At 66.5% G+C, this 115,343-nt stretch carries 85 protein-coding genes, 1 tRNA gene and 1 pseudogene (2 of these 87 running past the window's edge); 55 read left to right on the top strand and 32 right to left on the bottom strand.

The features are described from left to right. The 12 genes from PGN12_14630 to PGN12_14575 form a co-directional block, all read left to right on the top strand. Positions 1-1,729, top strand: the 3' portion of a protein-coding gene (locus PGN12_14630; GenBank protein MEH3105122.1) for a M14 family metallopeptidase. 23 nt of this gene lie to the left of the window's left edge; only the last 1,729 of its 1,752 coding nucleotides appear in the window; the start codon falls outside the window, past its left edge; the stop codon is at positions 1,727-1,729. A gap of 189 nt (positions 1,730-1,918) precedes the next feature. Further along, a complete protein-coding gene (locus PGN12_14625; protein MEH3105121.1) occupies positions 1,919-2,764 on the top strand; it encodes an undecaprenyl-diphosphate phosphatase in 846 nt (281 codons plus the stop codon). Positions 2,765-2,773: 9 nt separating this feature from the next. After that, on the top strand, positions 2,774-3,814 hold the full coding sequence (locus PGN12_14620; protein MEH3105120.1) for an endonuclease/exonuclease/phosphatase family protein: 1,041 nt from the start codon (positions 2,774-2,776) through the stop codon (positions 3,812-3,814). Between the two features lie 577 nt (positions 3,815-4,391). Next, complete coding sequence (locus tag PGN12_14615) at positions 4,392-6,335, top strand: BCCT family transporter (protein ID MEH3105119.1); 1,944 nt, start codon at positions 4,392-4,394, stop codon at positions 6,333-6,335. A 193-nt stretch (positions 6,336-6,528) separates the two neighbouring features. Further along, positions 6,529-9,336 carry a monovalent cation/H+ antiporter subunit A gene (locus PGN12_14610; protein MEH3105118.1) on the top strand — a complete coding sequence of 936 codons (2,808 nt, stop codon included), beginning with the start codon at positions 6,529-6,531 and terminating at the stop codon, positions 9,334-9,336. Then, entirely contained in the window at positions 9,333-9,686 is a 354-nt protein-coding gene (locus tag PGN12_14605) for a Na+/H+ antiporter subunit C (protein MEH3105117.1), read from the top strand. Before PGN12_14610 ends, PGN12_14605 begins: the two co-directional genes overlap by 4 nt. Then, on the top strand, positions 9,683-11,206 hold the full coding sequence (locus PGN12_14600) for a monovalent cation/H+ antiporter subunit D (protein ID MEH3105116.1): 1,524 nt from the start codon (positions 9,683-9,685) through the stop codon (positions 11,204-11,206). The genes PGN12_14605 and PGN12_14600 overlap by 4 nt, the downstream gene beginning before the upstream one ends. A 5-nt stretch (positions 11,207-11,211) precedes the next feature. Further along, on the top strand, positions 11,212-11,691 hold the full coding sequence (locus PGN12_14595) for a Na+/H+ antiporter subunit E (protein ID MEH3105115.1): 480 nt from the start codon (positions 11,212-11,214) through the stop codon (positions 11,689-11,691). Further along, positions 11,688-11,957, top strand: a complete 270-nt coding sequence (locus PGN12_14590) for a K+/H+ antiporter subunit F (protein MEH3105114.1) — start codon at positions 11,688-11,690, stop codon at positions 11,955-11,957. The genes PGN12_14595 and PGN12_14590 overlap by 4 nt, the downstream gene beginning before the upstream one ends. Then, positions 11,954-12,367: a Na+/H+ antiporter subunit G gene (locus tag PGN12_14585; protein MEH3105113.1), complete on the top strand. Its 414-nt coding sequence runs from the start codon at positions 11,954-11,956 to the stop codon at positions 12,365-12,367. Before PGN12_14590 ends, PGN12_14585 begins: the two co-directional genes overlap by 4 nt. 1,176 nt (positions 12,368-13,543) lie before the next feature. Further along, a complete protein-coding gene (locus PGN12_14580; protein MEH3105112.1) occupies positions 13,544-16,432 on the top strand; it encodes a TonB-dependent receptor in 2,889 nt (962 codons plus the stop codon). Positions 16,433-16,497: 65 nt separating this feature from the next. Then, the gene (locus PGN12_14575; GenBank protein ID MEH3105111.1) at positions 16,498-17,583 is read left to right on the top strand and encodes an arabinan endo-1,5-alpha-L-arabinosidase; all 1,086 of its coding nucleotides are present in this window, start codon (positions 16,498-16,500) and stop codon (positions 17,581-17,583) included. A gap of 249 nt (positions 17,584-17,832) precedes the next feature. Here PGN12_14575 and PGN12_14570 read toward each other — a convergent pair whose 3' ends face one another. Next, entirely contained in the window at positions 17,833-18,573 is a 741-nt protein-coding gene (locus tag PGN12_14570; GenBank protein MEH3105110.1) for a hypothetical protein, read from the bottom strand. Between the two features lie 283 nt (positions 18,574-18,856). Between PGN12_14570 and PGN12_14565 the strand changes: the two genes are divergently transcribed. The 3 genes from PGN12_14565 to PGN12_14555 all read left to right on the top strand — a co-directional run bounded on the left by PGN12_14565 (position 18,857) and on the right by PGN12_14555 (position 21,055). After that, positions 18,857-19,177 (top strand): hypothetical protein, encoded by a 321-nt coding sequence (locus PGN12_14565; GenBank protein MEH3105109.1) that lies wholly within the window; start codon positions 18,857-18,859, stop codon positions 19,175-19,177. Positions 19,178-19,257: 80 nt separating this feature from the next. Then, a complete protein-coding gene (rlmJ, locus tag PGN12_14560; GenBank protein MEH3105108.1) occupies positions 19,258-20,088 on the top strand; it encodes a 23S rRNA (adenine(2030)-N(6))-methyltransferase RlmJ in 831 nt (276 codons plus the stop codon). A 166-nt stretch (positions 20,089-20,254) separates the two neighbouring features. Further along, the gene (locus PGN12_14555) at positions 20,255-21,055 is read left to right on the top strand and encodes a transporter (protein ID MEH3105107.1); all 801 of its coding nucleotides are present in this window, start codon (positions 20,255-20,257) and stop codon (positions 21,053-21,055) included. Positions 21,056-21,067: 12 nt separating this feature from the next. Here PGN12_14555 and PGN12_14550 read toward each other — a convergent pair whose 3' ends face one another. After that, positions 21,068-21,733, bottom strand: a complete 666-nt coding sequence (locus tag PGN12_14550) for an anti-sigma factor (protein MEH3105106.1) — start codon at positions 21,731-21,733, stop codon at positions 21,068-21,070. Then, the gene (locus PGN12_14545; protein ID MEH3105105.1) at positions 21,730-22,221 is read right to left on the bottom strand and encodes a sigma-70 family RNA polymerase sigma factor; all 492 of its coding nucleotides are present in this window, start codon (positions 22,219-22,221) and stop codon (positions 21,730-21,732) included. The genes PGN12_14550 and PGN12_14545 overlap by 4 nt, the downstream gene beginning before the upstream one ends. 118 nt (positions 22,222-22,339) lie before the next feature. On the opposite strand from PGN12_14545, the gene PGN12_14540 reads away from it, so the two are divergent. Together PGN12_14540 and PGN12_14535 are read left to right on the top strand one after the other, a co-directional pair. Continuing rightward, on the top strand, positions 22,340-23,533 hold the full coding sequence (locus PGN12_14540; protein ID MEH3105104.1) for a S8 family serine peptidase: 1,194 nt from the start codon (positions 22,340-22,342) through the stop codon (positions 23,531-23,533). A 71-nt stretch (positions 23,534-23,604) separates the two neighbouring features. Next, a complete protein-coding gene (locus PGN12_14535; protein ID MEH3105103.1) occupies positions 23,605-24,420 on the top strand; it encodes a hypothetical protein in 816 nt (271 codons plus the stop codon). A 42-nt stretch (positions 24,421-24,462) separates the two neighbouring features. Here the strand turns inward: PGN12_14535 and PGN12_14530 are convergent, their stop codons facing one another. Next, positions 24,463-26,151 carry an alpha-glucosidase gene (locus PGN12_14530; GenBank protein ID MEH3105102.1) on the bottom strand — a complete coding sequence of 563 codons (1,689 nt, stop codon included), beginning with the start codon at positions 26,149-26,151 and terminating at the stop codon, positions 24,463-24,465. Positions 26,152-26,315: 164 nt separating this feature from the next. Here PGN12_14530 and PGN12_14525 point away from each other — a divergent pair, with 164 nt between their 5' ends. The 4 genes from PGN12_14525 to PGN12_14510 all read left to right on the top strand — a co-directional run bounded on the left by PGN12_14525 (position 26,316) and on the right by PGN12_14510 (position 35,530). Beyond that, complete coding sequence (locus PGN12_14525) at positions 26,316-29,183, top strand: TonB-dependent receptor (GenBank protein ID MEH3105101.1); 2,868 nt, start codon at positions 26,316-26,318, stop codon at positions 29,181-29,183. Between the two features lie 259 nt (positions 29,184-29,442). Beyond that, positions 29,443-30,939 carry a tryptophan 7-halogenase gene (locus tag PGN12_14520; GenBank protein MEH3105100.1) on the top strand — a complete coding sequence of 499 codons (1,497 nt, stop codon included), beginning with the start codon at positions 29,443-29,445 and terminating at the stop codon, positions 30,937-30,939. Further along, positions 30,936-32,399 (top strand): tryptophan 7-halogenase, encoded by a 1,464-nt coding sequence (locus PGN12_14515; GenBank protein ID MEH3105099.1) that lies wholly within the window; start codon positions 30,936-30,938, stop codon positions 32,397-32,399. Before PGN12_14520 ends, PGN12_14515 begins: the two co-directional genes overlap by 4 nt. Positions 32,400-32,758: 359 nt before the next feature. Next, positions 32,759-35,530, top strand: coding sequence for a TonB-dependent receptor (locus PGN12_14510; GenBank protein MEH3105098.1), 2,772 nt, complete (start codon positions 32,759-32,761; stop codon positions 35,528-35,530). 211 nt (positions 35,531-35,741) lie between these two features. Here the strand turns inward: PGN12_14510 and PGN12_14505 are convergent, their stop codons facing one another. Next, complete coding sequence (locus PGN12_14505) at positions 35,742-36,032, bottom strand: putative quinol monooxygenase (protein MEH3105097.1); 291 nt, start codon at positions 36,030-36,032, stop codon at positions 35,742-35,744. Positions 36,033-36,903: 871 nt separating this feature from the next. Here PGN12_14505 and PGN12_14500 point away from each other — a divergent pair. Further along, positions 36,904-38,592, top strand: a complete 1,689-nt coding sequence (locus PGN12_14500) for a ShlB/FhaC/HecB family hemolysin secretion/activation protein (protein MEH3105096.1) — start codon at positions 36,904-36,906, stop codon at positions 38,590-38,592. 71 nt (positions 38,593-38,663) lie between these two features. Beyond that, on the top strand, positions 38,664-47,885 hold the full coding sequence (locus PGN12_14495) for a YDG domain-containing protein (protein MEH3105095.1): 9,222 nt from the start codon (positions 38,664-38,666) through the stop codon (positions 47,883-47,885). 291 nt (positions 47,886-48,176) lie between these two features. Here the strand turns inward: PGN12_14495 and PGN12_14490 are convergent, their stop codons facing one another. Genes PGN12_14490 through PGN12_14480 form a run of 3 tightly spaced genes read right to left on the bottom strand, consistent with a single transcriptional unit; the run spans position 48,177 to position 51,372 of the window. Beyond that, on the bottom strand, positions 48,177-49,511 hold the full coding sequence (locus PGN12_14490; protein MEH3105094.1) for a gluconate:H+ symporter: 1,335 nt from the start codon (positions 49,509-49,511) through the stop codon (positions 48,177-48,179). Continuing rightward, the gene (locus PGN12_14485; protein MEH3105093.1) at positions 49,512-49,904 is read right to left on the bottom strand and encodes a RidA family protein; all 393 of its coding nucleotides are present in this window, start codon (positions 49,902-49,904) and stop codon (positions 49,512-49,514) included. A 13-nt stretch (positions 49,905-49,917) separates the two neighbouring features. After that, positions 49,918-51,372: a D-aminoacylase gene (locus PGN12_14480; GenBank protein ID MEH3105092.1), complete on the bottom strand. Its 1,455-nt coding sequence runs from the start codon at positions 51,370-51,372 to the stop codon at positions 49,918-49,920. 87 nt (positions 51,373-51,459) lie between these two features. Here PGN12_14480 and PGN12_14475 point away from each other — a divergent pair, with 87 nt between their 5' ends. Then, a complete protein-coding gene (locus PGN12_14475; GenBank protein ID MEH3105091.1) occupies positions 51,460-52,683 on the top strand; it encodes an amino acid deaminase in 1,224 nt (407 codons plus the stop codon). 24 nt (positions 52,684-52,707) lie between these two features. Here the strand turns inward: PGN12_14475 and PGN12_14470 are convergent, their stop codons facing one another. The 5 genes from PGN12_14470 to PGN12_14450 are packed head-to-tail and all read right to left on the bottom strand — an operon-like array spanning position 52,708 to position 62,118. Continuing rightward, positions 52,708-54,816, bottom strand: coding sequence for an alpha-L-fucosidase (locus tag PGN12_14470; GenBank protein MEH3105090.1), 2,109 nt, complete (start codon positions 54,814-54,816; stop codon positions 52,708-52,710). Then, positions 54,813-57,122, bottom strand: a complete 2,310-nt coding sequence (locus tag PGN12_14465) for a beta-N-acetylhexosaminidase (protein ID MEH3105089.1) — start codon at positions 57,120-57,122, stop codon at positions 54,813-54,815. Before PGN12_14465 ends, PGN12_14470 begins: the two co-directional genes overlap by 4 nt. Before the next feature lie 41 nt (positions 57,123-57,163). Then, complete coding sequence (locus PGN12_14460; GenBank protein MEH3105088.1) at positions 57,164-60,457, bottom strand: TonB-dependent receptor; 3,294 nt, start codon at positions 60,455-60,457, stop codon at positions 57,164-57,166. A gap of 54 nt (positions 60,458-60,511) precedes the next feature. Then, positions 60,512-61,600, bottom strand: a complete 1,089-nt coding sequence (locus PGN12_14455; protein MEH3105087.1) for a FecR domain-containing protein — start codon at positions 61,598-61,600, stop codon at positions 60,512-60,514. Beyond that, positions 61,597-62,118 carry a sigma-70 family RNA polymerase sigma factor gene (locus PGN12_14450; GenBank protein ID MEH3105086.1) on the bottom strand — a complete coding sequence of 174 codons (522 nt, stop codon included), beginning with the start codon at positions 62,116-62,118 and terminating at the stop codon, positions 61,597-61,599. Before PGN12_14450 ends, PGN12_14455 begins: the two co-directional genes overlap by 4 nt. 160 nt (positions 62,119-62,278) lie before the next feature. Between PGN12_14450 and PGN12_14445 the strand changes: the two genes are divergently transcribed. After that, the gene (locus PGN12_14445; protein MEH3105085.1) at positions 62,279-63,148 is read left to right on the top strand and encodes a hypothetical protein; all 870 of its coding nucleotides are present in this window, start codon (positions 62,279-62,281) and stop codon (positions 63,146-63,148) included. Then, on the top strand, positions 63,145-63,927 hold the full coding sequence (locus PGN12_14440) for a metallophosphoesterase family protein (protein ID MEH3105084.1): 783 nt from the start codon (positions 63,145-63,147) through the stop codon (positions 63,925-63,927). The genes PGN12_14445 and PGN12_14440 overlap by 4 nt, the downstream gene beginning before the upstream one ends. 262 nt (positions 63,928-64,189) lie before the next feature. Here the strand turns inward: PGN12_14440 and PGN12_14435 are convergent, their stop codons facing one another. The 5 genes from PGN12_14435 to PGN12_14415 all read right to left on the bottom strand — a co-directional run bounded on the left by PGN12_14435 (position 64,190) and on the right by PGN12_14415 (position 69,887). Next, positions 64,190-64,636 (bottom strand): DUF1772 domain-containing protein, encoded by a 447-nt coding sequence (locus tag PGN12_14435; protein MEH3105083.1) that lies wholly within the window; start codon positions 64,634-64,636, stop codon positions 64,190-64,192. A gap of 24 nt (positions 64,637-64,660) precedes the next feature. Further along, positions 64,661-64,822: a hypothetical protein gene (locus tag PGN12_14430; protein ID MEH3105082.1), complete on the bottom strand. Its 162-nt coding sequence runs from the start codon at positions 64,820-64,822 to the stop codon at positions 64,661-64,663. Positions 64,823-65,177: 355 nt separating this feature from the next. After that, the gene (locus tag PGN12_14425) at positions 65,178-65,594 is read right to left on the bottom strand and encodes a zinc-binding dehydrogenase (protein MEH3105081.1); all 417 of its coding nucleotides are present in this window, start codon (positions 65,592-65,594) and stop codon (positions 65,178-65,180) included. Positions 65,595-65,657: 63 nt separating this feature from the next. Then, the gene (locus PGN12_14420; protein ID MEH3105080.1) at positions 65,658-68,186 is read right to left on the bottom strand and encodes a TonB-dependent receptor; all 2,529 of its coding nucleotides are present in this window, start codon (positions 68,184-68,186) and stop codon (positions 65,658-65,660) included. A gap of 108 nt (positions 68,187-68,294) precedes the next feature. Next, positions 68,295-69,887 (bottom strand): sulfotransferase, encoded by a 1,593-nt coding sequence (locus tag PGN12_14415; GenBank protein MEH3105079.1) that lies wholly within the window; start codon positions 69,885-69,887, stop codon positions 68,295-68,297. 49 nt (positions 69,888-69,936) lie between these two features. On the opposite strand from PGN12_14415, the gene PGN12_14410 reads away from it, so the two are divergent. After that, a complete protein-coding gene (locus tag PGN12_14410) occupies positions 69,937-71,217 on the top strand; it encodes an amino acid permease (protein MEH3105078.1) in 1,281 nt (426 codons plus the stop codon). Here PGN12_14410 and PGN12_14405 read toward each other — a convergent pair. Both PGN12_14405 and PGN12_14400 read right to left on the bottom strand, forming a co-directional pair. Beyond that, positions 71,189-72,802 (bottom strand): NAD(P)/FAD-dependent oxidoreductase, encoded by a 1,614-nt coding sequence (locus tag PGN12_14405; GenBank protein ID MEH3105077.1) that lies wholly within the window; start codon positions 72,800-72,802, stop codon positions 71,189-71,191. The genes PGN12_14410 and PGN12_14405 overlap by 29 nt on opposite strands. A 100-nt stretch (positions 72,803-72,902) precedes the next feature. Further along, positions 72,903-74,123, bottom strand: coding sequence for an aromatic ring-hydroxylating dioxygenase subunit alpha (locus PGN12_14400; protein MEH3105076.1), 1,221 nt, complete (start codon positions 74,121-74,123; stop codon positions 72,903-72,905). A gap of 48 nt (positions 74,124-74,171) precedes the next feature. Here PGN12_14400 and betI point away from each other — a divergent pair, with 48 nt between their 5' ends. After that, entirely contained in the window at positions 74,172-74,747 is a 576-nt protein-coding gene (gene betI / locus PGN12_14395) for a transcriptional regulator BetI (GenBank protein ID MEH3105075.1), read from the top strand. Positions 74,748-74,990: 243 nt separating this feature from the next. Here the strand turns inward: betI and PGN12_14390 are convergent, their stop codons facing one another. Beyond that, positions 74,991-77,393: a zinc-dependent metalloprotease gene (locus tag PGN12_14390; GenBank protein ID MEH3105074.1), complete on the bottom strand. Its 2,403-nt coding sequence runs from the start codon at positions 77,391-77,393 to the stop codon at positions 74,991-74,993. Between the two features lie 121 nt (positions 77,394-77,514). Between PGN12_14390 and PGN12_14385 the strand changes: the two genes are divergently transcribed. The 4 genes and pseudogenes from PGN12_14385 to PGN12_14370 all read left to right on the top strand — a co-directional run bounded on the left by PGN12_14385 (position 77,515) and on the right by PGN12_14370 (position 83,973). Next, a complete protein-coding gene (locus PGN12_14385; protein MEH3105073.1) occupies positions 77,515-78,000 on the top strand; it encodes an Lrp/AsnC family transcriptional regulator in 486 nt (161 codons plus the stop codon). A 526-nt stretch (positions 78,001-78,526) separates the two neighbouring features. Further along, positions 78,527-81,481, top strand: coding sequence for a TonB-dependent receptor (locus PGN12_14380; protein ID MEH3105072.1), 2,955 nt, complete (start codon positions 78,527-78,529; stop codon positions 81,479-81,481). 26 nt (positions 81,482-81,507) lie between these two features. Further along, positions 81,508-83,106 carry an amidohydrolase gene (locus PGN12_14375; protein MEH3105071.1) on the top strand — a complete coding sequence of 533 codons (1,599 nt, stop codon included), beginning with the start codon at positions 81,508-81,510 and terminating at the stop codon, positions 83,104-83,106. A 457-nt stretch (positions 83,107-83,563) separates the two neighbouring features. Beyond that, a pseudogene (locus tag PGN12_14370) lies at positions 83,564-83,973 on the top strand (IS5 family transposase). A gap of 31 nt (positions 83,974-84,004) precedes the next feature. On the opposite strand, the gene PGN12_14365 reads toward PGN12_14370, so the two are convergent. Beyond that, a complete protein-coding gene (locus PGN12_14365) occupies positions 84,005-84,181 on the bottom strand; it encodes a hypothetical protein (GenBank protein MEH3105070.1) in 177 nt (58 codons plus the stop codon). Positions 84,182-84,278: 97 nt separating this feature from the next. On the opposite strand from PGN12_14365, the gene PGN12_14360 reads away from it, so the two are divergent. Further along, a complete protein-coding gene (locus PGN12_14360) occupies positions 84,279-84,776 on the top strand; it encodes a tyrosine-type recombinase/integrase (protein ID MEH3105069.1) in 498 nt (165 codons plus the stop codon). Between the two features lie 555 nt (positions 84,777-85,331). Here PGN12_14360 and PGN12_14355 read toward each other — a convergent pair. The 3 genes from PGN12_14355 to PGN12_14345 are packed head-to-tail and all read right to left on the bottom strand — an operon-like array spanning position 85,332 to position 87,894. Further along, on the bottom strand, positions 85,332-86,123 hold the full coding sequence (locus tag PGN12_14355) for an SDR family NAD(P)-dependent oxidoreductase (protein MEH3105068.1): 792 nt from the start codon (positions 86,121-86,123) through the stop codon (positions 85,332-85,334). A gap of 47 nt (positions 86,124-86,170) precedes the next feature. Beyond that, on the bottom strand, positions 86,171-87,025 hold the full coding sequence (locus PGN12_14350) for an SDR family oxidoreductase (GenBank protein ID MEH3105067.1): 855 nt from the start codon (positions 87,023-87,025) through the stop codon (positions 86,171-86,173). 29 nt (positions 87,026-87,054) lie between these two features. Further along, the gene (locus PGN12_14345; GenBank protein ID MEH3105066.1) at positions 87,055-87,894 is read right to left on the bottom strand and encodes a class III extradiol ring-cleavage dioxygenase; all 840 of its coding nucleotides are present in this window, start codon (positions 87,892-87,894) and stop codon (positions 87,055-87,057) included. Positions 87,895-87,985: 91 nt separating this feature from the next. Between PGN12_14345 and PGN12_14340 the strand changes: the two genes are divergently transcribed. Then, positions 87,986-88,894 carry a LysR family transcriptional regulator gene (locus PGN12_14340; GenBank protein MEH3105065.1) on the top strand — a complete coding sequence of 303 codons (909 nt, stop codon included), beginning with the start codon at positions 87,986-87,988 and terminating at the stop codon, positions 88,892-88,894. A gap of 215 nt (positions 88,895-89,109) precedes the next feature. Here PGN12_14340 and PGN12_14335 read toward each other — a convergent pair whose 3' ends face one another. Both PGN12_14335 and PGN12_14330 read right to left on the bottom strand, forming a co-directional pair. After that, positions 89,110-90,126, bottom strand: coding sequence for a zinc-binding alcohol dehydrogenase family protein (locus PGN12_14335; protein ID MEH3105064.1), 1,017 nt, complete (start codon positions 90,124-90,126; stop codon positions 89,110-89,112). Positions 90,127-90,210: 84 nt separating this feature from the next. Then, positions 90,211-91,146: a LysR substrate-binding domain-containing protein gene (locus tag PGN12_14330; protein MEH3105063.1), complete on the bottom strand. Its 936-nt coding sequence runs from the start codon at positions 91,144-91,146 to the stop codon at positions 90,211-90,213. A 113-nt stretch (positions 91,147-91,259) separates the two neighbouring features. Here PGN12_14330 and PGN12_14325 point away from each other — a divergent pair, with 113 nt between their 5' ends. The 6 genes from PGN12_14325 to PGN12_14300 all read left to right on the top strand — a co-directional run bounded on the left by PGN12_14325 (position 91,260) and on the right by PGN12_14300 (position 94,167). After that, complete coding sequence (locus PGN12_14325) at positions 91,260-92,054, top strand: type 1 glutamine amidotransferase domain-containing protein (protein MEH3105062.1); 795 nt, start codon at positions 91,260-91,262, stop codon at positions 92,052-92,054. Positions 92,055-92,125: 71 nt separating this feature from the next. Then, entirely contained in the window at positions 92,126-92,422 is a 297-nt protein-coding gene (locus tag PGN12_14320) for a putative quinol monooxygenase (protein ID MEH3105061.1), read from the top strand. Between the two features lie 10 nt (positions 92,423-92,432). Then, positions 92,433-92,609 (top strand): hypothetical protein, encoded by a 177-nt coding sequence (locus PGN12_14315; GenBank protein MEH3105060.1) that lies wholly within the window; start codon positions 92,433-92,435, stop codon positions 92,607-92,609. Between the two features lie 18 nt (positions 92,610-92,627). Beyond that, positions 92,628-93,368, top strand: coding sequence for an SDR family oxidoreductase (locus PGN12_14310; GenBank protein ID MEH3105059.1), 741 nt, complete (start codon positions 92,628-92,630; stop codon positions 93,366-93,368). A gap of 111 nt (positions 93,369-93,479) precedes the next feature. After that, positions 93,480-93,773: an antibiotic biosynthesis monooxygenase gene (locus tag PGN12_14305; protein ID MEH3105058.1), complete on the top strand. Its 294-nt coding sequence runs from the start codon at positions 93,480-93,482 to the stop codon at positions 93,771-93,773. A gap of 184 nt (positions 93,774-93,957) precedes the next feature. After that, the gene (locus tag PGN12_14300) at positions 93,958-94,167 is read left to right on the top strand and encodes a hypothetical protein (GenBank protein MEH3105057.1); all 210 of its coding nucleotides are present in this window, start codon (positions 93,958-93,960) and stop codon (positions 94,165-94,167) included. Positions 94,168-94,276: 109 nt separating this feature from the next. Here the strand turns inward: PGN12_14300 and PGN12_14295 are convergent, their stop codons facing one another. Next, positions 94,277-95,347 carry a GAF domain-containing protein gene (locus tag PGN12_14295; GenBank protein ID MEH3105056.1) on the bottom strand — a complete coding sequence of 357 codons (1,071 nt, stop codon included), beginning with the start codon at positions 95,345-95,347 and terminating at the stop codon, positions 94,277-94,279. Positions 95,348-95,359: 12 nt separating this feature from the next. Here PGN12_14295 and PGN12_14290 point away from each other — a divergent pair, with 12 nt between their 5' ends. The 9 genes from PGN12_14290 to PGN12_14250 all read left to right on the top strand — a co-directional run bounded on the left by PGN12_14290 (position 95,360) and on the right by PGN12_14250 (position 106,012). After that, positions 95,360-96,253 carry an SDR family oxidoreductase gene (locus PGN12_14290; protein ID MEH3105055.1) on the top strand — a complete coding sequence of 298 codons (894 nt, stop codon included), beginning with the start codon at positions 95,360-95,362 and terminating at the stop codon, positions 96,251-96,253. A 185-nt stretch (positions 96,254-96,438) separates the two neighbouring features. Then, positions 96,439-97,776, top strand: a complete 1,338-nt coding sequence (locus PGN12_14285) for an alpha/beta fold hydrolase (protein MEH3105054.1) — start codon at positions 96,439-96,441, stop codon at positions 97,774-97,776. Further along, the gene (locus PGN12_14280; GenBank protein MEH3105053.1) at positions 97,773-99,299 is read left to right on the top strand and encodes a GMC family oxidoreductase; all 1,527 of its coding nucleotides are present in this window, start codon (positions 97,773-97,775) and stop codon (positions 99,297-99,299) included. Before PGN12_14285 ends, PGN12_14280 begins: the two co-directional genes overlap by 4 nt. A gap of 11 nt (positions 99,300-99,310) precedes the next feature. Beyond that, entirely contained in the window at positions 99,311-100,114 is an 804-nt protein-coding gene (locus PGN12_14275; GenBank protein ID MEH3105052.1) for an SDR family NAD(P)-dependent oxidoreductase, read from the top strand. A gap of 68 nt (positions 100,115-100,182) precedes the next feature. Continuing rightward, entirely contained in the window at positions 100,183-100,752 is a 570-nt protein-coding gene (locus PGN12_14270; GenBank protein ID MEH3105051.1) for a DNA starvation/stationary phase protection protein, read from the top strand. Positions 100,753-100,800: 48 nt separating this feature from the next. Next, positions 100,801-102,324 (top strand): FAD-dependent oxidoreductase, encoded by a 1,524-nt coding sequence (locus PGN12_14265; protein MEH3105050.1) that lies wholly within the window; start codon positions 100,801-100,803, stop codon positions 102,322-102,324. Beyond that, positions 102,299-102,814 (top strand): SDR family NAD(P)-dependent oxidoreductase, encoded by a 516-nt coding sequence (locus PGN12_14260; GenBank protein MEH3105049.1) that lies wholly within the window; start codon positions 102,299-102,301, stop codon positions 102,812-102,814. Before PGN12_14265 ends, PGN12_14260 begins: the two co-directional genes overlap by 26 nt. A gap of 676 nt (positions 102,815-103,490) precedes the next feature. Next, positions 103,491-104,171 carry a PEPxxWA-CTERM sorting domain-containing protein gene (locus tag PGN12_14255; GenBank protein ID MEH3105048.1) on the top strand — a complete coding sequence of 227 codons (681 nt, stop codon included), beginning with the start codon at positions 103,491-103,493 and terminating at the stop codon, positions 104,169-104,171. 155 nt (positions 104,172-104,326) lie between these two features. Further along, a complete protein-coding gene (locus tag PGN12_14250; protein MEH3105047.1) occupies positions 104,327-106,012 on the top strand; it encodes a response regulator in 1,686 nt (561 codons plus the stop codon). Here PGN12_14250 and PGN12_14245 read toward each other — a convergent pair. Then, positions 105,976-106,758, bottom strand: a complete 783-nt coding sequence (locus PGN12_14245; GenBank protein ID MEH3105046.1) for a response regulator — start codon at positions 106,756-106,758, stop codon at positions 105,976-105,978. The genes PGN12_14250 and PGN12_14245 overlap by 37 nt on opposite strands. A 226-nt stretch (positions 106,759-106,984) precedes the next feature. Here PGN12_14245 and PGN12_14240 point away from each other — a divergent pair, with 226 nt between their 5' ends. Continuing rightward, positions 106,985-108,082 carry a S41 family peptidase gene (locus tag PGN12_14240; protein ID MEH3105045.1) on the top strand — a complete coding sequence of 366 codons (1,098 nt, stop codon included), beginning with the start codon at positions 106,985-106,987 and terminating at the stop codon, positions 108,080-108,082. Between the two features lie 460 nt (positions 108,083-108,542). Here the strand turns inward: PGN12_14240 and PGN12_14235 are convergent, their stop codons facing one another. From PGN12_14235 to recJ, 3 genes are all read right to left on the bottom strand, one after another. Further along, positions 108,543-109,733 (bottom strand): DUF4062 domain-containing protein, encoded by a 1,191-nt coding sequence (locus tag PGN12_14235; protein MEH3105044.1) that lies wholly within the window; start codon positions 109,731-109,733, stop codon positions 108,543-108,545. Positions 109,734-109,812: 79 nt separating this feature from the next. Beyond that, positions 109,813-109,887 (bottom strand) — tRNA-Glu (locus PGN12_14230). 59 nt (positions 109,888-109,946) lie between these two features. Next, positions 109,947-111,692: a single-stranded-DNA-specific exonuclease RecJ gene (gene recJ / locus PGN12_14225; protein ID MEH3105043.1), complete on the bottom strand. Its 1,746-nt coding sequence runs from the start codon at positions 111,690-111,692 to the stop codon at positions 109,947-109,949. Between the two features lie 100 nt (positions 111,693-111,792). Between recJ and PGN12_14220 the strand changes: the two genes are divergently transcribed. The 5 genes from PGN12_14220 to PGN12_14200 all read left to right on the top strand — a co-directional run. Then, positions 111,793-112,170 carry a MerC domain-containing protein gene (locus PGN12_14220; GenBank protein ID MEH3105042.1) on the top strand — a complete coding sequence of 126 codons (378 nt, stop codon included), beginning with the start codon at positions 111,793-111,795 and terminating at the stop codon, positions 112,168-112,170. 38 nt (positions 112,171-112,208) lie between these two features. Next, the gene (locus PGN12_14215) at positions 112,209-112,703 is read left to right on the top strand and encodes a transcriptional repressor (GenBank protein MEH3105041.1); all 495 of its coding nucleotides are present in this window, start codon (positions 112,209-112,211) and stop codon (positions 112,701-112,703) included. A gap of 23 nt (positions 112,704-112,726) precedes the next feature. Further along, positions 112,727-114,646: a 1-deoxy-D-xylulose-5-phosphate synthase gene (dxs, locus tag PGN12_14210; GenBank protein ID MEH3105040.1), complete on the top strand. Its 1,920-nt coding sequence runs from the start codon at positions 112,727-112,729 to the stop codon at positions 114,644-114,646. Next, entirely contained in the window at positions 114,643-115,029 is a 387-nt protein-coding gene (locus PGN12_14205) for a hypothetical protein (GenBank protein MEH3105039.1), read from the top strand. Before dxs ends, PGN12_14205 begins: the two co-directional genes overlap by 4 nt. 299 nt (positions 115,030-115,328) lie before the next feature. Further along, a protein-coding gene (locus tag PGN12_14200; protein ID MEH3105038.1) for a ribbon-helix-helix protein, CopG family crosses the window boundary here: on the top strand, positions 115,329-115,343 show its start. 222 nt of this gene lie beyond the right edge of the window; only the first 15 of its 237 coding nucleotides appear in the window; its start codon is at positions 115,329-115,331; its stop codon lies beyond the right edge, outside the window.

Genomic DNA, 115,343 nt, shown 5'->3' with positions numbered 1-115,343 from the left:
TCCGCTTGGCGCGCAAGATCCGGCGCCCTTGCCGCCGACATTGCCCTGGTCCGGCAAGAGCGAGGCGCTGATCGCGAGCGCCGGCGATCCGTGGATCACGCCGGCGGAGGCGTCGGGCTTCCGCACGACGCCACCTTATGCCGAGGTCCGCGCATGGCTGGAGCGGCTCGATCGTGCATCGGCGCTCATCACCATCAGCACCTTCGGCCGCACCGCCGAGGGTCGCGACATGATCTATGTCCGCGCCAGCAAGGGAGGCAGCGGCAAGCCCGTCGTGCTCGTACAGGGCGGCATCCATGCCGGCGAGATCGACGGCAAGGACGCGGGACTGATGCTGCTGCGCGATATCGCGCTGCGCGGGAAAGAGCGCCTGCTCGACAAGGTCGATCTGGTGTTCGTCCCGATCTACAATGTCGACGGGCACGAGGCGCGGAGCCCCTATAACTTCCCGCACCTTCGCGGACCCGTCGAGAAGGGGCGCGGCGTCAATGCGCGCAATATCGACCTCAACCGCGACTATGCGAAACTGGATGCGCCGGAGTCGCGGGCGATGATCGGGCTGATCCGGTCGCTGGATCCGATCCTCTATGTCGACTGTCATGTCAGCGAAGGCTTCGACATGCAGTATGACATCACCTTCACCTATGCGGGCTGGGGCCGATATGCGCGCCATCGTGCCACCGCGGACTGGTTGCAGGATCGCTTCGGCCCCGCGGTCTCGACCGCGCTCACCGGGGCCGGGCATATGCCGATCATCTATCCCAGCCCGATCGACACCCGGCATCCCGAAAAGGGGATACGCTACAGCCCGGAGGGCCCGCGTTACTCCACCGGCTACGGCGACTTCATCGGCATGCCGACCGTGCTGGTCGAGAACCACATGCTCAAACCCTACCGGCAGCGCGTGCTGGGCACCTATGTCCTGCTCGAGGCGGCGTTGAGGATCGCGGCGCGCGACGCCGCGCGCATCGCGGCGGCCAAGACGCAGGATCGCGCAAGCCGTCCCGCCGAGTTGCTCACCCGCTGGACCCCGGCGCCGACCCCGATCGGCTGGATCGAGCGCTTCCGGGGCGTCGCATTCGATCGCTATGTCTCGCCCGCCTCGGGACGGGAGGAGCAACGCTGGCTGGGCAAGCCGATCACCTTCCGGATGCCGATCATCGGACAGACCCCGATCGAAAGCGTGCGGCTGCCCGAGGCATGGTGGGTGCCGCCTGCGCAGACGGCGGTGATCGAGCGCCTCCGCCTGCACGGGATCACTTTCGAAACGATCGCAGCACCTCGCACGCTGACCCTCGACCAGATGCGGCTGATCGATCCGAAGCTGCTGCAACCGCATGACGGACGCTATCCGATCGCCGCCGGAATCGCGCACGAGCGGGCGGAACGGGAACTGCCCGCCGGTAGCATCCGGGTGCCCGCCGATCAGCCGCTCGGATTGCTCGCCGCGTCGCTGCTGGAGCCGGAAAGCCAGGATTCGTTTCTGGCATGGGGCTTCTTTCCCGAAATGCTGGCGCCGGCCCCGAACACCGATGCCTTCATCCTCGCGGTGGTGGGGGAGCATGTCCTGGCCACCGAGCCCGAGGTGAAGGCCGCATTCGAGGCGAAGCTCGCCGGCGACCCGGCCTTCGTGGGCGATCCCGATGCCCGCCTGCGCTGGCTCTATGCGAAGGCGGGGCCGGGCCACCCGTATCCGCTGCGTTACCCGATCCTGCGCGAACTGGAGTGACGATGCCCGTTCGCTTTCGGGCGTCGTTCGCGGTTGTTAAGTCGCTCGCGCTGCCGCACAGGGGCCGCAGCGATCCCGCCGCAACCTGACACGGCGCGCTCTTGCCCGATCCCGCGGGGGCGCTCGGGTGCTGCCGTTTGCCTGCCGTCGGATCGGGGCGTCGCGCCGGCGCCGAATTCTGGAGTATCGATGATCATTGATAGCAGTGCGCCATGGCTCGAGGCCGCGATCCTCGGGCTGTTGCAGGGGTTGACCGAGTTTCTGCCCGTGTCGTCCAGCGCCCATCTGCGGATCGCCGGCGCGCTGCTGCCATCGGGCACCGATCCCGGCGCGGCCTTCACGGCGATCACGCAGATCGGCACCGAAGCGGCGGTGTTGCTGTATTTCCGCCGCGATATCTGGCGCATTGCCCTGGCATGGCTGACCGCGGTCGGGAGGCGGCCCGCCTCCCTGTCGCCCGACGCACGGCTCGGCTGGCTCATCATCCTCGGCACGCTGCCGATCGCGGTTCTCGGCCTGCTGCTCAAGCAGCAGATCGAGGGCAATCTCCGCAATCTCTACATCACCGCGGCGATGCTGATCGGCTTCGGACTGGTCCTCGGCGTCGCCGATCGGATCGGCGCACGCCGGCTGACGCTCGAACGGCTTGGCTGGGGGCACGGCCTGCTGCTCGGCTTCGCACAGGCGCTGGCGCTCGTGCCGGGGGTCTCGCGCTCGGGTGGTACGATCAGCGCGGCGCTGTTGCTCGGCTACACGCGAGAGGCCGCGGCGCGCTATTCGTTCCTGCTGGCGATCCCGGCGGTGCTCGCATCGGGCTTCTTCGAACTGATCGACAGCTGGGACAAGCCGAACCCGATCGGTGGCGGGCCGACGCTGCTGGCCACGCTGATCGCCTTCGTGGTCGGTTATGCGGTGATGGTCGGCTTCCTGCGCCTGTTGCGCACCCGCAGTTTCCTGCCGTTCGTCATCTACCGGGTGGCGGCCGGGGCGGCGGTGTTGCTGATGCTCGCGAACGGCGTCATCGCCGCGCGGTAGGATCGGGCGATGCGTCGTTTGATCGCGTTGGCGGCCGTCCTGGCGAGTGCCGCCTGCACGACCCTGCCACCCGTCCGGCACGAGCATGGCCCGCTGCCCGCCGCTCCGCGCCCGCCGATCGCGGTGGACCATGCGGAGGGGCGCGCGAGCACGACGATCGACGTGCTGAGCTTCAACGTCGAGGGGCTCGCCTGGCCCGCGCGGCGGGGCAGGGCGCCGTCGCTGGCGAGGATCGGTCGGATCCTCGCGACGCTCAACGCCCGCGGCGCGGCACCGGACGTGATCCTGATCCAGGAGATGTTCAGCCCGGCCGCCGTCCGCGCGCTGTCGCGGGCGGGCTATCGCTATCGTGTCCGGGGGCCGACGCGCACGCAGCGGCGGACGCTGCCCGCCTCCGGCCGCGTGCCCGGCCCGCGGCGCTGGGGCAAGGGCGAGACCGGCTTCCATCTCGTCGGATCGGGACTGGCGATCCTCAGCCGCTATCCGATCGTGGCGGAAAGCTCGCAGCCGTTCGGCAGCAGGCATTGTGCCGGCTTCGACTGCCTGAGCAACAAGGGCGCGCTGCACGCGCGCATCCAGGTGCCGGGGGTGCCGACCGCCATCGACCTGTTCGACACGCATCTCAACGCACAGGCCGAATCGCGCGTGCCGGCGCAACGGCATGGCGCGGCGCAGGCCTTGCAGCGCGCCGATCTCGCTCGCTTCCTCGCAGCGACGGGCACGGATCGGGTGCCGGCGATCGTTGGTGGCGATTTCAACATGGCGGGAACGCCCGACCGTCTGGCGAAGCTGGAGGAAGCGCTGGCGGCATATACGATGGTGCATCGCTTCTGCGCGGCCTCCGCGACGCCGTGCGAGGTGCGATTGTCGTGGGACGGCGACGCGCCATGGGTCGATACCGAGGATCTCCAGCTCTTTCGCTCCACACAGGACGTCAGTGTCACGCCGGTGAGGATCGAGGCGATGTTCGACGGGACGGCGGGGCAGCCGCAGCTATCCGATCATGACGGCCTGCGCGTCACCTATCGGCTGGAATGGAACGTCGATTAGGGTCCGGCTAGAGCGGTTTCCGACCAATCTGCGCCATCGTGAGTGCGTCAGGAAGGCTGCTGGCGAGGAGCGGCGTGACGCAGGGGCTGGTCTGCCCCTGCAAGCGTCGCGACGACGTGCAGCGGCTTTCCTGACGCAACCCCTGTGGGGTGGGCCGATGTTGTCTCGTGGCTGCGTCCCTCGTCAGTCACGGGGGCAGAGCCCCGTTCCGTCCTCGCTCCTTGCCACGAACCAACATCGGCTACGTCACGATGGTGCAGATTGGTCGGAAACCGCTCTAGGATTGATCGACATTCATGATTGCCTGCCCTCGCCCCTCGCAGAGGGGAGAGGGTTGCGCAGACTTAGGCTTTGCGCAGCAAAGTCTTAGTCGAAGCTGGGTGAGGAGTGGCGCTCGCGAAAGCGAGCGCACGAGCCTTCGGCTCGCTCAACCCCTCACCCAAGCTGCGCTAGCCAGCACGCTGGCAAGCTCCGCTATCCCTCTCCCCTGTCCAGGGGCGAGAGCAGCGGTATACCTTCATGAATGTCGATCGGCGCTAGGTTCGCCATCGACCTTAACCGATGCTAACCGGCTGATATGTTGAAGAGCGAAATCAATCCCCGCGTGTTCTGGGGCGCCTCCGCGATCATCGCGCTGTTGCTGGTGACGACGCTCGCGATGCCGGGCACCGCCGATGCGGCGTTCAAGGCGGCGCAGGGCTGGGCCATCGACACGTTCGGCTGGTTCTACATCTCCGCGGTCGCGGTGTTCCTCGTGGTGGTGCTGGTGCTCGGCTTCGGCCCGGCGGGCAAGCTGAAGCTCGGCCCGGACGATTCCGAACCCGATTTTCCCTATCTGTCGTGGCTGGCGATGCTGTTCGCGGCCGGCATGGGGATCGGGCTGATGTATTTCGCGGTCGCGGAGCCGATCCAGCATTACATCTCGCCCCCGGAGGCGCCGAGCGGCACGATCCTCGCCGCGCGCGAGGCGATGGCGATCACCTTCCACCATTACGGGGTCCATGCCTGGGCGATCTATGCGCTGGTCGGGCTGAGCCTCGCCTATTTCACCTATCGCAAGAACATGCCGCTGACGCTGCGCTCCGGGCTGTCGCCGATCCTTGGCAAGCGGATCGACGGTCCGCTGGGCGACGCGATCGACATCTTCGCGGTGTGCGGCACGGTGTTCGGCGTCTCGACCTCGCTCGGTTTCGGCGTGTCGCAGATGAGCGCGGGGCTGGCGTATGAATATGGCGTCCCCGACACGATCACGACCAAGATCGTGGTGATCGTGCTGGTGATGAGCGCGGCGACCCTGTCGGTGCTCAGCGGCGCGGATCGCGGCATCCGCCGGCTGTCGGAGCTGAACCTCGTGCTCGCCGTGCTGCTGATGCTGTTCGTCATGGCGATGGGGCCGACGTTGTTCCTGCTCCGCGCACTCGTGCAGAATTTCGGCCTGTATCTCGATCATTTCGTGAAGCGGACCTTCACGCTCTACGCCTATGAGCCGCGCGCGTGGATGGCGGACTGGACGCTCTTCTACTGGGCCTGGTGGATCGCGTGGTCGCCGTTTGTCGGCATGTTCATCGCCCGCATCTCACGCGGGCGAACGATCCGCGAGTTCGTGACCGGCGTGCTGTTCGTCCCGACCGCCTTCACCTTCCTGTGGATGACCGTCTTCGGCAACACCGCGATCTCGCTCGATCTCGGCGCGGCGAACGGCGGGATCGCCGATGCGGTGCAGGCGAACCTGTCGACCGCCTTGTTCAAGTTCCTCGAATATCTGCCCGCGGCCAGTGTCACCGCGACGCTGGCGATCGTGCTGGTGGGCGTCTTCTTCGTCACCTCGGCGGATAGCGGTGCGCTGGTCATCGATACCCTGGCCTCGGGCGGAACCGAGGAAACGCCGCGCTGGCAGCGCATCTATTGGTGCGTGTTGCTCGGCGTGACCGCGACACTGTTGCTGGTGGCGGGCGGGCTTGGCGCGTTGCAATCGGCGACGCTGCTTGCCGCGCTGCCGTTCTGCTTCATCATGCTCTTGCTCGCGGTCGGGCTGATCCGGCAGACCAACGCCGATCTGGCCGGGGTGACGCTGCCCGGCGATGCGCCATCGGTGGGTGAACGGATCAAGCGGCTGCTCGTCCCCGCGCGACGCACCGACATCGTCGAGCAGATCGCCGGGAACGGCGAAGCGGCGCTGCAAGCGGTCCAGGATGCGATGGAGAAGGAGGGCTGGACCGCGAGCCGGCTGAACAGCGGCGAGGGAACGGTCGAACTCACCATCACGGCGGCGGATCGCCGGCCGTTCAGCTATCGCCTGTTGCCGCGCTCGCGTCCGCTCGCCGCCTACACGGCGCTCGAGGCGCCCGAAGGACGCCGTAGCCTGGCGTGGATGCTGGCGGCGCAGACCGATGGCGAACCCGGCTTCCGCGATCTGACCGGCTTCACCGTTGCGCAGATCACCAACGACGTGCTCACCCAGCTCGAACGCTGGCGGCTCGCCGCGCCCAAGGTCGAGCGCACGGGTCCCGCGGGGTTGTGAACGCGCCCGGCGTTGTGCCATATCGACGCCGGGTGTTCGCAGAAAGCTGATGCGGGCAGGGTCTCACGTTGGTCGGGCCGCCAACGCCGAACCCTTGTGCCTGGAGCATCGGTCTGCCCGTGCGACCTCTTTCGTACCGCCTGGTCTGCGCGCCCACGCATGAACCTCGCGCCGCGTCGTCCGTGAGGGTCGGATGACGTTGCTGATCCTAATCGCATTGCCGTTCGTCGCGGCGATCCTGCTCGCGCTGGCGCGGCGCGCGGCGCGCGGCGTCCACATGCTGATCGCCGCCGTGGCGAGCGCCGGTGGACTGGCGATCTTGCTGACGCAGGCGGGCGCGGCGCTCGACGGACGCACGCCCGCGGTGCGGATCGCCTGGCTCCCGGCGCTGGGGCTGGATCTCAGCCTGTGGCTCGATCCGCTGGCACTGCTGTTCGCGGGGCTGATCCTGGGGATCGGCTTGCTCGTCGTCCTCTACGCGCAGGGCTATCTGGCGAAGGAAGAGCCGACCGCGCGCTTCCTGTCGTTCCTGATGCTGTTCCAGGGCGCGATGATCGGGATCGCGCTGTCGAGCAATGTGCTGCTGATGCTCGTCTTCTGGGAGCTGACCAGCCTCGCCTCGTTTCTGCTGATCGGCTTCTGGCGCGACCGGGCCGAGGCGCGGCAGGGCGCACGGATGGCGCTGACCGTCACCGGCGGCGGCGGGCTGGCGCTGATCGCGGGGATGGTGCTGCTCGGCAAGGCGGCGGGCAGTTACGAGCTGGCGACGATCCTGACGCGCGCCGATCTGGTGCAGGCGTCGCCGCTCTTCCCGGCGATCCTGCTGCTGACCCTCGCGGGCGCGTTCACCAAGTCGGCGCAATTCCCGTTCCACTTCTGGCTGCCGCACGCGATGGCCGCGCCGACCCCGGTCAGCGCCTATCTGCATTCGGCGACGATGGTGAAGGCGGGCGTGTTCCTGCTCGCGCGGCTGTGGCCGGTGCTGGCGGGGAGCGAATGGTGGTTCGTCATCGTCACCGCGGTCGGGCTGGCGACGATGATCTTCGGAGCCGGCGTCGCGCTGTTCCGCCACGACCTCAAGGCGATCCTTGCCTATTCGACGATCAGCCAATTGGGGCTGATGGTGATGCTGCTCGGCTTCGGCACCGCCGCGGCGGTGGCCGCGGCGGTGTTCCACATCCTCAACCATGCCGCGTTCAAGGCGGCGCTGTTCATGCACGCCGGGATCCTCGATCACGAAACCGGCACGCGCGACATAAGGCGGCTGGGCGGGCTCGCCGCACTCATGCCGCTAACCGCGACGCTCGGCGTGCTGGCGGCCGCCGCGATGGCCGGACTGCCACCGCTCGGTGGTTTCATCTCCAAGGAGATGATGCTGGAGCAGAGCGCGCACACCGTATGGGCGGGGCAGACGCTGCTGGTGCCGGTGCTGGCGACGCTCGCCGCGATGCTGTCGACGGGCTATTCGCTGCGGTACGCGGTGGCGCTGCACTTCGGCGCGCGGCGCACCGGCGCGGTCGCCGCGCCGCACGATCCGGGCGTGATCCTGCTCGGCCCCCCGGCGGTGCTGGCGGCGCTGGCGCTCGCGCTCGGGATGGTGCCGATGACGCTGGCGGGGCGGCTGGTCGCGACGGCCAGCGCGGCGGCGACCGGCACGGCGCGCCCCGCGCAGCATCTGGCGCTATGGCACGGCGTCAATCCCGCGCTGCTGATGAGCCTCGGCGCGGTGGCGGTCGCGGTGCTGCTGCTGTGGCGGTACGCCGCCGTCGCCGCGGCGGTCGCCCGCCTTCCGGTCCCCGACGCCAAGCGGCTGTTCGACCGCGCCATGACCGCGGCGGTTGGTAGGCTGCGACAAGTGTCGGGGCGTCTCCATGCCGCGTCGCTGCAACGCAACCTGACGGCGCTGTTCCTGGTCGCACTGGCGCTGGGCCTCGAAACCGCATTGCGCTTTGCGATCGCGCCCGGCCCGCGCGCGACCACGCCCGCCGCGCCGATCGCGATCGTCGCGTGGGCGGCACTGGTGGTGGCGACCGGCGCGGTGCTGGCGGTCGACCGGCGGCGATATCTCGCGCTGATCTTCATTAGCGTCATCGGGCTCGTGATGGCGCTGGCGTTCGTCCACCTTTCCGCCCCCGACCTCGCGCTGACTCAGATCGCGGTCGAGGTGGTGACGATCCTGCTCATGCTGCTGGCGCTGCACCTGCTGCCCGGTAACCCGCCGCGACTGTCGGGTATGACGCGGCGGGTGCGCGATGGCGTGATCGCGGCGGTCGGCGGGCTGGGCACCGGCTGGCTGGCGTGGGCGATCATGACCCGCCCGGCGCGCGCGGGTGTGTCGCGCTTCCACTGGGACAACAGCTACGCCGGCGGCGGGGGCACCAATGTCGTCAACGTCACGCTGGTCGACTTCCGCGCCTTCGATACGTTCGGCGAGATCACGGTGCTCGGCATCGCCGGCCTCGCGATCTTCGCGCTGCTCGAACCCGCGGCGCACGGTGTGGCGGGGCGGCGCTTGCGCGCGTGGCGGTCGCGCGACCGTTTCTCGCCCGAGCGTCACCCGATGATGTTCGTGATGGCGACCCGGCTGCTCCTGCCGCTGGCGTTGCTGGTCGGCGTCTACATCTTCCTGCGCGGTCACAACCAGCCGGGCGGCGGCTTCATCGCGGCGCTGATCGTCTCGATCGCGATCCTGCTGCAATATCTCGCGTCGGGCTTCGACTGGACCGACGTGCGGCGGCGGATCGGCGAGCATCAGCTGATCGCGGGCGGCGTGCTGATCGCGGTCGCGACCGGGCTCGGTTCGCTGCTGTTCGGCGCACCGTTCCTGACCAGCAGCTTCGGCCATTTCCATTTGCCGCTGATCGGCGAGTTCGAGCTGGCGACCGCGATGCTGTTCGACCTCGGCGTCGCCGCGGTGGTGGTGGGCGCGGTGATGATGGCGCTGGCGCAACTCGCCCATGTCGCGCAGCGCGCCGCCAAGAACGACGGGGAGGCGGCATGAGCCTCGAATTTCTGGTCGCCTCGGCGATCGCGGTGCTGGTCGCGGGCGGCATCTTTCTCGCGTTGCGCGGGCGGACCTTCCAGGTCGTGCTGGGGCTGACGCTGCTGTCCTATGCGGTCAATCTGTTCCTGTTCGCGAGCGGGCGGCTGATCGTCGACCGTCCGCCGCTCTACGCGCAGGGCGTGACCGCGCACGCCGATCCGCTGCCGCAGGCGCTGGTGCTGACCGCGATCGTCATCACCTTCGCCATGACCGCGCTGACCGTGATCCTGTCGCTGCGCAGCTATCTGGAGAGCGGCTCGGATCAGGTCGACGGGGTGGCGGACCACGAAAGCGAGGAGCCGGCGTGACGCTGCTCGACCAGTTGCCGATCGCGCCGGTCGTCATCCCGGCCGTGACCGCACCGCTGACGATGCTGCTGATGCGCCGGCACGCCCGCGCCGCGGCGGCGCTGTCGCTGGGCGGCTGCGTCGCGATGCTGGTCACCGCCTGCGCGCTCTTCGCGGTCGCGCAGGATGGGGCGATCCGCAGCTATGCGCTCGGCGCCTGGCCGGCGCCGTTCGGGATCGTGCTCGTTCTCGACCGGCTCGCCGCGCTGATGCTGGTGCTCGCCGCCTTGCTGGCGACGCTCGTGCTGGGCCATGCGCTCGTCACCGCGGCCGACCGGCGCGGCTGGCACTTCCACCCAATGTTCCACTTCCAGCTGATGGGGCTGAACGGCGCGTTCCTGACCGGCGACCTGTTCAACCTGTTCGTGTTCTTCGAGGTGCTGCTGATCGCCTCTTATGGCCTGATGCTGCACGGGCAAGGCGCGCTGCGGATGAAGGCGGGGGTCGCCTATGTCGTCGTCAATATCGTCGGGTCGGCGCTGTTCCTGATCGCGCTCGGGCTGCTCTACGGGCTGACCGCGACGCTCAACATGGCCGATCTCGCGGTCCGGGTCGCGGCGCTCGGCGCGGCGGATCAGGGGCTGCTGCGTGTCGCGGGGCTGCTGCTGATGGTCGTCTTCGGGCTCAAAGCGGCGGTGGTGCCCCTGCACCTGTGGCTGCCGCGCACCTATGCGGCGACGATGCCGGTGGTCGCGGCGTTGTTCGCGATCATGACCAAGGTCGGCGTCTATGCGATGATCCGCACCGTGCCGCTGATCTTCGGCGCGCAGGCCGGCGCGGCGGCGTGGGTGCCCGCGCCCTATCTGCTGCCCGCCGCGATCCTCGGCGCCATCGTCGGGTTCGTCGGCGTGCTGGCCGCGCGCGGGATGCGCGAGCAGGCGGCGTTCGCGGTCCTCGCCTCGACCGGGACGCTGTTGATGGCGGTGGCATCGTGGCGCGCGGCGACGCTCGCCGCCGCGCTTTATTACATGGTGCAGGCGGTGCTGGCGGGCGCGGCATTGTTCCTCGTCGCCGACGTGACGATGCGGCGGCGCGGCCCATATGCCGATGCGCTCGCCCCCAGCCCGCGCTTCGCCGGGCAGGACGCCGCCGGGCTGCTGTATCTCGCGGCGGCGATCGGCGTGGTCGGGCTGCCGCCGCTCGCGGGGTTCGTCGGCAAGCTGCTGATCCTCGACGCCAGCTTCGCGGTGCCCGGCTGGCCGGCGATCTGGACGACGATCCTCGTCACGACGCTGATCGGGGTGATCGGCTTCTCGCGCGGCGGCTCGACCCTGTTCTGGAAGGCGAGCGCCGCCGACGCCGATCCGATCGCCTGCCCGGCGCGCTCGCGTGCCGAGTTTATCGCGCCCGCATTGTTGCTGGCGACACTGGCCGCGCTCACCGTCGCGGCGGGATGGGCAACCGCGCACGCGCGTGCCACCGCCGCGCAGGTCATGACGCCCGGCCTTTACGTCACCGCAATCCTCGGAGCAGCACGTTGAGGCGCGTGCTGCCCCACCCAGCGCTGTCGGCGATGCTGCTGATCGTCTGGCTGTTGATGGCGAACGGCATCACGATCGGCGGGATCGTGCTGGGCGGCGTGTTCGCGTTGATCCTGCCCAAATTCACCCAGCCGTTCTGGCCCGACCGGCCGCGGATGCGCTTAGGCCGCCCCTTCCTCGGCTATCTGGCGATCGTGCTGCGCGACATTGTCGTCGCCAATTTTCAGGTCGCCCGGTTGATCCTGTTCCGCCGCAACCGCGATCTGCGCGCGCGCTGGCTGGTGGTGCCGATCGACCTGACCACCCCGGAGGCGATCACGATGCTGGCCGGGACGATCAGCCTTACCCCCGGCACCGTCTCGTCGGACGTGTCGGCGGACGGGCGCTTCCTGCTGGTCCATGCGCTCGACGTTGCGGACGAGGCGGCGGAGGTCGCACGGATCAAGCGCCGCTACGAAGCGCGACTGCAACGGATCTTCGCATGATCGACCTTGCGCTTCACCTCGCGACCGGTGCGCTCGCGCTCGCGTTGCTGCTCGACCTGTGGCGGCTGTTGCGCGGCCCGGCGCTGGGCGACCGGATCGTCGCGCTCGACACGATGGTCATCAATGCCATCGCGTTGATCGTGCTGATCGGGATGATCGGCGGCACCGACACCTATTTCGAGGCGGCGTTGCTGCTGGCGATGGTCGGCTTCGTCGGCACGATCGCTTATTGCAAGTTCATCCTGCGCGGGGACATCGTCGAATGAGCGTCGTCGCCGAGATCGTCGTCGTGATGTTGCTGCTGCTGGGTGCGGCGTTCGCGCTGATCGGAAGCTGGGGGCTGGTACGGCTGCCCTCGACGATGGAACGGCTGCACGGGCCGACCAAGGCGACGACGCTGGGGCTGGGCGCGCTGCTCGTCGCGTCGGTGGTCTATTTCCGGATGCAGCTCGGGGTGTGGACCGCGCACGAGTTGTTGATCTCGCTGTTCCTGTTCATCACCGCGCCGATTTCCGCGAACATGATCGCCAAGGTCCATCTGCACCGCGTTCGCACCGGCGCGATCGGCGAGCCGCCCGGCATCGCCGGCCCGCCGCCGCGGCCGGGTGGGGAGGGCGACTGGGCGACCTTCGAAGCACCGCGGCGCGACACGCCTGCCGCGACGACGAGCGACTGACGCGCACGCTGCAGACGAGAAGCGAGACGATGATCCATTTAAGCTGAAGCGTCACCCCGGCGAAGGCCGGGGCCCAGTTGGGGGACGCTGATGATGAAGGTAGCGCCTATTTCGCGAGCCTTCCCGACTGGGCCCCGGCCGTCGCCGGGGTGACAATAGGAAGCGGTTCAGACCGGGTGGATCAAACATTGAACCATCGCAGCCGAAAGCAACTTTCATCCGTCATGCCGGACGGGTTTAGGCATCCACCGTTCCGCCACCACGCAGGTGGCCGCAACCGCGGAACCGTGGACCGCGAACAACCCGGGATGACCAACGATCTTGGTCAGGCGCAACGGATCGCACGCCAGCGGCGTGGCAGACGACCAGGTCGGCGACGTCTGGTCGTCGGTTTTCGGACCGTGCGCAAGGCCCGCCTGTGGTGACGGTGACCGGGCGCGTCGATTGGACCCCGCTTGCTGTACCCGCGCATCCCCTGTCGCGCAGATACGACGCTTGTTTCCGTCCTGACGCTGCTATTTCCGGCTGCGTTCGTGCACCGACGGCGCCGGTGTCGCTACCGTCGCAAACCGCGGCACCAATGGGCGCCGCGCGTTTGTCCGACTAGAGCGTGGACAGCCACCCTCGACCCTACCGCGACCGTCACCCCGGCAGATACCGGCGTTCACCGCGCCGCACGGGTGACGATTCGCGGAGTTGCGGGACGACGGGCGCCGAAGCCGCGCCGGCCCGCGGGCTGACGTTTCCGCGCGATAACGCTTCACGTCCGGCGGCTAACCAACTCAAGGCGCATCGGAAAGTCGCAGCGCTTCGCGGTCGCCGAGCGACGGGGCAAGCGCCAGCGACACGCTGTCTCCCGCGCTCAGACCGTAGCTACGCCGTCTCGACCGCGACCGTCACGCACGCGCGCGGCATCGATATACGTTGAAGGCGAGAGTCATGACCGCGAACGCCACCTCCCACGTCTGATCGGCGTCGTTCGACGAAGCTCGCAGGGAGGTTATGCAGACCAATCAACGTGATGCGCGAAAGACACGGTCGCTGACTTAGATCATGACAGAGCGCGGAGCCGACAAGATTGCGCTTGCGAGCCACCATGGCTTTGAATATGCGTTTGTCCGAGTAATGGGCGAACAACGCTCATGCCGATCCGTAATCTTTGAGGGGGGGAGTCCTGTGGCACTCAAGCCTGTTGTTTTCGCTTCCGTTTCCGCTCTGGCGCTGCTCGCGGCGACGCCCGGTTACGCGCAGGCCAACCCTGAACAGCCCGGTCAGGCGGGAAGCCCCGTCGATCAGGCGGGCACCGGTGCCGGCGGCACCGTCGCCGGCGACGATCAGGCTGATGCCGAACAGGATATTGTCGTCACCGGCGTGCGCGCATCGATCGTCGGCGCGCTCAATCGTCGCCGCAATTCGACGCAGATCGTCGACTCGATCGTTGCGGAGGATGTCGGCAAATTGCCCGACAATAACGTTGTCGAGGCGTTGCAACGTGTTACCGGTATTCAGGTCACCGACCGCGGGCAGGGCGAAGCGGCGGGCATCGCGATCCGCGGCTTGCCCGATGCGCTGACGACGCTCAATGGCCGCAACATCTTCACGGCGTCCGGACAGGCGTTCAGGCTTCAGGACGTGTCGGCCAACCTCGTGAAGCGCGTCGACGTGTTCAAGACGCGCGCCGCCGACCAGATCGAGACCGGCCTGGCCGGGCAGGTCGACGTCGTCACACGTCGCCCTTTCGATTTCAACGGCTTCGCTATCTCCGGGCTGGTGCGCGGGATCTACGATCAGGAAGCCGACAAGATCAATCCGAACGGCGCGCTGCTCATCAGCGATCGCTGGGAAACCGGGATCGGCGACATCGGGGTGCTGGTCAACGGCAGCTATACGCGCTCGAAGTTCCGCACGATGGCGACGACGGCGGGGGCGTTCGTGCCGTTCGCCACGCTCACGCCGCCCGCTGGCACCTGTCTGGTGCCGTTCCAGCGCATTTTCCCGGCGCCGGTCAATCCGTTGACGGGCGAGTTCGTCAATACGTGCGGGCTGGGCAACTGGAAGGCCGGCAACGAAACCGGGCTGCCGACCGCGACCGGATCGACGATGCCGGTCAACGGGGTCGCAACGCCTTACTGGTTGTCGCGCGACGCGGTTTTCTCCTCGGATCTGTATGGCTTGCGTGAGCGGCCGTCGGCAAACATCGCGGTGCAATGGGCACCCAACAGCAGCTCGGTCTACACGGCCGAGGCCTATTACGCCGGGTTCCGCGGCGAAACGTTCAACAGTCTGCAGTTCAGTTTCGTCGATTACTGGGACCCTGCCGAGAATCCGACGTTGTACGACGGCACCAACATCGTGAAATCGCGTGTCGCCAACAACGTTTACGGGTTCAACAGCGGCGACTACAATCGCGCGAAGACAGACAGCTTCGTCTATGCGCTGAACGGCAAGTGGGATCTGGGCGGGCGCGGCAACATCGTCGCCGACGCTGCATACCAGACCAGCAAGACCCGGTCGGACTTTTTCGCGCAGCGCGTCGATCGCGTTGCCCAGCAGATCGTGGTCGACTTCAACGCCGGTGGCGGGCTGCCGTCCTATCATTTCAACGATGACAAACTGTTGACCGACCCCGCGCAGTGGAACGTCGCGCAATTGTATGACAATTCGAACCGCGATACCGGCAGTGCGTTCACCGCCACGCTCGACGGCAACTACACCTGGGACACCGGCTTCCTGCGCCAGATCAAGGCGGGATTCCGCTTTGACGATCGCCGCGCATCCAGCTTCGTGCGCACCGCCGATGCCGCGCCGCTCAACCGCTCGCTGGCCAGTTTCCCGGCCGAGGCAACCTTCACCAACAGCGATTTCTATAAGGGCCGTGCCGACGTGCCGACCAGTTGGGTGCTGCCGAACGGCTATTACAATTATCGAAATCGTGACATGATCCGCGGGCTTTACGGCCTTCCGACCTCGGATCAGCTGAAGACGACCGAGGTGTTCAGCGTCAACGAGAAGACGTTGGCGGCCTACCTCCAGGCGGATGGCGAACTATCGATCTTCGGGCGTCCGCTGAAGCTGCAGGGCGGCGTCCGCTTCGTGGCGGTGGATACCGACGCGATCTTCCGCGACCGGTTCAACAACGGCGCGATCTCGCGCTCGTCGCCGGGGTCGGATCGCTTCCTGCCCAGCTTCACCGCGCGTTACGAATTGACCGACAATTTCCGGCTCCGCTTCAACTACGGCGAGACGCTGCGCCGCCCCGACTTCGGCGCCATCAACCCCAACTTCTCGTTGACGGGTGATCTGACGGGGGTCGGCTATGGCACCGGCGGTGCCGGGACGGCCACGCTGCAACCGACGACATCGAAGAACTACGATGTCGCGGTCGAATGGTATTTCGATCGCAACAGTGCGATCACGGTCACCGGCTTCCGCCGTGAAATCAATGGCCTGGTGGTGCCGGTCAGCCAGCTGGAATTCATTCCCAACAATGGCATCGTGGCCGGCGCGACCGACAACTTCGTCATCAGTCGTCCGGCGAACGCGTCCGACGGCGTGCTCAAGGGACTGGAAGTCGGGCTCACCTACTTCCCGACCTATCTGCCGTCGGTGCTCGACGGTCTGGGCTTCCAGGGAAGCCTTACCTTGCTGGATTCGACGCAGAACGTGCCCGAATTCAACCTGGCGGGGCAGCAGACCGGCGAACTGCGCTCGGGCTTCTTCGGCGTGTCGGATTTGTCCTACAATGCGACGCTCGCCTACGACAACGGCCCGATCGGCGCGCGCCTCTCCTACGTCTGGCGCAAGGCGTGGCAGGTGCGGTATGAGGCCAGGCTGTTCGCTAACCCTCTGGGCATATGGCGCCGGCCGGAAGGCAGCCTCGACTTCCAGCTGACCGCCAAGCTGACCGACCGTCTCGGCCTGACCTTCGACTCGGTCAATCTGCTCCGACTAAAGCAGCAGGAATATTACAAGTTCGGCGACGTCGGCGACGAAGACCGCTACAACCTCGGCTCAGTCTTGGTGCCCAGAACGTTCGCGGTCGGGGTACGATACAGCTTCAACTGATCTGATGGCAAGGGCGGACCGCCCGGTCCGCCCGCTCCTGCATCGATGGAAAAGGAACACCGCTCATGAAGCGTACCCTTTCGCTTGCCTTGTTGCTGCTCGCTTCCGGATGCGGTGGCGATGGAGGAAGCCCCTCGGCGTCGCCGGCACCGAGCGGGGCGGCGCCGACGCCGAGCCCCTCGGCAACGCCGTCGCCGAGCCCGAGCCCGTCGCCAACCAGCGCATCGCTCGCGCTGACGGGCGATACCAGCCCGGTCCACGATCCTGCGATCCTGAAGGATGGCGACACCTATTATCTTTTCGCCACCGGCAATGCGGGTGACGCGGAAGGTTTGCTGGGGTTACGGACTTCGACCGATCTTCGGAACTGGACGCTGCGGGGCGGCAGCTATCTTTCGTTGCCGGCCTGGGCCAAGACGGCGGTACCCGGCGCGACCGGCATGTGGGCGCCGGATATCTCGAAAGTGAACGGCCAGTACCGCTTATACTATTCGATCTCTACCTTCGGGCGGAACCAGTCGGCGATCGGTCTGGCGACCGCGACGTCGATCGACCCGGCTGCCCCGGCCGCCAACTGGCAAGATCAGGGTCCGGTCGTCCAGTCGCAGACCAGTGACGATTTCAATGCGATCGATCCCATGGCTTTCACCGATAGCGACGGTCGCTCGTGGCTGGTGTTCGGCAGCTACTGGACGGGGATCAAGCTGATCCGCCTCGATCCTGCCACCGGGTTGCGGCTGGCCGGGGATGCCGCCCCGCGCGCGCTTGCGCAGCGCCCTTCGCCCGGCGCGATCGAGGCGCCCTATGTCGTCCGGCATGGCGACTTCTATTATCTTTTCGTCTCGTTCGATGCTTGCTGCCAGGGCTCGGCCAGCACCTACAACACCGTGGTCGGACGCTCTTCCGCGCCCGATGGGCCCTACGTCGACCGCGATGGACGTGCGATGCTTCAGGGCGGTGGCACGCTGGTGCTCGGAAGCGGGCAGGGCACTGGCAGCCGCTTTGTCGGGCGTGGGCACGTTGCCATCCTCAGCCAGTCCGACGGTGATTATATCGTCTATCACGCCTATGACACGCAGCGGAACGGTGCACCCACGCTGCAGATCCAGCCCATCGTCTGGGACGCGAACGGCTGGCCTGTCGCGCAGTAGAACACGCTGCGAATGCATCGAAAACCGCGCGGCTTGTCGTATGGCGCTTGCCGCGGTCGCCGGCTTGGATGCCGCGGCGGCGGAAAGTGCGCGCGGTCAGGACTTTCGTGTTTCGAGCTTTCCGAACGCCTCTCAGCCGGCAACTCCGCCTGAGAGGCACGCGTTGCAAAAGCCGGCGCCCGCATCGACGCCGTGCTGACGGTGGATCGAGTAAAGCGTCAGACGGAGCTTTCGCGCTATAGGCTGCTCTTATGGTTCGGAAGTCGGCGACGTTTGGGGTGCGGGCGCCTCGGCGCCTTCGGGCGTGGCCACTGCGGGCGGCGGAACCACGACGACCGGAATGCTGACGGTCTGCGCCGCCGGTGGCGAAGCCGGACGATAATAGCTTCGCCAGGCATCGAACGCCCTGTAAAACTCTACGAATGGTCGGTCGAGCCGTAGCAGGGCCGCACGGGAAAAGCTCGGAAGATCGACCGCCGCGACTTGCCCGACCTGAGTGACCTCCGTACGGGCGGCCGCGCAAAAGCCCGCCCGCATCGCCGGTTGCGCGTAGAAATTGTAGACACGGGTCTGATCGTCGTCATAGACACGCTGCCAGTCGATCCAGCCGGGCTCCTGCCACTCGCGAATATATGCCTGATAATAGCGGTCGATGTCGGCGGCGCGCGTCTTTATCCAGGCGTTGTACGCATCGACGATCCCGCCGCCCTCAAGGTCGCAGCCAAGTGCCGCCACGTTCAAGGCGTTGCGTAGATGCCACACGGCGGCCGAATCTGTGTTGTTCAGATTTGGCGTGAAATAGGTCCCGTCTTCGAGCTTCGCCGGAATCTTCATGCCGACATAGCCACCTGCGGGCATCTGCGGGGGCGGCGGCGTCACGGCGATGATCGGGGGTGGTGGCTGGACGAAAACGGGCGGCTTGGCGCAGCCTGACACAGCAAGAGCGGATCCGCTTAACAGGAGCCAACCGAAATTCGCGCGCATCGTCATAGTCTGCCCACATACGTCGTCGCTACGCACCTGACCCGTAGCGGATGGTTGCCAAAAGAATGGCGAGCATTGCCGTTCCACTCTTACCCTCGAAGGGGCGGCAGTCACAACTCTCGCCGTCGGGGCTGGACGGTCAGGTTTCGCAGCCGACACCCCGGAGAGGCATGAGAACTCACGGGTGATCTTCTTGTCTGTCGGCGTCGAGGCCCGGCTCGGAGCGTTCCTTTGCCCGAGAGCCCCGCGGCACGTGCTCTGATGAGGCTGGCATGCTAGTGCCGCCGACATGTCGAAATCGCACAGCACCGACGGAACGGTCACCGTCGATGATAACACCTACCATTGGCAACTCGAGCGTGAACCGCATCTGTCGGACGACGACGGCTGGAAGGGCATGACGATCGCTCTTCTCCAGCGCGATGCGAAACGCCAGGCATGGGTGGAGTTTCCGGCGCCCAAGCGGCTCTTGAAAGGCTTGCCGCGGGGACGCCTTCAACTGGACGATGCAACGATCGCCCGGTGCGTTCGCGCCGCCTTGGCGGCGGGATGGGAGCCGATGTCGCGCGGGAAGCCAATGGTCTTCATGGTCGATGCCGAAGGTAATTGAGGGCCATACAGGATCGTCGGTTCTCCCGGGGGCGACGCCCGGCATCGTTCGTTCGCCACATCGCTAGGACGTGAAGCTCAGTGAATTACCGCCATTCTTTTCACGCCGGTAACAGCGCCGACGTGGTCAAGCACAGCCTGCTGATCTCTCTCGTGCAGGCCTTACAGCAGAAACCGGGCGCGCTGACCCTGATCGACACGCACGCCGGCTGCGGGATCTACGATCTGAAGGGTGAAGATGCGCAACGTACCGGCGAGTCGACGTTGGGCGTGCAGCGCGTTTTCAGCGCATCGGATCCGCTGTTGGACGACTATCGTGCGGCCGTGCAGGCCGTGAATGTCGGAAGCGGGTCGCACCTCTATCCCGGCTCGCCGCGGATCCTGGCGCAGCTTCTGCGCCAACAGGATTCGCTGATCCTGAACGAAAAGCATCCCGAAGATGTTCGTATCCTTCGCCGCTCGATGCGCGACACCTCCGCTGCCGTCCATGAGCGAGACGCTTACGAATTCTGGTTGGCGATGGTGCCGCCACGCACCGCGCGCGGCTTGGTAGTGGTCGATCCCCCGTATGAGCAGACGGACGAACGCGACCGTATCACGGCGAGCCTTGCCGCTGCGCATCGTAAATGGGCGCATGGCGTCGTGGCGATCTGGTATCCCCTGAAGGACCGTGCGACGCACCTGCGCTGGAAGGAGCAATTGCGCCGGCTCGGGATCGCCAAGCTTCTTACGGTGGAGCATTGGCTCTACGACGACGATCAGCCTGGCATCTACAACGGCGCGGGTCTGTTCATCATCAACCCGCCCTACGCCTTCACGCAGACGCTGGCGCCCTTGCTGGAAGCGCTACGCGCTGTGCTGGCGCCGCAGGGTCACAGGGGTGAGATCGAGGTCGACTGGCTTAACGGGTAATGCGTCGTCGGTGCTGCTCGCTTGTCTCGGTCACAGGCTTTTGCAGCAAGGCGCAAGATCACCTCGCCGACCCGAGGTTCAGGTCCTCGGGACGCGCGGCGGGATGAGCATGCGCTGCCCGGATTAAAGCCCCGGCCTCGGCCGTTCTCTCCGCATGGCGAAGGTGATGCGGGGACGGAACATGCAGCGGACGGGACTGGTTGTGGCGCTGTCGGTGGCGGGGCTCGCTTTGCACCATGCGGCACCGGTTGCGGCTCAGGTGATCGTATCGGCAGGCACCGAGCATGGTAGCGGCACCTATGGCACTGGCCAGCGGATCGCTACATCGACGGCGTCCATCGGATTGCGCGCCAAACGCAAGCGGGTGAGCGCCTTCGCCAGTCTGCCGGTCGTCCGCGTCGATGCGCCGGGCAATGTCGTGGTGACGGGCGGCCCGCTCGGTTTGCCGATCCTGGTCGATCCGGCGCGTCCCGTCACGCGCGTTCGCCGCAGTGGGCTCGGCGATGCCGTGGTGGGTGCGTCGGTGCAGCTTGTCGAACCGCGGCAGCATCGCATCGCGCTGGCGGTGACGGGTAGCGCCAAACTGCCGACCGCATCGGCCACGCATGGCCTTGGAACCGGCAAGTCCGACGTTGCGATCGCGGTCGAGGCGGCGCGACCCGGCAAGATCACGCCCTTCGCTGCGCTCGGCTACACCGTCGTGGGCCGGTCCAGCGGGTATCGGCTGGAGAATGTCGCGACCGCACGGGGCGGGGTGGCGCTTCGGCTGGGGCAGGCCGGCGAGGTCAGCGTCGCCTACAATCACGCGTCGCGCGTCAGTCTCGGCACCGGGGGCCGGGAAGAAGTCGCGGCGGGTCTCGAAACACCTTTGTCATCGCGCCTGTCGCTGGGGATGCAGGGCAGCGCCGGACTGAGCCGCGGAGCTCCGGAAGCCGGCGCGGGGTTGCGTCTCGGTCTTCGGCTATGATCGGGGAGGGGGTCAGCGCCAGCCGCGTTGGCGGGCGCTGGCCTCAGCTGCGGCGTCGAGCGGGTCGCCCGCCATCATCGCCTGTGCTTCGCCCAGCAAGGTCGCGTCGCCCGAGCCCGCCTGCCGATAGCCAGCCCCCGTCGCGTTTTCGCTGCCCGGCGCGGTTCGCACCAGCCGCCACCTGCTGCCGTCGCGACAGGCGATGCCGTCCAGCGCGCGACCCGCGAAGACCCGGCAATAGCTGCCCTGCCGATCGAGGAAACTGACGAGCAACCGGGGATCGCCATCGCTCGATGCGAGACGCTGGTCGAGCGCCGTTTCGAGCATGCCGCTGGCATGATCGCCGGTGCCGGGTGTCTGATGCCACGGCGTCGCCAGCCCGATGGCGAGCGCAAGCCCGGCGGCGACCGCTCCCGCGGGCCACCAGCGAGTGACAGGGGGGCGGCGTGGCGAAAGCGCGACGACGTTGTCGGTCAGCAGCGTCGAGAGCCGATCGGGTGCCGCTTCCTCGCCGACTGGCGCAAAGGCACGGCTGATCCGTTCACGCAACGCGCGGTGTTCCGCGACGCGGCCTGCCAGAACGGGATCGCCGGCCATCGCGCGCTCGACGCGCCGGGCGGCGAGCGGATCGAGTTCGCCGTCTGCATAGGCGATCAGCAGCGCGTCATCGATCGTCATGCCGCTTCTCCCATCCGCGCCAGCAAGGTCTGGCGTCCGCGCACGAGGCGCGACGTCAGCGTGCCCATCGGCACGTCCAGCACCGCCGCCGCCTCCTTATAGGCCAATCCCTCGACCAGGACGAGCGCGACCGCCTCGCGCTGCTCGTCGGGCAGTGCCTCCATCGCGCGCTGGACCTGCGCCAGCTCCAATCGTGCCTCGATCGCGCGGGCGCCGTCCTCTCCGACCGCCACTCCGGCATCCTCGGGCAGGAACGTTTCGGCGGCCCGTCGGCGGGCGCGTCCCTGATCGATCCAGGCGTTGCGCGTGATGCGGTACATCCAGCTGTCCATCCTCGTTCCGGGCTGCCATTGGTTGCGCGCGGTCAACGCCTTTTCGATCGCCACCTGGCACAGATCGTCGCCATCGGCGGCGTTGCGCGACAGCGAGCGGGCAAACCGCCGCAGGCGCGGCAGGATCGCCAGCAATTCGTCCTCGAACCTCGCCAATGTCGCTCCGATTTCCCTTGCCGAAGGATGAAACGGATGCCGATGGCCGTTTCATCCCGATGATGGCATATTCGGGGCGATGATGGCGAGGTTCGGGCGGCTCACTGCGGCGACGCTGATGGCGATGGTAGGAGGCGCGGCGAGTGCTCAGCTGCTTCCGGCGATGCCGGGCATCGGCGAGCTGACGCCCGCACTGCGGCCGGTGACCGACGCGGTCGCCCACGTGTCGGAGCGCGGTGCACGCGCGCTTGAAGCCTTGCGCCTGGATCGTGTCAGCGCCTTGGTACGGCGCTATCCCGACCGGATCGTGCGGGACCCGCAAGGATTCGCGGCGCGCGCAGGCGAATTGGTGCTGACCGAGCCCGATGCCGCAACGGTCGCAGCCGCGATCCAGCGGGGCTATCGCGTGATCGAAAGCGGCGACTTGCTCGGCGTGGGCTTCACCCGGCTGGCGGCACCGCCCGGCCGCGGCCTTGCCGCAGCGTTCCGCGAGTTGCGTCGCCTCGGCGCGCGCGACGTCGCGGCCGATCAACTGCACTCCGAAAGCGGCGTGACCGCCGCCCGAGCCTTCACCACCGCTACGCCGAACCCGCCCGACACCGCGACGCCGCGCGTCGGCGTGATCGACGGCGGTGTCGACGGGGTGGTCGATCAGCGCGGCTTCGCGATCGGCGCGCCCAGAACGAGCGCGCATGGCAGCGCGGTCGCCTCGCTGATCGCGGGGCGCGGACTGGTCCGCGGCGCGGCGCCGGGCGCACGGCTGGTCGTCGCCGACGTCTATGGTACCGACCCTGCCGGCGGCAACGCGACCGCCATCGCCAAGGCGCTGGCCTGGCTGGCCGGGCAGGGGGTTTCGGTGGTGAACGTCAGCCTCGTCGGCCCGGCCAATCCGCTCCTCGCCCGCGTGGTTGCGGCGGCGCAGGCGAAGGGCGTGCTGATCGTCGCTCCGGTCGGCAATGACGGCCCGGCCTCGCCGCCGAGCTTCCCCGCCTCTTATCCGGGCGTCATTGCGGTGACCGGCGTCGATGCGCGCAATCGCATCCTGATCGAGGCGGGACGGGCGACGCATCTCGACTATGCCGCACCCGCCGCGGACATGTTGGCGGCATCAGCGGACGGACGCGCGGCGGCGGTGCGCGGGACGTCGTTCGCCGCGCCGCTGGTCGCGGGGCGGCTCGTGCTGACCTATCCCTCGGTCAACCCAGGCCGTCGCGCCGCGGCAATCGAAGCGCTCGATCGCGCCGCCCGCCCGCTTGGCTCGCGCTACGGACGCGGTTTGGTGTGCGATGATTGTCGCACGACGCCGCGCTGAATTTTTCGGGATTAAACCCGACCGGCCATCCGTTCTCCGATCAGACACCCAACAGCTGAAGGAGGATTGACATGAAAAAGTGGCTGATCGGCACTGCCCTGTGCCTGATGACCGTTTCGCCCGCCGCGGCCCAGCTGCTGGGCGGTGCCGGTGGCGGCATGCTCGGCGGCACCCTGGGTGGGGCCGGCACGGGCAGCGCTGGGGGGATGTTCGGCGACACGATCGGGCGCACGACCGGAACAATCGCGTCGATCGGCTCGGCGCAGGGACGGCGAAGCATTGACACCCGTAGCGGGCGGGCGAGCGCCTCCGGCAGCGCGGCGAGCGGATCGGCGCTGAGCGGCGACACGGACCTTGCTGGGCGCGCGATCGGCGGTTCGGCCGGCGGATCCGGCGCGGCCGCGGGATCGGCGGACGCGCAGCTCGTCGGCACCGATGCGCTTGCGGACACGGCTCGGAGCGGTGTCGCCGCTGCCCGTGGCGCGGTGTCGCAACTGCGCAACGCCGGTGGCGCAGCGCAGGATCGTACCCGGACGACGGCTGGACAGGCTTTTGCGGGTGCGGGCGATGCAACGGGACACGGCGGAGCGGCCGGTAACCTGGGCGGCGGGCAATTGGCACTGGCGGGCAGCGCGGCGGCAGAAGGTGCCGGCAGCTTCGACGTGACTCGCGGGATGAATGTCGCCGATGCACGCGGACGCGTGATCGGGACGGTTCAGGCGGTGCGAGCCGGTGCGAACGGTGCGATCGAGGCAGTGACGGTCGCCGTCGGCAACCGGCTGGCGCAATTGCCCGCCGCCAACTTCAGCGGATCGGGCGATGTCCTGGTTTCTCAGATGAGCAAGGCTGACGTCGCGCGCACGGCCAAGGATCAACAGGCGCAGTAATGCTGGCCGCTCGGGCGCACCCAGGAACGGGTGCGCCCTCATCTATCGCCTGAAACGAATGATGCAGGTGTCGTACGCGCCGACCGACAGGCCGGCGCCGCCATGTCCGGAGGCGCAGGTCTTTGCGCCGAGCTGCGGGGCTCCGCCCTCGAATCCTTCGAGTGACGGCATCGACGGGGTGTCGCCGGTATTGGCGAGGACGACCGCGCCGTTCCGGTCGGCGGCCTCGCGCGCGAAGGCGAAGACCTTCGAATCGCTGCTTTCGAGCGGGACGTAGCGGCCGCTGCGGAACACCGGATCGGTCTTCCGCATGGCGATGAGCGATCGATACCAGTTGAGCAGCGATGCCGGGTCGCGTTCCTGCGCGACGACGTTGGTGACGGTATAGCGCTGGTTGGCAGGCAGCCACGGCGTCCCGGTCGAAAAACCCGCATTGGGTGCCGTGCTCCATTGCATCGGGGTCCGCGCACGGTCGCGCTCGTCGCTGCGGGGACGGTTGGGACCGAGCGGGACCTTGGCGAGCGTCGCCTTGTCCATGTCGGCCATCCCGATCTCCTCGCCATAATAAAGGAGCGCGGTGCCGGGATTGAGCAGGGTCAGCGCGGCGGTCATCTTGCCGATCAGCGCATCGTTCTTGCCGTCGCCGAACTCGCTATACTGGCGCGACTGGTCGTGGTTGCTGAAGAACTCGACCGGAGTAAGTCCGTCGAGCTGCGTCGCGGCCTCGTCGTAACGGCGCTTGAAGGTCGCGGCATCGAGCTTGTCGATATTGCCGACCAGGAAGTTCATCGGCAGATGGATCTCGTCCTTGTTCTTGCCGTACACTGCCCGGAGCTGCTGGATACTGCGGGTCGAGGATTCGCCAAGCAGGACCGGGTTGCCGGGATAGCTGTCGACGATCTTGCGCATTTCACGCAGCACGGCGTTGGTGCCGGGAAGCTGCGAATTATATGGCTTCAGCCACACCGGATCGCCACTTTTCGGATCGGGATCTTGGGGCCAGGCCTGGTCTTCGAAGAGATAGGGGGTGGCATCCAGCCGAAATCCTGCCGCGCCATGGTCCAGCCAAAAGCGTACGACGTCGAACATTGCCTTTTTCAGGCCCGGACTGGACCAGTTGAGGTCGGGCTGTTGCGACAAGAAGATGTGGTAGTACCATTGCTTGCGTGTCTCGTCCCAGGTCCAGGACGGGCCGCCGAAGATCGATTGCCAGTTGGTCGGTGGCGTGTCGGGAGCACCATCGCGCCAAATATACCAGTCTGCTTTCGGATTGGTGCGCGAACGGCGCGATTCCTTGAACCACGGGTGCTCGGCGGAGCTGTGATTGACGACGAAATCGACCATCACGCGGATGCCGCGCTTCTTCGCCTCTGCGACCAGCCGGTCCCAGTCCGCCATCGTGCCATATTGCGGATCGACCGCGGTATAGTCGGCGACGTCATAGCCGAAGTCGGCGTTGGGTGAGGGGAAGAACGGCGTCACCCAGATCGCATCGACGCCAAGCGCTTTCAGATAGTCGAGCCGTGACGTGATTCCGGGCAGGTCGCCGACCCCGTCGCCGTTGCTGTCCTGAAAACTGCGCGGATAGATTTCATAGATGACGGCGTGTTTCCACCATGGAACCGTCTCCGCCTTTACACCAGGAAGGCGCTGCGCAGCGACACCGCCCGACAAGAACAAAGCGCTTGATAGCGCTACCGGAAGCATCGCACGCATCAAAGTCTTCGCCATAGATCGCATCCTCTCTAGGCGGTGGTCCGCCGACTGGCTATTTCATGAAGATAACGGCAATTTTTGCGATTGCAATCGATTGCAGAGGCGAGTATCCGATTCGCATAACTTGAATGCCACGGCGAGTGAACTGGCCGGGCATCGCAAAGGAGGGGACTTCAGGAATGACGACCACACGGCAATTGCTCGTATGCTCGACCGCCGCGCTCGCGCTGCTCGCCAGCCAGTCGGCCGCCGCACAGACCAACGTCGTTCCCGAACCCGCCCCGGCAAGCGATCCCGCCGCTGCCCAGTCGGTCGACGACAACGCATCGGTGCCGCAGGACATCGTCGTCACCGGCTTGCGTGCCAGCCTGGAGCGCGCACAGGCATTGAAGAAGAACAGCACGTCGGTGATCGAGGCCGTTTCCGCCGAGGATATCGGGAAGCTGCCGCAGTCCAGCGTCGCGGATTCACTGGGACGTCTCGCCGGTCTGGCCGGCGAGCGTCGCTCGGGCCGCATCAGCGGGATTTCGGTGCGCGGTTTCCGCGAGGACTTCGTCGGCACGACGCTGAACGGTCGAGAACTGATCGGCATCGGTGACAATCGCGGGGTCGAATACGATCTGTACCCGGCCGAGATCGTCGGCAGCGCGGTCGTCTACAAGACGCCCGACGCCGGGCTGACCGCGATGGGCGTCGGCGGCACGGTCGACATCCGCACCGTCCGTCCGCTGGAGCGCAAGCGCGCGCTGATCGTCAACGGCAGCGTCGAGCAGAATGGCCAGCCATCGCGGAACCCCGATTTCAGCAACCGCGGCTATCGCCTGGCGCTGTCGTTCAGCGACAAGTTCGCCAACGACACGATCGGCATCGCGCTGACCGCGGCGACCACCTCCTCGCCGGTTCAGAACCAGTTCTCGAGCGTCTGGGGCTATGCCGACGACGCGGTCACCTCCGGCCCGAACGCGGGCAAGCAGGTGGTGTCCGGTTATGAAGCCGCGGCACGCTCGCGCGTGCTGAAGCGTGATACGCTGGCCGGCGTCGTACAATGGCGGCCGGACGAGAAGTTCACGGCGACGGTCGATGCGCTCTACATCGACTTTTCGGACAAGGGCATCTCGCGCGGCTTCATCGAGCAATTGCCGGTCGCCGCGGACGGCAGCGGCATCTTGAGTGCGGAGGGCGATCTGGTCACCTCGGCCCGCACCAGCGGCTATAATTCCGTGCTGCGCAGCGATCCGCTCGACAAGCAGGGCAAGCTCTTCGTCGTCGGCGGCAATTTCGCCTACAAGCCGACGTCGAACCTCGACCTGACGCTCGACGTCTCGCATTCGGACAGCAGCAAGAACGACACGCGTGGCGAGAGCTATTCGGGTCTGGGACGCGCGGGCCTGCGCTCGCAGGGGCCGAACACGATCCGGCAGTGGAACTATACCGATCGCGGCCTGATGTTCTCGAACAACAGCCAGACGTTCGACGATTATTCGGTCGTGAAGCTGGCTGGTCCGCAGTCATGGGGCGGCAGCCTGGCGCCGATCACGGAGCTGGACACGCCCGCGGCACGCGCCGCCGGCATCGGCTTCGCGCAGGCGCAGGACGGGTTCGTCAACTCGGCGCTGTTCGACGAATTCCTCAACGCCGGGCGGCTGGAGGCGAACTACCGCTTCGACGATAGCGTGCTGAAGTCGGTCAGCGTCGCGCTACGCTATTCGGATCACAAGAAGTCCAAGACGAACCAGGGCTTCTTCCTGACCGCGCAGACCTACCCCTCCGACGGACCGATCCCCGAGGACGCGCGCCGCGGCGTCGCCGACCTCAACTGGGCGGGGCTGGGCAATGTCGTCGCCTATGATGCGCTGGGGCTCATCAACAGCGACTTCTACACGCGCTGGGATGCGGGCGCGCTGGAGCCGGATCGTCTGGGCGATACCTATGCGATCCGCGAGAAGGTGTGGCAGCCATCGATCAAGGCCGATTTCGAGGTCACGACCGATGCGGTGCGGATGTTCGGTAACGTCGGCGTGCAGGCGCTGATTACCGATCAGCGCGGCACCGGCTTCACCTCGCTGGTCGGGTCGAACCTGCGCGTGCAGGCGACCCCGATCGCCGACGGGGCGAAATATACGCGGGTCCTGCCGAGTCTGAACCTGAACTTCGATCTGGGCAACGGACATACCGTTCGCTTCGCGGCATCGAAGGTGGTGAGCCGTCCGCGCATCGACTATCTCAATCCGGGCTCGTCGGTGAAATTCCGCAACAACGTGGCGGAAGTGACCAGCACCGATCCGGCACGCGGACCGTGGCTGTCGACCGGCGGCAATGCGCGACTGCGCCCGTATGAGGCGAACCAGCTGGACCTGAGCTACGAATTCTATTTCGCGCCGGACGGCTTCGTCTCCGCCTCGGGCTTCTACAAGAAGCTGCTGAACTGGAACGTGCAGAGCACGACGATCCGCGACTATACCGAATTCTACATTCCCGGTTATCACCGCGCGGTCAGCAGCGACGGCCAGACGGTCTATACGCCGGCCACGTTCCTGGGCGTCGACACCACCTATCGCGGTGGGCTGCGCGGCGAGGTGAAGGGGATCGAGCTGCAGGGATCGTTCCCGCTGCGCATCCTGACCGGCGCCCTCGACGGCTTCGGCGTCACCGGGGCGGCGGCGTTCACCGATGGCGGGCTGGACGACGATCTCGACATTCCGGGCCTGTCGGCGCGAGTGTTCCAGGCGACGGCCTATTTCGAGAAATATGGCTTCTCGGCACGCGTCTCGGCGAACAGCCGGTCGAAGTGGGTGTCGGAGGATCGCGGCGGCAGCAACACGATCGCGCCGCTCAACCGCAGCGGCCAGACGCTGGTCGACGCGCAGATCGGTTATGACTTCGCGGGCACCAACATCCGCTATCTGCAAGGGCTGCGGGTGTCGTTGCAGGCGATGAACCTGACCAATGCGCGCGATACCTACTCCGACTCCGAGACGGGGCTGTTCCTGCGCAACGAGCAGTTCGGTCGCAACTTCATGCTGAACCTGACCTACGCGATCTTCTGATCGTCGGTGCGCGTGTCACCCCGGCGCCAGCCGGGGTGGCCGCGTGGAGCGGCACGCCCGAGAGTGTGATCCATCCAAGCTGAAGCGTCACCCCGGCGAAAGCCGGGGCCCAGTTGGGGGACGCTGATGATGTAGGTCGCGCCTTAATCTCGTAGACCTTCCCAACTGGGCCCCGGCCTTCGCCGGGGTGACGATGGGAAGTGGTTCAAACCGGGTGGATCACACTCTAAGACGGCGGACGAACCGGGGAGGAAGCCGCATGTCAGCAGCGATCGAGCGGGTCGTCATCGTGGGCGGCGGCACCGCAGGGTGGATGACCGCCGCGTTGCTGGTCCGCGTGCTGGGCGACCAGATCGCGATCGAGCTGGTCGAATCCGAAGAGATCGGGATCATCGGCGTCGGCGAGGCGACGATCCCGCCGATCCAGCACGTCAATGCGACGCTCGGGATCGACGAAGCCGAGTTCCTGCGCGAGACCAAGGCGACGATCAAGCTGGCGATCCGCTTCGACGATTGGGGCGCGATCGGCGATCGTTACTTCCACACCTTCGGCACCGCGGGGCGCAACACCGGCTTCTGCGCCTTCCACCATTACTGGCGACGCGCGCGCGCGGCGGGGGCCGGGCTGGACTATTGGGACTTCGATCTCAACTATCTGGCGGCGCGCGAGGGACGTTTTGCCAAGCTGCGCGCCGGCGACCCGGACTATGCGCTGCCCTATGCCTATCACTTCGATTCCGCGCTCTACGGCCAGTATCTGCGCCGCTACAGCGAACGGCGCGGGGTACGTCGCACCGAAGGCATGATCGCGAACAGCCGGCGGGATGCCGCGACGGGCGCGATCACCACGCTGGTGCTGCGCGACGGGCGCGAGATCGCGGGCGACCTGTTCGTCGATTGCTCGGGCGCGCGCGGCCTGCTGATCCAGCAGCAGTTGAACGTCGGCTACGAGGACTGGAACCACTGGCTGCCGTGCGACCGCGCGCTGGCGGTGCCGTCGCGGCTGACCGGGCCGACCGATCCGTTCACGCGTGCGACCGCACGCGCCGCCGGCTGGCAGTGGCGGATCCCGTTGCAGCACCGTGTCGGCAACGGGCTGGTCTATAGCAGCCGGCACCTGAGCGACGATGCCGCCGCCGATCTGTTGCTCGGCTCGCTGGAGGGCGAGGCGCTGGCCGATCCGCGACCGATCGCGTTCCGCACCGGTCGCGCGCGTCGGCAATGGGATCGCAACGTCGTGGCGATCGGTTTGTCGAGCGGCTTCCTCGAACCGCTGGAGTCGACCAGCATCTACCTGATCCAGTCCGCGACCGTGCGGTTGCTGCACCTGTTTCCCGGTCGTGGCATCGATCCGCGGGCGGTGCGCGAGTATAATCGCCAGTCGCAGCTCGAATATGAGACGGTGCGCGACTTCATCATCCTCCATTATCATGCCACGCGCCGCGACGATTCCGCCTTCTGGCGCGACCTGCGGGCGATGCCGCTGCCCGAGCGGCTGGCCGCCAAGATCGCGCTGTTCGCGGCGACGGGCACGCTGTCGCAGGACCCGTTCGACATCTTCATGGAACCGTCGTGGGTGCAGGTGATGCTGGGGCAGGGGATCGTCCCGGCAGCGCATCACCCGCTCGCCGACGGACCCAGCGACAGCGAGCTGCGGGAACAGCTGCGCGAGCTGGCGGCGGCGCGGCGCGCGCCGGTCGCGGCGATGCCGACGCACGATGCCTTCCTCGACGCTTTCGGCGGTCGCGCGCCGTGACCCCTCCGCCGGGGCGGATCGCGATCCTGGGCGGCGGCAGCGCGGGGTGGATCACCGCCAACCTGCTGGCGCGCGCGTGGCCGACGAGCCGGATCACCCTGATCGAGTCCCCGGAGATCGGGACGATCGGGGTGGGAGAGGGGTCGACGCCGTCGCTGAAGCGCTTCTTCGAGATGATCGGCATCGCCGAGGACGAATGGATGCCGCGCTGCCAGGCGACCTACAAGGTCGGGATCCGCTTTGCCGGCTGGAGCCCGGCCGCGCCGTGGACCGACTATCGCCATCCGTTCACGACGCAGGTCGACGTGCATACCGAGGAGGCGTTCGTGCTCAATTGCCGCAACCGGCGATTGGGTCATGACGTGCCGGTGCGGCCCGACGATTTCCTGCTGAACGGCGTGCTGGCGGCGCGCGGGCTGGCGCCGCGTGCGCCGCCGCACTTTCCGTTCCGGATCGAATATGGCTATCATTTCGACGCCGGCTTGCTGGGCGCGTTCCTTCGCGACACGGCGGTGGCGCGCGGCGTGGCGCACCGCGCGGCGCGCGTGAACGGGGCGATGCGCACGGCGACCGGCGATGTCGCGGCGCTGGTGCTCGACGGCGGCGAGCGGATCGCGGCGGACCTGTTCGTCGATTGCAGCGGCTTTGCCGGGCTGTTGATCGAGAGGACGCTCGGCGTGCCGTTCGTCAGCTATCGCGGTCAATTGTTCAACGATGCCGCGGTGGTGGTGCAGACACCGCTGACCGGGGCACCGGCGGTCGAGACCCTGTCGACCGCGCTGTCGGCGGGCTGGTGCTGGTCGATCCCGCTGCGACACCGCGTCGGGCACGGCTATGTCTATGCCGGCGACTTCCTGTCCGCCGAGGCGGCGGAGCAAGCGTTGCGGACCGCCAGCGGCTGTGGTGCGGCGGCGACGGTGCGGCACCTGCGGTTCCGGACCGGGCGGATGGCGCGGCATTGGGAGCGCAATTGCCTCGCGGTCGGGCTCGCGCAGGGCTTCATCGAACCACTGGAGGCGACCGCGCTGCATCTGGTGCTCAACACCGTCGAGCAGTTCATCGGGCATCACGCGACGGGCGCGCGCGACGCGTTCAACGCCGTTATATCGGCGCGCTTCGACGGCGTGCGCGACTATATCGCCGCGCATTACAAGCTCACCACGCGTACCGACAGCGACTATTGGCGCGCCTGCGCCGCGAACGAGGACCTGCCCGACGCGCTGCTGGCGATCCTCGACGCCTGGTTCCGGCGCGCCGATCTGGCGGAGGCGCTCGGTCGGGCCGGCGAGCGTGCGCAGTTCGGCAACCTGTCGTGGCACTGCCTGCTTGCCGGCTATGGCGCGTTTCCGCCGGTGACCCAGCCGCCGCGCGATGACGTCGACTTCTACGCCGCGCGAGGCGTCGCGCGCTTCGTGGAGGGGTGCAGTCGCAACTTCGATCCGGCGTCCTACGCGGGCTAGGCGTCCGCTCGGACCAGCGCGCTGCACGTCGGGTCGCGTCGCCTGGACCCGGCGCAGGAAGAATGCCGCCCTCCGGCGCGCTCTCGAGTCGGGAAGGCTCATTGTTGATGTCCAACAATATATATGCTGCCCAAACCTGCGGGTAAGTAACAAATTTTGTTTTCTATCAGTGGAATAGCGTCAATGCGAAGAGTTCGTGGCGCTCTATTGCCTATGATAACTCGGACATATATGATGTTACCCGCATCGAGATAGTCGAGCGAACAAGGAGGGGGTTTATGAAAGCTGCATTGCTTTGCGGCGCGGTGTTCTTCGCCTGCGTGTCGTCACCCGTCGTGGCACAATCCAACGCGAATTCAGTGGCTGATACCGGCACGCCGCTAGCCGACACACCCGCACAGCCGCAAGCGCCATCGGAGGTCAGCAACCCCGACGACATCGTCGTCACCGGGATCCGGAGCAGCCTCCGCTCGTCCGTCGCGACCAAGCGCAACGCCGAAAACATCGTCGATTCCATCTCCGCCGAAGATACCGGAAAGTTCCCGGACAATAACGTCGCCGAATCGCTCCAGCGGATCACCGGCGTCGCGATCGACCGGTCGGGTGGTGAAGGTCAGTTCATCACGGTTCGCGGCCTCGGGCCGGAGTTCAACACCGTGCTCGTCAACGGCCGCATCATGGCGACCGACAATGACGGACGCGAATTCTCATTCGACGTCCTGTCGTCGAACATGATCCAGCGCACCGACGTCTATAAATCGTCGCTGCCGCAATTGCAGGAAGGCGGTATCGGCGCGACCGTCAACGTCGTCACCGCGCGACCGCTCGACGGCAAGTCGGGCCTGCACGTCGCGGCGGCGGCCGGCGGCATCTATGACGGCCTTGCCAAGAAGCTGAGCCCGGACGTGTCGGGCGTCATCAGCTGGACGAACGAGGACAAGACGTTCGGCGCGTTGCTGTCGGCGTCCTATACCGACCGCAAGAGCCAGCGCGACTTCGTCGATCTCAACGGCTGGATCTACGGCCCGGAAGGGGTGATCAACGGTACGGCCAGTTCGACAGGGCTGGGTGCGTCGTCGCTCATCACGCGCGACGGCATCCACACCCCGCGCAACCTGAACTTCAACCGCGAAGCCAACGACCGCGAACGCATCAACCTGTCGGGCTCGATCCAGTCGCAGATCAACGACAACCTGCTGCTGACCGTCGACGGGCTCTATTCGCGATTCAACGTCACCAGCACGAACCGCTTCTTCGGCATCTTCTACACGCCGCGCTTCATCGGCGTGACCACCGATGCCAACGGCACCGTCACCGGCTTCAACCGCCCCGGTTCGCAGTTCCTCGCGGCGAATCCGGCGCTGACCGATCCGTCGTTGAAGGACGATCGCGTGACGCTGTCGCAGAACGACAACATCGTCACCGGGCAACAGCGCAAGACCGAGAGCTTCCAGATCGGGACCAACCTGGCCTGGGACGTCAGCGACCGGATTCAGCTGAAGTTCGACGCCTCCGCGACGCAGGCCACCCGCAACCAGCCGCGCTACTTCCTGGTCGTCGGCTCACTTGCGCAGACCTCGCCGCGGTTCGACCTCACGCCCGAGAATGATCTGCCGACCGCATCGAACCTCGGCCCGATCACCGACGCCAGCCTGATGCGGGCGCACTACGGCCTGAACGAATTCGTTCGCGTCAAGGACAAGGGCGTCGAACTCCACGCCGACGGCACGTACAAGATCGACAATGGAATCGTTAAATCGCTGATGTTCGGCGCCGCCTACAATCAGCGCCGCAAGACCCGCACATTGGCCGACAATTCGGACTCGGTCTGTACCTATTGCGGCTATGACGTGCCGATCCCGGCCAATCTGGTCACTCCCTACACGCTCGACGGATTCCTGTCCAAAGCGTCGGGCAGTGAGAACATCCCCAGGTCGTTCTTCACCTTCGACCCTGCGGCGGTGTTTGCCTACATCTCCCAACCCTCCGTGCTCGCGACGCCGCGGCAGGGACGCACCGCCGCGCAACAGGCCGCCGAAGCGGCGCGCGTACAAGCGCTCGCGGGAGGGCCGTATGGCCTGCGTAATCGCCCGGCACAGACGCTGGACGTGCAGGAGAAAGTCGTTGCCGGCTACGTCAATGCCAACTTCGGCGGCGACAATTGGTCGGGCAATGTCGGCGCGCGCTTCATCGACACGCGCGTCACCTCGCGCGGTTTCGGCCAGCAGGTGGTCAGCATCTTCGTCAATCCCGGCGACGACAATCTGAACTTCACCTTCGGCCCGCCACAGGCGATCAAGGTCGACAATCATTATTCCGACCTCCTGCCGTCCGCGAACCTGAAATATGAGCTGACGTCGCGGATGTTCCTGCGTGCCGCGGTGTCGAAAACCGTCACCCGACCGACGTTGACCTCGCTGGGCGTCGACAACAGCTATTCGGGACGGATCACGTCCGCCACGTCGGGGGGCGGCAATCCGCTGCTCAAGCCGTTCCGGTCGACCAACTACGACGTGTCGTACGAATACTACCTCAACGATATCAGTTATGTCAGCGTGTCGGGCTTCTACAAGCAGTTCTCCGACTTCCTCGAGAGCCAGACGCTACCGGTCGCTTTCGCCGGTTATACCTTCCGGGACACCCGGACCCGGAACGGTCAGACCGGTTCGATCGCCGGCGTCGAGATCGGCGGCCAATATGCGTTCGACAAGCTGCCCGGTGCCCTGTCCGGTCTCGGCGTGGCCGGCAATTACACCTATGTGACCAGCAGCGTCTCGCGCAATTCGGGCACCAGCGATACGCAATGCGGCTACAACGGTCTGTCGCCGCATTCGGCGAACGGAAGCGTGTTCTACGAGAAGTTCGGCGTCCAGGCGCGCGTCTCGTACAACTGGCGGTCGTCGTTCCTGCGCCAGTGTTTCGGCGCGGCGTCGCGTCCCGAAAACCGCGCCGCTTACGGTCAGCTCGATGCCAGTATTGCCTATGACATCACACCGGAAGTGCAGGTCTATGCGCAGGGTGTGAACCTCACCAGCGCCTATGTTCACGATTATTCGGTGCTCGAGGAACGCTTCCTGCTGCTCCAGAACACCGGTGCCCGTTACCTGTTCGGTGTCCGGGCGCGCTTCTGACCGCATCCCCCCTGCCTCCCCGGCATCCGCCGGGGAGGTCCCTTTCGCCGCTGCGTCGCACACCCCCGGCAGAGCGCGAAGACGATCATCACGTCGCCCGTATGCCGCGCCAGATGCGCGGCGGTATCAAGATGAGCCCTTGGCCCATCAGGCAGGTCTGGCCTGCGCGTGCGATCGGAACGGGCAACAACTTCCGTTCGCCAGGCTGGGGTCAGGATGGAAGCGGGTCCATCAGAATGAACGTGGCTTTTTGCCGCTGATGGGCATTGATGAGCGGAACCAGTCTCGTGAAATGCTCTGTCCTGCAGTGGACGTCCAGCGCCGCCCGATCGGGCCATTCCTCGACGAAAATGAAATGTCCGGGATCTTTCTGGTCGACGTAGAGATCGTAGGCGATGCAGAGATCTTCCTGCCGGGTTTTCTCGACGAGTTCGCGGTAGAACGGCAAGACGATGTCGATCGCTTCGGAACGAATGAAATCTTCTGCAATAACCTTGAGCATAGGGTGAGCCTCCATCGCGATCAGGGGTTGACGTGACGATCATTACGCCGCCGTCAGAGATCGATGCCCGCGATGCGCATCGATTTAAGGACGCTTTCCCGGGCTAAGCGACCCTGAAGCCGCCGATAAAGGACTTACGGCCATCTGGCTTACTCAAGCCGGCGAGCAGTGCCAGCACGATCGGCGTGATGGCTGGTGAAGTCCTTGCCGCGCCCTCCGTCGCGCAGCGTAGCCGGTGAGGCGGGCGCGCCATTCGCGCTGATCGCCGTCGCGGGTGAGCGTAGCACGGCCTCGCCCATCTATAAGCTTTCCAACTACGCGTCGTACGGCTCGACATTCGCCGGTACCGCCCGTCAGCAAGTATCATCACGAGGCTATCGACCAGCGAACGGCCTGGATCGCCGAAATATGGAATCCTTTCTTCGTCAATCAACGGAAAGTGGGCGCGTTAAAAATACTGTTTTCCAAGCATTTGCAATTTTCTTTGAATGCGACGATTGCCGATGTGGTTGTAAAGTAACATTTAAGTATTCATGTACCTGACCTGGATAAATTCTGAAAGCAAGAATTCGCATCATCTGGATTTTAATTTCTTCCTATGATAAGTCGGATAGAAAATAAATCGTCTGGATGCGTGTAGAGAGCGCTCTGAGCTTATATCCCGTTACTTTCAGAGGGTTGATGCGATGCCATTCTGGTTTGATCGGCGACTTCTATCGCTCGCCGCGGTGGCCAGGTTTCGACCTTCCGGCTGATCGCTGCTCACGTTCGTCCTCGTTTTCCCGCCTTTGCCCACGCGCGTCGCCGGTCCTTCGGCGCCGTGGCGGTGGCTGGTCGTCCGTCTTCCTCTTCCAATCGAAAGTCATCGCGCATGTGTCGCCCCCGATCCGCTTCGTTCCGTGCCGATCTGCTTCTGGGCGGCATCCTGCTGCCGCTGTTCTTCGCGAGCCCTGCGGCCGCACAGGTGACCCCGCCCGACGCAGGGCAGACGCTGCGCGAGACGCGTCCCGTCATGCCGGTGTCGCCGCGACCGGTCGCGGTGCCCACGATCACGATCCCGGCGGAAAAGGACGCCGCCGCTGATCCGTCGCAACGGCTGACGGTCTCCTCGATCCGCATCGAGGGGAACGTGCATCTGCCGACCGCCGAACTGCATGCGCTGGTCGCCGACCTGGAGGGGCGCGAGCAATCGCTCGGTGAATTGCGCGCGGGGGTGCGGCGGATCACCAGCCATTATCGCGAGCGCGGCTATATCGTCGCGCGCGCCTTCGTCCCCGCGCAGGAGATCGACGGCGGCGTCGTGGTCGTCCGCGTCCTCGAAGGGCAGCTGAACGGCGCGAGCGTCGTCAACCGCACGCTGGTGAAGACCGGTGTCCTTCAGCGGGTGCTCGATGCGCAGCACTTGAAGGGCAAGGTGATCACGTCCGCGACCACCGATCGCGGCCTGCTGCTGCTCGCCGACCTGCCGGGCGTCGGCAAGGTCGCGGGCAAGCTGCACCCCGGACAGGAGGTCGGCACCTCCGACCTGATCGTGACCGCCGAGCCCGGCCGACGCGCGGAGGGCAGTGTCAGCGTCGACAATTACGGCAATCGCTACACCGGTCGGAACCGGCTGAACGGTCAGGTGCAGTTCAACAGCCTGGCCGGGATCGGCGATCGGCTTTCGCTACAGGGTAGCGTCACCGATCAGGCGCTGCTCTACGGGCGTGCTGCCTATGACCTGCCGGTCGGCGGCGACGGGTTGCGGCTGGGCGCGGCGGCGTCGTCGAGCTCTTACGAGCTGGGCAAGGAGTTCGCCAGGCTCGACGCCTCGGGCGGGGTGAAGACCTACGGCGCCTATGCGCTCTACCCGCTGGTGCGCGGGCTGAACCGCAACCTGTGGCTGACCGGCAATGTCGAGCATCGCGATCTGACCGACACGATCCGCAGCGTCAAAAGCCGCACGCGCAAGGGCGCCGACGTCGCGACGGTACAGGTCTATGGCGACGCGGTCGATGCGCTGCTGGGCGGCGGCTATACCAGCTTCAGCCTGTCGGTGGTCGGCGGCCGGCTGGACGTCAGGTCGCCCGGCGCGCTGGCGATCGACCGCGCAGGGCCGCGCACGCAGGGCGACTATGCCAAGGTCACGGTCAACGTCTCGCGCCTGCAGGCCTTGACCCGCACCACCAGCCTGGCGCTTGCGCTGTCTGCGCAAAAGGCGAGCAAAAACCTCGATTCGTCGGAGAAGTTCGTCGTCGGCGGCATCTATGGCGTGCGCGCCTATCCGCAGGGCGAAGGGGCGGGCGATACCGGCTGGCTGGCCGATGCCGAGCTTCGCCACCGCTTGCTGCCGGGGCTGCAACTGGCGGCCTTCTACGACATCGGTCGCGTTCGTTTCAGCGAGGACGCCTATCTCGCCGGGCGCAACACCGCGGTACGCTCAGGCGTCGGCGCGTCGGTCACCGGCGAATACGGCCCGGTGACCGCCCGCGTCACCGTCGCGACGCGCGCCACCGGCCCCTCGGTCACCGCGCCGGACCGCAATCCCGTGGCCTGGGCATCGCTCGGCTACCGCTTCTGACGCCGAGCGCGATCCGTCGCTGACCCACTGACCATCGCGCCCTCGCGCGGCCCGAACGATAGGAAATCCCGATGTACGATCATGGTGGCATGAACCGCTTCTTCCGTCTGGTGTGGAACGACGCTCGCCAATGCTATGTCCCGATCCCGGAGGTGTCGAACAAGCGCGGCAAGCGCAAGGGCGGCCTGTCCGCCGGTGCCGCCGCGGCGGCGCTGGCGATGCTGCTGGCGCAGGGCGCGGCAGCGGACCCGGGACAATTGACGACCATCGTCGCGCCGGGCGAGCTTCCGACCGGCGGCCATGTCGTCGCGGGGCAGGCCACGATCACGCAAGCGGGGCAGACCCAGACGATCGACCAGATGTCGCAACAGGCCGCGATCGACTGGCAGAGCTTCAACATCGGCAAGGACGGCAAGGTCGTCTTCAACCAGCCCAATGCCTCGGCGATCGCGCTGAACCGCGTGCTGGGCAATGACGGGTCGAAGATCTACGGCGTGCTGCAGGCCAATGGCCAAGTCTTCCTGGTCAATCCCAACGGTGTGCTGTTCGCCAAGGGGTCGCAGGTGTCGGCCGCGGCGATCATGGCGTCGACCCGCGACCTGAGCGTCGCCGACTTCGTCGCAGGAAAGTATCGCCTGTCGGGCAGCAGTGCGGCGGGCGTCGTCAACGAAGGCAGCCTCACCGCCGCACCCGGCGGCTATATCGCGCTGGTCGGCGCGACCGTCGTCAACGCCGGCAGCCTGTCCGCCGCATTGGGCGACGTGCGGCTGGCCGCGGCGGACGACGTGACGATCAGCCTCGACCATGGCGGCCTGAGCGCGTTGTCGATCGATCGCGGCAGCTATGACGCACTTGTCGCCAACAACGGTATCATCAAGGCGGACGGCGGGCGCATCTTCCTGACCGCCGACGCGCTTGACGCGTTGGCCAAGGCGAGCGTCAGCAACGCCGGCATCATCGAGGCGCAGACGGTCGGCCAGAAGAACGGCCGGATCGTCCTGCTGGGCGACATGAAGGTCGGCTCGACGACCGTCACCGGTACGCTGGACGCCTCCGCGCCGAACGGCGGCGACGGCGGCTTCATCGAAACCTCCGCCGCACATGTCGCCCTTGCGGACAGTGCACGGGTCACCACCGCCGCGCCGGGTGGTCGCACCGGCACCTTTCTGATCGATCCAACCGACTTCGTCATCGCCGCTTCGGGCGGCGACATGACCGGCGCGGATCTGGGCAATGCGATGGCGGTGAACAACGTCGTGATCCAGTCGACGTCCGGCGCCGGCGGAACCGCCGGCAAGATCGTCGTCAACGATGCCGTGTCCTGGTCGGCCCACCTCCTGACGCTGAGTGCGCAGGGCGACATAGAGCTCAACGTCAACCTCAATGCCTCCGGCTCGGCCAAGCTGGCGTTGGAATATGGCCAGTCGACAACCAACGGGACGGGTTTCGGTTACAAGTTCGGCACCGGTGCCAGAATCAACCTGCCTGCCGGCCAGAATTTCAGCACGAAACAGGGTTCGGGCGGCCCGACGGTGGACTATACCGTCATCACGTCGCTCGGGTCGTTCGGCGACACCAACGGTACGACGCTGCAGGGTATCGATGGCGGACTGTCCGGATCCTATGTCCTTGGCGATGATATCGACGCCAGCGGCACCACGACCTGGGATTCAAATAGTAACAATTCCAGTCAAGGTTTCAGACCGATTGGTGGTGCGTCAACCACCGACTTTACCGGCGCGCTGGATGGTCTCGGTCACAAGATAACCAACCTGTACGTAAATCGCGCTAGTGATAATATCGGATTGTTCGCCACGACGCGTGGCGCGTCGATCCGAAACCTGTCCGTCAACGGTTCGTTTTTTGGTCAGAACTCCATCGGTGGCCTTTCCGGTGCCGACACGGACTCGACCTTCGCGAATGTCGCCCTTTTCGGAGGCTCCAGCATTTCGGGCGCCTCGATCATCGGCGGGTTGGTCGGCAGTGGTTTGCGCACCACCATCGTCAATGCCAAGGTCGACGGCGAATCGCTCGCTGCCTCGGGCGGGACGGTCGGCGGCGTGATCGGATCACTCAATGGCGGCAAGGTGGACACCGCGACGGTATCGATGCCGGTCACGGGCGGGGATGCGCAGGTCGGCGGCATCGTCGGCGTGAACAGTGGCGGCGCGATCACGCATGTCAGCACGAACATTACCGTCACCAGCACGGGCGGCGGCGTGGTCGGTGGCATCGTCGGCAACAATGGGCTCCTTGCTACCGTCACCGATGCCGAATTCGGCGGTACGGTCAGCGCATCCGCTGTCAGCAAGGTCGGCGGGATCGCCGGCAACAGCAGGGGCACGCTGACCAATGTGCGATCGACCGCGACGGTAAACGGGGCGGACTATGTCGGAGGAATCGTTGGCCATAACTTCGGCTCGATCGCGGATGCTTCCGGCGGCGGATCGGTAACCGGCCGCACCTATGTCGGCGGTGTCGCCGGTGCGTTCCCGTACACCCCGACCCCAACGTCGACGGTGACGGGGACGACGACCGCGACGGCGACCGTCACCGGTACGACCAATGTCGGCGGCTTCGTCGGTTACATCTCCGGTCCCGCAAGCTGGGCACCGGGGTCCATCAGCTACGCAAGCCTGTCGGCGACCGGCAATGTGACCGGTGAAACGAACGTCGGCGGTCTGGTCGGCAACCTCGGTGACGGCGCCATCCTTACCGCTTCGTCCGCCACCGGCGAGGTCAAGGCGAAGACCAGCGCCGTCGGCGGGTTGATCGGCTACGTCGGAAGCAACGCCACCGTGGATACGTCGGTCGCAAGCGGCGCCGTCACCGGCCAGGGGGCCGGCAATGTCGCGTTCGGGGGGCGTGCCGGCGGCCTCATCGGCCAGGCGGGCAACACAGTTTCGGTGACGAATTCGGGCGCGACAGGCGCCGTCACCGGGAAGGACTATACCGGCGGCCTCATCGGCGAGGCGGGCAATAATCTCACTGCGACGACCGTCACCGCCACCGGAGCCGTCAGCGGCCTCAAACATTCGGGGGGCCTGATCGGGAAGGTCGGCGATGGTGCCGCCGTGACGGCGGCAACCGCTGACGGTGCCGTTACGGGCACCAATTATGCAGGCGGCCTGATCGGAACGGTCGGTGCCAATGCCACGGTGACGCGTTCCGTCGGCAGGGGGCGTATCACCGGAAGCGATTATCTGGGTGGCCTGATCGGGACGGCAGGAGACGGGCTTGTCGTGACCACCGGCACCGCGCGCGGCCAGGTAGGGGGAGGCTCTTACGTCGGCGGGCTGATCGGGGCGACCGGCACCGGCGCCACCGTGACCGACTCCCGCGCGTACGGCAGCGTCGGGGGCAGCAACTATTTCGGCGGCCTGATCGGCAGATTCGGCGACGACGGCGTCGTCAGGACCAGCAGCGCGGACGGCAATGTGGCGGGCGACGATTATGCGGGCGGCCTGATCGGATGGGCGGGCACCCGCGTCACCGTTACCAATTCGTCCGCGATCGGCAACGTCGATGGCAGTTCCTACGCCGGCGGCCTGATCGGCCAGATCCAGACGAATGCCACGATCACGGACGTTACGGCGTCGGGCCGTGTGAGCGGCAGCGACTACACCGGCGGCCTCGTCGGCGAGGTCAAGGGTGGCACGATCACCAACGGCAGCAAGACAGGCGGAAGCGTGTCGGGCGGTAAATGGGTCGGCGGGCTGGTCGGGCTGAATGCGGGTACGGTGTCGCAAGGTTCATCGCAGGTCGGCGTCAGCGGCACCGAGCGTGTCGGCGGTGCGGTGGGCGAGGGAAGTGCGACCAGCACCCTGACCAATCTGACCATCGGCGGAACGATCGGCGCGACCTGCTGCTATCTCGGCGGCGTGGCGGGCTATAACGCCGGCGCGATTTCCGATGTCGTGTTCGACGGCACCGTGGACGGTACGGTCAACCCGGCCAACGCGGTCTATCAGGTGGGCGGCATCGTCGGGATGAACGACACCGGCACGATCACCAACGCCGAAGCGAAAGGATCGGTAACGTCCTTGGGCATTTATGTCGGCGGGTTGGTCGGCAACAGCAGGAACGCGGCCGCGAGCATCACGGATTCGCATTCGAGTGCGACCGTCAATGGGCAAGCCACGGTCGGCGGCCTCGTCGGGCTGAACGAAGGCAAGATCAAGAATTCCTACGCCACCGGGCAAGTGACGGGAACGAGGGATACCGTCGGCGGTCTGATCGGCTATACCGACACCAATTCCGTGCTGGAAACCGTCTACGCGACGGGGAACGTGGCGGGAGCGATGTATGTCGGCGGTCTGATCGGTTATGCCGGCACCGGGGCGCTGGGACTGGACCAGCTGAGCGCGACCGGCAACGTGACCGGGAGAAGCAGCGTCGGCGGTCTGATCGGCTATGTGGAGGCCGGCGACACGATCACCGCTTCCCATGCCACCGGGACGGTGACGGGGACCAAGAACGTCGGTGGCCTGATCGGCTATGCGGACGAACGTGTCACCGTCACCGGTTCCTATGCGCGCGGCGCGGTGACTGGCGCGAAGTGGGTCGGCGGCCTGATCGGCCAGATCGTCAAGGGGGGCACGGTCAGCGACGTGACCGCATCGGGCGATGTCACGGCAACGATCGAGGTCGGCGGTCTGATCGGCATCGCCACGGGGACGGCGATCGATCGCGCGACCGCCTCAGGCGCGGTCAGCGGCGGAGCCAGTGCCGGCGGACTGATCGGTCACCTCGCATATGACGCAAGCGGCTCGATCGCCAACAGTTCCGCGACCGGCGTGGTCGGTGGTACGACCGCGGTCGGCGGTCTGGCTGGTCAGACGGATGACGCAACGACGATCACCGCGTCGTTCGCGACCGGCAACGTGACGGGCGGGGCGCAGTCGGTAGGGGTCGGCGGTCTGGTCGGCGCAAACGGCGCCGCGATCACCAATTCCTATTCGACGGGCAACGTCACCGGCGACGTCGCAACCTCGATCAACGTCGGCGGTGTGGCCGGGAGCAACAGCGCTGCCGGCATCCTCGACAACGTCCATGCGGACGGCACCGTTTCCAATGCGACCCGGATCATCGGCGGCCTCGTCGGTCAGAATCTCGGCGTGCTCAAGAACAGCCGCAAGACGGTCGGCGCGGTGTCCGGCGGAATGCACGCCGTCGGGGGCCTTGTGGGACTCAACAACGGCGAGGTGTCGGCCAGCACGTCGCAGATCGACGTCACCGGCGAAGATTACGTCGGCGGCGCCGTGGGTCAGGCCTTGCAGGACAGCACCGTCTCGGCTCTGACTGTCGGCGGCACGATCACGCTGAACAAGGTGAACTCTCCGGATTCATTTTCGCTGGGCGGCGTCGTGGGCCGCAACCACGGCAAGCTCACCAATGTCGTTTTCGACGGCACGGTCGTCAGCGCGGTCAACGGCGTCGAAGAGGTCGGCGGCGTCGTCGGCAACAACGAAGGCGGCTTCATTTCCAATGCGGAAGCGAAGGGCATTGTGACGGCCACGCACGGCCTGAACGTCGGCGGGCTGGTCGGCCGCAACGACTCCTCCATTCAGCCGTCGATGATCACCGGCTCGCACTCGAGTGCAACCGTCACGGCCGATCATGTCGTGGGCGGTCTGGTCGGGCTGAATTCGGGGCGCATCGTCAATTCCTTCGCGACCGGCGCGGTCGAGGCGCTGGATTATACGGCCGGCGGCCTGATCGGTCTGAGTGACATGGGCTCGTCCCTCGGCCAGGTGTATGCGACCGGCACCGTCAAGGGCTACGGGTCGATCGGCGGCCTGATCGGTCAGGTCAACTCGGGCACCCTCGCCATCAGCGGGGTGTATGCGACCGGCGACGTGAACGGGACCGACTATACCGGTGGTCTGATCGGCTTTCTGCAAAGCGACATCACGATCGGTACTTCCTATGCCACCGGCGCGGTGACGGGCACCGCATATACCGGCGGTCTGATCGGCTATGCCGACGCGAACACGACTGTCAGCGGCTCATCCGCACGCGGAACCGTTACGGGCACCGACTACACCGGCGGTCTGATTGGCTTCGCCGATGCGAACTCGACGATCCGCGACTCGTCCGCGCAAGGGATCGTGACCGGCGGAGACCACGTTGGCGGCCTGATTGGCGATATCGTCGATAGCTCGATCAGCAACGTGACGGCGTCAGCCAACGTTACCGGCATCATCGATGTTGGCGGCCTGATCGGCTGGGCCGAGGGGGTGACGATCGATCAGGCGACCGCCTCGGGCGCGGTCGACGGCCGCAGCAATGTCGGCGGCTTCGTCGGCAGGGCGATCGCCGGGAGCGCACATGCCGGTTCGATCGGCCATTCCAGCGCGTCGGGCGCGGTAACGGGTACGACGGGCGTCGGCGGTTTCGCGGGCGATCTGGAGATCGCGACGACCGACTCGTCCGCGACCGGCGCCGTGACCGCGCAGGACAAGGTGGGTGGCTTTGCCGGCAGCTCAGCGCTTGCCGGAACGATGACTCGCGTTAATGCCACCGGCAGGGTGACGGTGACGCCGGGTCAGGCGACCGCGGTCGCAGGCGGGCTGGTCGGCGCGGCCGACAGCGCGATCGACGATTCCTATGCCACGGGTGACGTCAGCGGCCAGACCGTGGCCGCGCTCGGCGGGCTGGCCGGAACCAGCGCGAAGGCGCTGACCAAGGTCTATGCCACCGGCGCGGTGTCCGCCGTGACGTCCGATGCGGTCGGCGGGCTGGTCGGAAGCAACAGCGGGTCGATCGACGTCGCCTATGCATCCGGATCGGTCGACGGTGGAACGGCATCGCTCGGTGTCGGCGGCCTGGTCGGGCGCAACGCCGGCACGATCACCGACGCCTATGAAACCGGCGCGGTGACCGGCACCGGCAACATCGGCGGCGTGGTCGGCAAGGCGGACGCGGGCTCGGGTTCCACGAGCAGCGCGATCGCCAACGTCTATGCCAAGGGCGCGATCGGCGGGTCGGGCACGATCGGCGGGCTGATCGGGTCGCTCGACGGCGGCACGGTCGCGACCTCCTATTGGAACGCCGACACCACGACGCGCGCGCTCGGCGTGGGCGCGACCACCGGCGGCACGATCAGCGCCTCTGCGGCGCTGTCGGACGCACAGGCGCGCCAGCAGGCGAATTACGCGGGCTATGACTTCTCTGTCGGCGGCAAGTGGAAGAATTACGATAGCGACACCACCCCGCTGCTGACCGCGTGGCTCACCGGGCTGACGCTGACGGCAAACGATGCGCCGATCGGCCATGTCTATGACGGCACCGGCAAGACCGATGCGGTGACGGCGCTGGTCTATTCGGATCCGAATGCGCCGGCATCGGGGCATGTGCTGGGCAACGCTTTGCATTACGCCACGGGCAAGAATGTCGGCACCTACACGGACCTGACCGGCCTCTATTCCGACCAGCACGGCTATAACATCACCATCGTCAACAACGGTTCGCTGACGATCACGCCGAAGGCGATCACCGTCATGGGCAAGGGCCAGAAGACCTATGACGGCCTGACCTCGATCGGCGTGACGCTGTCGAGCAACGACATCGTCGCGGGTGATGCGGTTTCCTTCGCCGGCACCGGTACGCTGGCGGACAAGAACGCCGGGCTGGGCAAGACGGTATCGGTCACCGGCATTACCGGCTCCGGGGCGGACGTGGGCAATTACGTCTTCGCCTCCACCACGACGAGCACCGCCGACGTCGCAAAAAGGGCACTGACGTTCACGTCGGCCGCGACCGGCAAGGTGTATGACGGCCTGCGTGACGTCGCGGTGACGCTGACCCCGGTCGGCCTGGTCTCGGGTGACAGCGTATCGCTGGCGGGCACCGGCACGCTGGCGGACAAGAATGTCGGCGTGGGCAAGGCGGTGGCCGTCACCGGCGTCGCGGCCAGCGGTGCCGATGCGCAGAACTATGATTATGCCACCAGCGGGGCGACCACGGTCGATGTGGCGAGGAAGGCCATCTCGGTCGTCGCCTCGGCTCCGGCCAAGACCTATGACGGCACGACCGCGGTCGCGGTGTTGCTGAGTTCGGGCGGGGTGGTCGCAGGCGATACCGTTTCCTTCGATGGAAAGGGGACGACGGCGGACAAGAACGTCGGCCTCGCCAGGCCGGTCGCAGTAACCGGTATTGCGGCCAGCGGCGCCGATGCACGAAACTACGATTACAACGCGAGCGCCGCGACCACGGTCGATGTCGCCAGGAAGAGGATCGTGCTCAACACCGTCGCCTCCGACAGGGAATATGACGGAACGACCGACGTTCGGGTCGCGATCGGGTCGTCCGACATCGTCGCGGGCGACGCGGTGGCATTCACCGGCAAGGGTAGCCTCGCCGACAAGAATGCCGGGCTGAACAAGGCGGTGGCAGTCACCGGCGTGACCGCAAGCGGGCGCGACGCGGGCAATTACGATTACGCCACCAACGCTTCCGGCACCGCCAATGTGTCACGCCGGGCATTGTCGGTCGTCGGTGAGGGAAAGAGGAAGGGCTATGACGGCAAGACCGACATCGATGTGATCATCACCCAGGTGACTGGCCGCGTGAGCGGCGATCAGGTCGTCGTCAGCGGCCGGGGCACGGCGGCGGACAAGAATGCGGGCCTGAAGACCGTTACCTACTCCTTCACCGCGACCGGTGCAGACGCGGGAAACTACAGCCTCCCTGTATCGCAGACCGGCAGCGTGACGATCGTACCCGTGGGGCTGGCGTTGTCGCTGCTCGCACCGATCAGCAAGGTCGGCGACGGTACGACGCTTGTCCAGCTGAGCCCTTCGAACTTCGCGATCGACGGGCTCGTGGCGGGCGAAAGCATCTCGCTTGCCACCAGGACGGGGCAATTCGCTGACGCGGCGATCGGCACTCGCAAGTCGGTGACAGCCGCGATCAATGTCGGGGATTATGTCGCCGGACCGGGCACCAGCCTTGCCAATTACGTCCTCTGGAGTGGCACGCTGAGCGCGGCGGTCGGCGAGATCGTGAGCCCGACCAACCCGAGCTACGATAGCGCACTGACCAGCGCGATCGCGGCTCCGGTGCGGACCGCTCCGGTCAGCAGCCTGTTCTCGACGATCGTCGGGCAGGCAGCACCGGCAACCAGCACGGGTGACAAGGACAATGGTGTGTCCACGCAAAAGGCTGAGGGTGCGATAGATGGGAGCATCGCAGCCAAACAGTCACGCGAAAGCCTGCTCTTCCGTCGCACCTTCTCGATCGCGGACGGCGGCATCAAGCTGCCAGCCGGCGTGGAGGACGATCAGCCGTGAGTCTAACGAAGCCGCCGACGCCGGGCGGTAAGCGCTGGAATTAACGATCAGGGCCGGAGGCGCATCGTCGCCTTCGGCCCTGATCGGATGCCGGGCTTAGCCGACGTAAGCGCCGCCTGCGCCGCTTCGGAACGTCAGGAGGACGAGCGCGAGGCGACTGCCGAGCATGGGGAAGCTACCATTTTGCGCAAGGCGCGATCGTGGCGGCCGGCCGCTTTCGATACCGCAGCTTGGCTATCCGGATGACCAACTTGGGACGTGAAGCGGCCGTGCGCGGCCATCGACTTAGCCTCACGTCACCAGCGACAGCGAAAGCACCGCCAACAAGGCAACCACCGAAATCACCGTTTCGCAGACCGTCCAGCTGCGGAGCGTATCCGCGACGCTCAGCCCGAAATACTCTTTGACCAGCCAGAAGCCACCATCGTTGACGTGGCTCAACACCACCGATCCTGCACCGGTGGCGAGCACCAGCAATTCCGGTCGGACCGCGGGCTGGAAAGCCGCAAGCGGCGCCACGATCCCGGCCGCGGTCGCCATGGCGACGGTGGCCGATCCGGTCGCCACGCGCATCAGTGCCGCGATCGACCAGGCGAGCACAAGGACAGGGATGTGCCATTGTGCCGCCAACCCCACCACCGCGCCGGACACCCCGCCTTCGGTCAGCATCCGGCCGAACCCGGCACCGACGCCCACGACCAGGGTGATCAGCGCGGTCGGCGCAAGGCATTCGTTGGTGTAGCGCTGGATCGTCTCCATCGTCAGCCCGCGCGCGAGCCCGAGCGTCCAGTAGCTGGCCAGCACCGCGGCGAGCAGTGCGACCACCGGCGTTCCGACGAAGCGGATGATCTGGTCCGCGGGCGAGCCGGGAGCGGTGATCGTCGCACCGACGCTGCCCAGCAGCATCAGCGCGACCGGCAACAGCAGCGTGGCGACCGTGATGCCGAAGCCCGGCAATATGCGGTCGGGCGGGTTCTCGACTGGCGTCGCGGGTGGTGCGGCCGGGGCGAGGCGCGGCACGACCATTCGGGCGTAGAGGGGCCCGGCGATGGCGGCGGTCGGCACGCCGACGATCAACGCGAACAGGACGGTGAGCCCGACATCGGCACCGAACGCCTGCGTCGCCAGCATCGCGGCGGGGTGCGGCGGTACCATCGCATGGACGACCGACAAGCCGGCCGCCATCGGCAGCCCCAGTCGCATCGGATGCTGCCCCAACCGGGCGGCGACCGCGAGGACGATCGGCACCAGCAGCACGAAGCCGACCTCGAAGAACACCGGCAGGCCGACGATCAGCGCAACCGTCATCATCGCCCAATCCGCGCGGCGTGCGCCGAAAAAGCCGATGACGGTGTGCGCCACCCGGTCGGCGCCGCCCGACTCGACCATCATCTTGCCGAGGATCGTCCCCAGCCCGACGACAAGTGCGATATGCCCAAGCGCGCTGCCGACCCCGGCCTCGAACGCCTTGACGATCGCGGCGGGCGGGACCCCGGTCACCAGCGCAAGGCCGAGCGAGACCAATACCAACGCGATGAACGGGCTGAGCCGGACGCGGACAATCAGCACGATCAGGGTCGCGACAGCGGCCGCGCCCTCGACCAGCAACAGCGTGCCGGACGTCATTTACGGTTTCTTCCAGGCCACGCAGTCCACTTCGACCTTGCAGTCGACCACCATCTGCGACACCACGCAGGCGCGCGCCGGCGGGTTGGCTCCGAAATATTCCTTGAAGATGCGGTTGAACGACATGAAGTCGCGCGCATCGTCCAGCCACACGCCGCACCGCACGACATGCTCCGGCCCGTAGCCGGCTTCCTCCAGGATCGTCAGCACGTTGCGGATCGCCTGATGCGTCTGCGGGACGATGCCGCCGTCGATCACCTCGCCGTCGACCATCGGCACCTGTCCGGAGACGTACAGCCAGCCATCGGCCTGTACCGCGCGCGCAAAGGGCAGATGCTGCCCGCCGGTGCCGCTGCCGCCTTCGACGCCGTAGCGTTTGATCCCGTCACTCATTCATCGATCCTTCTCATTGGAAACATGCCGGCATTCCGGGGCGGCGCAGCATCCAGCCGCCGCGCGCGCCCGTGATGCCGTCGCTGTCGAGCGTCGCGATGCCGTTGACCCACACCCCGAGCACGCCCGCGGCGGGTTGCTCGGGTTCGTCGTAGCGGGCGCGATCCGCGATCCGCGCGGGATCGAACAGCACCAGATCCGCGGCCATTCCGACACGCACATAGCCTCGGTCCGCCAGCCCGAAACGATCGGCGGTCAGCCCGGTCATCTTGCGGATCGCTTCGGGCAGCGACAGCAGCCCGCGTTCGCGGACGTAATGCGCGATCACGCGCGGGAAGCTGCCCCACAAACGCGGATGGGGCCGCGGATCGCACGGCAGCCCGTCCGACCCGACCATCGTCAGCCGGTGCGCGAGGATGCGGTCGACATCGGCTTCGGCCATGCAATGGTAGACCGCGCCGGCCGGTTGCAGTCGTCGCGCGGCGTCCAATGGTGCGACGCCCCAATCGGCGGCAATCTCGTCGAGCATCCGGCCTGCCTGCGTCGGCTCGGCGTCGGACCAGGTGATCATGATCGGGGTTTCCGGAACGACTTGGCCGAGATCAAGCGTCGAGGAACTGGCGGTGTAGGGATAGCAATCGCAGCCGACCGGATGCGTGTCGGCAACCCGTTCCAATTGCGTGAGAATGGTGGCGCTGCGGCCATGCTGCGGTGCCCCGGCGCATTTCAGGTGCGAGACCACCAGCGGCGCGGCGGCGTGGCGCGCGATCATGACCGCCTCGTCGATCGCCGCGCCGATCCCTGCGCCCTCGCTGCGCAGGTGCGTGCAGTAAATGCCGGTCGTGCCGTGCAAGGCCTTGGCGACGGCCGTCACTTCTTCGGTCGAGGCGTGGATCGCGTTCGCATAGGCCAGTCCGGTCGAGAAGCCGAACGCGCCCGCGGCCAGCGCATCGGCGAGGTCGGCGCGCATCGCCTCGCGCTCGGCGAGGCTCGCGTCACGATCGAGCCGGTCGAGATGTCGCGCGCGCAAGGCCGTATGCCCGACCAGCGCCACGACGTTGGTTGCGGGCGCAGCGGCGTCGACCGCGGCGGCGTAGGCGGCGAAGTTGGCATAGCGGAACGCATCCGGCGCGCCGAGCAACACCATGGGATCAGGCAGGTAATTGCCGTCGACACAGCCGGCGCCGGCGCTGATCCCGCAATTGCCGACGACCACTGTCGTGACGCCCTGCGTGATCTTCGGCGTCATCGCGGGGCGGGTGATCGCGACGAGATCGTCATGGGTATGCGCGTCGATGAAGCCGGGGGCGAGCGCCAGCCCGCGCGCGTCGATCGCGCCGGCGGGTGGTGGGGCGCTCGCGGAGGCGACGGTGGCGATGCGTCCGGCGTGGATCGTCACGTCGGCGAGGAAACCCTCGCTGCCGCTGCCGTCGTAGAGGATCGCTCCGGCGATCGTCGTGTCGGTCATGATGCGCTCCTCACCGCTCGACCCGCATTGTCACTGCCTCCAGCAATTAAGTAAACGTCTTGGATTATCAGGAGGCTGGCGGTGACGATGATCGAGTTGAACAAGGGCATCGGCCAAGGTGACGGGCCGTGGAACCTGCTGGCCGGCGACGTGCCGTTCCCCGCCGCGGTGCTGAGCGAGACGCGGATGGCTCACAACCTCGCGTGGATGCGCTCGTTTATGGACGCGTACGGCATGGCATTGGCGCCGCACGGAAAAACCAGCATGGCGCCCGCGCTGTTCCGCCGTCAGCTCGAAGCGGGGGCGTGGGGCATCACGGTCGCGACCAGCCAGCAGGCGCGAGTGGCGGCGGCACAGGGCGTGGAGCGGATCCTGATCGCCAATCAGGTGGTCGGTGCAGCAAACCTCGCCGAAATAGCCCGGCTCGCGGCGCGTCCGGCGCTCGATTTGCTGTGTCTGGTCGACAGTCCGGCGGGTGTGGGGATGCTGGGGGCCGCATGTCGCGCGCACGGGGCGACGCTCGACGTGCTGATCGAGCTGGCGCCCGAACGCGACCAGCCCGGCTTTCGGACCGGCATCCGTGACGAGGCGCAACTCACGGCGGTGCTCGACGCGCTGGCCGGGTGGAGCGGCGTGTTGCGGCTCGCTGGGGTCGAATTCTACGAAGGCGTGCTGCCCGACGAGGCCGAGGTGCGCCGCTTCGTGCGGCGGGCGGTCAAGACGACCGCGCGGCTGGTGGAGGCGGGAAGGATCGAGCGTGCGTCCGCGATCCTGACCGGCGCGGGGTCGGCGTGGTACGACATCGTCGCCGAGGAGAGCGCGGCGGCGACCCGCGCCGGTGCGGTGCAGGTCCTGCTGCGGCCGGGCTGCTACCTGAGCCATGACGACGGGCTGTACCGCGCCGCGCAGGAACGGATCCTCCAGCGCAACCCGGTCGCCCCGACGCTGGGCGAGGCGTTGTTGCCGGCGCTGCGGATCTGGGCGGTGGTGCAGTCGATCCCCGATCCGGCGCGCGCGGTGGTGGCGATGGGCAAGCGCGACGTCGCCTTCGATGCCGGGCTGCCGCGCCCTGCGACGCTGTTCCGGCCCGGCCGCGACAGCGACCCGCTGACCGCACTCGCGCATTGGGAGGTCACCGGGCTGATGGACCAGCACGCCTATCTCGCGATCGCGCCGGGCGACGATCTGGCGGTCGGCGACGTGCTGGCGTTCGATATCTCGCATCCGTGCCTGACTTTCGACAAATGGCGGCGCGTGCTGGTCGCCGATGACGCGTATCGCGTGGTGGAGGTGGTGGAGACGTTCTTCTGAGCGTCGCCACCGCCGGCGGATGGCTCAGCGCGTCAGGATACCGATCTCCGCGATCGCCAGCCGCCGTTCGCCCTTGGCGGTGCGGGTGAAGGCGATCTCGATATAGCGGCCACGATGCGGACGCGCGAAGGCGAGCCGCTGCGGGGCCTGATTGGCGGCGATGTTGCTGAACTCGCCGCGCTCCTGCGCCGGCCCGGGCAGGGCCGGATCGTCGCCGACCCGCACCGTCCAGGCGGCGGGGTCGCCCGCGCCCTGCGGCGCGTGCCACCCGGGCTTGAGCACGAAGCCGCGCACGTCGACGCTGCGGCCGAGATCGATCGTCACCGAGCAGGGGCGGCCGTCGGCGCCGGTCAGCGGCGCGATCCAGTCGGTGCGGTTCAGCTCGTCGATCAGCCGCTCGGCCCCGGGCGCGCTGGCGCGGACGATCTTCCAGTCGCTCTTGCGAATGTCGAAGCTCTGCCGGCCGATCGTGCTGAGCGCGTTTGTGGCGCGGTGGATGCCGATCGCCTGCACCACGCCGCCGTCCGGAAACGCGAAGGGCGCGGTGTAGCGCGGCGAGGCGCGCGTCGGAATGCTGCCGTCGGTAGTGAACGCGATCTCCTGCCCCGGGGCGTCGCTGGTCAGCGTCACCATGCCGTCGCGGTCGCGCACGATATGCGGCGGTTCGAGCAGCACTGGCGCCAGATAGAGGCCGAATTCAGTGATCGCGGGCGCGGCGCGTGCGGCGACGATCCGCAGCCTGACGCCGCGGGTGGTGACGGGCGCATCGAGCCGGATCACACGCTGCGAGCCGATCCCTTCCTTGCTGGCGACCTCGACCCACGCGTCGGCGCGCCGGACGTCGATCGCGAACCGGTCGACGCGCAGCCCGAGCGGCAGGTGTTCGGCCAGCCGCACCACGTCGAAGGTCCGCTCACCGCCGAGATCGAGCGTCAGCGTCGGCATCGCCGCACCGTCGTGGCTCGCCCAGAAGCTGGCGGGATCGCCATCAAGCACGTTCGCCGCCGGATGACCGGGGCGCGCGCTGCTGGCGACCGGCCGCGCCCCGCTGGCGAGGTTGGTGGCGTACATCCGGCGCAGCGCGGTGCCGAAGGCGGTGAGGTTGCCGACATCCTCGTCGGTGACCAGCCCGCGCGTATCGGGCGCGAGATTGAGCAACAGCCCGGCGCTGCGCCCGACCGTCTCGAAATAGATTTTCATCAGATTGGCGGGGCTGCGGCTCTGCCCGTCCTCGTACGCGTGCCAGAACCAGCCGTAGCGGGTCGAGACATCGGCCTCGGCGGGCCACCAGACAGAGCCGCCGCGCACGCCGCTATTGCCCTTTTCGGGGGTGAAGCCCTTGTCGTCCATCGTCGCCCGGCACGGGTCGCCGGCCTCGCCCTCCTCGTTGCCGACCCAGCGCAGGTCGGCACCGACCGGATCGAAGGTGCAGGCCATCGGCTGAAGTTCGTGGACATAGTCGATGATCGACGGCCAGTCGTAATAAGGCACGGCGTCGATCTTCCGCGTCTCGCGCGCGCCGCCATAATAGCCGTCACCGCCGTTCGCGCCGTCGAAGAACACCTCGTAGATCGGGCCGTAACTGGTCAGCAGCTCGCGAAGCTGGTTGCGGAAGAAGGTAATATATTCGGGCCGCCCGTAATCGGCGTGATTGCGGTCCCACGGCGACAGATAGATGCCGAACTTGAGCCCGTGCCGCCGACAGGCCGCGGACAGCTCGCCGACGATGTCGCCCTTGCCATTTTTGTACGGGCTGTTCTTGAGGCTGTGCTCGGTATAGGCGCTCGGCCACAGGCAGAAGCCGTCGTGATGCTTGGCGGTGATGATGAGCCCGCGCAGCTCGGCCGCCTTTGCCGCGCCGACGATCTGGTCGGCGTCGAACTGCTTCGGGTCGAAGATCGCTGGATCCTCGTCGCCATAGCCCCATTCGCGGTCGGTGAAGGTGTTGATCGTGAAGTGGACGAAGGCATTCTGCTCCATCCGGTGCCATGCGAGCTGTCGCGCCGAGGGCGTCGCGCCGTAGGGGACCAGCTTCGAGGCGGACGACTTGGCGAGCGCCGACGCGGGGAAGGACAGGCCGGCGGCGGCACCGGCGATCACGCCGCGCCGCGACAGATGGGGGAGAGAGGTCACCGTGGCTCCTTCGGGGTCAGTCGCACCGTATCGATGCCGTAGAGCGGGCCGCCGACCGGCGGCGCGATCGTCAGGCACAGGTCCGCCTGCGCGGTCTTCGCTGCCAGCGGCGCGTCGAGCGTGAAACGGTTCGGCGCGCTGGCGGGGTCGGGGAGCGGCAGCGCGGCGAGCACCGCGCCCGCGCAGTCGCCGGCATGGACCAGCAACGTGCCGAAGCGGGTCGGGTTATAGCGCCACACTACCTGCTCGCGCTGCGGCTGGCGGAGCGCGAAATTGCGCGGGAGCCGCCCGATCGTGACGCGGATCGCGCTCACCTGATCGAGCGGGGCGTCGGGGTAGCGCCAGCAGCTGTCGAAGATGTTCATGCTGTGCGCCGGCCCGGCGGTGGCGTCGGGGGAGAGCGGAAGGCGCAGCAAGATGCCGGGGGTGGTGGTGCACGGCGGCAGCGCGGCGCTGCTGCGGGTCAGCAGCGCGGCGGGGGCGGTGTCGAAACGGCGCGGCGCGGCGAGCGCGCGGCCGTCGGGGGCGATGGTCGTCGCACGAATCACGCTGCCCGGTGCGACCGTCAGCGGCGTGGCATAGGCGGGGGAGGCGGCGGACGGCGCGCTGCCGTCGGTCGTATAGCGGATCGTGCCATATTCCGCCTGCCGGGTCAGCGCGACCGTAACGCGCTTCGCCCGCAGCGCCGCGCCGACCCCGCCCGTCACCGCGAAGTCGACCGCGAAGGCGGAGTCCGCAGCCGCGACGCCCTGCCGGCGATAGCGGTCGAGCTGGGGATCGAGCCGGGTGAGGAACGCCGCCCAGTCGCGTGCCGCCTTCGGCGACCAAGTCATCTCCGCCAGCGCGGCGAGGCGCGGGAACAGCGCATGTTCGCGCTGTTCGGGGGTGACCATATATTCGGCCCAGAGATTGGCCTGCGCGCCGAGCACATGCTGCGCGCGGGCGGGTGCGATCGCGCCGGGCAGCGGATCATAGGCATAGACGTCGGCGAGCGTCTGGATCTTCAGCCGGCCGGGCGGCTCGTCGCCGCGCGCGCTTTGCAGATTGTCGAGATAGAGCACCGGGCCGGGCGACAGCACCACGTCATGTCCCATGTTCGCCGCCTCGATCGCGCCGGCCTCGCCGCGCCACGACATCACCGAGGCGGAGGCGGGCAGCCCGCCCTCGAGGATCTCGTCCCAGCCGATCAGGCGGCGGCCGTGGCGGGCGAGATGGTCGCCCAATTGCCCGATGAACCAGCTTTGCAGCCGTTGTTCGTCGGCGATGCCGAGCGCGCGCCTCTGCGCCTGTATCGTCGCCGATGCCTGCCACTGGTCCTTGAGCGCCTCGTCGCCGCCGACATGGATATAGGGCGAGGGGAAGATCGCCATCACCTCATCGAGGACGTTGCGGACGAAGGTCAGGCTGCGCGCGTCGGTGCCGAACAGATAGGGGTTGATCCCCCAGTCGCCCGACACCGCCGGACGGTCGCCGAGCACGCCGATCTCGGGATAGGCGGCGATCGCGGCCTGTGCATGGCCGGGAAGGTCGATCTCCGGGACGATCGTCACCGCGCGCGCCGCGGCATAGGCGACCAGGGCGCGCAGCTGGTCCTGCGTGTAGAAGCCGCCGTATCGGCCCGGCGGTGCCCCGTCGTTGGGCGTCGTCGACGCGCGCCACGCGCCTTTCCGGGTCAGTTCGGGATAGCGTTTGATCTCGATCCGCCAGCCCTGATCATCGGTCAGGTGCAGTTGCAGCTTGTTGAGCTTGTGCTGCGCCATCATGTCGATGACGCGCTCGATCGCGGCGACCGGCTGCATATGGCGCGCGACGTCGAGCATCACCCCGCGCCATGCGAAACGCGGGCGGTCGTCGATCGCCAGCGCGGGGACGGCGACGGCGTCACCGAAGCGCGCGTCGGGCGCGAGCAGCTGCGCGAGCGTCATCGCGCCATAGAAGAGCCCGGCGTCGCTGGCGGCGGTGATGCGGATCCCGGCGGGGGTGACGTCGAGCCGGTAATGTTCGTCGCCGGCGGGCGCCGTGCCGGCGCGGACGAAGCGGATCGCACCGGCGCCGCGGTCGGCGACGCGCAGGCGCAGGCCGCGGGTGCGCGCGACGATCTCGACCGCGCGGTCGGCGGCGTTGCGCGCGGCGGCGTCGCGGTTTGGCACGACGATCGTCGCGCCATCCTCGAGGCGGAACGTGCCGGTGCCGGGCGTGACCATGGCCGGCACCGGCAGCACCGCGGTCAGCGGCGCGGCGGCGGCGGGGGCGGCGACCAGCAGCGCCGCCACCAACGCCGCGCGCCCGAAGAGATGGCCGGTCATCATTCGCTCTCCCGATCGTGGCGGCGCCGCCCGCGCAGGGGTCAGAACCGCGTCGTCGCCGACACGGAGATCATCCGCCCCAGCGTGTCATACCGCTGCGGGATCGTATTGCCGCGCGACAGCGCATAGTCATAGGTGTTGGTCAGGATCGGCTGCTGCCGGTCGAACAGGTTGTTGACCGCCGCGGTCAGCGTCAGCCGGTCGGCGATGTTGAACGCCAGCGCGAGGTCGAAGTAGTTGTACGCCGGGATGCGCGTGAAATCGGTGACCGCGGTCTCCGGCTTCGAGTTCGGGCCGCCGTTCTGCCCGGCGGTGGTGCCGGCGATATAGCGCCACGCCAGCGAGGCGCTGAACACCTCGTCCTGCGTCGTGTAGGTGGCGCGGGCATTGTGGACCCAACGCGGCGCGGGCTGCGGGCACGAGCCGCCGAAATAGCCGACGCAATTGATGCGCGGCTGGTTGACCGCGGCCTGTCCGCCCTGATCGGTGGTCAGGGTGCCGTTCATCAGCAGGTCGAGCTTGCCGGCCTGCTCGCCCAGCCGCAGCGAATATTGCGCCTGGAAGTCGTAGCCCTCGGCATAGAGACGATAGGCGTTGAGGTTGCCGCCCTGGATATAGCCGCCCGTGGCGGCGGTGCTGGTCAGCTGATAGGTGGTCGGGTCGCGTACCAGCCGCGTGCAATAATAAGGATCGCCGGTGATGACGCAGCCGTCGACCGCGAAGCTGGCGCCGAGGTAGCTGATCACGTCGTTGACCTGGATCGTGTAGCGATCGACCGACAGGCTGAAGCGCGGCAGGAAGCGCGGCGTCAGCACGAACCCGTAGGTGGTGGTGCGGGCGTCTTCCGGCACGATCGGAGTGCCGTTGTTGCGCTGGCGGCAGACGTCGTCGACGCAGCGGATGCTGCCGGGGACGCCGGGGGCGAGGCCGTTGCCATAGAGATTGTCGGGCAGCCCGGTCAGCCGGCACGCCTCGCGGCTGGCGAGCGGCGCGACGCCGTTGACGCTGGCGCACGGGTCGACGATCGTTGCATTCTGGTAGCTGATCGTCTGGTTGGCCTCGCGCAGCCCCGGCGCGCGCGCGGCGCGGTTGCGGCCGAAGCGGAAGGTGATGTCCTCGCTCGGCGAGTAGACCGCCTCGATCTTCCAGGTGTTGAAGGTCTCGGGATTGGTGCTGTACTTGGACAGGCGATAGCCGCCGTTCACCTGCAACAGCTTGATGAGCGACACGTCCTGCACCAGCGGCAGCTGCGCCTCGACATTGCCCTCCACCACGTCCTGTTCCGCGAACCGGTCGGCGACGCCGCCATAGACCTCGATGAAGCGCGCGTTCTGGAGCCCGCGTTCCTGCTGCTTGCGATATTCCGCGCCGATCGCGATCGCGAGCCCTTGCTCGGCGAACGGCGAGCGGATGCCGTAGCGGGTCAGGTCGGTTGTGAGGTTGGCGGTGACGTCGTAGAATTTGGCGCGCAGGTCGCTGTTGCCCAGCCCCTCGTTGAACAGATAGTCGCTCAGCGCGGCGCTGCCGGGATTATTGGCGACGAAGACGTTGAGCGGGGCGCATGCGGGATCGCTGCCGTCCAGCACCGAGCGGCAGGTCGGCACGCCGCCGACGTTGACGACGTCGAGCGCGCGGTTGACGTGCGCGGTGACCGGGTTGCCGCCCGGCTGCCACAACTGCCGGCTCTCGTCGTAGACGCCGCCGATATCGTAGCGCCACCCCTCGGCGATCTCGCCGCGCACCGAGGCGTTGATGCGCGTCTGCGTGTTGGTGAACGTTTCCTTGTCGCGGTCGCCGGCCAGCCCCGGAAAGCCATATTGCACGCCGAGCGGGGCGAAGGCGGTGGTCCCGGCGGCGGCGCCGCAGATCGTCTGCGCCTGCGAGGCGGACAGGAACGGATTGTCGCAATTCACCCGGTAGCTGCCCTGCACGTACGGGCCGTAGAGCAGGTTGGCGGATGTATCGCGCAGGTACATGACGCCGAGCGAGAATTCGGCGGCCGACGACGCCTTGAAGTTGATGAAGCCGCCGACGTTGTAGCGCTCATAGCCGCGCGCGGCGAGGCGGTCGCCCTGATTGGGGTAGCCGGGGATCGTCGCGGCGGGCGCGAAGGTGCCGGGGCTGCCGGTGACGTTCGAGTAATTGACGCCGTTGGCGGTCAGCGTGCCGTTGGGCGAGGCGGCGGTGACGCCGCAGATCAGGTTGTTGACGCGCAGCGGATTGCCGGTGTCGCGGCGCAGCTGGCAGCCCGAGGCGTCGCGGTCGCGGAACAGGATCCCGTCGGCGGTGCGGTAGGTGCCGTAGACCGAGACGTTGAGCCGGTCGTCGAGGAAATTGTGCCCCCAGGTGGCGCTGAGATCGGCGCGCCCGCCGTCGTTGGTCATCCCGGTCGGCGTGGTGATCCCGTAGCGCGCGGCGACCGGCGTCGAGACGTTGTTGCGATTGTTGTGGTTGTAGAAGCTGTAATTGGCCGACAGCTGCAGCCCGGTGAAATTGCGCTTGATGATGTAATTGACGACGCCCGCGATCGCATCGGAGCCATAGACCGACGACGCGCCCCCGGTCAGTACGTCGACGCGCTCGACCAGCGACACCGGGATCAGGTTGGTGTCGACCGACTCCGTCCCCGCGATCCGCTGCCCGTTGATGAGCGACAACGTGCGGTTGAAGTCGAGCCCGCGCAGCTTGACGCCGCGCTGCTGGCCGTTGCTCTGCTGGTAGTTCTGCTGCGCATCGGGCTGGACCTGCCCGAGCCGGTTGGTCACTTCCTCAAGGTTGACCGCGCCCTGCGCCTTGATCTCCGAGGCGGTGACGGTGGTGATCGGGCTGGCGGACTTCAGGTTCGGGCGGACGATGCGCGTGCCGGTGACGACGATGTCGACCGCACCGGCCGGCGCCGGCGCGGCCGGCTCGCCCGCGATCGCCGCGGCGCGTGCCGGCTCGCCCTGATCGATCTGCCCGAGCGTGGTGAGTCCGGCGGGCGAGGGCGCGGCCGGCTGCGCGCTGACCACGAACACGCCCTGCTGGGTGCGCGAGGCCGCGAAGCCGCTGTTGCGGAGCAATTGGGTGAGCGCGGTGCCGACCGGCATCGTGCCGGACACGGCCGGGGCGCGGCGCGACGCGAGCCGTGCCTCGTCGAACACGATCTGGATATGCGCCTGCTGCGCCAGCGTGCGCAGCGCCTGTGCCAGCGGTTGCGGGCGAACGTCGATCGGCACGGCGGTCTGTTGCGCCTGTACCGGAGCTGCGGAGAGCGCGGCGGTCAGCAGCGCCGCTGCCAGCGCCAACGTGCTCGACCGCGGGCCGATAATACCAAATCCACTCCTGCCGGTCATACCGCCCCCATCTTATTTGGTTACCGGAATATGACGTGTGACGATGCATAACCCTCAGCGCAGGGCGGAACTTTTTTGCGATCCTGTCGCCGACGACGTCTCTCGAGCAGAATTGGTATGGTCGTCACGGCGCGGCGTCAGCAGGATGTCGCGGTCCGAGACGACCGCCTTTACCGGGAAGGCCGCGACCACGCCCTGCACGAACGCATCGGTGTCGCCGGTGTTGAATACGCCGCTGACCCGCACGTCGGCGGCCTGTGGCGCGACGGCGATCGGCTTGCCGACATTGTAGCGGTTCACGCGCTGAACCGCGACCGACAGCGGTTCGCTGGCGAACGCCAATTGCCCGCCGCCCGGCCGGTCGCCGGTCGCGGCGGCGCGTAGCACCGCGTCGGGGGCGTCGTCGGACAGGATCAGCTCTCGACCCGGCGTCAGCGCCTGCTCGGCAGGCTGGCGCGCGCCCGCGACCCGCGCGAGCTGCGCCGACGGACCGCCGCCACGATCGCGCAGCACCGCGACATGCCCCTCGTACAAGGCGACCCGCACCTCGCGCAACAGCCGCTCGACCGAGAAAGCGGTGCCGACCGCCACGACCACGCTGCTGCCGCTGGTCACCGCGAACGGGCGCAGCGGGTTTTTGGCGACCTTGAAACTGACGCGCCCGCGTTCGAGCGTCAGGTCGCGGCGATCGTCGCTGAACCGCACGCGCACCGCGCTGTCGGCATCCAGCACCATCGTCGATCCGTCGGCGAGCACCACCGCGCGCTGTTCCCCGACGCGGGTCTCGTACAGCGTCGCCGGATCGCGCAGCAGCAGCGTGATGCCGATCGCGAGCAGCAACGCCGCCGCGACCGCCAGCCATGGCGCAACGCGCCCGCGCGGCGCGGTCCAGCGCCGCCGCCCCGCCGCCTGCACCGCCGCCAGCGCCTGCTGCCGCAGCGGCAGCAGCTCGGGGGCGTGTGCGTCGAGACCGATCCCATCCCAGAGTCGCCGCATCTGCGCGAAGCGCGCGCGGTGCGCCGGATCCTGCGCCAGCCAGGCGTCGAGTGCCTGCTGTTCGGCGGCGGAGAATTCGCCCTCGTGGAGACGCAGGCACCAGGCGATCGCCTGATCGTCGATGTTTTGCGGGCGCTCGGCGTTCATCGTTCGCCCCCCGCATCGCGCAGCAAGGTTCGCATCGCGGTGGCGATATGCTTCTCCACCGCACTGACCGAGACGCCGAACGTGTCCGCGATCTCCTTCCGCGCCATGCCCTCAAGGCGATACAGGATGAAGATGTGGCGGGTCCGTTCCGGAAGGGTGGCGAGCACCGCGGCGACCCGGCCGACGCTCTCGCGCGCCTCGAGGAAGCGCGCGGCATCGAGCTGGTCGACGTCGGCCTCGCGCGCGGGATCGTCGTGGCGGTGGTAGCGGGAGCGCACCGTCTCACGACGATAATGGTCGTTGACCAGATTGGCGGCGATGCGAAAGATATAGGCTTCGGGATTGTCGACGACATGCGGCGGTCCGGCGGCCAGCCGGCAGAACAGGTCCTGTGTCAGATCCTCTGCCTGCGACGGATCACGCAGCCGCCGCTGGAAGAAGGCGATTAACGCCGGACGCAGCCGGCCGGACAGCGCCAGCAGGTCACCGGACAGGGGCCTGGGTTGGTGTCCATCCATTCGCATCGAGATTAGACGGCTGAACGGTCGAAAGACACAGCTGCGGCAACGAATTTCTTCGGGCGCGCTCTCGAAGGCGCGTGCATGAGCCGTGGCTGAGCGCGGAATACAGCGCGCGTTCACGGCGGTGTCGCTAGCAAGAGGCTGGAAAGGCGACGATATGCTCAACGTGAACCCACCAGCCTCACGACACTCGACGGTCCGTTCGTCCGATATGGCCAGCGAGGTGGCGGACGATATGGTCGCCATTTTTGGTGAGGGCCAGCGTGCGGCCGACGAACCGTTGCACCGCGCCGATCGTCACGTCGGGACGCGGCGGGGAGAGCCACCACGTTCGCGTCCGATGATCGTCGCGCTTCTTGGTGCCGCCGGCTTTGCGGCGATGATCGGGACCGGCGTGGTGGTGGGAAAATATGCAGTGGGCGCACCCATCGTTGCCCCTTCACCACGGCCGAAGACGGTCGCTGCCCGGCCTGCGCCGGTGCCCGTGTCGCGCTCCGAGGGCGAAACGCTCAAACCAATGGCGTTGCCGCCCGAGGTACTGCCGGAGGCCATGGTGGCGTCGGCCGCACCCTCTGACGTGCCCGCAAGCGCGAAAGTGGTCGCCAAGCGCTTGGGGCAGACCGAGACCGCCGCCGCCCCGTCGCGCCTCGAACCACGGCATTCGCGCGGCACTGGCGAACTGGCTGACCTATCGTCCCGTCGCACCCCGCGCGTGATCCAGCACGAGCCGGCAAATCCGCCCGCTGCCGTCGCCGCCAGCTCGCGAGCGGCGTGCTACGGCGATATCGACTGCACGAACGTGCGGCTCTATGCCGCCGAAAGCGACGTGGCACGCGCCTATGCAGAGGCGACCTCGTCCGGGGTGCGGGTGCGTGATCTACGCGAGTATCGCAGCGAGTGGATTCGCGCCCGATATGTCGCCGCGGCTCGTCCGCGCGAGGCACTGCGGATCTATGACATGGTCGCGGCGGACCTGCGCATGCTGGCCGATGATGCGGACGCCGCTGATCGGACGCCGTGGCGATGATCGCGTTCCGACGTGAGGCGCATGTTCCGCGGCGCGGCGCGCGCAGCGGCGGGCGTCCCCTCTATGCGGTAGGCGACGTCCACGGTTGCTACGACCTGCTGCGCGCCCTGCTGGCCGAGATCGGTCGCGACGCCGCAGAGCGCCATCCCGGCGTCACGCCGATGCTGGTGATGTGCGGCGACTATGTCGATCGTGGCCCGGATTCGGCCAAGGTGCTGACGGCGCTGACCTGGCTGTCGCGATCGCGCGCGCTGGACGTGACATTGCTGGAGGGCAATCACGAGGCGATGCTGCGCATGTTCATCGATCAACCGGCCGCGCATGCGCGCTGGCTGTCCGTCGGCGGCGCGGCGACGCTGGAATCCTATGGCTTGACCGTGCCCGACGGCGATCTGGACAAGGCTCGCTTGACGATGCTGCGCGATGGCCTGCTGGATGCGATGCCAAGCTCGCATTATCGTTTGCTCGACCGGCTGCAGTCGATGGCGATCACCGGTGACTATGCGTTCGTCCATGCCGGCGTGAAACCAGGCGTGGCGTTGACGGGGCAGCATCGCGAGGACTTGCTGTGGATACGCGCCGAATTCCTTGACCATCCCGATCCGTCGGCCGCGGTGATCGTGCACGGTCATACCTGGCAAGATGATCGCGCGACGGTGTTGCCTCACCGGATCGGGATCGACACTGGCGCGTACAAGACCGGCGTGCTTACCGCCTTGCGGATCGAAGACGAAGCGATCGACGTGATCCAGGCGGTCGACGAACGCATCGGTTCGTAACATCCGCATGTCGACGGGCGGATGCGCCACACGCGGCCGTCGACGCCCACTCGGTAGTCGATCGAGACGCAAGCGACGCCATCGCGTGCCTCGCGGTTCAATTCGAGCCGAGGGGCGGCTGGCGTCCTGAGCAGATGAGCGAGCGGTTCGATCGGCTTGCGCGGCACGTCGTGGCGTTCCGCGCGCAGATTCGCTCGTGCGGGCCGCACTTCAAGCTGGGGCAGGACGCGCCATCAGCGACCTTCGCCGAGATCGTCTCCGGTCATCCGGACCGGGCGCTGGTCGCGGCGATGCTTAGGTTCAGGACGAACCAGATGACAAATGCCGCCACGGCGAGGAGCGCAAGCGCGAGCAGCGCACGCACCAGCGGCGGATCCTGGCGCGCCACCGCTGGCGGCCAGGGGAGCGTCAAGGCGCGCAACGGCGCGACGAAGGCAGCGGTCGCGCCCGCGACGCGGACCCAGTCGAGGGCGACCCAGCGGCGCGCCATCGCAACCGACTGCGCATCGGTGATGGTGTCCTTCGGCGAGCCGATGCCGTGATAGTAAAGCGCCGCGTTCATCGGCCAGAAGGCGACCACCGTCAGGATCAGCAGCAACAGGATGCCGATCGACGGCAGGCAAAGCAGCCATCGATAGCGCCATGGCGTGCGCCATCCCGCGATCAGTGCGCCGAACCCTGCCAATAGCATCGCGGCCGACAATGGGATGAAGAAGACTCCGGTATCGACCGGCTACGCCTTCCCATAGGGCACCATCGCCAGCGAAGCGGCTGGATGCGCGCTCCATGCGCCGGCAAGCACGACGAGATCGAACAGCTTCGCGCCCAGCAGCGGTCCGCCCGCGAGGACGGCCAGCCAAAGGAATGCTCGCGTGATGCCTCGCCTGTCCGACATGTCGCCTCGCCCCGCTGGCCGGCTCCATCATCCGGCAGCGCGTTCGCAATGGCAATGCGTAAAGATGATCGTTCAACCATCCCGTTCAAGCAACGATTGCCTGAACAAATCGATGCTTTGCGCGCGCTTCATGGAATCGGCGATGGTATGCTGGAGTCGATGACGAACGCGACCTAGATGAAGCCCGACCAGATTAAGACGTAAGTACCCGTCGCGACGGGTGGTCACGCTCATGATCCAGCACCATCCGAACTGCCCCCTTCGCGGACCTCCGGCGCAAACTGGTTCATCGTCTTGCTCATACTGGCAGCACCTTCTCAGGAGTTGGAGGCTCGACCATTCCGGGCGGTTTCGATCACACCTCGAGCGCGACAAAGATCGCCGCGGTGCGCGGCTTGTCGTCGGCGGTGTCAAACGCTTCATTGATCCGTTCGAGCGGAAAGCGATGCGTGATCAGTTCCTGTGTCTTCAGCACGCCGCGTGCGATCAGGTCGAGCACCTCGGCCTCCTCGGGGCGGATGTCGTGCATCGCGAAGCTGGCGCTGGAACGAAGCCGGAGTTTCGACGTCTGGATGCGCTGCCATTCCAAAGGCATCGCAATCTCACCCTCGTCGAAGCCGCCGACGCATTCAAAGACCACGTCCGCTCCCTGTCTGCGCGCGAAGTCGTGCACCGCGGCGACCGGATCGCCGTCGTTCGCGTCGACTACCTCGTCCGCGCCGAGGCGTCGTGTGACGTCCAGCGAGTGCGCGACCCTGTCGACGACGATCACCGCCGCATCGTGCAACGGAGGAAGCAATCTCCGATCGCCCGGCCCCCGCTGCGCCGATCACCGCTAGAACTTCGCGCCTGCCCGGATGCCAATCGTCCGCGGCGCGATCGGGACGATGTACGGGCGCTGGTCGCACGCGCCGCATTGCTGGAAGCGTGAGATCTGGCCGCGTTCGTCCCAGAGATTTCGTATAAAAATCTCAAAGGTGTAGTTCGCCAGCTCGCCGCCGATCGACAGGTTTGCGCTGGTATAGGCTTGCAACCGACCCAGCGCCGCGGCCTTGTCGACGCGCAGGTCCGAGGATGCGGAGCTCTGGTGTGCGATCAAACCCTGTACGTAGGCGCGCACCGTGCCGATCGGCACCGCGTAACGCGCCGTGCCGCTGATTTTGAAGCGCGGTGTGATCGGCAGGCGGGTGCCGGCGGGGGCGAGCACCTTCGCGCCATCCGCGGCGCAATCGACGGAGTCGCAAAGCTCGGTGCGCGTCCTGGCGTCGGTATACGCGCCGGCCGCGGTCAGCGAAAGGCCGCCCAGGGTAACGTTGGTGTCCATTTCGACGCCGCGAATGCGCGCATCGGGTCCGTTCTGGATCACGGTGAAGCTGTTTTCACCAAGGAACGAGAACTGAAATTGATCCCAATTTTGCTGATAGACCGCCCCGTTGAAGCGGACGGTGCCGCCCGGTAGCGTGGTTTTCCAACCGATCTCGTAATTGGTCAGGAAGTCGGCGGCATAGTCGCCGACGTCGCCGCGGCGGTTGATGCCGCCTGGGCGGAAACCGCGCGAGGCGGTCGCGTAGAGCAGGACCGCGTCGGTCGGCTTCCACGTCGCGTTGAAGCGATAGGTGACGCCTTGGCCATCGGCGCGCTTGGGCACCACGCGGTTGCCATCGGGGACGCCGAGATTGACGCACGGGATCGCGCCGACATCGGGCGTGGTGAGGAAGGCGGTCGTGTCGCCGCCATTCAGATAGGCGTCGCGCAGCGTGCCGCCGCCCGCCATGTAGCAACTCGCCACGCCGGTGCGCGAACTGCCGGCGGCGTTGAACGGACTGGCCGTGTAGGGGCGGCCATCATCCGGGTCGACGCCGGGATTGCGGCCGAAGCCGAAGAAACCGACCAGCGAATTGTCGTAGATGAAGACCCGCCCGCCCGCGGTGAGCGTCAGCTTCGGCGTCAGATCGTAGCTCGCCTCGCCGAACACCGCATAATCCTTGTCGACGCGGTGCTGGCGCGTCAGCCACAGCGTCCCGGGATAGCCGTTGACGGACACCTGCGATCCGAGATTGGGAATCTGGTAATCCTGAAAGATCAGGTTGCTCTGCCGTTGATAAAAGGCGCCCGCGACCAGCCGGAACGGCTGGTCGACCGGCGAGGCCACGCGCACCTCCTGACTGAGCTTCTTGAAATGATCGCGGCCGATCACGCGCTGGCGCGGATCGATCGTGTTGCCGGCGTTGTCCTGATAATAGAAATAGCCGGCGAGCCCGCCCACCGCCGAATAGAGCGAGTCATAGGCTTCGGAATAATCGGTGTAGTCGCTCGACTGCACCGCGCGGCGATCGAGCAGCGCGCCGGCGTAGGTGACGTCCCAGTTGCCGAGCTTGCCCTCGATCGTCAGCGCCGCCTGAGCAAAGCGGTCACGACGATATTCGGGGTAGAAACGCTGCACCTCAAGGTCACCGACCTTGGGATCGTAGCCGTAGCTGCCGTGGCTGTTCTGTTCCTGGTAGAGCAGGGTCGGCGTCGCGGTCCAATTGTCGTCGAGATCGATCTTGAGCGCGGCGCGGCCGCCATAGGTCTCGGTGTCGTTATAGTCCTTCTCGACGAACGCGGCATTGTCGACGCTTATCCCGCCCGCTTCCGGCAGGAAGCGACGCGTGCCGGGGACGTTGTCGATGAAGCCGGCGTCCTTTTGGTAGAAGCCGACCATCCGCAGCGCGACCCGCTCACCGAACGGGATGTTGAGCATCCCCTCGCTGGTGTAGCCGATGCCGCCCGATCGCAGCATGTTCACCTCGCCATCGACACGGCCGTAGAAGCCGGCGGTGTCGGGCTTGTTGGTGATGATGCGGATCGTGCCCGCCTCGCTCGACGCGCCGTACAACGTGCCCTGCGGCCCGGCGAGGCTCTCGATCCGCGCGATATCGTAAATGTGGATGTCGAGCGTGCCGCCGATCGTCGTCACCGGCTGCTCGTCCAGGTACACGCCGACCGAGGGTAGCGAGCCCGAGTGATTGCCGTCGCCGCCCGATGCGACGCCGCGCATATAGACGGTGGTCACGCCCGGCTGCGACGACTGAAACGCCACCGACGGCAGCAGCTGGGTATAATCGTTGAAGTTCGATACGTTGAGCTGGTCGAGCCGGCGGGTGCCGATCGCCTGGATGCTGATCGGCACATTCTGGATGCTTTCGTCGCGCTTTTGCGCGGTGACGATGATGTCGCCGTCGGTCGTAGTGGCGGTCGGCTGTTGCGAGGGCGTGTCGGCAGTCGTGGTCTGGCCGGAGCCGGTCTGCGCCCAGGCAGGCATTGCAAACGCCGCCGACGCCAGCAACGGAACGAGCACGCGACGACGGAAGCTGACCACCACAACAATCCCCTTTGTTGCGACTATGTGACGACATGCTGCAGCGCGGCAGCGGCGCGGTCAATCCGGACAAGAAACATTTTATCTTAAATGCTTGGCGTGATGAAATTGTCACGCTGGCGAGGCGGGCCCGGGAGCAAGAGGATAACAGTCGATCACGTCGCCGAGCGCGTGCTCGAGCGGCCGAAGATGCGTGGCAAACGCCCGCCACGCGCGGTCGCCGCCGCGGAAGATCGGCTGCCGCACCTGCTCCGACGAGGCCGTCCGTACCGCGCGCTCGGTGCGATGCGAGGACAGGCAGGCGGCGTCGAACGGGAGGCCGCAGGCGTCGAGCAGCGCACGGATCTGCGGCTCGGGCGTATCGACCAGTTGTTCGTGGATCACGCGATGAACGCGGCCGGGCTGCACCGCGTCGACGTGCGCCATCATCCGCACATAGTCGCGGTAATAGCGCCCCATGTCGTCGAGTGCGTAGCTGAAGCCCTGACCGCGCGCGAAATGCTGCTTGAAGTTCGAGAAGCAGCAGGCGCGCGGGTCGCGCCGCGCGTCGATGATCGTGGCATTGGGAAGGATCAGCCGGATCAGTGCGACATGTGCCCAGTTGTTCGGCAGCTTGTCGACGAAATACGGACGGTCGGTGCGGCGCTGGACCGCGGTGCGGCGGAGATAGTCCTCCCCCAAAGCGCGGGCGCGCTCGGCGGTGAGGGCCGCGAGCCCGGCGGGATAGTCGGCGATGCGGCGGGCGAGCGCGGGCAGGTCGGGCAATTCGGTCGTGCCCTCGACCAGCGGGTGGCTGGCGAGGATCTGCTCGATCAGCGTCGATCCGGCGCGCGGCATTCCCAGCACGAAGATCGGATCGGGCGCGGGACAGCCCCAGCCGGCCCGGGCGGCGAAGAAGCCGGGGGTGGCGGTCGCGACGACCGTATCGACGAATTGCGTCGTCTCGTCGGCGTCATAGGCGATCTGCGTCCGGCGCAGTGCGTTGCCGGCGGCATAATGCGCGAAGGCGCGGTCGGGGTCGCCGCGCTCCTCCCATGCCTTACCGAGCGCGAAGTCGAGGTGGAACCGGTCCTCGGTCGTGATCGCCGGGTCGCCTAGCGCAGCGGTCATTTCCGCGACATCGGCATCGTCGAAGCGCACGGTCTTGAGGTTCGCGAGGCTCCACCAGGCCTCGCCCAAGTCCGGGCGCAAGGCAATCGTGCGGCGATAGGCCGCCACGCCGTCCGCCTGCCGCCCGACTGTTTTGAGCATATGACCGTAGCTCATCCACACCTTCGGCTGCGCGGGGGCCGCGGCGAGCACGCGTTCGTACAGCGCGATCGCCTCATCGAACCCGCCGAGCCGGCCGAGCGCGGCGGCCTTGAGATTGGCGTGGCCGAGGTGTTCCGGCTCCGCGGCAAGCAGCGTATCGAGTTCGGCAAGCGCGTCGACGGCGCGGTTCTGGCGGTAGAGTACGATCGCGAGATTGGCGCGGGCGGCGGTAAACCCGGGGGCGAGTTCGAGCGCGCGGCGCAGCAAGGTTTCGGCATCGCGATTGCGTCCGATCCGCCCCGCCAGCTCTGCCAGCATCCGGATCGCGCGTGCATCGAAGGGGTCGCGTTTCAGATAGCTGCGCAGCAACGGCTCGGCGATGTCGAGCCGATTGTCGTGGAGCGCCAGCGCGGCGTCGACTAGCAGGGCAGGGAAACGGGCAGGGTTGGGCATGGACGGACGAGCAGACCACGGCAAGACAACCGGATCAAGCGTCAAGCCCTTGGAAGAACAGGGAGCGCTCGGCTTCTGGGGTGCGCTGGCACTGGTGATGGGCAATCTGATCGGATCGGGGATCTACCTGCTGCCCGCCACGCTGGCGCCGTTCGGCGCGAATGCGACGTTCGGCTGGGTGATCACGATCGCGGGTGCGATGGCGCTGGCGTTCGTCTTAGCGCGGCTGGCGGCGGCGGTGCCGCAGGCGGGCGGCCCCTATGCCTATGCCGACGCAGCGTTCGGGTCGGCGGTCGGTTTCGCGACGGCGTGGAGTTACTGGACGCTGATCTGGGCGGGAAACGGTGCGGTGGCGGTCGCGGCGGTCAGTGCGCTGAGCGTCGCCATCCCCGCGATTGCGCCACACGCGGCGATCGCGGCGGTGGCGATGGTGTGGGTGTTCGTCGGTGTGAACGTGCGCGGGGTCGCGGCGGCGGCGCGGGTGCAGTTGGTGACAATGGTGTTGAAGCTGGTGCCGCTTGCCGCGGTGGCGCTGCTCGCCGGCTGGCTGCTGCTGACCAGAGGTGATGCGGCAGTGATACAGGATGCGCCGGTGCCGCTTGCGGCCGGGACGATCGCGGGCGCCGCGGCGCTGACCTTCTGGGGGTTTCTCGGCGTCGAATCTGCGACGGTGCCCGCCGACCGGATGCAGAACCCGGCGCGGACGGTGCCGCGCGCGACGCTGATCGGAACTGCGGCAGTCGGCATGATCTATCTGATCGTCTCGGGCGCGATCACCGCGCTGATGCCGCGCGCGTCGGTCGCCGCTTCGCCTGCGCCGATCGCCGACTTCCTCGGGAGCGCGATGGGCGGCGCGACCGCGCAGGTGGTGGCCTTGTTCGCCACGGTGAGCGCGCTGGGAACGCTGAACGGCTTCGTCCTGCTGCAAGGCGAGGTGCCCCGGGCGATGGCGCGCGGCGGGGTGTTCCCGCGCTGGTTCGGGCGGGAGAATGAAGCGGGGGTGCCGGTGCGGGCGCACGTGCTGGCGGGCGTTCTGGTGACGGGCGTCACGCTCGCCAATTACACGCGCGGGATGGGCGACCTGTTTGCGTTCGTCGCTGCGGTATCGTTGGCGGCGGGGATGCTCGCCTATTTCGTCAGCGCGCTGTCGGGCGTGGCGTTGCTGCGCGGCGATGCAAGCGGGCGTGCCGCGGGGATCGCGTCGGCCGCGTTCATCGCGTGGCTGTCGTACGGGCTCGGAATCGAGGCGAACGTCTGGGCGCTGCTGCTGCTGCTGGCGGGCATCCCCGTCTATTGGTGGGTCAGGCGCGCCGCCGCCAGCGCCCGATAAGGCTGCGGTCGGCGAGGATCGCCTGTGCGGCATTGTGGCCCGGCGCGCCGGTCACCCCGCCGCCCGGGTGCGTGCCCGATCCGCACATGTAGAGGCCGTGGATCGGCGCGCGATAGTCGCCATGCCCGAGCACCGGCCGCGCCGACCACAATTGGTCGAGGCTCATCCGGCCGTGGAAGATGTCGCCGTCGATCAGCCCAAACTTGCGTTCGAGATCGAGCGGCGAGTGGATTTGCCGCGCGATCACCGACTTCCTGAAGTTGGGCGCATGGCGGTCGACGGTGTCGATGATGAGATCGGCGACCTGTTCGCGCGCGTCGTCCCAGCTGCGGCCATCGGGCAGCTGCGGCGCGAATTGCTGGCAGAACAGGCTGGCGATGTGCATCCCGGGCGGGGCGAGGCTGTCGTCGACCGTCGTGGGCAGCTTCATCTCGACGATCGGCTCCTTCGACCAGCCGTAGACCTTCGCGTCGTCGAAGGCGCGGTCCATGTAATCGAGGCCCGGGGCGATGATGATCCCGGCGGTGTGGTGCTCGGCGCGTTCCTTGCCGGGCAGGACGGTGAAGTCGGGCAATTCGCTGAGCGCGACGTTCATGCGGAACGTGCCCGATCCGGTCTTGAACCCGGCGACGCGGCGGCGGAAATCCTCCGGCATGTCGCTGGCGTCGATCATCTGCCGATAGAGCATCGCTGGGCCGACATTGGCGGCGACGATCGGGGCGGCGATCTCTTCGCCGCCTTCCAGCACGATGCCGGCCGCCTTGCCGCCGTCGACCAACACGCGCGCGACGGGGGCGTCGAGGCTGATCTCGACACCGGCATCGAGGCAGGCGGCCTGCATCGCCTGCGTGATCGCGCCCATGCCGCCAACCGAATGGCCCCAGGCGCCGAACTTGCCGTTCACTTCGCCGAAGACGTGGTGGAGCAGGACATAGGCCGAGCCGGGGGTCGAGACGCCCGCGAAATTGCCGACGACCGCGTCGAACGCGAACGCTGACTTGACGTGGTCGTCCTCGAACCAGCCATCGAGGAAGTCACGCGCGGACTTGGTGAAGACGTCGAGAAGATCGCGCTGCGCTTCGATGTCGAGTTTGGCCAGCGGCCAGCCCTGTCGCGCCGCCGCAACGACCTCCGCCAGCCCGCCGCCGGCGTTGGGTGGGATCTTGAGCGCGAGATCGCGCAGCACCTGCGCGACGCGTTCGAGCGCGGCGTCGTAGCGGGGATAGGCGTCGGCGTCGCGGCGGCTGAAGCGCGCGAATTGCTCTTGCGTACGCTGCATCCCGCCGCCGAGCGTGAGATAGGTGTCGGGGAAAGGGAAGAAGTTGCTGATCGTCCGCTCGATGATCCGGAACCCGCGGTCGTGCAGCTTCATGTCCGCGATCACCTTCGGGCGGAGCAGGCTCACGGTGTAGCTGGCAGTCGAGTTGCGGAAGCCGGGGTGGAATTCCTCGGTCACCGCCGCGCCGCCGACGACATGGCGACGTTCGAGCACGCGGACCTTCAGCCCGGCGTGCGCGAGGTAGAAGGCGCACACCAGCCCGTTGTGTCCACCGCCGATGATAAGTGCGTCGTACTTGTCCGTCATCTTTCCCCCGTCGCCCCTGCGCGGGCAGGGGCCCATGTCTGTTTCGTGTGTCCTGCCGTCCCGACACAGAAGCGGCGCGTCTGTGTCGGACCTTCCTCGTTCATTCGACAGCCATGGGCCCCTGCCTGCGCAGGGGCGACGGCGAGGTGCGTGACCAGCCCGGCGGCGGCGCGCGGTGGAGGCGCGCCTCCGGGATGCGCGCGCGGATCTTGGCGGCGAAGCTGCGCAGGCATACCTCGCTCGCGCCGATCGGGCCGGCGGTGTAGCTGGAAGAAGCCATGCCCTGTTGCACCCGCTCGATCAGCCAGGTGTCCTCGGCGTTGACGGTGCGGTTGATCCGCCAATTGGCGTAGCGCGTCAGCTTCATCTCGCGGCGTGTGTCCGGCAGCGCGAAGGTCATTTCGCGCAACATGCAGGTCGTGGGCGTGAGCGGGAGCCATTGCATGAAGTCGATCTGGTCGGCGTAGATGTCGAACGCCATGTTCGGCCACAGCTTGTAATAGAGCCACAGCCGCTGGTTGGCCTCGGGCAGATGATCGACGCGCGGCAGATGCGTCTGGTAGAAGCGCTCCCACGGATCGTCGGACGGACGATCGGCAAGCTGCCCGGACATCTTGTCCACCCACCCCGCCGCCTCGATCGCATAGCTCTTGCCGAACAATCGGGTCAGCCCGTCATGCGCGACCGGAATGTGGAGATTGTCCGAATAATTGTCGCCGACGTTCTTCCAGTTCACCGCCCGCGCGCGATGCCGCACGTCGCCGATCCGGCGCATGTCGGCGAAGCGATAGGGCGCGATCTCGTGGTCATAGGGGGCCATCATCTCGGCAACACGCGGGCCGCCATCGTCCTCCAGCCGGACGAAGACGAAGCCGCGCCAGCGGTCAATGTCGACGGGGACGAGCCCGGTTGCCGCCATGTCGAGCGCCGGATAGTCGCGGCGCATCGGTACGCCGCTCAGCCGTCCGTCGAGTTCATAGGCCCAGGCATGGTACGGGCACACCAGCTTGCGCGCGCAGCCGGCATCGCCTTCGACCAGCCGCATCGCGCGGTGGCGACAGACGTTGTGGAAGGCGCGGATCTCGCCATCGACGCCGCGGACGACGACGACGTTCTCGTCCAGATACGACAGCGTTCGCCATGCGCCGGGCTGGTCGAGGTCGCTTTCGTGGCAGACGATCTGCCACGATGGCCGGATGACGCGTGCGCATTCCAGCGCATAATATTCGGGATCGGTGTAGAGCCAGCCGGGCAGGCTCCAGTCCGCATCCGGATCGGCGCAGGTCGGATCAGCGGTGGGCTGCTCGGCAGAACGAAGCATAGGAGGTTCTCGCGTGCTTGTTGCACGATCGTATAACAAGGTAGGGCGTTGAGCAAGCGCGCAAGTCCTGACGACCGGCGGCGCGACCTGATCGAGGCGACGGTGCGGGTGCTGGCAGAGCGCGGCGCGGCGGGTGCATCGGTGCGGACGATCGCGGCGGCGGCCAATGTGTCGCCGGGGCTGGTCACGCATCATTTCGGCGGGGTCGATCGTCTCGTGGCCGCGTCCTATGACCATGTCGCGGCGCGGGTCGCAGCGGCGCTGGAGGCGTCGGTCGATGCCGCAGGGTCTGCACCCCGCGCACGGCTGGGCGCCTATGTCGCCGCGAATTTCGCCGCCCCCATCGCCGATCCGGCGCTGCTCGCGACATGGCTCGCACTCTGGAGTCTCGCGCGCGGCGACGCGGCAATGCTGGCGCGGCACGAGCAACATTATGCGGGGTTCCGCACGCGGCTGGAGGGCTTGCTGGCCGAATGCGGCGTGCCTGCAGAGCGACTGCGATTGGCCGCGATCGGGGTTACGGCCCTGGTCGATGGCTTGTGGCTGGAACTGTGCCTGTCGCCCGACAGCTTCGATGCAGAGGAGGCGCGTCGGATCGCGGCGGAGTATCTGGCGGAGTTGTAGGCGCAACCCGCTTGCCGAAGAATGGCGCCGTCCGATTTCGACAAGTCGGTGAACAGCGACGGATAAGAAGCGATGCCCGCCGCGATATTGCGGTCGGCCCGGGGGCGACCTCGACTGGAACAGGATCACCGGGGCGCTCGTCCGGCGCAACGGCTGCAGGCTAGTCGCCGCGCCATGATCGCCAAGGGCGCCCGGGACGCCAGCGATATAACGCGAGAGAGCTTGTTCTCGAGTGCGGGCCTTTCACCCGATCGGCATGCCCGGCGGGATCGCGGGCGCGGAGCGCGACGCCGGCGCGAGCGCGCGGTCGAGCGCGCCCTTGTCGCCGAGCAACCGCGCCACGCCTTGCGCCCAGGGGTCGCGCTTGTCGCGCGCGAGCCGCTCTCGCGTCGCCAGCAGCGCGGCGTCGAGCCGCAAGGTCACGTCGCCGGCGGTCGCCGGCGCGCGCGCCGCGGCGGCGATCGCCAGGACCGTGCGCAGCGCGATCCGCTGCGCCACCGCATCGTCGTGTCGCGCCACCACGTCGCGGTCGAGGCGGTCGAGCAAGGATTCTACGCCGGGAAGCGCTGGGTCGGCGGCGTGCTGGAGGTGGAGCCGGGTGAGCCGCGATGGCGACAGCAGCGTCTCGAGCGTGACCTGCGCCGCGACGTCGGTCGCAACCAGCGGATCGAAGACCGCGCCGCCCGCGGTGTCGAACACCTCATTGTCATATTGCGGGTCAGCGCTGCCGTTGACGCCCGACGACAGCGTCAGCGCCAGCGCGGGCGGCACGGTGAGCGCGGCAGGGGCGAGCGTCGCCATCAGCGCGTCGAGCGCCGCGCCTTGCTCGGCCGCGGTCGCGCGTGTCGGGGGCGGGGCGCTGTCGCCCGCGGTGGCGTAGCTATAGTGAACCCCGCCGAGCGTCTTGCCGATCGCCGCCACGGCGTAGCGGTGGAACAGCCACAATGGTACGAAGCTGCGGCGCAGGTCTGCGAGCGGCGCGCCGGCGTGGAGCACGCCCGGACCGAAGCGCGCCAGCGCGACGCGGCGCACCGCCATCACGTGCGCGAGGTCCGCGGCCGAGTCGGTGCCCTCGGTCCACATGCTGTCGCCCGGCACCGCCAGGCTCGAGTCGCGCCCGTCGATGTCGGTGAGGTAGCGCATCCCCGCGGCTTGTGCCGCCTCGGCCTTGGCCGCGGCGGTGACGTCGGGATCGGTGCCGGCAGGCTGGCCATAGAGCCAGTCGACCGTAAACTTGTCCCACGCGCCGATGCCGCTGGCATAGGCGTCGGACAGGTCGATCTCGTCGCCGTTGAGCGCGATCTTGGCGAAGGGATAGTCCATCACCGAGGCGCGATCCTGCGTGCTCGCGGCGAAATTGTGCGCGAAGCCGAGCGCGTGGCCGACCTCGTGCGCGCCGAGCTGGCGGATTCGCGCCAGCGCGACACGGACCGGATCGTTGGCGGTGCCCTTGTTCTCCTCAGCGAGGCCGACCAGGCCCTCGAAGATCCAGATGTCCTGGCGCAGCCGCAGTCCCTCGAGCACGACATTGCCCTTGATGATCTCGCCGGTGCGCGGATCGGTGACGCCGCCGCCATAGGACCAGCTGCGCGTCTGGCGCTCGTTCCAGTTGACGACATTGTAGCGGATGTCCTGCGGATCGGCGTCGGCGGGCAGCACGCGGGCCTGGAAGGCATCGATATAGCCGGCCGCCTCGAAGGCCTGGTTCCACCACGACACGCCTTCGATCAGCGCGCTGCGGATCGGCTCGGGAGCCTTGTTGTCGATGTAGAAGACGATCGGCTTACGCACGCGCGACCGCGCCGCGCCGGGGTCGAGCTTCTCGATCCGGAAATGGTTCGCATATTGCTGCAACACCGGCGCGCCGAGCGGCGTGTTGAACTCGTAGACCGGGGTGGCGAACGTGCCCGACCGGATGTCGAACTTTCGCGGGACGAAGCCGGGGGCGGGCAATCGGACCAGCGAATGGTGGACGGTGAAGCTCACCTGCCGCCCGTCGGGCGCGATCGTGTCGACCTCCTTGCCCGGCGTGTCGGAGCCATAGGTCTGCACCGCCTCCACCTCGATATTGTCGGGGAACGCCTTGACCGACCCCGGATCGACCGCGCTGAGCGCATCGATCAGCTTGAAGCCCTTTGCCTCGGCGTTGAGCCGGTCGGCGAGCCGCATCGTGTCGCGGACCAGAAACGGCGCGAGGTCGATCGTGACGGCGCCGTCCGCTGCCACGGTCGCAACATCGAGCATCGCCACGGTGCTGAACGGGAAATCGGCGCGTGCGCCGCTTCGCTCGAGCGCATCGCCGGACGAGCGATAACGCGGGTTCTCGAACACGACCGCGACCTTTCTGCCGAGGCGGCGGAATGCCAGCAACTGTGTGTCGCCGACCATGCCATGATCGATCCGGATCGGCGCCGAGCCGAGTCCGGTCTTGAGCGCGGTGGCGTAGAGGAAGCGTCCCGATACGCCGTCCTCATCCGGGCGCGGCAAAGTGACGAGCACCTTGCCCTGTTCGCGATCGACAACCACCGGCAGCAGCGTCGGCGGGACGGCGGCACGCTGCTGTGCCGACGCGCCGATCGCGCCTGTGCCGGCGGTCAGGAGCAGCGACACGCCAAGCGCGCGGCGAAGACGATCGATGGTGGTCATGCGGCCCCTTTATTCTTCGAGTTAATGAACGCTAACACAGATGGCGTTGCGCATCCCGTTTCTTTCGATCAATTTCCTCGACGTCTTTGATGGTTTCAGACGCTGAATGCGGGGGTATGCGATGGATTTCACGACAACGGAGATCGACCAGACCGACTGCCGCCTGCTCGGCGAACTGTCGGCGGACGGGCGGATGTCGGATGTCGCGCTCGGTGAGCGGGTCAATCTGTCGAGCACCGCCACCGCACGCCGGCGCAAGATCCTCGAGGAGCGTGGGTTGATCGCCGGCTATACCGCCAGCCTTGATCTCGACCGGCTCGGTTATGGCATCATGGTGCTGGTCTCGATCGAGCTGAACTCGCAGGCGGAGCATGCGCTGATCGAGTTCGAGGAGGCGGTGATGCAATGCCCGTCGATGAGTTTCTGCAGCTTCGTGTCGGGCGACACCGATTTCGTGATGATGGTGCACGTGCGCTCGTTCAACGATTACGACCGGGTGTATCGTAGCGAATTGTCGCGCCTGCCGTACGTCGCCAAGATCCGCAGCAGCTTCATCATGCGGCAGGTCGCCCGCCGCGGCGTGCCGCCGGTGGTGTTCGAACGTTAGGACCGACCGACGCCAAACCTCCTCACGGCTGACCAGCCGACACGATGATTATCGGCCTTCCGTCGCGCCGAACTTCGAATAGAGCGGTTTTCCGGTGGCGGTCGATCCGGCTGTGGCGCTCGCGAGGACGGGTTGCAGAGGGCGCTCGTCGGGACCGTGCGCGATCCGAAAAGCGGGATTCGCCAGCCGCATACGATTGCACCGGTACGAAAGTTACCGATCCGGTACTTATGCAGGATTCGCTGACGATCTTTTCCTTACACGCCGGAAATCATCACAGGGGCGTGAAAACCGAGTGATTTTTCCGAGGATCGCCCACCCCCTTACGTGCAAGCTTATGATCATCGATGGGGCATCGTGCGCAGCAATGTTGCGCGGAACGCCCCGTCGACACGGTTGCACCCGCTAAAGTCGGGGCAAGTCGGGCCGCCCGGATCGTGCCTCGCAAGGCGCACACGAGACGACCCGTAGGCCGGGGAGAGCGATGGCGGCAGGGCTGGTCGATTCTTCTCGGGGGTGTTCGGACATGCAGGCAACATCAGCCACGGCGCGGCGGCGGCGCAACGCGGCGCGCCGCGTCAACATGCTGCTGCTGGGAACGGCAGGAACGATTTGGGGCGGAGTCGCCGCGGCACAGGTGCCCGTGTCGTTCGCGCCACCTACCGGGGCGATGGGGGGCGGCGTCACGGCGGACGCCGCGGCTATGGCCGCGGCGCAGGATACCGGCGCCGACGACGTTCCGTCCGACGACATCGTCATCACCGGCAGCCGCATCGTCCGCGACGGCTATAGTGCGCCCACCCCGGTCACGGTGCTCGGTGCCGCCGAATTGGCCGCGCAGCGCCCCGCCAACGTGTCCGACTTCGTCAACCAATTGCCGTCGATCGCGCAGGGCAGTACCGCGGCGAACAGCTCCGGCTCGCTGTCAAACGGCCTTGCCGGGATCAACTCGGTCAATCTCCGCGGGCTCGGCGCCGGACGCACATTGGTGCTGCTGAACGGCCAGCGCTCGGTTGCGTCAGCGGTCAATGGTGTGGTCGACGTCAACACCTTCCCGCAGGACCTGATCGAGCGCGTCGAGGTGGTGACCGGTGGCGCATCGGCACAATATGGGTCGGACGCGGTCGGCGGGGTCGTCAACTTCATCCTCGACGAAAAATATCGCGGGGTGAAATTCGCTGCCGATACCGGCATCACCGAGCGCGGCGACGGGCACAATTACCGCTTCGCCGCGACCGTCGGGAAATCGCTTGCAGGTGACCGACTCCACCTGCTCGCCAGCGCCGAATATTTTCATCAAGATGGCGTCGCGACGATCGCGCGTGACTGGAACGACCGCGGCTACTTCCAGATCAACAATCCCGCCTACACGCCCGGCAACGGCCTGCCGCAACGGCTGGTCGGAGAGGGCTTCGGACCGGCCACCTATACCGCTGGCGGGCTCGTCACCTCGGGGCCGTTGCGTGGCACCTATTTCCTTCAGCCGGGCACCACCGGGCAGCTTAACTACGGCACCACCAACGCGACCTCCTCGCCGTGGATGGTCGGCGGCGACTGGCGCACCACGCTGGCCGGGCATGTCGGGACCAACTCGCTGTTGCCTAACGAAAAGCGCATCAGCCTCTTCTCACGGGTTGGATTCGACGTAACCCCCGACGTGCAGATCTACGGGCAGGTATCGTTCAATCGCTACGAAGGGCAGAGCTTTTACCAGCAGACGCCGAGCACCGGCGTCACCATCCGTGCCGACAATGCCTATCTGCTGACGCAATATCCCGAAGTCGCCGCGAGGATGGCGGCGGCGGGGGTGTCGACACTGACGATCGGGACCTCGAACGCCGGCTTCCCGGTGCCCGGCAGCGACAACCGTCGCGACGTCTACCGCTATGTCGGCGGCGCGAAGGGCAAGCTGAGCCTCTTCGACCGCAGCTGGTCGTGGGACGTCTATTACCAGCACGGCCTGACCAAGTCGCATGAGGAACTGACCAACACCTGGAACAACGCGCGGATGGCGTTGGCGCAGGACGCGGTGCTGTCGGGCGGGCAGATCGTCTGCCGCTCGACGCTGACCAACCCGGGCAACGGCTGCGTGCCGATCGACCGGCTGGGCACCGACGGCCCATCCGCGGCCGCGCTCGGCTATATCTATGGGACGGCGCAGCCGCAGCGCGATCAGTCAATCCAGCAGGACGTCGCCTCGGCGAGCATGAGCGGCACGCTGTTCGATCTGCCCGGTGGCGCGGCGGCGATCGCGTTCGGCGGCGAATGGCGCAAGGAGCAGATCGACGGCAAGGTCGACCCGCAGTTCAGCTCGGGCTGGCTGTACGGCAATTACCTGGTCAACCGCGGCGACTATAACGTCAAGGAAGGCTTCATCGAAATCGACCTGCCGCTGTGGCGCGGGCTGAACGTCAACGTCGCGGGGCGCTACACCGATTATTCCACGTCGGGGTCGGTGTTCACCTGGAAGGCGGGCGCGACGTTCGAGCCAATCCCGGACATCAAGTTCCGCGGCACCTACAGCCGCGACATCCGCGCGCCCAATCTACAGGAGCTGTTCGCCGCGGGAACCGCGCGCACCAACACCGTGATCCTGCCCGCCAACGCGCCGGTTACGGGATCGCAGCAATTCCTGGAGAACACCGTCGGCAATCGCGCGCTCGATCCCGAGAAGGCGAAGAGCTGGACGGTCGGCGCGGTGGCGACGCCGCGCTTCCTGCCCGGCTTCACCGCCTCGTTCGACTATTACGACATCCGCATCAGTGACGCGATCGGCACGATCACGGCGCAGAACACCGTCGATTTCTGCTATTCGGGAACGACGCAATATTGCGACAACATCGTCTATTCCGGTGGTGCGCTCAGTTCGATCGTGATCCAGCCGTTCAACTTCGCCAGCCAGGTGGAGAAGGGCTTCGACATCGCGGTGAGCTATCGCCGCGACCTCGCCGAGATCGCCTCCTCGTTGCCCGGCCGGCTGACGATCAACGGCGCGGTGACGCATTATATCGAGAATGTCATCGACAACGGGATCTTCCCGGTCGACTATGCCGGGGTCAACGGCGGCAGCCTGTCGGGCACCTATTCGTCGCCGAGCTGGCGCTACCGCGTCAGCGCCTTCTACGAGCTCGACGCCTTCACGCTCAACCTCGTCGGTCGCGGATTCGGCGCCGGCGTCTACGGCAACGATTATATCGAGTGCACGAGCGGCTGCCCGACCTCGACGACGCGCTACCGCACGATCAACGACAACAATATTGGTGGCGCCTTCTACCTTGATGCCTCGCTGGGCGTGAAGCTGCGGTCGGGCGGGCGCGAGGGATCGCTGACCTTTATCGTCACCAACCTGCTCGACAAGGATCCGCTGCTGGTCGGCAACGGCCCCGACGGCAACAACACGCCCGCTTATCCGCAGACGTCGCGCAGCCTTTACGACGTGCTCGGCCGCAGCTTCCGCGTCGCCTTCACCACCAACTTCTGACCGCCGCAACCAACGGGAGATACAATATGACGAGGTTCCGCACCGCCGTGACCGCGCTGTTGCTCGGGACACTGATCGCGCCGCAGGCTGCGCTGGCGCAGGCTGGCAAGGCGCTGAAGCGCGAGGCCGAGGACAAGGTCGATGCGCAAGCCAAGGACATCCAGGTGATGGTCGACCAGGTGTTCAGTTTCGCCGAACCCGGTTTCCAGGAGGTGCGCACCTCGGCGTATCTGGAGGATGTGCTGGAGAAAGCGGGCTTCACCGTGACGCGCGGCGTCGCGGGCATCCCGACCGCCTTCACCGCGACCTGGGGCGAGGGCGGCCCGCTGATCGCGCTCGGCAGCGACATCGACGGGCTGCTGGGCGTATCGCAATATCCCGGCATGGCCGAGGCCAAGGCGATGGTCGAGGGTGGGCCGGGCCACGGCGAGGGGCACAATGCCGGGCTGCCGCTGGTGATCGCCGCTGCGATCGCGACCAAGTCGGTGATGGAGAAGCACCACATCCCGGGCCGGCTGATGATCTGGCCCGGCGTCGCGGAGGAGTTGCTCGCGACCAAGGCCTATTATGTCCGCGATGGGCTGTTCAAGGGCGTCGACGCCTGCATCTTCACGCATGTCAGCAGCGAGTTCGGCACCGCTTACGGCGACTTCGGCATGAACGGGATGGTTTCGGTCGAGTACCAGTTCAAGGGCAAGACCGCGCATTCGGCGGGGATGCCGTGGGAAGGGCGCTCGGCGCTGGATGCGGTCGAGCTGATGAACACCTCGTGGAACTACCGCCGCGAGCATCTGCCGGTCACGCAGCGCTCGCATTACGTCATCACGGATGGCGGCGGGCAGCCGAACATCGTGCCCGCCACCGCGTCGGTCTGGTATTACTTCCGCGACCGCAGCTTCGGCGCGATCAAGTCGATGTTCGAGACCGGCAACGAGATTTCGGAGGCCGCCGCGAAATCGACCGGCACTACGGTGACCCACCGCGTGCTGGGTTATGCCGCGCCAAATTTCGGCAACAAGCCGATGGCCGAAGCCGCTTATGCCAATATTGCCGCCGTCGGAATGCCGCGCTGGTCGGCCGACGATCAGCTGTTCGCCAAGGCGGTGCAACAGGCCAACCAGCGCAAGGTCGAGCCACTCAAGGCGAAGGTCAGCGACCTGTCGACCCCCGAGAACCGCCCGCAGTCGATCGGCGGCGGTTCGGACGATATCGGCGACATCATGTGGGCGGTGCCGACGATCACGATCCGCTTTCCGTCGAATGTGCCGAACATGATTGGCCACCATCTCACCTCGGCGATGGCGATGGCGACCCCGATTGCGCATAAAGGCGCTGTCGCCGGGGCGAAAGCGGTGGCGATGACGGTGCTCGACCTGATGACCTCGCCCAAGCTGCTGGCGCAGGCGAAAAGTTACTTTCAGGATGTGCAACTCAAGACCGACACCTACGCGCCGCTGATCACCGCGCAGGACAAGCCCGCGATCTGGCTCAACGAGAAAGTGATGCGCGACATGCGCCCGCAGCTTGAAAAATTCTACTACGACCCGGCGCGCTACCCGAGCTACCTCGAGCAACTGGGTATCAACTATCCAAATACCTCCCCGATCGTAAAGCCTGCGTCGTGAAGTGCCTGGCTCAGAACAGCCGAAAGAAAAGCGTTTAAAGATTGAGACGCAAAGATGCTTTGGTCGAAATTTAGTGCGTGGAGGCTCGGCTCGTGTTTAATATAGATGGGCTATTTTAAAGGTTTGACATCGTTACATGCGGATATTGAAACTTTTTGGGAGCCTGTAATGGGTATGTGTAAGTTGCCTAGTGACATCGTTGTGCAGCTTGTCGAGAAATGCCCTTCTCAGACAGACGAGGCGCTACAAGAGAGAGATTCGGCATAAGCTATAACACCTGGCGGAAGATATTTGAGGGAGGTGAGATTAGGCGATCGGTTGCGAATCGATTGATCGAACGGGTGCGTTAGCCGTGTTGAAACACGGTCGAGGGCGCGACTAAAGCTAGGCTCAGGACTTATCAAATAGCTTGCATGATCGGTGGTGGGTTGACTCATGGGCGGTGGATGTGCCGCCGATGACTGATCTGTTCTGGCTGACGGACAAGCAGATGCAGCGGATTGAGGCGTGTTTTCCGTTGTCGCATGGCGTGCCGCGCGTGGATGACCGGCGGATCGTCAGTGGCATCATCTTCGTGGTCCGCAACGGCCTGCGTTGGCGCGATGCGCCAGCGGCTTATGGTCCGCCCAAGACGATCTACAACCGGTTTATCCGCTGGAGCCGGATGGAGGTGTTCCACCGGATATTTGCCGGACTGGCGGCCGAGGGCGGACCACCGGATCAGCTGATGATCGACGCCACGCATCTGAAGGCGCACTGGACGGCAGCCAGCCTGCTCAAAAAGGGGCTCTTTCCCGATGTATCGGGCGCATCAGGGGCGGCCTGAGCTCCAAGCTGCACGCCGTCTGCGACGATCGTGGACGCCCGCGTGTCATGCGGCTCATCGAGGCGACGTCGCTCAGTCATCGAGCCGGCGCACGGCCATCGTAATCTTGGCAAGAATCGTATCGTTCGACCGGAGAATCGCGCGAAACCCTGCGCTGTCTGGCGTGCTCACCGAATCATGGAGTTCGGCGGTGACCGCTATCTCGGCAGGCGCGGGCTGTTCAAACGAACAATTGAGCCGCCCGAGCATCGCGCGACTGTTCGCCGTCAGCCATCCCGCGCATCGCCAAGTATCAGGCGCATCATGCGCTAGGTACGCGTGCGCGCCTCGCATTGGAGATCATGCTGTGGACCGGGCAGCGGCGCGGCGACGCTCGGTTGCTTGGACCGGAGCAGGTGAAGAACGGCCAAATCAATTATCGACAGGGAAGACGGGAACGGACCTGTGGTTGCCCGTCGCTCCTCAGTTGCTTGAAGCCATCGCGGCCATGCAGCGGGTGGGCCTGAAAACCATCCTAGTCACAGATTACGGCAAGCCATTCAGCAAGGCCGGCTTTGGCAACAAGATGCGCGAGTGGTGCGACGAGGCAGCGTTGCCCCAGTGCACCGCGCACGGCCTGCGCAAAGCGATGGCGCGGCGGCTTGCGGAGAGCGGCGAGAGCCAACAGTCGATCAAGTCTGTCGGCGGCTGGAAGGCCGATGCAGAGGTCACAACCTACACCGCCGGTGTCGATCAGCGCCGGCTCGCTTCCGCTGCAATTGGCAGGCTGTCAAACCCGGATTTGGCTAATTGTGCAACCGAGTTAGCCAAGCATCAATCGCAACCCTCTGAAAAGAAGAACTAATCCGATGAAGATGGTGAGCCCTACGGGAGAAATCACCATGGCATCGGAAGCGAGAAAATTCAGATGCTTAGATCGTGTGCCCCCAAAGCCTTTATACCAGTGGGCTCGACCTATTCTTATACCTGCTCACCATCCACACCCCGACGTCGTCAGGGTGTCTTTCTTCATAGGCCTTCGTCGCCTGTCAGTCATTCAGTAATGCGGATTATCACCAGCGACCTAGAAATTTCGGGGTTTTGTGGTGGTTAGCGGACCGGCCGCTTTTGGGTAAAGCAAGGCGCATAGCTGACGCTGGCTACCGCGGCCCCCGTACCGATTGGGATCCCATGCGAGACGGGATCCCGAAACCTTGGGGTGTCATCTCGCCCTCAACCGGACCGGCCACCAGCGGCGCATTTTTCAACAGCCCCGGTCGATTTTCTGGCGGTCTGGCTTTCCGTTTCGCCACGCTCGACAAGCAGTTCGGGAAACGGCACCCGCCTTGCCGTCTGTCGTGCAACTCGCGCATTGGTAGTGCTGACCGCCCTTCCCAATCGGGGTAGGACAAACTGAAAGTCAGGCGATCGTATCCACCACACCGCCGTCAACGCGTAGCGCCGCACCGGTGGTCGCGGACGCCTGTGGAGAGGCGATGTAGACGCACAGGTTGGCGACTTCCTCGACCGTGGCAGCACGCCGAATAATCGAGGACGGTCGGTGCGCCTTGACGAAATCGGCGCCAGCCTCTTCCAACGATTTGCCCGAGGTCACCTCGTCCGCCAGTATTTCGGCCACGCCCTCCGACAATGTCGGACCGGGAAGGATGGCATTCACTGTTATACCCGTACCTGCCATGCGCTTGGCTAGGCCACGCGATAGGGCAAGGTCGGCGGTCTTGGTCACGCCGTAGTGGATCATGTCCGCCGGGATGTTTAGGCCGGATTCCGAGGACAGGAACAGCACGCGACCCCAGCCCTTGTCCCGCATCCCGGGCAGATAGGCTCGGGACAGGCGCACGCCCGACAGCACATTGACCCGGAAGAAGCGTTCCCACTCCGCGTCCGGCGTCTCGAAGAAGTCCTGCGGGCCGAAGATGCCGGCATTGTTGACCAGGATGTCGACCGCCGGAAGCGCAGATACGATGGCATCGCATCCGGCTTCCGTTCCGACGTCTCCGGCCACACCGCGCACATCGGCATCCCCGAACTCACGCTTCAGCTTGGCAACAGCCTCCTGGGTGCGGCTCTCGTCGCGCCCGTTCAGGACGACGATCGCCCCGGCCGCCGTCAACCCCTTCGCAATCGCAAAGCCAATGCCGGCCGTCGAACCGGTCACGAGCGCCGTCTTGCCGGAAAGGTCGATGTTCATGCGCTATCTCCAGGGATGATCTTTATCGGTCGGGGTTGTCCGTAACGTCAGCCCTGCGCGGCGAGTTGCGCCCGCACGGCGTCGGCCAGCGGTGTCGTCGGACGTCCGATCAGCTTCGAGAGTTGGTGGCCGTCATCGAACAGCGCGCCCTTCGAGGCATCGACGTCCCATGCCGCAAGTCCCTCGGCGAAGCCCTCGGGCAGGCCGACCTGCTTCAGGATCGCAGCGTAATCGGCCTGCGGCAGATCGCGGTACGGGATGTCGCGGCCGGTCTGGCGCGATATCTCGGCGGCAAGGTCGGCGAGCGTCACCGCGTCGTCGCCGGCCAGCTCATAGGTCTTGCCCTCATGGCCGTCGCTGGTCAGCACGATGGCTGCGGCTTGGGCATAATCGGCGCGGGTCGCGAGCGACAGGCGTCCCTCGCCAGCGCTGCCGACGAGCGCGCCATTCTCCAGGGCTGCGGGAATCGAGCCGGTGTAGTTCTCGGTGTACCAGCCATTGCGCAGGAGGGTCGTCGGGATACCGGAGGACGCCAGCAGCGCTTCGGTCGCACGGTGCTCCTCCCCTAGGCTGATCGGCGATCGGTCGGCGTGCAGCAGGCTGGTGTAGACGATACGCTTGATGCCCGCCGTCTTGGCGGCCTCGATGACGTTGCGGTGCTGTGCCTCGCGCTGCCCGACCTCGCTCGACGAGATCAAGAGCAACGTGTCGATCCCGGCCAGTGCCGGAGCGAGCGTCACAGGCTGCGTGTAATCGAACGCGCGTGCCTCGACACCCAGGTCGCTGGCCTTTTCGGGCGAGCGCACCAGCGCCACGATCGGCTCGCCGGTCGACTTGCGCTTCAGGCTTTCGATGACGAGGCGGCCAAGCTGGCCGGTCGCGCCGGTGACGGCGATGGTCATGATAATTCTCCTTCAGTGACGCGGTGAGATCAGTTGAAACGGAAACCCGAGATGGCGGTCGACAGCACTTCCTCGGCATAGACCCGGGCGCCTTCGCCTTCGGCCGCGCCGGCCGCGACCATCAGGGGCAGCAGATGCTCCTCCTTGGCGGGCGGATGGGCGAACCGCGCCGATGGCGCATCCGCCCAATGCGCCAGACGCTCGGCTCGCTGCGCACCATCCAGTTCCATGCTCTCGGCCAGCCACTGGTCGAACGCCTGCGAGCCGGGCGTCGAGCGCGGGTCGCCATAGGCGCGCATGTTGTGGAAGCTCATGCCCGAACCCAGGATCAGCACACCTTCCTCACGCAGCGGCGCGAGGGCGCGCCCGGCAGCGACATGGAGGGCCGGGTTCAGCCCCCGCTCGACGGACATCTCGATCAGCGGAATGTCGGCATCCGGAAAGGCCACCTTGAGGGGCACGAACACGCCGTGATCCAAGCCCCGTTTCGCGTCGACAGACGAGGGGATGCCCGCATCCTTGAGCAGGGCCGCGGCACGGGCGGCGAGCGCGGGCGAGCCTGGTACGTCGTAGCGCAGCTGATAGGTATGGGGCGGGAAGTTGTAATAGTCGTAGATCAGCTCGGGCCGTTCGGCGCCGGTCAAGGCAAAGCCGTCCGTCTCCCAATGTCCCGAGACGACGAGGATACCCTTGGGCTTCTCGGCAAGCGAGTTCGGCAGGCTGCGCAGGAACGCTTCCATACCGCTCCACACGCCGCGCGGATCGTCCATGAAGAAGCAGGGGCCGCCGCCATGCGGGATGAAGTAGGTAGGCTGGACGCTCATGGTCATACACTCCGGTGCAGGCGCCACGGAAGCCGCCTGGATCATTGTTCGATCTGTTGACCGGGATATGTGCCCACTATCGCGCAATGATAATCTGCCACGTAGAAGAGTCAGCTTCAACCACGGGTAGGAAATCATGGCGGATCGGTTGACGGGTATGGACGTGTTCGTAAAGGCGATCAGGCTCGGTGGCATCTCTGCTGCCGCACGCGATCTGCACATGTCGCCGGCGATGGCGGCCAAGCACCTAGACGCCCTCGAAGCGCGGCTCGGCACCACGCTGGTCCAGCGCTCGACGCGTCGGCTGTCGCTGACCGAGGCAGGCACCGACTATTTCGAAAAGGCCGAACGTATCCTGATGGAGATCGGAGAAGCCGAGGCGGAGGCATCGTCGCGCTCGATCACTGCCCAGGGACTGCTGCGCGTCAGTGCGCCCGCCACCTTCGGCGTTCTGCACCTTGCCTCACTCATCCCTGCTTTCTCCGCACGTCATCCCGAGGTGACGATCGAACTGGGCTTCAACGATCGTTACGTCGACCTGCTGGAAGAGCGTTGGGATGTCGCCGTACGGATCGGGCGCCTCGTCAACAGTGCGCTTGTTGCCCGCAAACTCGTGGCGATGCGCGTCGTGCTGTGTGCCGCCCCCTCTTATTTGGCGAGGCGGGGAAGGCCAACCCGCCTGGCCGATCTCGGCGATCACGATTGTCTGGGCCACACCAACGCGTCGCTTGCAGGAACGACATCGTGGGCGTTCGGCAAAGACGGGACGATCAAGGTGCCGATCTCAGGATCGATGTGTTCCGACAATGGCGAGGCCTTGGTTCGCGCTGCCATCGCGGGCCAAGGGCTGGTCTATGGGCCACGCTTTATTGCGGCAGAGGCGCTTCGCGCCGGTCAGTTGAGCGAGCTTGAGCTGGACGAGCCGCCTATGAGGCTGGGGGCGGCATATGCCATCACACACCCGACGCGGCGCCCCGCCGCCAAGACGCGGGCGTGGATTGACTTCTTAGCCGAAGCACTCCCCGCTCTTGGCACCGATTGGTGAGAGGCCGAGCTAGCAGACGTCCCGAGTTTTCACCCGAGGACCGCGTCTGCTATCTCGAACCATCACGGTCTTTTACGATTATAGATATCAGTGACCCAGCGAAAGCGACGCCCACAACCGCACGTGGCTGGCATCATTAACGCCGAGGCTTGGTCCCTTTCAGTTGGTGCAGCGGGGCCGCGGGCGCGACGGACGTTGAGTGAGCGTGAACCGCATCAGTGCCAACCCTCGATGACGATCTTGCCGCGTGCGGTAGTGCTCTCAAGCGCCTGGTGCGCGCGCTTGAGGTTCGCGGCGTTGATGGGGGAGAACCGTTCGGTGAGGGTGGTGCGCACCTCACCGGCGTCCACGAGGCTGGCGATGGCCGACAGAATCTGACCCTGCGTTTCCATATCAGCAGTCTCGAACATGGACCGGGTGAACATGAACTCCCAGTGGGTCGACACCGACTTGCGTTTGAACGGTACGACATCGAGCGTCTTGGGGTCGTCGATGAGCGCAAAACGTCCCTGCGGGGCGATCAGCTCGGCGATTTGCTCGATATGCTCGTCGGTGTGCGTGGCCGAGAAGATGAAAGCCGGTGCGCCGATGCCCAAATCCGCCACTTGCCGAGCCAGCGGCTGGCGATGATCGATGACATGGTGCGCACCGAGCTCACCCACCCAGGCCTGCGTTTCAGGGCGCGAGGCCGTCGCAATGACGATTAGCTCGGGTACCTGGCGAGCAAGCTGGATCGCCATCGAGCCTACCCCGCCGGCACCCCCGACAATCAACAGCGCATGTGCTGCACCGGCTACAGGAGTACGCACGGACAATCGCTCGAAGAGGGCCTCCCACGCGGTGATCGCCGTCAGCGGCAACGCCGCTGCCTCTGCCCAATCGAGGCTGGCCGGCTTCTTCCCGACAATGCGCTCGTCGACCAGGTGCAACTCGGCGTTGGTCCCATCGCGGCCAATGCTGCCCGCGTAGAACACCTCGTCGCCCGGTTCGAAGCCGCGCACTTCAGGGCCAACAGCGCGAACGACACCGGCGGCATCCCAACCCAGGACACGCCAATCACCGTGGATCGAACCCGAGCCAGCGCGCACCTTCGTGTCAACAGGGTTAACCGAGACAGCCTTGACCTCGACGAGGAGATCACGGCCGGTAGCGTTGGGATCGGGAAGTTCGATATCGACGAGAGCTTCCGTGCGATCGATCGTTCCGGGCTGCTGGTAGCCGATTGCGCGCATGATAAATCCTATTGTCAGGGGCTGTATAGCGAACTTTGTCGCGTACGGGATACGCACAAGCGACATCGCGGTTCGACATCGTCCTCAGGCTGGCGACGGCGTGATTGCCGCTGCCGTCTTCCCCGTGAGGTCGGTGATGACCGCGCCGATCAGCGCCCGTAACCAGCGGTGTGCGGGATCATGCCGATAGCGGACGTGCCAAGCCATTTCCACGGGAAAGCTGCCAAGGTCGACCGGAGCCGGCAGGATCTTCAGCCGGGGGTCGTGCATCAGCCGCCTGCAGATGAGCGAGGGCAAGGTGGCGCAATAGTCGGTCACCGCCACCATCTCGGCTACCGCGAAGAAGTTTGTCACGGAGATTGCGACGTCGCGCTTCAGCTGCTGCTGCGCCAGCGCCTGGAACAGCCCGGCGCGCATCCGTCCGGGCGGCACGATGTTGACATGCTTCATCGTCTCGAACTGCTCGCGCGTCATGACATCGCCGACGCCCGGATGGTCGGCACGGACGGCGCAGGCGAGCCCTTCGTCCATCAGGTGCTGGACGACGAGGTTGTCGGGCGGATCGACGATGCGGCCCAGCACGAGCGCCGTCGTGCCCGACACGACCCCTGTTTCCACAAGATCGTTCCCGTAGGGCGTCAGACGAAGCTTTATGCCGGGGGCGACCTTCTCCAGGCGCGCCACGATAGCGGGGACGAGGACGAACTCGACATAGCCGTTTGGCGCAATCGTGAAGAGCCGTTCGGCCTGTGCGGGGTCGAAGGCCTGCTGACCGATGACCGCGTCGTCGAGCTGGGCGAGTGCCTCGGCGATCAGCGGTGAGAGTTCAAGCGCGATCGGGGTCGGCTGGATGCCGTAGCGCTCGCGGACGAACAGCTGGTCCTGAAGCATCAGTCGTAGACGCGATAGGGCGTTAGACAGGGCGGGCTGCGTCATGCCCATGCGCTCGGCAGCCCGCGTGACGCTGCGCTCCTCCATCAACGCGACGAAGATCGGCAGCAGGTTCAGATCGTAGCGCATGCAGTCATCCTGTCAGACGTATATCTGACATCAAAAAGATAAACTTCTAGAATATATCAACGAGGCCCATTTCCCATCCATCGGCGACGGGCGCCGCGAACATGGAGGTTCAGATGAGCAAGGGTCAGGTTCTCGTTCTTGGATCGAACGCGACACAGCTCGGTCTGCGTAGTGGCAGTACCGCAACGGTCGGTCAGTATCTCAACGAAACGGCAGTCCCCGCGCTGGCACTGCTCGACGCCGGCTATGATATTGTTCTCGCTACGCCCAACGGGACCAAGCCGCACATCGATGCCGGTTCCGACACGAAGGACCACTTTGGCGGTGATGAGGCGGCATACCAGCGCGCCAAGGACTTCTTCGCCAGCCACCCGGCCATGAACGACGTCCGCACGCTGAAATCGGTCGTCGACGAGGGTCTGGACGGCTTCGTTGGCGTGTTCGTGCCGGGAGGTCACGCGCCCATCGTCGATCTGATGCAGGACCGCGATGCGGGCACGATCCTCCGTCACTTCCACGCGGCGGCCAAGCCGACCGCGCTCCTCTGCCACGGACCGGTGGTCGTTGTCTCCGCGCTCGACGATGCTCCGGCCTTCCGCAAGGCGCTGGAGGAAGGCGATGACGCCGGGGCGGCCGACCTGGCGCGAGACTGGATCTACTCAGGCTACCGCATGACCGTCTTCTCGGCGAGCGAGGAGAAGATCGCTGAGGAGCAAGTGCTGAAGGGCGAACTCTACTTCGACATGGAAAAGGCGCTGCGGTCGGCCGGTGGCGACGTCTCTGTCACCGACAAGAACTTCGCTTCGAATGTCGTCGTGGACCGGGAGCTGATCACGGGTCAGAATCCGGCGTCGGACCAAGCCATGGCCGACGCTTTGATCGAAGCCCTCGATCGCGCCGCTGCGTGAGTACCAGGATGACGGGCGGGGCGCTCAGGATGCGCCCCGCTTCGGATATAACCAGGACAGGATATGGTGCCATGACCGCCAACGTGAAGATCGTCGCCGTCCTAACCGCCCGTGCGGATACCGTCGACCGCCTGCGCGCTCTGCTCGACGCCATGCTAAAGCCAAGCCGTGCCGAACCGGGCAATTTGCGCTACGATCTCTGGCAGGACCAGAGCGATCCGAACCGCTTCGTCCTCGACGAGCTGTACGCGGACGCGGATGCGGTTACCGCCCACCGCGCGACGCCCCACTTCCAAAACTACCTCTCTCAGATCGGCGATCTGGCCGAGCGCGCCGCGTTTGTCCTCAACCCCGTCTCCGCGACCTAAGGGTGCTGCCATGGGCAAGCTTAATGAATGGGTGGGGTCGGCGCTGCTGGCACAACCGTTCTACATAGAGGAGCTGCGGATGATCGGCCTGTTGGCACCTGCGCTTCGCGCGGGCCTTATCGGCCTCGTTCATCCACGCGGCTACCGCTGGCGCGGGGCCGCGACCCAGCGAAAAATCAACATCTGAAGTGAAGGAAACACAGTCATGACCAAAGGTATCGAAGGCAAGGTTGTTCTCATCACCGGCGGGAGCACCGGCATCGGCGCCGAGACCGCGCGTCTTCTCGCCGAACGCGGTGCGAAGGTCGCCATCGCCGCACGGCGCAAGGACAAGCTCGACGAGGTCGTCGCGCAGATCGCCGAGAACGGCGGAACGGCACGCGCCTATGCGCTCGACGTCACCGACAAGTCGGCGGTCCAGTCCGTCGTCGCCGCGATCGTCGCCGACTTCGGCCGTCTCGACGTACTGATCAACAACGCCGGTCTGATGCCGATCCGTCCGATGGCCGAGGTCAACACCGACGAGTGGGACCAGATGATCGACGTCAATTTGAAGGGCACGCTCTACGGCATCGCCGCGGCTCTTCCCGGCTTCCTGGAGCAGGGCAGCGGCCACATCATCAACCTGAGTTCGGTCGCCGGCATCAAGGTCTTTGCCCCGGGCGGCACGGTCTATTCCGGCACCAAGTTCGCCGTCAGCGCGATCAGCGAAGGTCTTCGCCAGGAGGTGGGCGAGAAGGTCCGCGTCACGTCGATCGAGCCCGGAGCCGTCGAGAGCGACCTGAAGTTCACGACGTCGGGTACGGCTGCTGAGACGGTGCTGGACTTCTACAAGCAGGCCATCCCGGCGGCATCGGTGGCGCGTGCTATCGCGTTCGCTGTCGAACAACCTGATGACGTCGACGTCAACGCGATCGTCATCCGGCCGACCGCACAGCAGTTCTGATTTCGACGAGGAGGCGGGGCCGCGTGTGCTCCGCCTCATGGGGAACGTAGCGGCCCGCTCTTCCGTTGCTCTGCCGAATAATGACTGTCGGTTTCACTTGAGGAGTCATTTATGCCCAAACTTGCCCTGTATGTACCACTGAAGGCCAAGCCCGGAAAAGAGCGTGATGTCGCCAATTTTCTGACCTCGGCATTGCCCCTCGTTCAAGCTGAGGCGGGCACTCTGACCTGGTATGCAATCGAGGAAGGTCCCGGTGCGTACGCGATCTTCGATACGTTCGACACAGAGGAGGATCGGCAGGCCCACCTTGACGGCAAGGTTGCCGCCGCACTGATGGACAAGGCAGAAGAACTTTTTTCTGAACCGCCGCAAATTCACAAGTTCACCCTGCTGGCCGCGAAATAGCCGAGCGGTCGGCACCCTAAGCTGCTGTTTGACTGCAGGGTAAGGTTCGTGTTTCTATCCGGAATGGGTGGCCCGGCCGTATCGGGAAATGAATAGATAAATATGGCAGGTCATCCGCAATAGTGGATGACCTTGTCTTCTGTACTTATCATATCTCTGAATTTAACGATAAGGCGCCGTTGATGTGTCGCGACGTGACGGCACCATTCGTTCGCGGGCGGGTGCCGAACGCGAGCGACGACTTGCCCGAGCCCGATATGCCGTTGAACACCACGAAGGCGTCGCGCGGTACATCGGCGTCAATATTTTTGAGGTTATTCTGGCGCGCGCCGCGAACCTGCACGCAAGCGGGCGGCCCCGTATGCCCATGATCGTGGCCGGCGTCGTCGCGTGAATAACCTTGCTCTTCAATTCAGTCTTCCTGCCCTATCCGCCCGTGCGGCCCAATATTCATCACAGTCGGGTAACAGATGAATGCTTTTCCGACTCAATACAGCCAAAGGTCAGGCTGGCCCGATATTCGGCACCTTTGAAATATTTTTCCAGCATTGGACAAAGGTTATAACAAAACCATTTTCCCCGTTTGGTCGCGCGACGAGGCCACACACACTCCGCTGGTAAGCGCCTGAGCCATAGGCCGGGCCGTCCTCCTTGAGGAAGTTGGGCCATAGACAACCACGCACGGCATTGAAGTCGCTGATCTCCATGACCTTCATCCCGCCATCGGTCATGAAGGACAGCCTACCGTCCAACTCGACCACCTTGATGCAGTCGGTCGATGCAGCCAGCACGCTGCTCAGGAATGCGGCCGTCTCCTTCGCCTCCTTCTCGGCCCGTCGCCGTTCGAGCGCGGTCCAGGTCCGGTTGCCGGCATCGGCGATGAACTGGACCTCTTCCGGTGTCCAATCGCGCGGCGCACCATCGTTGACGTAGAGGATGGTCACGGTTCGCCCCTTCTCCCGGACGGGCCGGTTGACGAGGCTGCGCACCGCGACGGGATTCAACGGCGCAGTATCGCCCGACGTGCGCGGATCGAGGCGGATGTCGGGGATGACGACCGTTCGACCTTCGCGCAGGTCCTGCGCATAATCGACGGGTCGCGGGTGCTGCCAGTCGAGTGTCAGCATCCCCTTCTGCAGGGGTGAAAGGAAGGGCGCGACCGCCGGGTCTGCCGCCAGTTGGCGGGCATCATCGGTGCCTGCAAGGCCCGCATAGGTCGCGAGCGTTGCCGTCTGGATGGTTCCGTGCGCCTTCATCGCCGCGATGAGCGCGTCATCGACAGGCTCATCGCAGACGGCATGCTCAAGCGCGTTGACGCCGTTTGCAACCGCGATCCGCGCGACGGCCAGTTTCTGGACGTGGACGACGACGAGTTTGCCGGTCGCCTTGGCGGCGGCAATGACCTCGGCGAAGCGCGTCGGGGTGAAGGAGGGCATGTCGGCTGGTTCGCCCCGCCTCGCTCCATCATCCTGAACCACCTTGATATAGTCCGATCCCCTCTCGACCCGCGCCCGCATGAAGGCGCCCGCGTCGGCATCGGTGGCGAGCGTCGGTAGCTTGGTCGAGCCTCGCATCAGCTCCGTCGGATGACCGACCGTCTGACCATGCAGGATCCGCGCACGCAATATCCGCGGCCGCCGTTCCCGCACCAGCCGCAGCCCGTCCCCGGTCTCGCCGCCGAGATGAACCCCAAGCCCGATCACGGCGAAACGAGCTATGTCGGCGCTGGCAAGCTCAAGGGGCGCAAGGCGCTGATCACCGGCGGTGACAGCGGCGTGGGTCGCGCTGCCGCGATCGCCTACGCGCGCGAGGGCGCTGACGTGGCGATCTCCTACCTCGCAACCGAACAGTCGGACGCCGACGAGGTCGTCAAACTTATCGAAGCCGAGGGGCGAACGGCAGTCGCGCTGCCCGGCGACATCACCGACGAGTCATGGTGCCGCGAACTGGTCAGCCAGGCCAGAGCGGCGCTGGGCGGGCTCGACATCCTCGTCATCAACGCCGGTCGACAGCAGAACCGCGAGGACATCTCGAAGGTAACGTCGGACGACTTCGACAAGACGATGAAGACCAACCTCTACGCCATGCACTGGATCACGCAGGCGGCGGTGCCGCACCTGCCAGCGGGCGCGAGCGTCATCACCACCGCCTCGATCCAGGCGTACGAGCCGTCGGCGATCCTGCTCGACTATGCCACGACCAAGGCTGGCATCGTCGCCTACACCAAGGCGCTGGCCAAGCAGCTGCTGGAAAAGGGCATCCGCGCCAACGTGGTCGCACCGGGTCCGTTCTGGACCGCGCTGCAGGCGTCCGGTGGCCAACCTCCCGAGGCGGTGGAGAAATTCGGTTCGGAGAGCCAGTACGGTCGTCCCGGCCAGCCGGTCGAGCTGTCGGCGGTATACGTGCTGCTCGCCAGTCAAGAGGCCAGCTTCATCAACGGCGAGGTCTACGGCGTCACGGGCGGCGCCGGTGTAGCCTAAAACCTCTGCGGCAGCACCGCTGGTGCTGCCGTCACAACGCTGAGAGATCCGCGGTGCACGCCGCGTGTCGTCAGTATCCGGGTTCACGATATCAGCGAAATCGCGACGACGAACTCGATATGCCGGAACGGATCCGCATGCCGACACTTGTTGGGGATCACTGATCAACATCAACAGGTAAGCGCGTGGCCCAGGTCTATTTCTTACACGCGCTTGGCGCGAGTGCGCGCGAGTGGGATGAGGTAATTACCGGACTGGGCGATCTCGGGGACTGCGTCGCGCTCGACCTTCCCGGCTTCGGCGACAGCGCGGATGCCGATCTCGACGTCGCGGGACTGGTCGACTGGTTCGCGGCACAGGTATCGGCCGGGCAACCGCAGAGCTGGGCAGTGATCGGCCACAGCATGGGCGGCAAGATCGCGACGCTCGCCGCCGCCCGCGCGCGCGACGGCGATCTGGATTTCGCAGGTCTCGCCGCGGTGGTGCTGCTCGCCGCCTCGCCGCCCGCGCCCGAGCCGATGGCGGAGGAGCGTCGCGCCGAGATGATCGGCTGGTTCGCCGATGGCCGGATCGGTGCGGACGAGGCGGCGATGTTCGTCGACGCCAATACTGCCCGGCGCCTGCCTGAACCGCTGCGCGCGCAGGCGATCGCCGACGTGGAGCGTTCCGGCCGCCGCGCTTGGACCGGCTGGCTGGAGCGCGACAGCCGCGAGGATTGGCAGGCGTCGGCGGGGATGCTTTCGGTGCCGGCGCTGATCGTCGCCGGCGGCGAGGACGGCGATCTGGGCAAGGACGCGCAGCGGCGGCTCAACCTGCCGCACTATCGCGACGCGCGCGTCGAGGTGGTGGCCGGTGCCGCGCATCTCTTGCCCTATGAACAGCCCGCTGCGGTCGCGGCCCTGATCCGGGACCATGTCACGCCGGCCTTTGCCCGAGCTTTGCCCGCGCCCTTCGTTGCACTGCTCGCGTCCGATCGGGTCAGCCGCCGAACGCGCGCGGTGCTGACCGAGCGGCACGCCGCACCGCCGCCGGGCAAGGTACTGTCGCCGCGACAGCGGGCGGTGCTCGCCGGACTGGTCGAGACGGTGCTGCCAGGCGCCGCCGATCCGGTCGACCTCGCCGCGCGGATCGATGCGATGCTGACGAGCGGGATCGGCGACGGCTGGCGTAGCGCCGAACTGCCCGCCGATGCCGAGGGCTGGACGTCGGGTCTCGACACGCTCGACCGTCTCGCCGGCGGCTTCGCCGACGCCGCGCCGGCGGATCGCGAGCGATGTCTGCGGTCGATTGCCGACGGGACCGGCGACACGAAGGGCGGTGACCTCGATCCGCGCCAGATGCGACTATGGTTCGCCGAGGCGCGCGCGGAGATCGCGCGGCAGTGGATGGCGCTGCCGGCCACCATGGCCCGGATCGGCTATGACGGTTTTGCTGTCGGCGGCGACGGACCGCACAAGCAAGGGTATCGGCTGACCGCGGCCGACACGATCGAGGACTGGCAGCGGCTGGAGGCGCGAGCATGAGCGGCGCGGCGGACATGGCCGACGTCGTCATCGTCGGCAGCGGCGCCGGCGGCGCGCCGCTCGCCGCGCGGCTGGCTGAGGCGGGCGTCTCGGTCGTGGTGCTGGAGGCAGGGCGCGCCTTCCGGCCCGACGATCATGTCGCCGACGAACTCGCCGCCGATATCTATTGGATGGAGGAGCGGCTGAGCGGCGGCGCCGACGCCACCGCCTTCGGCGCCAACAATTCGGGCATGGGCGTCGGCGGTTCGACGTTGCACTGGGGCGCCTTCTGTCCGCGGCCCTACGCGCGCGACCTGCGGCTGCGCAGCGAGAGCGGGCAGGGCGAGGACTGGCCGATCGCGCATGACGAATTGATCGGCTATGTCGACGCGGTCGAGCGCTTCATCGGCGTGTCCGGCCCGGCGCGTTACCCGTCGGACGCGGGGCGGCGCTACGAATTGCCGCCAGTCGCGCGCAATGCGCCCGCCGACGCGATGGCCCGCGGCTGCGCGGCGCTGGGCATCGCGGCCACCGACGCCCCCGCCGCTTTGGTCTCACGCGACCGGGCGCAGCCGCACTGGGGCGAGCGCCAAGCGTGCATCAACTGCGGGACCTGCCACCAGGGCTGCCGCACCGCCGCCAAGGCGACGACCGACACGAGCTGGCTGCCGCTGGCGGTCGCACATGGCGCCGAGGTGCGCGCGGAGTGCCGCGTCGTCGACATCGAACGCGACGGCAGCGGCCGGGTGAGCGGCGTCGTCTATGTCCGCCGCGGCGAGCGTCGACGCCTGGCCTGCCGCGCGCTGTTCCTGTGCGCCGGCGGGGTCGAGACGCCGCGGCTGCTGCTGAACCTCGATCTCGCCAATTCGAGCGGTCAGGTGGGTCGGAACTTCATGGCGCATGTCGCGACGCAGGTGTGGGGCCGGTTCGACGCCGACATGCGGATGAACCGCGGCTATCCCTCGTCGCTGATCACCGAGGACATGATGCGGGCTGACGACGCCGACCATGTCGGCGGCTATCTGATCCAGAGCCTGGGCGTGATGCCGGTGACGCTCGCCGCCAATGTCGCGCGCGGCGCCGGACTCTGGGGGCAGGCGCTGGTCGACCTGCTCGACGATTACAATCGGTTGGGTGGGATCGGCATCAACGGCGACTGCCTGCCGTCCGACGACAACCGGCTGACTCTGGCGGACGAGACCGACGCCTATGGATTGCGCAAGGCGCGGATCGACTTCAGCTACGGGCCGAACGAGCGCGCGATCGATGTCCATGCGCGAAAAACGATGACCGCGATCTGGGAGGCGGCGGGCGCGCGCGACATCTTCGCGGTCGACCGTTCGGCGCATACCATCGGCACGTGCCGGATGGGCGATGACGGCGACCGCGCCGTGGTCGATGCCGACGGACGCAGCTTCGATGTTGAGAACCTGTTCATCTGCGACAATTCGGTGTTCCCGAGCGCGCTTGCCGCCAATCCGGCGCTGACGATCATGGCGCTGTCGCTGCGCACCGCCGACCGTTTCCTCGCGACGCGAGGCTGAAGGAGAGAGACATGGATCTGGGGATCAAGGGCCGTATTGCGCTGATCAGCGGGGCGGATTCGGGCATGGGCAAGGAGACCGCGCGGCTGCTGCTCGAGGCGGGCGTGCGCGTCGCCATCACCGACAAGCCCGACGGCACGCTGGACGAGGCGGTCGGCGAACTGTCGCGGCTGGGCGAGATCGTCGCGGTGACCGGCGACGTCACCAAAGTCGACGAGGTCGATGCGATCTGGCGGCAGGTCCGCGACGAGCTGGGCGAACCCGACATCTACGTCAACGCCGCCGGCGTCACGGGCGCGACCGGCGACTTCCTCGACGTCGACGATGCCGGCTGGCTCGAGACGCTCGACATCAACCTGATGGGGGCGGTGCGGATGTGCCGCGAGGCGATCCCAGCGATGCGCGAGAAGGGCTGGGGCCGGATCGTGCTGTTCGCGTCCGAGGATGCGGTGCAGCCCTATGTCGACGAACTCGCCTATTGCGCGTCCAAGGCCGGCATCCTCAGCCTCGCGAAGGGCCTGTCCAAGGCCTATGGCTGCGACAACGTGCTGGTCAACACCGTCTCTCCCGCGTTCATCGCGACGCCCATGACCGACGCGATGATGCGCAAGCGCGCGGAGGAGAAGGGAACCTCGTTCGACGAGGCGATCGCCAGCTTCCTGGAAGAGGAACGGCCCGGCATGGTGCTGAAGCGGCGCGGCAAGCCGGAAGAGGTGGCCGCGGCCGTCGCCTTCCTCGTCTCCGAGCATGCGAGTTTCATCAACGGCGCCGGCATCCGCGTCGACTCCGGCTCGGTCTCCACGATCGCCGGCTGACGGGGCGGAACCGTTAACCCTCACGATCGCTACGCTCTCTCACCTAGATCAATGATCGGAGTCACCCGATGGCCACCACGGACGAAGCTCAGCCCCAGTACAAGATCGATTATCGCGAGATCCAGCCGTTCGGCACGCTCAAAGAGCTCCCGCTCGGCCTGTCGGACAACGCGCGCAAGCAGAGCGTGTCGATCCTCAACCAGGTGCTCGCCGACACGATGATGCTGCGCGACCTCTACAAGAAGCATCACTGGCAGATGTCGGGCGCTACCTTCTACCAGCTGCACCTGCTGCTCGACACACACTATGAGAAGCAGGCCGAACTGGTCGACATAGTGGCGGAGCGGATCCAGGCACTCGGGGGGATCAGCATCGCCACGCCGCACGACGTCGCCGAGATGACGCGAATCCAGCGCCCTCCCAAAGGTCGCGAAGACGTGCCGACGATGCTCGCGCGGCTGCTCGAGGCGCATCGCGTCGTGCTGGAGCAGGCGCACGAGGGTGCCAAGGCGGCTGATGAGTCGGGTGACGACGGCACCAACGACCTGCTGGTGAGTGACATCATCCGCTCGAACGAGCCGCAGGTGTGGTTCATCGGCGAGCATCTCGCCGCGACCGCTCTGCAGCGCGTGGACTGATCTCAGCGGAGCGACGCGGCCATGGCAGAGCGCGATCTTGCGGCGGGCGTGGCCGCGTCCGACATCGGTGATGATGCGATCGTCGCGGGCAAGGTCGGAGGCGAGGATGTCGTCCTGCTGCGTAGCCGGGGTCGGCTCTGCGCGCTGGCCAGCACCTGTCCGCACGCTGGCGCACCGCTGGTGGAGGGCATCGTCGCCGATGGCACGTTGCGCTGCCCATGGCATCATGCACGCTTCGATGCTGCTACAGGCGAGGCGGTGAGCGCGCCCGCCTTCGGTCGGCTCGATCGCTATGAGGTGATCGAAGCGGCCGGTGTCGTTCGGGTCGGCGCTAAGCTGCCTGTACCAGAGATCGCGCGAGCGGGGGCGGTCAAGCGGCTCGGTCGGGTGGTGATCGTGGGCGGCGGTGCCGCCGGGCATGCCTGCGCCGAGATGCTGGTGCGACATGGCGCAGGCGGCGCGGTCACTCTGCTCAGTGACGAGCGGGACGCATCCTACGACCGCACGGCCTGTTCCAAACAATACCTGGCGGGCAAGGTCGAGCGCGACGCATTGCCTCTGCCGGCGCCAGCTGGAGCAACCGTCCAGCTCGGCGCACGCGTCATACGGATCGATCGGGAAGCGCGGCGTGTCGAGCTCGAGGGCGGTGAGACCGTCGCCTACGATCGACTCGTTCTCGCTACCGGGGCAGCGCCGCAGGTCCCTCCCTTCACGGGGAACGAGCGTGCCGACGTGCATGTCGTCCGCACGCTCGCCGACGCCGACGCGCTGATCGCCGCAGCGGAAGGCACCGACCGGGCGATCGTCATCGGATCGAGCTACATCGGGCTGGAGGTGGCCGCGTCGCTTATCTCGCGCGGACTGGCAGTGACGGTCGTGTCCGACGCCGACGTGCCGCTCGAGAAGACCGCCGGCGCGGAAGTCGGTGCGATGATCCGCCGATTGCACGAGAGCAAGGGGGTCACCTTCCGCACCGGTCGCGCGGTCGCGCGCTGGGACGGGCAGGAGGCGACGCTGGACGACGGCAGTCGCGTCAAGGGCGATCTGCTCGTGGCCGGCACCGGAGTCCGGCCGCGCACCGAATTGGCCGGGGCGGCGGGATTGAAAATGGCGGACGAGTGGGCTGGTGGCGGCATAGCCGTCGACTCTGACCTGCGCACCTCGGACGAGGCGATCTACGCGATCGGCGACGTCGCGAGCGCGCCTGACCCGCGGCTGGGTCATTCGATCCGGGTCGAGCATTGGGTGGTGGCGCAGCATATGGGTCAGTGGCTGGCGCGCCACCTGCTCGGGCTTGTCGAGGGCGGCTACGACGATGTGCCGTTCTTCTGGTCGGGCCAGTACGACGTCAGCCTGCGCTACGTCGGCCACGTCGAGGCGCCCGATGACCGATCGCTGGATGGCGACGCGGCAGCGCAGGACGTCGCGGTGACCTATGCCGAAGAGGGGGAGCGGCAGGCGCTGCTCACCTGCGGGCGCGATCGTGCCGCGCTGGCCTTCGAGCGGGAACTCGAGCGACGCGGGTCTCGACCGTCTGTACGATACGGTGAAGCAGGAGCACGGCAAGCTTGACATCCTGTTCGCCAATGCCGGCACGGGGGCATTGTTGCCCTTGTCTGAAATCACGACCGACCATGTCGACGCGACGTTCGACGTCAATGTGAAGGGCACGATCTTCACGGTTCAAAAAGGCCTAAAGCTGATGGAGGCCGGCGGTTCGGTTATCCTCACCGGCTCGACCACAGGCGTCATGGGGACCCCGGCATTCAGCGTCTACAGCGCCTCAAAGGCGGCAGTCCGCAACCTGGCGCGGAGCTGGGCGCAGGATCTGCGGGGCACGGGTATCCGGGTCAATGTCCTGTCTCCGGGCCCGACTTTGACCGAGCTTGCCGCCGAGGTCGTTGGCCGTGATGCCATGATCGAGATGGGGGCGACGACGCCGATCGGACATGTTGGCGAGCCGTCAGAAGTCGCGGCGGCTGCTGCCTTCCTGGCATCATCAGACAGCAGCTTCATGACGGGCAGCGAGCTGTTTACCGATGGTGGCCTGGCGCAGATTTGACGAAGTGCTCCAGCCGGCTTGAGGTCGGCTGGCACCATCAAACCAGCCCGCGGAGTGCCTCACCAATAGCAGCTGCGGCCTTCCGGCCACCGCGCCACGCGATGACCGTGTCGGAAGGCCGACATGAACGAATGGTAGAAATCGGGAACGTGAAAACCGGCGGTGGATGACCGCAACTGGGTCTTCCCGCCCCGAACCGCACCAGGCGCATCCACGCATGATCAAGCATGTGCGCAGACGACCTTGTACAAGCTCGTGCTTTCGAGCGCGAAACGTCGGTGAGCAGGCGCGGGCGCCAACCTTATGGACGGGGGGCGGGTCGCGTCTACAGCTGGGTCTGCCCTCTCCATGTAGAAGACGTTGCCGGCCTCGGTGACAGGGGCCAGTAAACGACGGCAAAACCTCGTCAATCGAGGCAGACCAAGGGCGTTGCGCAATCAAAACCGCCGATGAGTGGGTTGCCTCAATTACAAGTGAGATTGCTTTGAACCGGCGGTGTTTGGACGCGTCTTCGTCGCTGCGACCCTCATGTTCGTCGCAGCGGCGATGAACGATCATTAACCCTGATGCAGGGCGTCGGGCGGAGCCGTCACTCAGCAGGTGACAGCATCATCCCAGGCGCATCCGGGCAGCTTGAGGCACGCCTTGATGACCGCCTGACGCGACGGAGAAGACAATGCGCAATGCGACTATGACGATGTTTGCTGCGGCCATGACGGTTTTGGCGCCCCTGCCGGCCTACGCCGCTGAGCAAATGCTCGATTTCACGCAAGGAAATTTCTGCAACGGCGGCAAGCTTTGTACCAACAACGCTGCGATCGACCAGAACTATGGCAGCACAAACGAGGTCACCGTAACGTATGGTAGCTTCTACGACAATTATCCGACCGGCGGAATGTACTATTACGAGCGCGGCTTTGGGGACCTAGTTGGGAACATTTACGGCAACAAGGGGTCGGTAGATTTTCGGACTACCTCAAGGATCGTCCTGAGTGCCAAAGCCGGATTTGAAATCGCGCTGAAATCTTTCGATCTCGGCTGCTTTGCCAATATTTCGAACTGCCAAGCGGCTTCGTACAACGTGCTGCCGGGAGGCGGAGAGTATCTCAGCGGTGGGGTCAGCACCGGTTATCCGACCCATAAGACGGTGTCGTTCAATGCCGGCTACGGTAACGTATCGGTGATCTCGTTTGGCTATGGCGAGAATGTCGGCATCGACAACATCAAGTGGGATGTGCGCAAGATCGGAAGCGCGGTGCCCGAGCCGGCAACCTGGGCGATGATGATCCTCGGCTTCGGCATCGTCGGCGCAACGATGCGTCGCCGCTCGCCCGCGTTCCGCATGCAACAGGTTTGATGTCGCGGGCTGGGTCGATGGCCATTGTGGCGATCGATCCGCCGGCTTGCTTCGGCGGGCAGCGGCACAAGCACCCTTTCGCCGTGTGCCCGGCTGTGCAAGCTGACGCTATGGGTAGACGTCTCGGGGCGTCGGTACATGCGGATCGTTGCACCATGACTGACGGGATACGCCGCTGGCCGCCGCGTGATCATGAGGTTTTCCTGCAAGACCTGCGCGATCGACTGCGTCACGAGGGTGATCCCGCGGTCATCCTCGCCGAGACAACCGAGCGGCTGGCTCGCCATTTTGAGGCCAGCCGTGCCGGCTATGGCGAGTTCGACCGCGATGCGACGATCTTCATACCTCGTTACCACTGGGTCGACGGCAGCATCATCGAGATACCGGAGACGATCCCGTTCGCGATCTTCGGTCCGGCGATCACCGCCTCCCACCGGCGCGGCGAAATCTGGATGCATGAAGAGATCGATGCGCCGCACCCGCTGCTGGACGAAGAGGGGCGTGCGGCGCTGCGTCAGTTGGGCATCGAGGCGTGCATCACGGTACCAATCGTCAAGGACGGTCGTCTGGTCTCGCTGATGTCGGTGCAACAGAGCGAGCCGCGCCGCTGGCGCAAGGAGGATGTCGCGCTGATCGTTGAGCTGGCGCAGCGGACGTGGGAGACACTGGAGCGAGCGCGGGTTGAGGAGGAACTCGCGCGTTCACGCGAGGCGCTGTTCCAGGCCGAGAAACTTAATGCGCTGGGTACGCTGCTCGCTGGCGTCAGCCACGAGCTGAACAATCCCCTTTCCATTATCGTCGCGCAGTCCGAGCTGCTGGCGCAGGACACCGAGGGCACCGCCTTCGCAACACGGGTGGCGAAGATCCGAAACGCAGCCGAGCGCTCGGCGCGGATCGTTCAGACCTTTCTGGCGATGGCGCGGCAGAAGCAGCCCGAGCGACGCATCATCGACCTGAATGACATTGTCCGCGCAGCGGTGGAGATAGCCGGCTATGCAACGCGTGCGCGCCACATCGCCGTTGATCTCGATCTGGCGCCGCTGCCGCCACTGCGCGCCGACGGCGACCAGCTGCATCAGGTGATCGTCAATCTGCTCATCAACGCCCAGCAGGCAATGGAAGGAGTTTCCGGCGCCCGGTGCTTGCGCATCGTGACCCGCCTCAGAGATGCGCAGACCATCACGATTGACCTGTCTGACACAGGTCCGGGCGTTACGCCGGCCTTGCGCGGACGCATCTTCGAGCCCTTCTTTTCTACTAAGCCGGCCTCGGCGGGCACCGGCATGGGACTTTCGTTCAGTCAGGGGATCGTGGAGGCGCATGGTGGCTCGCTGGAGCTGATTGCCAGCACGGTTGGAGCGTGTTTCCAAATTACACTACCGATCGCTTATGACGGCACCGTCGTCCCGGTCGTTGAAACAGCGCTCACATCGGGCACGCTGTTGGAACGACGCGCGCTCCTGATCGACGATGAGCCGGAGGTTGCCGAGGCGCTGGCGGACATACTCGCACGGTTGGGCTACCGGTGTTCACACGCCGATAGCGGCCCTGCGGCACGAGCGCTTCTTGAGCACGATGGCTTCGACCTGATCCTTAGCGATCTGCGCATGGCTGAGGAGGATGGCATGCAGCTGTTCCGTTGGCTGGAGGGTGCGCGGCCCGACCTTACCAACGCAGTGGCGTTCGTCACCGGCGATACACTGAACGCCGCAGCTGCCGCGTTCCTTGGTGAAAGCGGACGTCCGTTCATCGAGAAGCCTTTCACCATCGAGGCGATCGCCCGCTTGGCGCAGATTGTTGCCGATCACCAGTCCGGTACGGTGCCATTCAGTCGTTCCTGAAGTGCCTTGCGGCGATTGGATGCAACCGGCACCGTCCGGCCATCGCGCAACGTCGCCGAGACCATCCGCCCACGCTGCGCGACCGCAACTACCTGATCGACCCGCACGAAGACCGAACGGTGGACCCGCATAAAGATCGCAGGATTAAGCTTCTTCTCCAGCCCGCGCATGGTGTGCCGAAGAATGAAATTGCCGTCGCTCCGATGGAGGATCGCGTAATCCTTCGCGGCCTCGATCGAGGCGACCGACGCGAGATCGACCCGGACCTTGCGCGTACCAAGATCTATCCAGAAGGCGTCGACATAATCGTTGGCGGGATTGCTGCGGATGTCGATCGATGCGGCCTGATGATTTAGCCGCCGCAAGACGGTGCGGATGCGTGCGAGCAGTTCGCGCGGAGCGAACGGCTTGGCGATATAGTCGTCAGCGCCCAGCTCCAGGCCAGCTAGCCGGTCGGCAAGCAGGGCGCGGCTGGTCAGCATCACGATGCCGACGGGGCTTGCCGCCCGCAGTCGCCGCGCGATGCTGAATCCGTCTTCGCCCGGCATATTGATGTCGAGCACCACCAGCGTCGCGGCTTCTTTAGCCATTTGTGCATCGAGCTCCAAGCCGGAGCCCGCGCCAGTTGCGCGCAACCCTTCGCGCGTGAGATATTCGACGACAGCGTCACGCAAGTCGACCTCGTCGTCGACCACGATTACGAGCGGCCCGCCCGATCCAGGTGCTATCAGCTCGCGCTCGTCCATTCTGTCAACATAAGCGGGCAGAGGGCATTGTCCGAGAGGATGCGACGATGGCGCCGACGCCTGCGACGAAGCCACCCCCCGACAGCGTGCCGTGGTCGCACCGATCCGCGCCCTCGTCGTGGGCGACTCGCGAGCTGAAGGCACATCCGGCAAGCGCTCAAGCGAGGCGGGCACCGCAGGATCGCGCGGCCGATGATGGGTACAATCCGCTTTAGGGGTGAGTGCAATGTTGAAATGGTTTCTGTTGTCCACGATGGCGTGTGTCGCTACCTCGCCCGTTGCAGCGCAAACGGCGCCGATCGCGGGCTTGGAGGCTGCCGGTACGTTCAATCGTGATGATGCGCGTGCCGCAGTGCGCGATTTGGCCGTTCAGCTGATCGATAATTTCGTCTATCCCGACGTAGGCAGGCGCTACGCGTCTGCCTTGCGCGCGAAGCTTGCACGCGGTGGCTACGATCATTTCCCGAGCCGAAAAGCCTTTGCGGATGCGGTAACCGCAGATCTGCTCGCGGTGGCGCCGGACGGACACCTTGCGGTGCTGGCCGGGCGGCCGCAGCAGCCTGTCGCCGTGCCGGGTGTCGCTCCCGAGCCGACCGCGCCGGCAATGGAGCAGGCCGGAATAATCGCCCCCGGCATCGCTTATGTCCGCTTCAACGCCTTCACCGGCGCGCCTGACATCCTGCGAGACTTTACCGCTTTCCTCGATCGAACCGCAGGTGCCAAGACGCTGATCGTCGATATGCGGTCCCAACGCGGGGGCGGGCTGTCGGAGATGGACATCCTGCTGCCCCGCCTCTTCGCAAAGCCTGCTACGGTCATGGTGATGGACATGCGAGCCTCAGTGGCCAAAGCGCACGGCGGCCTTCCGTTTGACTCGTTGGTGCCGGTGAGAGGACCGATCGAGTATGCGCGAGCCGAGCATCGGATCGTGCCAGCGTCGCCGGCATCGCCATGGCAGCGGGCAAAGGTCTACCTGCTGATCGCCGCACGGACCGCCTCGGCGGCCGAACACATGGCGACCGTGCTGAGGGAAACCGGTCGCGCCACGTTGGTCGGCGAGACGACGGCTGGCGCAGGTAACTTTGGTGGCGGCACTGATCTGCCCGGTGGGTACGCGGCCTTTATCCCTTTCGGCCACAGCTACTTTCCCGGCCGATCGGGCTGGGAGGGGACCGGGGTGACTCCTACCATTGCCGTGGCGCCCGAGCGCGCGCTCTACGAGGTGCTGATGCGCGAAGGCCTTCCCTCCGAACAGGCGCAATCATTATCGGACAGCCACAAACCTACCCTTCCGATGACGCGCCGCCGACCGCTCAGACCGTGAAGGACATAATCTTGTAAAATGAATGGATGTCCGGAATTGGGTAACGGGTCACTCCGGGTGAATGACTGGTTTTGGGTCAACGATGCCTGTACAAGCCATCGCAACAGGTCCCGCTTCGTCAAGCCTTCTTATCTGTCGAGCTTTCCGAAGCGCGGCCTCAAGGGACTGATCCGTGGCGCCAAAACCTTCAGGCAGGTCGGCTGGCGCGGAGGCTTTGGCGGTCGGCCGATCTTGTACGCCGCCTCGCCTGCTTCAGTGATGCGGTAGCTCATCTGCCGACCAACCGCCCCTTCGGGAACCTCCTCTATCCAGCCTGCGGCAAGCATTCTCGCGATCGTTCCCTCTCCGGCAGGATGAAGACCACCTCGACTTTCTACCAGCCCTCCCGAAAGCGTGCGCAGGGCGTCGAACTCACGCTTAGTCAGGTCGCCTGTTGCAGCTTTTCTCTTCATTGACCCTGCTAGCTTGCCATCGGGAACTGACGCCGAAGCGGAACGAGGATGTCTTTGATCAGAGCGGTACGATCAAGGCCGAGCGCTGCTCGACGGATCGTAAGGGTGATCGGTGGGCGTTCCCTCATACCACCATGCCCCATCTGGACTGAATGAGGGTTCGACGCATGCTGGGCGCGGGTTCGCCATCCACGGTGTTCAACACCAGACAGGCGGACCATTACGATAAGATTCGTTAGCCGTTGCGTGCGGTCGACGCGATCGATGACACCCGCTGCAAAGTCGAGCGCAGTACCGAGCCGCTCCTGCACCACCTCCTCGACGATGACCATGCCGCTCATTGCATCAAAGCCTCGCCCAAGAGGACGCGGTTCGTCCAGCGGCAGTCGCAGCGAAACTGAACCCTGCTCGGTAAGGCGAATGGATGCTCCACGCTCCTGACGCAAGACGAGATCAGAGCCGTCAAGTCCGCTGGCGGTGCCGAGCATCCGGTCGAACAGCCGACTATCGCCGTAGAGTGCAGACTGCTCTAGCTGTTCGGCGAGAACTGGAGCCTCGAGTTCCGCTGGCCGCAGGATGCGCTGGCGCGGGCCGCCGACCACAACGAGGTCGAGCATTGCCGATGTCACCTGGTTCTTATTTTCCGGCGCGAGCATGGCCGTGGCACGCACAGACATTTCGTGCTCGTCGACGGGAGCTGTGGCGTTCGCCAGGGTCACGTCGTGTAGCGCGCGTGTCACCCCGTCTTGCAAGTCGTCCACACCAACGAAGCCGCCGCGAAAGAGTCCGCCTTCCCAAGCCTGAACTTCGGCAATGAAAGCGGCCTGCTCTGGCCCGGGAGAAATGCCTTGCTGCACAAACGCAAGGACCGGCTTCGTTTCCCGCGCTTCGCGATATTCTTGGTGTGTTGCAGAAAGGGATGAGCCCGGAGGCACAAAGCCGTAGTGCTCGCCAAGGATCAGGACGACAATGTCCGATCCGCGCAGCCCCTGAAGACAGGCGATCTGTGGAGAGCTTGGCTGTTCGAGCTCGGCATGGGCCAGGACGAAGAGCCGCTTGGCCTCCGCCGGATCACGCGTCTTGAGCGAGCGGCGGACCTGACGCCGGCCCATCTCGCCCCGCAGATGCGGCGGCAGTTCCTTGTAGAGATAGTAGATGCCGGTCTGGGGATGTTTCCAGGGTGTGATCATCTGCACCATGCGCTTCTATACCCGTTCGCTATACCTGCGGACGGTGAAGCTGGCGTAAATCCTGGATTTCCGCGCCTCGATGCGAGGATGGTGACCCCTACGGGAATCGAACCCGTGCTTCAGCCGTGAAAGGGCCGCGTCCTAACCGCTAGACGAAGGGGCCTCGTTGCGGTGCCGAGCCGCCTAGGCGGATTGTGTCGGGCGGTCAAGCGTCTCGCACGATCAATTTGCCCAGGCGGCGTCGTCCAGGTGCAGCTCCGCCACGTCGCGACCGCTCCAATCGTCGCGCTTGGCGCGGCCCGCCAGCCACAGCCGCCGCGTCGGGCCCGCCGCCAGCAATGCCTGTCCCAGAGCGGTGTCGGCGGCGCGGAACGCCATCGCCTTGAGGCTGCGACCGTCGTCGCCTGCGACGATCGCGCGGACATGACCGTTGCCGACCACGTCGACCTTCATCGCACGCACGGGGCCGACCGCGACCCGCGGCGCCGGCCAGCCGGTGCCATAGGGACCGCCCGCCTCCAGCGCGTCGACCAGCGACGGCGTCACGCCACCGGGCGCGACCACCGAGTCGAACAGCAAGGCGCGCGCCGCCATCGCCTCCGCGACCGCGCCGGCCAGCCGCGCATCGAGCCAGTCGGCGAAGGCGCTCACCTGATCCGCGGCGATCGTCAGCCCCGCCGCCATCGCATGGCCGCCGCCCGCGATCAGCAATCCCTGCTCGCGCGCCGCCAGCACCGCCGCGCCGAGATCCACCCCGGTGATCGAGCGCCCGGAGCCCTTGCCCACGCCGTCCTCGTCGAGCGCGATCACGATCGCGGGGCGGCCGAGCTTCTCCTTGAGCCGCCCCGCCACGATCCCGATTACCCCCGGATGCCAGCCCGCACCCGCCACCACGCACACCGCGCGGTCGTGGCACAGCAAGGCCTCCGCGCCCTCCTGCACCATCGCCTCGATCGCGCGACGTTCCTCGTTGAGCCGATCCAGCTCGGTCGCGATCGTACGCGCCTCGACCGGATCGGTGGTCGTCAGCAGCCGCACGCCGAGATCGGCGCGCCCGACCCGCCCGCCGGCATTGATCCGCGGTCCCAGCGCGAAGCCGAGATCGCTGGCGGTCGGCGCACGCGTCAGCCGTGCCGCCTCGGCCAGCGCGGTCAGCCCGACGTTGCGCCGCTTCGCCAGCACCTTGAGCCCCTGCGCGACGAACGCGCGGTTCAGCCCGCGCAGCTGCGCGACATCCGCGACCGTGCCGAGCGCGACCAGATCGAGCAGGTCGAGCAGCTTGGGTTCGGCGCGGTCGGTGAAATAGCCGCGCGTGCGCAACGCGCGCAGCAGCGCCGCGCCGAGCAGGAAGCACACCCCGACGGCGGCGAGGTGCCCGTGGAGCGCACCGTCGCCCTCGTCGCGCCGGTTGGGGTTGACGACCGCGACCGCGCGCGGGAGCTGGGTCGCGCATTGGTGGTGGTCGGCGACGATCACGTCGCAACGCGCCGCGTCGAGCGCCTCGAACGCCTGCGCGCCGCAATCGACGGTGACGATCAGCGTCGCGCCCTCGTCGGCGAGCCGGGTGAGCGCGGCGGCATTGGGGCCATAGCCCTCGGTCAGCCGGTCGGGAATATAGACGCGCGCCTCGTTGCCCAATTGCCGCAGCAACAGCACCAGCAGCGCCGACGAGGTCGCGCCATCGACGTCGTAATCGCCGAAGATCGCGATCGACTCTCCCCGTTCCACCGCATCGGCGAGCCGCGCGGCGGCGGTATCCATGTCGCGGAAGATCGACGGATCGGGCATGAAGCTGCGGATCGACGGCAATTTGTGCGCGTCGAGCGCCTCGCGCGGGCAACCGCGCGCGAGCAGCAATTGGGTGAGCAAATCGTCGGGGACGAAGCCCTCGCGCTGGTCGGCGGCCAGCGCACGCCAGCGCCAGGGCTGGCCGAGGATCGAGCGCTCGACATCGAGTACGTGACGCATCCCGCGCGCCTTAACCGACTGCCGGCATCAGGTCACGCGACAAGAAAAAGTGACATGAGATATTGTAACATCGATCCGATCGGCCTAACTTGCGGGCATGATGGCCCGTAATTTCAGCGACGATGGCAAGATCGGCCGGCTCGACCGCGTCGCGATGTGGTTGTCGGCGGCGTGCGTCGTGCATTGTCTGGCGACCGCGATCCTGGTCGCGATCCTGTCGACCGCGGGCGGTATCCTGGGCAGCCCGGTGATCCACGAAACCGGGCTGGTGCTGGCGATCGCGCTGGGCTGCGTCGCGTTCGGGCGCGGGATCGTCGCGCACCGGCGCGTGTTGCCGATCGTGCTCGGCGCGACAGGGCTGTCGCTGATGATGGCCGCGCTGGTCGTCGCCCATGCCGGGGGGCATCTGGCCGAATCGGCGCTGACGATCGTCGGTGTCGCGGTGCTGGCGGCGGGACATGCGCTCAATCGGCGCTGAACTTGCCGCGGGCCGCCGCGCCGCCTAAATCCTTTGCCATGGCGCGACATGCACATCACGAACCGCACGGCGACGATCTGCTCGCCGCCGCGAAGGCGACGCTGGAGCGCTCGGGCGAGCAATGGACCGCGATGCGCGCCAACGTCTATGCGGCGCTGTCGGGGTTCGCCAAGCCCGCCTCGGCCTATGACATCGCGGAGGCGCTGTCGCGCAGCGAGGGGCGGCGGATCGCGGCCAACAGCATCTATCGCATCCTCGATCTGTTCGTGGCCGCCAATCTCGCGCTGCGCGTCGAGAGCGCCAATGCCTATGTCGCCAACGCGCATCCCGGTTGCCGGCACGATTGCATTTTCCTCGTCTGCGACGGCTGCGGCAGCACCACGCACTTCGACGACGATTCGCTGACCGGCGGATTGCGCGCGGCTGCCAGCGCCGCCGGGTTCGAGGCGGAGCGCCCGGTGATCGAGGTGCGCGGGCGCTGCGCCGACTGCGCCGCGGCGGCACGCGCGCGAAGCGGGCAATCGACACACTGATCCTGCTCAGCTATTCGGGTCAGATGGTTGAAGTCCCGAACACGCCGTTGCTCGACACCGTCGATACGCCCGCCGATCTCCGCCGCCTGAAGCCGGAACAGCTGCGCCAGCTCGCCGATGAATTGCGGCAGGAGACGATCTCGGCGGTCGGCGTGACCGGCGGCCATCTCGGCTCGGGGCTGGGCGTGGTCGAACTGACCGTTGCGATCCACTATGTCTTCGATACCCCGACCGATCGGCTGATCTGGGACGTCGGGCACCAATGCTACCCGCACAAGATCCTGACCGGGCGGCGCGACCGGATCCGCACGCTGCGGCAGGGCGGGGGGCTGTCCGGCTTCACCAAGCGCAGCGAGAGCGAATACGACCCATTCGGCGCGGCGCACAGCTCGACCTCGATCTCCGCGGCGCTGGGCTTCGCGACCGCCAGCAAGCTCGCCGACAAGCCCGGCAAAGGCATCGCGGTGATTGGCGACGGCGCGATGTCGGCGGGCATGGCCTATGAGGCGATGAACAACGCCGAGGCGGCGGGCAACCGGCTGGTCGTGATCCTCAACGACAATGACATGTCGATCGCGCCGCCGGTCGGCGGACTGTCGGCCTATCTGTCGCGGATGGTGTCGAGCCGCGAGTTCCTGGGCGTGCGCGAGATCATGAAGCGCGTCGCCAAGCGGCTGCCGCGGCGCTTCCAGTCGGCGGCGCGCAAGACCGACGAATATGCGCGCGGGATGACGATGGGCGGCACGCTCTTCGAGGAGCTGGGCTTTTATTATGTCGGCCCGATCGACGGCCATAATCTCGACCATCTGATCCCGGTGCTCGAGAATGTCCGCGATGCGGAGGAGGGGCCGATCCTCGTCCATGTCGTGACCAAGAAGGGCAAGGGCTATGCCCCGGCCGAGAATGCCGCCGACAAATATCACGGCGTCCAGAAGTTCGACGTCATCACCGGCACGCAGGCCAAGGCCCCGCCTGGCCCGCCCGCCTATCAGAATGTCTTCGGCGAGGCGCTGAGCAAGGCCGCGGACGCCGACGACCGGATTTGCGCGATCACCGCCGCGATGCCGTCGGGCACCGGGCTCGACAAGTTCGCGACATCGCACCCGGAGCGCTTCTTCGACGTCGGCATCGCCGAGCAGCACGCCGTCACGTTTGCGGCGGGACTCGCCGCGCAGGGGATGCGGCCGTTCTGTGCGATCTATTCGACCTTCCTGCAACGCGCCTACGATCAGGTCGTGCACGATGTCGCGATCCAGAACCTGCCGGTGCGCTTCGCGATCGACCGCGCCGGGCTGGTGGGCGCGGACGGCGCGACCCATGCGGGCAGCTTCGACGTCACCTATCTGGCGACGCTCCCCAATTTCGTCGTGATGGCCGCCGCCGACGAGGCCGAGCTGGTCCATATGGTGCAGACCTGCGTCGAGCATGATACGGGACCGATCGCGGTCCGCTATCCGCGCGGCAACGGCACCGGCGTCGCGCTGCCCGAAACGCCCAGGGCGCTGGAGATCGGCAAGGGCCGCATTGTCCGCGAGGGCAAGAAGGTCGCGATCCTGTCGCTCGGCACGCGGCTGACCGAAGCGCTCAAGGCCGCCGACACGCTCGACGCCAAGGGTTTGAGCACCACGGTCGCCGACCTGCGCTTCGCCAAGCCGCTCGACGAGGCGCTGATCCGCCGCCTGCTCACCACCCACGAGGTGGCGATCACGATCGAGGAGAATGCGGTCGGCGGGCTCGGCGCGCACGTGCTGACGCTGGCCTCGGACGAGGGGCTGACCGACGCGGGGCTGCGCATCCGCACGATGCGGCTGCCCGATCTGTTCCAGGATCAGGACAAGCCCGAGCTGCAATATGCGCAGGCGCGGCTCGATGCCGATGCGATCGTCGACACGGTGTTGAAGGCGCTGCGCTATAACGAAGCGGGCGTCATCGCGCGCGCGTGACCGGCTGGCAGAAGGTTGCCGCGCTGACGGCGTTCTATGTCATCGGCATGTTGTGGGTGAACTGGACGATGGTGCGACGCGTCCGCGGTGCGGTCGCGGCGCGCGCGGCCTGGACTGCCGCTAACTTCGACGCGGTCTTCGCCGACCTCGACCCGCGCCTCGCGCCCGCAGTGCGCGCGGCGCTGGCGCCATGGTATGGGGAGGGGGTGGTGCCACGCCCCGAGGACACGCTGCGGCGTTTCCTCAAAATGGATCGGGGCGAGGTGGACGATCTTGTGGCTGACGCGGCGGTACGCGTTGGCCTGCCGCCGCCCGGTCCGGCGCTGCCCGACCTGCCGGATGTGGCGGCGGTGGTCCGTTACCTATCGTCATTGCGAGCATAGCGAAGCAATGACGCCTGCTTACACCCTTTCGTGCTGAGCCTGTCGAAGCACGTGCCCGGCAACACGCCCTTCGACAAGCTCAGGGCGAACGGTTCAGGGTGTGGAGCCGTCAACCCGATGTCCACCCTTACGGCACGCTCGCACCATCTCCCCCGTTCGTGCTGAGCTTGTCGAAGCACGTGCCCGGCACCCTGACCGCCGCAAAACTCAAGCCACGCGCCGTGAATACCCCCGACCATAATCCCGCTTGCGCAATCATCAGACAAGCCCTACGTTCAACGTGTTAAACGGAGGGGCAGGTGCTCGGCGTCAGG

Source organism: Sphingomonas phyllosphaerae (genome assembly GCA_036946405.1).
Taxonomy (GTDB): domain Bacteria; phylum Pseudomonadota; class Alphaproteobacteria; order Sphingomonadales; family Sphingomonadaceae; genus Sphingomonas; species Sphingomonas phyllosphaerae_D.
Note: the sequence above shows the minus strand (reverse complement) of the source record. Positions and strands in the feature narration are given on the sequence as shown.

Bases quoted from the DNA above. Each gene is read 5' to 3' on its own strand.
- PGN12_14625 (MEH3105121.1), top strand. From the start codon at position 1,919: ATGATCATTGATAGCAGTGCGCCATGGCTCGAGGCCGCGATCCTCGGG.
- PGN12_14620 (MEH3105120.1), top strand. From the start codon at position 2,774: ATGCGTCGTTTGATCGCGTTGGCGGCCGTCCTGGCGAGTGCCGCCTGC.
- PGN12_14615 (MEH3105119.1), top strand. From the start codon at position 4,392: ATGTTGAAGAGCGAAATCAATCCCCGCGTGTTCTGGGGCGCCTCCGCG.
- PGN12_14610 (MEH3105118.1), top strand. From the start codon at position 6,529: ATGACGTTGCTGATCCTAATCGCATTGCCGTTCGTCGCGGCGATCCTG.
- PGN12_14605 (MEH3105117.1), top strand. From the start codon at position 9,333: ATGAGCCTCGAATTTCTGGTCGCCTCGGCGATCGCGGTGCTGGTCGCG.
- PGN12_14590 (MEH3105114.1), top strand. From the start codon at position 11,688: ATGATCGACCTTGCGCTTCACCTCGCGACCGGTGCGCTCGCGCTCGCG.
- PGN12_14585 (MEH3105113.1), top strand. From the start codon at position 11,954: ATGAGCGTCGTCGCCGAGATCGTCGTCGTGATGTTGCTGCTGCTGGGT.
- PGN12_14575 (MEH3105111.1), top strand. From the start codon at position 16,498: ATGAAGCGTACCCTTTCGCTTGCCTTGTTGCTGCTCGCTTCCGGATGC.
- PGN12_14570 (MEH3105110.1), bottom strand. From the start codon at position 18,573: ATGACGATGCGCGCGAATTTCGGTTGGCTCCTGTTAAGCGGATCCGCT.
- PGN12_14565 (MEH3105109.1), top strand. From the start codon at position 18,857: ATGTCGAAATCGCACAGCACCGACGGAACGGTCACCGTCGATGATAAC.
- PGN12_14555 (MEH3105107.1), top strand. From the start codon at position 20,255: ATGCGGGGACGGAACATGCAGCGGACGGGACTGGTTGTGGCGCTGTCG.
- PGN12_14550 (MEH3105106.1), bottom strand. From the start codon at position 21,733: ATGACGATCGATGACGCGCTGCTGATCGCCTATGCAGACGGCGAACTC.
- PGN12_14540 (MEH3105104.1), top strand. From the start codon at position 22,340: ATGGCGATGGTAGGAGGCGCGGCGAGTGCTCAGCTGCTTCCGGCGATG.
- PGN12_14535 (MEH3105103.1), top strand. From the start codon at position 23,605: ATGAAAAAGTGGCTGATCGGCACTGCCCTGTGCCTGATGACCGTTTCG.
- PGN12_14530 (MEH3105102.1), bottom strand. From the start codon at position 26,151: ATGGCGAAGACTTTGATGCGTGCGATGCTTCCGGTAGCGCTATCAAGC.
- PGN12_14525 (MEH3105101.1), top strand. From the start codon at position 26,316: ATGACGACCACACGGCAATTGCTCGTATGCTCGACCGCCGCGCTCGCG.
- PGN12_14520 (MEH3105100.1), top strand. From the start codon at position 29,443: ATGTCAGCAGCGATCGAGCGGGTCGTCATCGTGGGCGGCGGCACCGCA.
- PGN12_14505 (MEH3105097.1), bottom strand. From the start codon at position 36,032: ATGCTCAAGGTTATTGCAGAAGATTTCATTCGTTCCGAAGCGATCGAC.
- PGN12_14500 (MEH3105096.1), top strand. From the start codon at position 36,904: ATGTGTCGCCCCCGATCCGCTTCGTTCCGTGCCGATCTGCTTCTGGGC.
- PGN12_14495 (MEH3105095.1), top strand. From the start codon at position 38,664: ATGTACGATCATGGTGGCATGAACCGCTTCTTCCGTCTGGTGTGGAAC.
- PGN12_14490 (MEH3105094.1), bottom strand. From the start codon at position 49,511: ATGACGTCCGGCACGCTGTTGCTGGTCGAGGGCGCGGCCGCTGTCGCG.
- PGN12_14485 (MEH3105093.1), bottom strand. From the start codon at position 49,904: ATGAGTGACGGGATCAAACGCTACGGCGTCGAAGGCGGCAGCGGCACC.
- PGN12_14480 (MEH3105092.1), bottom strand. From the start codon at position 51,372: ATGACCGACACGACGATCGCCGGAGCGATCCTCTACGACGGCAGCGGC.
- PGN12_14475 (MEH3105091.1), top strand. From the start codon at position 51,460: ATGATCGAGTTGAACAAGGGCATCGGCCAAGGTGACGGGCCGTGGAAC.
- PGN12_14465 (MEH3105089.1), bottom strand. From the start codon at position 57,122: ATGACCGGCCATCTCTTCGGGCGCGCGGCGTTGGTGGCGGCGCTGCTG.
- PGN12_14460 (MEH3105088.1), bottom strand. From the start codon at position 60,457: ATGACCGGCAGGAGTGGATTTGGTATTATCGGCCCGCGGTCGAGCACG.
- PGN12_14455 (MEH3105087.1), bottom strand. From the start codon at position 61,600: ATGAACGCCGAGCGCCCGCAAAACATCGACGATCAGGCGATCGCCTGG.
- PGN12_14450 (MEH3105086.1), bottom strand. From the start codon at position 62,118: ATGGATGGACACCAACCCAGGCCCCTGTCCGGTGACCTGCTGGCGCTG.
- PGN12_14445 (MEH3105085.1), top strand. From the start codon at position 62,279: ATGCTCAACGTGAACCCACCAGCCTCACGACACTCGACGGTCCGTTCG.
- PGN12_14440 (MEH3105084.1), top strand. From the start codon at position 63,145: ATGATCGCGTTCCGACGTGAGGCGCATGTTCCGCGGCGCGGCGCGCGC.
- PGN12_14430 (MEH3105082.1), bottom strand. From the start codon at position 64,822: ATGTCGGACAGGCGAGGCATCACGCGAGCATTCCTTTGGCTGGCCGTC.
- PGN12_14415 (MEH3105079.1), bottom strand. From the start codon at position 69,887: ATGCCCAACCCTGCCCGTTTCCCTGCCCTGCTAGTCGACGCCGCGCTG.
- PGN12_14405 (MEH3105077.1), bottom strand. From the start codon at position 72,802: ATGACGGACAAGTACGACGCACTTATCATCGGCGGTGGACACAACGGG.
- PGN12_14400 (MEH3105076.1), bottom strand. From the start codon at position 74,123: ATGCTTCGTTCTGCCGAGCAGCCCACCGCTGATCCGACCTGCGCCGAT.
- PGN12_14390 (MEH3105074.1), bottom strand. From the start codon at position 77,393: ATGACCACCATCGATCGTCTTCGCCGCGCGCTTGGCGTGTCGCTGCTC.
- PGN12_14385 (MEH3105073.1), top strand. From the start codon at position 77,515: ATGGATTTCACGACAACGGAGATCGACCAGACCGACTGCCGCCTGCTC.
- PGN12_14380 (MEH3105072.1), top strand. From the start codon at position 78,527: ATGCAGGCAACATCAGCCACGGCGCGGCGGCGGCGCAACGCGGCGCGC.
- PGN12_14375 (MEH3105071.1), top strand. From the start codon at position 81,508: ATGACGAGGTTCCGCACCGCCGTGACCGCGCTGTTGCTCGGGACACTG.
- PGN12_14365 (MEH3105070.1), bottom strand. From the start codon at position 84,181: ATGCTCGGGCGGCTCAATTGTTCGTTTGAACAGCCCGCGCCTGCCGAG.
- PGN12_14355 (MEH3105068.1), bottom strand. From the start codon at position 86,123: ATGAACATCGACCTTTCCGGCAAGACGGCGCTCGTGACCGGTTCGACG.
- PGN12_14350 (MEH3105067.1), bottom strand. From the start codon at position 87,025: ATGACCATCGCCGTCACCGGCGCGACCGGCCAGCTTGGCCGCCTCGTC.
- PGN12_14345 (MEH3105066.1), bottom strand. From the start codon at position 87,894: ATGATCCAGGCGGCTTCCGTGGCGCCTGCACCGGAGTGTATGACCATG.
- PGN12_14340 (MEH3105065.1), top strand. From the start codon at position 87,986: ATGGCGGATCGGTTGACGGGTATGGACGTGTTCGTAAAGGCGATCAGG.
- PGN12_14335 (MEH3105064.1), bottom strand. From the start codon at position 90,126: ATGCGCGCAATCGGCTACCAGCAGCCCGGAACGATCGATCGCACGGAA.
- PGN12_14330 (MEH3105063.1), bottom strand. From the start codon at position 91,146: ATGCGCTACGATCTGAACCTGCTGCCGATCTTCGTCGCGTTGATGGAG.
- PGN12_14325 (MEH3105062.1), top strand. From the start codon at position 91,260: ATGAGCAAGGGTCAGGTTCTCGTTCTTGGATCGAACGCGACACAGCTC.
- PGN12_14320 (MEH3105061.1), top strand. From the start codon at position 92,126: ATGACCGCCAACGTGAAGATCGTCGCCGTCCTAACCGCCCGTGCGGAT.
- PGN12_14315 (MEH3105060.1), top strand. From the start codon at position 92,433: ATGGGCAAGCTTAATGAATGGGTGGGGTCGGCGCTGCTGGCACAACCG.
- PGN12_14310 (MEH3105059.1), top strand. From the start codon at position 92,628: ATGACCAAAGGTATCGAAGGCAAGGTTGTTCTCATCACCGGCGGGAGC.
- PGN12_14305 (MEH3105058.1), top strand. From the start codon at position 93,480: ATGCCCAAACTTGCCCTGTATGTACCACTGAAGGCCAAGCCCGGAAAA.
- PGN12_14295 (MEH3105056.1), bottom strand. From the start codon at position 95,347: ATGCGAGGCTCGACCAAGCTACCGACGCTCGCCACCGATGCCGACGCG.
- PGN12_14290 (MEH3105055.1), top strand. From the start codon at position 95,360: ATGACCGACCGTCTGACCATGCAGGATCCGCGCACGCAATATCCGCGG.
- PGN12_14280 (MEH3105053.1), top strand. From the start codon at position 97,773: ATGAGCGGCGCGGCGGACATGGCCGACGTCGTCATCGTCGGCAGCGGC.
- PGN12_14275 (MEH3105052.1), top strand. From the start codon at position 99,311: ATGGATCTGGGGATCAAGGGCCGTATTGCGCTGATCAGCGGGGCGGAT.
- PGN12_14270 (MEH3105051.1), top strand. From the start codon at position 100,183: ATGGCCACCACGGACGAAGCTCAGCCCCAGTACAAGATCGATTATCGC.
- PGN12_14255 (MEH3105048.1), top strand. From the start codon at position 103,491: ATGCGCAATGCGACTATGACGATGTTTGCTGCGGCCATGACGGTTTTG.
- PGN12_14250 (MEH3105047.1), top strand. From the start codon at position 104,327: ATGACTGACGGGATACGCCGCTGGCCGCCGCGTGATCATGAGGTTTTC.
- PGN12_14245 (MEH3105046.1), bottom strand. From the start codon at position 106,758: ATGGACGAGCGCGAGCTGATAGCACCTGGATCGGGCGGGCCGCTCGTA.
- PGN12_14240 (MEH3105045.1), top strand. From the start codon at position 106,985: ATGTTGAAATGGTTTCTGTTGTCCACGATGGCGTGTGTCGCTACCTCG.
- PGN12_14235 (MEH3105044.1), bottom strand. From the start codon at position 109,733: ATGGTGCAGATGATCACACCCTGGAAACATCCCCAGACCGGCATCTAC.
- recJ (MEH3105043.1), bottom strand. From the start codon at position 111,692: ATGCGTCACGTACTCGATGTCGAGCGCTCGATCCTCGGCCAGCCCTGG.
- PGN12_14220 (MEH3105042.1), top strand. From the start codon at position 111,793: ATGGCCCGTAATTTCAGCGACGATGGCAAGATCGGCCGGCTCGACCGC.
- PGN12_14215 (MEH3105041.1), top strand. From the start codon at position 112,209: ATGGCGCGACATGCACATCACGAACCGCACGGCGACGATCTGCTCGCC.
- dxs (MEH3105040.1), top strand. From the start codon at position 112,727: ATGGTTGAAGTCCCGAACACGCCGTTGCTCGACACCGTCGATACGCCC.